The sequence below is a fragment of the Pukyongiella litopenaei genome (assembly GCF_003008555.2).
GTDB classification, from domain to species: Bacteria; Pseudomonadota; Alphaproteobacteria; order Rhodobacterales; family Rhodobacteraceae; genus Pukyongiella; species Pukyongiella litopenaei.
The window spans coordinates 1,388,363-1,502,545 of the sequence record NZ_CP027665.1 but is presented as its reverse complement, the minus strand read 5'-3'; the positions used below and the strand labels follow the sequence as shown (position 1 = coordinate 1,502,545).

Genomic DNA, 114,183 nt, shown 5'->3' with positions numbered 1-114,183 from the left:
TCGAGGCGCCATTCCGGCGGTTGGTCTGACCGGGTGGAGCGTCTTTGCCTTCCTCGTAGCCAAGATGCGCTGTCAGTTCGGCACCCAGCATCCGCTCCATGAGCTTGATCTTCAGCTCTTTCATCAGCCCGGCATCGCCGAGCAGGTCTTCAGGGCGCTCCACGCCCTTCAACAGTTCGTCCAGAATTTCTTTCGAGATGCTCATTCATGCTTCCTTTCGGTGAAGCATGAACCGGATCAGTCATACACAGAAGATCGGACACTCTCTGGCCATCGGGTTCTCCACTAAGATCGCATCCTCGCTAAGTCTTTCATACTCATTCTTGATTGATTGTTGAATTTCAAGCCGGGCAGCCGCTTTCGCTTTGGCGTCAAGATTTTTCTTTATGTCGTCTCTAATACCATCTGATAGACAAGGAAGTTCTTTTTGAACAAGAATGTCCAGTCTTGCCTTCATTACCCTTTCCGAAAGAAAAATATTTGACGTTTGTCTTTTCGAATTCTCTTCCAACTCATCAAGCTTCTTCTTCTTCAGGGCGTTATAATCGCTCGATAGCGCCAGCGCCCGAATTTCTTCAGGACAAAAGGCCCGATAAAATCTCTCAGCAACAAAATAGCAAACAGCACTCGCCAGAGATGCGAGCACTGGAACGATAGGGACTACTCCGGTGATTGATGAACCCAACCAACCCAACAAAATCGAAGCTGCTGGTAGGATGATGACCAAGTAAGGGGCAACCGGCGAATTGCTCAAAATCAGCATTCGGCGAACGGTCAACCAATTGACTTTCATTAACTTACGACAACCGTTATTTTTTGATGATTTTCGGGCAGATGCGGCACATACACTGCAACCTGTTTAGAAACTGTTTTTGCCAGGAAGTCTCTGTACCGCGCCTTTTTAGATATGTCGCGACCTTTGAAAAATTCCATTAGCGCTTTGTCCACTTCGTCTCGGATCGCTTTCTGGATTGCTTCAACCTTTGAGAGCGAACTCTGTTCTATGGCTTGTCCGTTGTTCAGAATAACAACAGTTCTCTTCTGCGGCGTACTTTTGCCCACTGCCGACAAAAGTTGTTGCAAGGCTGCGTCGAGAGTGACGCGAACAATCAGCTCGCTATTGTTCCCCTCCACCATGTTAATTGTAGGATTCCTACTACCGAACACAGATGCCAAGCGTACATCCGTGTCCAAGGCCGCTTTGATATCTTCAAGCACGTCCAAATCGCTCGCCGAAATTGGCAGCGGTCCCAAGTCGTCAAAGCCAGCCATTAATATCCCCCCCGATCAAAATAGCGAAAAACACTAAGCGGATACCTGCTGACGTGCCGTGAGTCAAACCTACAGTTGTCCATGGGTTGTGTGCAGATAGGAATTCACCTCTACTCGGGATCAAATTCTTGGCAGCCACCCGATCTTGGTTTGAACTCAGGAACCAGCACATCAGGTTTTTGCTTGTGCCGTGCATGGGTGAGCCGGATAGCTAGCCGCACTGTGTCCTCGGCAGCTAGGTGAAAATGCTGCCGCAGTTCATCTAGTTGACGGGCATGGGACTCGTCCAAGTTGAGCATGATTGTGTGTCGCATAGCGACCTCCTTTCGTAGGTTACGGGTTAAATTCAGGGCCGTCATCGCGGTCGCGCCCGCGCTGCCGGTCGCGATGGCGCGTTCGGGGTTTCCGTTCTTTCGTCTCCGGTACGCGCCCAATGGACATGGCATGCGCGATATCTCGGAACAGTGTTTCGAGCGTTGCTCGCTGACTACTGCGAACTGCCACCACTGTTCGCTGTAAAGCCCGTCGTTCGGCCAACTGTCTCTGAATCAGCGCTTGGCGCTCAGCTCGGTCTCGAACTTGTTCCCGACCAATCTCGGCTTCGTTGATCTGCCTGATCTTTCGGTTCTTGCCAGAAATCCAACCCCAAAGGCCCCGTAGACCGCGAGGGATTCGCGCGGCTCGCTTTTGTTCTTCAGCAATGCGGCGCGTTTCTTGGGCATCTTTCATCTGCGCGCGCGCCTTTCTGTGGCGCTCGACAATCTGTTCTCGCTGGAACTGAAGGGTAAGGCTGGCTAGTTTCGCCTTAGCATGTGCCTCGTCTGCCCATGCCTTTAGCTTCGGAGTCAGAAGTGTGCCGATAAATGCCTTGGTCTCGTCCACAGATCGCAACTGATGCGGATCACCTAGCCTTGATCTCAATTCTTTGACTTTCACACCGCAGGCGCGGGACAGCGAGTGTGTTTCGCCCTTCCAGCTGACCGCGACGAAATTGCGTCGATCACCATGCGCAAGCCAGAACCCTTTCTCACGTAGCGCAGCTTCAAAACTCTCCCGACTATCTGAGATGTTCCAGCACTCCCGAAGCAGAGCTTTCGTCTGTTTCGGGTCAAGGCCTGTTCGCTTCGCCTTTTGCCAATCCTCCAAAGTGAACTTGAGAGGATCGCGCTTCCTTGGATCGCGCAAACCTTCGGGCATTGGCCAGCCTTGCTCCAAAAAGAGCTGCTTGGAAATTGCCGTCAGCTTGCGCTTGTAGAAGGACAGGTTGACCGCCTTCATTTGTGCGCCGTCGATCTTTGACCAGACGGCGTGAGCGTGGCGACGAGGCCAGGATGCAGCAGGACAGGCGGCTCTGTTTTCGCGTTGGCAAGCTCGGCTTCCAGTTCCGCCTTGCGCGCCTCCAGCACGTCCATCCTGGCCTTCATGCTGGGATGAAACATGCCTTCCGTGATCGCCTCGACGATCTTGTCTATCTGTCTGGTAACCTTGACCAGTTCGCGTTGCGTATTGGCCGTTTCCCTGGAGGCCTCGGCGGTCAGGCGGTTGTGTTCGGCCTGATAGGCGGCCACGAACTCGGCGATCAGATCGGGGTGAAGAAGCTGATCCTTGAGGCCGGACAGGACGCGGTCCTCCAAATCCTCTCGCTTGATTGTCAGCCGGTTATCACATGTGCCTTTGTTGCGGGCGTTGGCGCACCCATAATGGGTTTTGCCGACGATGGTGTAACCGCCGCCACAGTTTCCGCATTTCAACAGACCTGAAAACAGGTGCTTGGTGCGGTGGGCGCGTTCGGGGCGATTGATGCCGTCGCGGATCATGTCGCTGCGTGTTGCGTGTTGCCGGGCTTTGACGCTCGCCCACAGGTCGTCAGGGACAATCCGCAGGTCCGGCACCTCTTCGATGATCCATTCTTCCTGCGGGTTGAGACGGGCTTGCCGTTTGCCGGTCGTCGGGTCCTTGATGAACCGCTGCCGGTTCCAGACCAGTCGCCCGACATAGAGTTCGTTGTTCAGGATGCCCGTGCCACGCCGCCAATTGCCATAGATCGTGGATGCGCCCCATCCACTGCCGCGCGGGCCGTCGATACCCTCGTCATTCAGTCTGCCTGCGATGGCCCGTGGGCTGATGCCATGGCTGTAGTCGCGAAAAATACGTCGGACAACATTGGCTTGTTCCTGATTGATGACCCGGTCGCCCGTGGTCAGGGTGCCGTCCCCTTGCACCGACCGAACGACATCCTAACCATAAGTGATACCTCCGGCAGACTTTCCCTTGCGGACCCTGCCCTCAAGACCCCGATGGGTCTTCTGGGCGAGATCCTTGAGAAAGAGGCTGCTCATCGTCCCTTTGAGCCCGATATGCAGTTCGGAAATCTCGCCCTCGGCCACGGTGAAAATCGGGATACCCTGAAACCGCATCTGCTTGAAAAAGGCCGCAATATGTTCCTGGTCCCGACTGATGCGATCCAGCCCTTCGGCAACTACGACATCAAAGACGTTGTGGCGCCCGTCGTCGAGAAGGCGCTGGTAGCCGGGCCTCAGATGCGATGCGCCGCTCAGGCCGCGATCCGAATAGGTCTCGCCCTCCTGCCAGCCATTGCCTGCGATCAGACGCAGGCACAGACGATGTTGATCCTCGATCGAGGCGTCGCTTTGCAGGTCGGTGGAATAGCGGGCGTAGATTGCTGCGCGCATCGGGTGGGCCTCCATATACTCTTGGCCCGCCCCATTATAGGCACGAAATCACCATCGTCATCTACTTTCGATTGCAACCCGTTGCAATTCGATATCGCGAAATATCAATGGCTTATGCCGGGCTCAGGTCAGTCAAAACCGCAGTGAGGCCGAAAGCGGGCATTCGCTCGTGCCCGCGTGGATGACCGCAAGGCGCAACAAAGGGTGCATTCGCTGCAGTTCCTCATATGGCTGCTCTGGTGATTAGTTCTCGATCCGTAAACGCCGAGAAGACGTGCTGAACTAACCTCGCAAGCGTCTGGAACCGGAAGACGACGGACAGAACAAGACCAAGAGAGTTGTGGAAAGAACTCGAAAAGTATCACAACATTAGAAAGGGGCAGACACATGGGCCTTGAAAGGACAATGTGCGTTATCTGGAGCGGCTCCGAAAAGCATGACAGGTACAATTGTTGACTGCGAAAAGAGCAAAAACTAACGTCACCACGAGTGTAACGGAGTGTTATCATGTCATGTGGGTTAAAAGTTCTTTTTGAGTCTCGTCTATCGTTCAGCCAGAAGTTTGTTCAAAAAATCATCGTCCCGATCGGAGTGCTGTGTGTATCGGCAGTCGTCGCTTTGTCACAGACCGATAATTCGCAATCCCAAGCAGCGGCGCAAGACGCCATTGACCGCTTGGCACGTGGCGATCGCGTAGGCGCGATTGCAACGGCACTGCGGGCCATCCCGGATGATCCGTCGCAGCCAGGCGCAGAGTTGATCGAGGCGACATGGCGAGCGGTAAATTCGAGATCAATCATTGTGGACGATGATAGGCCCTACACTGCTGCCGTCGATCCGAGCGGAACGCGGCTGCTTTTGGTGAGTGCTGAAGGCTTTACAGGCGACCTCGCAAGTCATGCTCCGGCAAGCCTCATTGACTTAACAACCGGCGCGCCTTTGGAACAGTCAATCCCTGCGCCCGAAATCGACTCGGAAATGATGCTGCGACAGCCGCACACAATTGGGTTCTCGCCGGATGGACGCTATGCATCAATCATGCAGATGTCTCAGGACGCGGTGATCCTGCTCGACGCAAGGAACGGTCAGCGCCACGCCTTATTGGAAGCGCCGGGGCCCAGTTTTGGGATGACGACGCTCATATTTCCCGTCGGGTTTTCTCCTGACAGCACGCGTTTCGCTGCGGGAGGCCCACAAGGGCTTTTTGTTTGGGACACCGAATCGGGCAAACTGACCAATCAGTTCACTTTTCAACTCACCAATGATGGCACCATGGTTATGCCAATGGCGTGGGGTTCCAATGGAGAAATTTATGGATTGAGAGGTAATCAACAAAGCGCGGCAGAGCTGATCGTGATTGAAAATGGAGCAGTTCGAGTTCTGAGTTCGGGGTTGTCCGCTGCGTCTTACAGGTTGCGCCTGTCGCCGGATATGAAAGCCATTGCGGTGGGCAATCATGCGTCAACAGAGATTTTTGACATTGAAGGAAACCTGATCTCCTCCCTTCCGCCGTCCAGCTCCGGAAGGTTTGTGCGCAGCGGAACCGCCTATGCCATCTACAATCTCCAGGAGATGCAAACTGTCGCGGCTGCGACCCTTCGCGTGTTTGCCTTGAATGGCCAGGAAGTTGCCCCGCATCCTTCGGATTACGGCGGCTTTGATCATCACGTGTTCTCGCCAGAAGGAAAGATGCTGGGCAGTTCGATTTGGGGAACGTCGGTGACATATGTCGGTCAAGCGATCAGTAACACGCAGGAGCTGATTCAAATGGCGCTTGCTTTGGTGCCACAAGGATACACCCTCGAGACCACCGCCGCGTCGACCGCGTCAGACATTGCCACACCAGACTCCATTCTGATGTCGCGTCAATTCGCGATTGCGGCTGATGCGGCGCTTAGCACAGGTGACAGGACCGGTGCGATTGTCGCGGCTCTCAAAGGGTTGCCGGATGACCCGACCCAGACCGATTTTGAGATGTTCGAGCAAGCGCATCTAATGTTGTTTCGTGCGGCGACAGCCAGAACATTGCGCACCGAGCTTGATTTTCCAGCAGGCGCGGTCGTTGATCCGACAGGCCAGCGCATGGCTGTTGCAGCGTACAAACCGGGCGTAAAGCCCGGACCCGTTTTTCTGCTCGACACCCGCGACGGAAATCGGATTGCCGACCTTGTCTTGCCCGACGGGTCTCCGGTCCTCGTGCATCCGTCGAACCATACACCGAACTACGCGCCGGACGGGAGCGTCCTTGCCATCATGCCGTCCACCGGCGGGCAAATGCATCTCTTCGACGGCCAGACGGGCGCGTATATTCGCCCCTTGGCCTTATCTGGTGCTACCGACAAACCTGCTTACGGTTTTGCGGATGTTGGATTTTCTCCTGACGGACAACGCTATGCGGTGGTCAGCGATGGCAACCTTTATGTCTTTGACGTTTCGACGGGTAATCTGCTCTCTCAACAGGCTTTGCCAAGTCGATACGGGTTAGGGCCCATTGGATGGGGGTCACGAAGCGAACTCTACTTTGCCAGTATACCAACGGGCGAGGGCGCAGGTGCGCAGGTCCTGCGATTTGAGAATGGGTCGTTCCAAGAGCATTTCGACATATTCGACGCGTCCGGTCGCCCAGCGAACTCGGTCGTATTTTCGGGAGTATCGATCCATAGCTCAGCCATAAGGACGCTCACCCAAGACATGGTTTGGACTGTCTACGATGCGTCAGGTGCCAAGCTATCGGAGATAAGATCACCGGATACACCTCGCTTTTTGCGCGAAGGTACAGCGTTAGGGTTCTGGACTGACGAGGCAGGTGCTGGGAAGACACTTCAGGTTCAGGATTTGGCGGGCAACACGCTCCAGCCTGATTTTGAAGATTATGTACCCTTCGACCAGCGCATCTTTGATCCTTCGGGATCGGACATGTCGTTCGGATCACCCTTGGCGTCCGCCAGCATCTGGCGTGCGGATGATCACATCCGTGGCCGCGAACTCTATGATCTTGTCTGGGAAGCTCTACCAAATGAACTCAAAGTCGAAGTCTCCGAACAGAGAGTGGTTCGACCGGAATGAATAACCAGTCTGCCGAAAAGAATTTTTTGATATCAAAAATTAGGAGAGCAAGATGTTACGAACAGTTTTGGCAGCACTAATGCTCAGCGCTATTTCAACAAGTGCCAATGCTGAGTGGGTTTTAAGGTCACCAGAAGCCAGCGACGACAATGGAAGCGTATTCGTGCAAAATGCACAGGGTCACCGGCTAGATATCGGATGTGGCAACGGAGGCACCATTGATATCTCTCTCACCCCGGACACTCGCCCAGCTGATTTGAAGTTTGTTGACGACGGCGCGGTCGTCTATTTCGAGGTCGATGGCGGTCAACCGTTGCAGATGCCAGCGACCTGCGGCGATCACGGATGCTATCAGGATTTCATGTTGGGCGGCGAGCCCTGGCCGGTCAGTCAGATGCGTGCGATCACCTCGGCATTGCGTTCCGGATCGAGCGTCGATGTCTTGCTTGGCGGCAAAATCATGTCGCGCTTCGACCTATCCGGTTCGTCCGCGGCTCTCGGTGAATTTGCCGCTCGAACACAGTGCGATGGCCTTTGATGGAATCATAAATCATTGACAGGCCAAGAAGATCGACGCTTCCGCATCCGGTAAGTAGTGGGTTGAGCGGATGTCACCCCGCGAACAAATCGTCCTCCAGGTACTGCAGAAGGCACGCCTTTCGTTCCGCCCCTTCTGCCTTGGATAGACCGATGCGCTCGGGATTCAGTATGTCGAAAACGCCGATCCGGGCAAATCCCATATAGCGCGACGGCGGTACCTGCCTCGAAAGCGCCTCGGCCTGCTGTTGCACGGTTTCGCCCGCGCCGCCCTCAACATCCGCGCAGGTGCCGTGCCGCAGCATCGCCAGCCGCTCCAGTGCCGGTTTCGCCACGGGGCCTTCCTGCTCGATGGCGCAGGCAGCCTCCCACTCACTACGCAAGTTGAAGGGCAGGCCCTCGCGCCCTGCGGCCTTGTTCAGACCCTCCAGCATCAACTCTGTCTCGTACATCTCCTTGGCGTCGATGGCGCACGCCCCGGATCGCAATCGCGTCCGAAATGCCTTCAGGGCTTCTGCGAATACCGCCTCCGGATCTTCCTGCGCGGCACCAGCTTCGGCGACGACCCAGCGTCCCCGACCTCCGATTCCTGGTCGGAAACTCAGCCCGATCCCGATCAACCGATAGGCACGATTGCCATTGGCATCTTCGAACGGTTTTGCCCCAGTGATGCGGATGCTGTAGCCATTCCGCAGCCGGTTTGGCTTGCCCCCAAGCGTCGTTCGCAAGGATTGATCAAGACCGGAGATGCCGCCGCCGATAAAGCCGCCGATCTCAATCCCGTGGGATCCGATCATGTCCCAGACAGGGCCGAATTCCTGAACGTCCAAGATTTCCAGCATCGTGTTCTGCCGCCCGCGCACATTGACGGTAGCTTCCTTCACCCGAACTCCCAATCCATGGATGACGTAACTGCCGTCCTCAAGCTGTATCGGAAAGAAATCTTTCAGGATCAACTCATCCCCGCGGCGCACAGCGTCGAAGCCTGCCATCCGCTCCCACACTGCCCGCGTCGCGGAACTCCGGGCTTCGCCTGGCATCGCCTCCGGCAGAATTCCGAACTCCGCCGCGCCAAGCGGATGCGCCAAGAAAAGCCAAAGAACAGCGGCAAAACCTCTCATCAACGAAGGCATGAACGCGCTCCTTCCCAAAGCTCGGGGCTCAGCGCTGCCGACAGCAAGACGGCTTCATGGGAAAAACCGTCCTCTACACGCGCCAGCCAATCTTCCGGCAGACCTTTCCAGAAGATGTCCGACAGGCAATCGCAGGCGCTTTCTACCGTAACCGACATGCGGGCATCCAGCCCGGCTACTCCCGTGGCGTCACAACGCTCTTCCAAATGTGTCGGCACGGCACCCCGGCGCTGTAGTGACGGCTCACCGCGCACGATTGCAGCGAGGTTGCGCTCAAAGACGTCAAGCTCCGCCGATCCACACCCGTTGAGCCGGATTGCATCAATACTCGCGCTGTACAGACCGGCCACCATCTGCATGGCATCTGGCCCGAAGGTAAAGACCATCTGAGCCGGATTTAAAGCGAGCGACATACCTTTGCCAAACACATCTGCGTAGGGCAGTCTCACGCGTATTTCGCTCGGTGTTCCCTCCTCAATTTCTTCAATCCCTGGCGCGATCTGTTTGACCCAGTCTACCCGGACAGAGAAGACCCGAGCCGGTTCGGGCGCGCCACATTGCTTTTCGTAGACTTCATGATACACCATCGCCAGCACAGTCAGTTTTTTCGTCTGCCGTACGATAACCTCTGTCTCGTTCAGAGTTGCGCCTCGTGCAATCTCGAACCGGCCTAGCGCGATTTCTCGAAGCCATTGCCCCGAGACGCCAGAACCGTCGAACTCAGCCCTGGCCGGGCCCACCAGAGCCAGCGCAAGACACGCCAATTTTGCCGACTTCCACATTAAACTCTCCGACGAAGCCCGATTAGCCGTAAGTTGCCATTTGGCAAAAAAGCAATCAAGCGTGTAGCACAGTATGGCTCACCGGGCACCGGATGGCGCGGTGCACGTGCGTGCGTCACACATTGGACGAAAGCACACACGATTGAGTTTTGGCTCTTCGCCGGTTTTCAACCCGGTCAAGTACGGACGGGCCTTGCTGGGCTATGATCTTCGCGCCGCAACCATGCAAGGGGATCGGACTCGTTCCATTTGACACAACTACATCGAACGCCAATGATACCCAGGGCTTGTGTAAGGGATGCTGACGTATGAGATTGATAGCGTTGATATTTGGTTTGATCATACTCGTCGCGCAAGCGGCAGCACAACAGGCCGAACCCCTCGATGTGGATCAGGACCGGATCGCGGCGGCCATACTCGACTGGAAGATCGAGCGCTCCCGTTACATCGCGAAAGAAGGGACCTTCCGAACGGAGCCCGGCGACGGCTATGTCCGCATCATTGATACCGTCCTACCAACCGAAAACCGTCCGATGTACACCGACCTCCGGGTGGAGACAGACACCGTCACGTGCTTCGACGAGGATGGCGACGCGATGCAGTGCTACTTTCAGATTGCCTTTCGGAAAAATCGCAGGCTTCAGGTTCTCGAAGCCGCCGACTTCCGCCTTCAGACCGACAACGTCGAACTCGTGTCGACCGCCGAGGGTGGGCTTAGGATTCGGCGCTACTGTGTTGGGGGCATCGCCCCCAACTGCAAAGACTACCGATGAGCAGAAATTTACGTGCCGCCGTGGCAGTCGCGCTCGTCGCGACGGTCGGTTTGGCGGCGGCCGACCCGCTGGTCTCCGAGGGCGGGCTAAGACTGCATTCAGGCTTTCTACCCGACGGCTCGTTCGGCTTTGCGCTGGAGCTGACTGAGGACTTTCCAGCGGTCGGAGGTCGACCTGGGCTGCCGGTCGGAACTTTTGTCCTCCACGTCGAACGTCAACGCGACGGCAGTGGAAAGGGCGGACAGGGTCAGGCCCAGATGCAGGCTCTGCTTTCAGACATTCAGCCCGGAGATGTGGTACATCTTGTGGTTCTATTCCCTGACGGAACGCGTGACCGTGTGACTGTCACACAGCCCTCTCTCGCTGACCTCGCAGCCGAAGAGAGAGGGCGTCGTCTGGAGGCCGAGTTGCGACTTTACGAAGCGTCGCGGGTGGCGGTGACCCTCAAAGTTCTCGACGTCGAAATCAGTGAGGTTTTAACAACAGTTCAAGCTGCAACGTCAGTTCGGTTGGGTAGATAAGGGGCGGAAAGCTGACCTTCGCGGCACTTGACATTGGACTTGGCTCAGAAAACGAAGGCAGACGTTCGACCTCTTAGGGGTTCGCTATCCGCCAATAAAATGCCGTCCGATCTCACCGCACCTTGAGCTAAAAGCCGCCTGCGCCGGAGAGTATCGCAACCATTGACCAGCGGCCAGCAATGCACAAACAATCAACCTGGACCACTCGTTTGTGGCTGCTCAGAGATCAGCATGATCTCGATATGATGCGCCATCTTGTCCGCCACGCTGGTCGCCTAAATTCGGTGACAAGACGCGCGTAAGAATCTACCCTGTCGTCGAGGGCGCTTCCACTAGGTCGGTTACGGTGTAGCTGACGCTTATCGATCCGTCAGGCTTTCTGATAGTTCCGATCTCGATCTTTGCAGTGAAGCGAGCATCTAGTGTAATTCCCTCCTCGCCCTCGATCCGTTCCAAGTAATCTTGACTCACCTGATGGCTGAACTTTCCCGATACTATTTCCCGCGCGCCATCCGGCTTGAAATCGAACGTGCGCTTGATGGGCGAGAGCCCAACGAGTGTTCCAACCCAGATGACCGGTTCAATCTTCACGTTTGTTTCTGTAATTCGTCGGTAGGCACGTTCAATTCCTGCCCGATCAAACGAATACTGTCGGTCAGGAAGGTTTGCCTTTAGAGCCGCGTCATTCTTTTTAAGGTGCCGGAAGAACTGTGCGAGTGCACGAAATACTCTGGGATTGATGTCATCGACATCGATAAGAAACTCGTCCTCATTCTCTTGCGTGAACTCTTCAAACAGGGCCGCTGCTTCCTCAAGAGACTCTCGAACCGGAGTTTTGACAGCGCTGGCCTGACGTGCATCCTTTTCTTCAAGGATGAACCCAAATGAGCCTGTTGCGATGCCTCGAATGTTCAGGGCGGCGAGCTCGGCCCCTCTGATTTTTCCACGCGCCGCAAGTTCGCCCTTCAAGTTTGAAGCGAAAAGGCGAGTGACGACGGCCTGAAAGTAGCTAAGCGCCTGAGCGGCGAAGGTCGCGTCGATGGTGCGGCTTCCCTCCACTGGAGCGCCGTCAAACAAAATAGCCACTTCCGCGACCCGAGCATCTCTCGCTCGGAGCGCGGCAAGTTCCGTGGCTACGATATTCAGCCTTGTCTTGAAGCTTAGCCGCCCCACCACGTCGCCGTCAGCCTCAGCCTCTTTCGCAAGAGCTTCGAGCTCCGCCTGTTGCCTTTCCAGCTCTGCCATTCTTTGGAGGTCAGACACTGAACTTACCCCCTATTGCTAGATCGACCGCATTGAACTCCATAGCGTCCACTGCAAGGGGAATTTCAACTATTCCCTTCTTTGCAGCCGTATCACGCATGTCGGAGAATAGTCCGAACCAGTATGTAGAATTTCTGACGAGGGCATGGGTGCCTACATCGAGGTCTATGCCGTAGGTGTCGCACTTATACTCTGGCTTCATCGCGTTCGTGTCGAAATATTTCGCGAACAGGTGTCCTTCATAATCCGTAGGCCAGGATCTGGGGTCGGCCTGATATTTTAGCGGTCGGTTAAACAGGGTTACGACATCAATGTCACTTGGGCTGCGTTTTCTGAGTTTTTCGACGTTTTCAACGAAGCTGCCATCAATCCACTGGTGCCCGGAAACAAACCCACCCGCGTGAAGGTGCTTTCGGTAGTGGTTCAACCCCTTTAGCAGCTTGGCGCGGTCTGGTGATGTGCAGAAGCGCTCGACAACATCGAGCATGGATGCGGAATAGGGCGACCGCGCGGCTGGAATCGTGGCATGACCTGAAATGAACGGCGGCAGAGCGCCGTGTGCTGCAAAATCGGGAATAGGCATGAACGTCTCGAAAAGTTCCTCCGTCGACAGACTATCCCCATAGTAGAACGGCTGTCCAAGACTATCACATCCCTCGTTGACGCGGTCTTAAGCACTATTCGCGGTCGCCACAATGACCCGCTTTCTGAGCAAGGTTAGCCGCTTTCCACCAATGTTGGCTTCAGGGATGCTGCAGCACGGCGACGGGTCCTCTCGCGAAGGTCGCCTCCGGACCGGGTTACGTCGCTCTTGCTGTTAGGGGCGGATAGTGGGACGTCGCCCGGGATCTTCCCGGCTATTGTACTTCGACGACCACACTTTCAATGGCGCCAGTGAAGGCGAAGGGAGGTTCGTAGGCGGTGGTCACCGGTTGGCCACTGTCCTCGCCGATCCCGAAGGTGTCGATGCCGAAACGGCCCGCGACAGTGGACTCCATAGAACCAGTCGCCACCTCGGCGCCATTCACTGACATGGTGATCTCGGCGCCCTTGCCTGCTTCGCCTTCCGCGCCCTGGTAGGCGAAATCGACTTTGATTTCGGTTTTGCCCGCCGAAAGCGGCTCGGCGCCCTGCAAAACGGTATGTTCCTCGAAAAGATTATAGTCGAAGATCGGCACGCCGCCGTCGAGGTAGAGCACCATTCCGGCGGCGACACCGCCGAAGCCCATGATCACGCCCCCGGTTTCGGCGCCCTCAGTCTCGACCTTGGCCGTCAGCGTCCAGGAGCGGTTCTTCATCGGCGGTGCTGCGGGTTCGGCAATGCGGATCGCCCCTTCGTAATAGGTGTAGGTCGTGGCCCCTTCGTCGGCTCCCGGAACCGGCGGTTTGACGCTGGCAAGGCGGCCTGCGCCGCGGTCATCCAGCGGCAGCACACCGTATTTCTCGAAGGCTTCGTCCAGCATCGCCTTCAGTTCTTCCAGCTTTTCAGGGTTCTCGGCTGCAAGGTCGTTGGCTTCTGAAAAGTCGTCCTCAAGGTTGTAGAGTTCCCATTTGTCCTCATCCCAGTTGCCAGGCGCAAAATCCTGCCGCCACGGGAAGGTATGCTGGGCGTTTGCCTTCCACCCATCCGCATACATCGAACGGTTCGAGAAGACCTCGAAATACTGCTGCGTGCGGCCCTTGTAGCCGGGATCGGTAAAGCTGGCGAGGAAGCTTTCGCCCTCAAGCGGCTTCTGTTCGATGCCGTCTACAGAGTCTGGCATTGGGATGCGCGCCGCCTCGAGAATGGTCGGCACCACGTCCACGAGATGCAGGAACGCCGTGCGCGGCGCATCGTCATGTTCGATCCGCGCGGGCCAGCTGATCACCATCGGGTTGCGCGTTCCGCCCAAGTGCGAGGCCACCTGTTTGACCCACTGGAAGGGCGTATTACCCGCCCAGGCCCAGCCCACGGGATAGTGCGGCTCGGAGTCCGGCCCACCGAGCTTGTCGAGGTTTGCCTTGATATCTTCGATGTCTGAAGGAATGCCGTTGAGGTTCATGATCTCGTTGAGCGTTCCATCCGGCCCACCCTCGGAGGAGGCGCCGTTGTCTCCGACGATGTAGACCACCATCGTATTCTCGGCGTCGGGCAGTTGCTTCACTGCGTCGAGCAACCGCCCAACCTCGTGATCGGTGTAGGCGAAGTAGCCCGCGAAGTTCTCGAAGAGCGCATTGTATACCTCCTTCTGGTCGTCGTTGAGCGTATCCCAGGCAGGCACCCAGTCAGGGCGCGGCGTCAGTTCCGTGCCCTCGGGGACGATGCCCATTTCCTGCTGCCGCGCGAAGACCTGCTCCCGATAGGCCTCCCAGCCCATGTCGAAGGCGCCATCGAACTGTTCCCGCCATTCGCCGGTGACATGGTGCGGCGCGTGCATTGCTCCGGGGGCAAAATACATGAAGAACGGTTTGTTTGGTGCGACCGACTTGGCGAACTTCATCCGCGCGATGGCCCTGTCGGTCATGTCGGTCATGAAGTGGTAGCCCTCTTCAGGGGACTGTTCCGGTTCGACTGGCACCGTGTTTTCGAACAGAACCGGGTAATACTGGTGCGTCTCGCCGGAATTGAAACCGTAGAAATAGTCAAAGCCCATACCGGTCGGCCAGCGGTCGAAGGGTCCGGTGACGGTCTGCTCCCAGTCAGGGGTGTTGTGGTTCTTGCCGAACCACCATGTGGCGTAACCATTGTCCTTGAGGATCTCGGCTATGGTGACCGTCTCCTTGGGCAGCATGGTCGAGTAACTCGGAAAGCCTGTGGCCCATTCCATCAGGAAGCCGTTGCCCGAGCTGTGGTGGTTGCGTCCGGTCAGCAGCGCCGCACGCGACGGCCCGCAAATGGCGGTGGTGTGAAAGCGGGTGAAGCGCAACCCTTCCTCGGCCAGTTGGTCGAGCGCGGGGGTGGGGATCAGCCCGCCGAAGGTGGATGTCTGGCCAAAGCCCACGTCATCGAGCAGGATGACGATGACATTGGGCGCGCCTTCGGGTGCGGCGACCGGTTCCTGCCAGTCCGACGTGGAGTCCTGATAGGTCTCGCCGATTGTGCCCTCGAACGGGGCGAGCGGCACCGGCAACCTGCTGCGGTCAGGCCAGTCCTGGGCATGCACCTGAGTGGAAAGGACCGCTATGGCCCCTGCAACAATGAACTGCTTCATTTCAGCACCTTTGTCGTCAATATCGCTGTCTGACGTGGGGCCTTTCGGACGTCCGGGTCAAAGTCTGAAAGGAGTCGACACCGCGCTACAACCATTGATTAGCATGGCCGTTGTGGATAATTTGCCCAGAATTGTGCAGCCTCCGGGGATTTTGAATGAACCAAGGTGAACCGGGAGTGATTTTTCACCGGAGGGGATGGTTGGCGGTGCAGCCCGAACCCTTCCGTCACGCCTGGATTGAGGTTTCCGAGATTCGCGCCGTTCCACGCGGCGACCGGCTATACTCCCTGGGTGACCCGCCCGGTGGAGTCTACGGTATCTCCGAAGGCTTCGCGGATGTCATGACCGCGTCGGGCTACGAACCGCCCGTGCTCGGATTTATCGCCCGCCCTGGTTGGTGGGTCGGAGAGGCTGCCGCGCTCACAGGCTCCCCGCGCCGTGTTGAAATCCGGGCGCGCACCGACCTGCGTATTTGCTTTGTTTCACTGCAGCGCCTCGAAGAACTCGAAACCGTATTCCCGGACTTGTGGCGCCGCCTCGCGCAGTTGACCGTGTTGCATCTCGACAATGCGCTGATGTATGCAGCCTCACTGCTTAAGGGAGACGCGCGGACCAAGATTGCCAGCACTTTGGTGCGGCTTGCGGGCCCTGAGATGCTTCATGATGCGGAGACTTCAATCCCGTGCTCGCAACAGGAACTCGGCGAGATGGCCGGTCTTTCACGCAACAGCGTGGGCCCTGCCTTTCGGGGTCTCGAACGTGATGGCCTGATCACACGGGAAGCCTATGGCTCGATCACCTTCAACCCGGTGCACCTGTCGAAGATGATGGAAGTCAGCCTGGAGAGCGGGAACCGGTGATTGGGCAAGAGAACTGGCCAGGTGAGCCTCACCACCCAGGTGCCCTCCGCTTCTGTCCTGCCCGACCAAAATAGCTTCGAAAGGCACCTTCGGTTGGCGGAAACGCTCGGGCAGCGGCTGAGGACGCGACTGACTGGGCGTGGTTCGACGCTCTGGCGGATGCGCTGGAAGCGGCATCTTACGCCGTCGCGGCGGCCGATCTGCCGGCTGCGGGCATCGGCGCCCCGCACATCCGCCAGCGGCTGTTCTTCGGGGCTATCGCGTTGGAGCGAGGCAGGCTGGGCAACGGCCTCGGCGCGGGATTACAAGGATGGCTCGGAGTGTCTGGTTGTTCCGATCAACGCGCTGCTCGGTCGGCAGGTCTGGCTGACGGGCTGGCCGACGGCGATGGCGGGCTCAACCGCGACGGAGCAGTACAACGCGGCCGGCAACACCGATGCGAGCCGCAGGACAGTGAAGCTGGTGGATTGGTCGAAGGCGCCGACCCCGCCGGAACCGGCCCGACGGAAGGCGTCTGGCGAGATCCGGACTGGCTCCTCTGCCGCGATGGTCGCTGGCGGCCCGTTGAGCCCGGAACATTCCCGCTGGCTGTTGGGATACCCGGCCGCATGGGGCTCCTGCGGGGCTATGGCAATGCGATCGTGCCGCCGCTCGCGGCGGAGTTCGTGACGGCGTTTCTGGAATGTCTGCCGGAGGCGCAGCTATGAAGCAGAGCCGGACCATGTCGTTGGTCGAAGCCATCGCCAACGTGTCGGTCGGGTATGGCCTCGCCGTCGGGACCCAGATCCTGGTTTTCCCTGTTTTCGGCCTGCACTCTACGCTGGCGCAGAATTTGAAGTTGGGGGCGGTGTTCACGGTTGTGAGCATCGCGCGGTCGTTCGCTTTGCGTCGGCTTTTCGAGGCCTTACGGGCGAAGGCCTCAGGCGCCTGATCGGCCGAACCGTCAGATGGAGAAGCTTCCAAATACTTTCCCGAACTTTTCGACTCCGGACTTCCCCAAGAGGGTCAGCTTGTTGTGCAGCTTGTGGCCGGGAGATGCATTCCGGGCTTCTCGTTCCCAAACCTTCGCATCGACCTCCCAGACATCGAAGTTTGTTCCATCTGGCGTGAAGGCACAAAGGACCACATCAACTCGTTCGAGAAGGGTATTCAGGCATCCCCATTGTGTGTTTCGCCCTTTGGCCGTGCGCAATGTTGCCCTTCGACCATCGGGTAGCTTCAGTTCGGTTGCTACAGGGCTCACAAGTTCACCGATCTGACTTGCAAGGGCCCGACCAGCGGACATCCCGAACTCGTAGCCCTCGCGCCCCGAGACTTCGTCCCGTTCGCCGCCCGGCTTGGACGGCTTTTGGGACTCGTTCTTCGCAACCGTTGGCAGAAAACTGTCCAATGCACGGACGGCGACAGAGGCCGCCGAAAGGCTAGGGTTGTCAATCAGGAACCTTCCGAGACGTGATGCCATGTCGGGATCCAGTCGGACTGTAATCGAATCTACCATCTGCAACCTTTCAAGAGGGGTGATGCATACTTCTTGCAGAGTGGGGCTGACTCGTCAAGAGGTATGATGCATACCTCTTGAACAGGCTTCACGCAGTGCATTTTGCAATTAATCGACGTGATAAACCCTGCCGCGGCCTTCGACCTTCTCGGAGGTGATCGTCAAACCCAACTTCTTCTTTAGCGCGCCTGACATGGCGCCGCGGACGGTGTGAGCTTGCCATCCGGTGGCGGCGACGACCTCGGCGATTGTCGCGCCTCCCTCGGCACGAAGCATCTCGATGAGCAACGCCTGTTTGGTGCTTTTGCGTCTCTGCACCGGAGCTTCAGCGGCCTGTTCCGGCGCAGCGTCCTTCGGGTGTCGCTGCAGCCGGCCACGGCGCGCATCCTGCAGGTGCTGATGCATGCGAAAGGTCCACTCTCGCGCGAGACCATCCAGCGGCGGGCCGATGGCGGCCGGCTGAGCGAGTCCAGCCTGGACGCCATCGACGTGCACATGGTCCGCATCCGCAAGGCGCTGCCGGAGGATCTGGAAATCCGCACCCATCGCGGTTTCGGCTACGAGCTGGTGCGCCGCGGTGCAGGCGCCGCATGACAAGCATTCAATCATGGACAGCACGATAGACCTGCCGGCCTTCCGCCGGTCGGCGGAGCTTGCGCCGAACAGCATCGATGCCGAGACCCGCAGCGTCGAGGTGATCTGGTCGACCGGCGCCCGGGTGAGGCGCGCCGCGCTCTTTGGCGATACTCGACCAGGTCGCGGCCAAGGCGGACGAGACCCGGACCATCCCCCCATGTCTCGATCCCGCTCGGCGGGCGCGACGCCACGGTCACGCGGCGCGAGGCGATCTCGAACGCGCTCCTGCACCGATACAGCCCGACGCTCTTCCCGCTGGAGGACGCCGCCCGCGAATACCGCGGCATGACGCTGATGGAACTCGCCCGCGAAAGCCTCGAGACGGCCGGCGCCAGAACTCGCGGGCTTTCCCGCGACGAGGTGGCCACGCGCGCGCTGCACTCGACCTCGGATTTCCCCGAGATCCTCGCCGCCGTCACCACAGATGCAGCGTCGAGGGATGCCCATGCCGGATCGACTTCTCCCGCGCCGAGGCTGCGTTGATCGCCTCGAGCGGGATGGCAACTTCGATGAGTTTCTTCTTGTAGGGGGTGGTCATACGAGGGCCTTCAAAGTTTCGTCTTGGGCCAAGGCGTCGGCGGCCTGCTGATCGAGCGTGACCCAGATGACGGCACCGCTCTTGTGTTGGTAGGGAACCGGACGTCTCAGGCGAACCGCGTTGGACATAATCCACGCGTGCCGGTGTCTGGCGAACTTCCTCGAAAGGAAAATATCCGAAGGAATGTGATGCTTGTCGGCGTCTTACCCAATGGGCGGCGATCCGGGCAAAATACAGTGATGCACTGATCAACACCTATCTGAACCGCTTTCTTGAGGCACAGGTTGTGGCGCTTGGCGAAGGGATCGAAACGCAGTTCTGGAGGCTTTGTCAGGTTGCTGATGTCCGGCTGAATTTATTGGTGACGGCGAAGGTCACGCAGTCAATTCGTTGGAATAACCGGTCCACAGCGAGAGTGCGTCGTTCCTCGCGTGGCGGTATGAGACAGCGGACAGGCGGTGGCGCTTCGGGCGAAACAGACAGGTGGCCTGGTCATGCAAGGATAGAAACTGCTTTGCCTGGCGCGGGGATTTGAACCGACCCATGATCTTCTCGCGTCTTCGTGTTTGCCGGTGGGAGGCCTCGCTTCGGTTGTTCAAACCCTTGTGCTGGCTGTGCTCGATCCCGGGGGCGATTTCTGCCTTGGCTGCACCCTAGGAGCGCAGCTTGTCCGTCACCAGCACACGGGGTTGGCCCCAAGGTTTTATCAGTTTGCGGAGAAATCGGCGGGCCGCGGCCTTGTTGCGTCGGGACTGGATCAGGATTTCGAGCACGTCGCCCTTGGCGTCGACGGCCCGCCAAAGCCAGTGGCTTCGGCCCTTGATCTGGATAACGACTTCATCGAGATGCCATTTGTCTGCCGGCGCTGAACGGTCACGGCGGATCTTTGCGGCCAATGGTGCCCGAACCGGAGCACCCAATCCCGGATCGTTTCGTACGACACTGTAACCCCGCGTTCAGCCAACAGGTCTTCGATGTCGCGCAGGCTCAGAGCGAAGCGGTGGTAGGCCCAAACGGCGTACCCGATGGCGCTCCGTGGAAACCGGAAGCCTTTGATCCGGGACAAACCTCTGGTGTTCAGCATGACAAAGAACTACCCCGCCGATGCGGCGTCAGGCCTGTCAATGCAACAGACCCATCAATGAGGCTGCCGAGTTCACGCGGGCACTGGGCTTTTCGCACCAAACAAAGACAAGAACCGGTTCGTGGCGATCCTGGCATGGGTTTGGCATGTCGCCATGTCGGGTTCCGGCAACTGTCCGATGGCGCGGCGTGCCTGCCGGTCGCCGATCAGGAGGAAGATAAAGGCTTCGGCGGCGTCGGACGCGTCGGTGAAGGCGCCGAAACTACGCTGTGCTTTCAGCAACGATGTAAGCATCGGCACAACGGTGTTCCGCCCGTGTTTCGCAATCGACGCGCCAAGTTTGCCAGAGGGGTCCGCCATGGCGGCTCGGTTCAGTTCGATTGCGCTGTCCGACAAGGCACCTTTCAGCAGGCTCGCGCCGAAACGCGCCAGCTTTTCATCCAGCGGGCCGTCATCGACCAGGGCCTTTTGCAACTGATCGAGACCCGCAGAGGCGTTTCGCTTTACGATGGCGGCAAAGAGTCCGTTCTTTTCGCCATACCAGCGATACAGCGTTTCGTTTGACGCTTTGGCGCGCTTGGCGACCTCCAGCATCGACGTGCCCGCATAGCCTTTTTCGACGAGGACCGCCAGCGCTGCCGCTTCGATCTGTATGCGGCGATCCGCTCTACGGCTTTCCTTCATATGTTTGGCCCCTCCCCTCTGGACAATATCCGTACAAGTAATTACGTGCGACAACAAGTGTAAACCTGATTACGGATATTGAAATGACCTATCAGCTTTCCATTAACGGACGGGTTCGCGAGTTTGACCTTGCCCATGCCGACACGCCTCTCGTCTTTGTCTTGCGCGAAACGCTCGGGCTGACGGGGACAAAATATTCGTGCCTGCAAGGGCTGTGCGGGGCCTGCACCGTACATCTTGACGGCAGCCCGGCCCGCGCCTGCCGACTGACTGTCGAGGATGTGGCAGGGATGGACATCACCACGATTGAAGGTCTGTCCGAAGACGGCTCGCATCCGGTTCAGAAGGCCTGGCTGGAAGGTCAGGTGGCGCAATGTGGCTGGTGCCAGCCGGGACAAATCATGCAGGCCGCCGGGTTTCTGAACGAGGTGCCAAAGCCTGATTTGAGCGAGATAAAGGCCGCCATGGACGGCAATATCTGCCGCTGCGGTGCCGGTCCGCGCATCATCGAGGCGGTCGCCCGCGCGGCTGAGATCGCGCAGGAGGCAGGCCAATGACCGAGCGCAGACGTCTTTCCCGCCGCGCCTTTCTTGCCCTGGGCGGGACGGCAACCGTGGCTGTCGCCGCAGGAGCCACGGTCTATGCCTTGCAGGCCGAAACGCCGCTGACCGGGCAAGCGATCAATGCGTTTGTCGCAATCACGCCCGACGGTGACATCGAATTTGTCTGCCCGGGGCAGGATATTGGCCAAGGCGCGCCGGTTGCCCTTGCCATGGTGCTGGCAGAGGAGGTCGGCGCGTCCATGGAGCGTGTCCGCATCCTCCCCGCCCCGCGCGATGCTGCGCGTTACGGCAATCCGGATTTCTCGGGGCGCATGGTGACGGCGGATTCAAAGACGACGCTCGGGTATTGGCCTATGCTGCGACTGGCCGGTGCAGAATTGCGTCTGGCGCTGATCGAAACCGCTGCACGCCGGCAGGGCTGGACTGCGCGCGACTGCAAGACCGAAGCGCATGCAGTGGTCCATGTGCCCACTGGCGAAACACGGGGCTTTGCCGAGGTTATTGCCGCCGGCCGATTGCGGATGCCCGGCGCTGCCCAAGGCGATCTGAAGCGGGCCAAAGACTTTGACCTTCTGGGGACAAGCCCGCAGCGTCCGGATGCACTAGAGATCGTGACCGGAGCCAAGCGTTTCGGCACCGATCAACCGCGCGGCGGGATGTCCTTGGCGGTTCTGCGCCGCAGCCCGCATCTGGGCGGCACCGTGGTCGCCCTAGATGCCACGGCTGCTTTGGCGACCTCTGGCGTGTCGGACGTGCACCAGCTTGAAGACCAGTCCGCCGTCGCGGTGGTTGCGTCGAGTACATGGGCCGCGATCAAGGGGGCCAAGGCGCTTGAGATCACATGGTCCGACGCCCCGGATTTCGACAGCGAAACCGAGCGCAACGCCCTTGCCGCTGCACTGGATGACACGCAGGTCGCGCCTGTCGCGGTGCGTGGCGCTCCGATGCGCAGCGCAACGCCCGATGCCGCGATGTTCTATTCGCCGACGCTCAGCCATGTCTTGCCGGAGCCGCTGATTGCGTCGGTCGAGGGGCGCAGTCTGGGGCTTGGGGCCTCGACCACCAGCGCAACGCAGTCGCTCGATCTGGATATGCGCTACGGCGCGCGGACCTGGAAAACCGCGCCGTTCATGTTGGAAACGCAGGCGACGCCCTCGGGCGGTTCCTACGGTCGGCGGGTGCTGAATGACGTCGTGCGCGATGCCGCCGAGATTGCCAAGGCTATCGGCCGGCCGGTGCAGGTCATCCGTCCGCAACTGGACGAGATGATCCGTGGGCAGGTCCGCCCGGCGGCTGTGCAACGGCTGTCCGCCCGGCTGGACGATGCGGGGCGTCTGGTAGAGTGGCGGCACGAGATCGCCTCGGACGGGACATTGGCCACGCATCTGCCCTCGTCCATGAAAGGGGCAAACGGTGATGAGGACAACACCGCCACCGACGGCGCAAGCCACCCCTATATCGGTGAGGATCAGTCTATCAGCTGGACCAGAGTGGTCTCGATGCCCTCACCCGGATTTCTGCGCGGCGTTTCGGCCAGCTATACCGTTTGGGCGATCGAGACCACGATCGAACGGCTGGCCCGCGACGCGGGGCTCGACCCGCTGCAATGGCGGCTTGATCACCTTGAGGATGCACGCCTGCGCGCTGTCATTTCGCGCGTGGGCGAGATGTCGGGTTGGAGCGGCAGTGATCGCGCATTTGGGCTGGGTGCGATGATCTTCCGCGAGGCCCGGATTGCTACCGTCGCAGAGGTGACAGGCACCGAGGTCACGCATCTGTGGATCGCGGTCGACGTCGGGCAGATCGTGCATCGAAAACAGCTTCTGGCGCAAGTCGAAGGCGGTGCGATCTGGGGCCTGTCGCAGGCCCTGTGTGAAAAGCTGACCTTCGCAGAGGGGGTCGCAATGATCGCCTCGATTGCCGACTACCCGATGCAGAGCAACGGCACGCTGCCGCCGATCGAGATCGAAACCGTTGAAACGCCGGGGCTCTCCCCGGCCGGGGCGGGCGAGATCGGCGTCCCCGTTACGGTTGCTGCCATTGCCAACGCCATGGAAGCGGCAACAGGTGTGCGCTTTGATGCACTGCCGCTGGCTGTCTGAAAGGAAGAAACGTGGATCATAGAAAACGCAAATTTCTGAAATACGGGGCTTACTCCGCAGCGGCAGCGGCTCTTGCCGGGGTTGGCTGGCAATTCAGACCGACCTTGCCCAACGATGCGCCAGCCGACATTGCGCTCGCGGATGGGCAAGGCGACAGGCTGTTGATTGTCTATGGCTCGATGCTGGGGTCGACAGGTGGCCAAGCAGCTTGGATGGCAGAAGTGGCACGCACCGCAGGGTTTCGCGTCGCTTTGTTTTCAGCCGAAAACGCCCCCGCGCCGGACGGTTTCGACAGGGTCATGGTGGGCAGCGCGATCCGCGCGGCCGCATGGCTTGAACCGGTTGTGAATTGGACGGCAGCCCATGCGGAAGCCATTGCCACGCGTCCCCACAGCCTGTTTCAGTGTTCGATGACCTGTGCCGGAATGCTCTTGGGAAATCAGGGCGGCCCTCTGACCACCGATCAAAGCGCGCAACTGCAGCGAGACACCGATAGCCTGTTTGCGGCGGCGCCGGTACTGGCGCAGACCGATGTCGCGTTCTTTCCGGGCCGCCTGGATTTCGACCGGCTGACGCCGGTTCTGCGTGTCGGCTATCCCTTTGTTGCGGGGTCCGTCATGCAGGGCGATTTCCGGGATCGGGAGGCCGCCGAAAGCTGGGCCCGATCCAGCCTATCGAAGGATACTGGCTGACGAACAGGTTCATTCGCAACGTTTAGATTGTCTGACGTCAGCGCCTGTGGGACAGATTTGGTGTTTTCGTAACGGAGGATTTCTGGTTCATCGCAGCCACCGTGGAGCGAAGATGAACACGAAATCCGGAACATCGAAGGATGCCGCTGACAAGCTGGTCAACTCGCGGCATCAATGTCTCTGATATCCCGCCGGTTAATGCAACGGACCCCAATGAAGCGTTGAAGCAGCGCGGATCGCTGTCGATCTGGTTTGATCCAGAGATGACGTGCCGACCGCCACCGACCGGGAAACGCGGCCGGCAACCGAACTTCAGCGACGCGGCGATCCAGACCTGTCTGACCATGAAGGCGCTCTTGGCATGCCGTTACGGCAAACGACGGAGTTCGTGCAAAGCCTTCTGAAGCTTGTCGGCATGGACTGGACAGTGCCGGATTTCAGTACCCTGTGTCGCCGCCAACGAACGCTGAACGTGCGCATCCCCTATCGCGGCGGGGCGGGTCCGCTGAACCTGCTGATCCCTTCTCGGGACATTGCTGCGCAATGCCCTGCCGGGCAGCGGACAGCACCGGCATCAAGGCCGAAGGCGAAGGCGAGTGGAACGCCCGCAATCATGGCGGCCCGGAACGGCGTATCTGGCGCAAGATACATATCGGGATCGACGAGGAAACACTGGAGGTCCGGGCGGTCGCGATCACCGGCAACAACATTGGTGACGCGCCCATGCTGCCCGAGTTGCTGAACCAAATTCCACCCGATCAGGACGTTGGGTCAGTGACCGCAGACGGGGCCTATGACACGCGCAAATGCCATGACGCGATTGCTGCTCGCGGTGCCCATACCGTCATCCCGCCCCGCAAGAACGCCATGCCGTGAAAGCCCACCAGCGCGGGGCCATCGCCCGGAACGAAGCGGTCAACGCATCGCGCTATCTGGGCCGAGCACTGTGGCGGCGATGGAGCAGATATCATCGCCGAAGCCGCGTCGAGGCCAAGATGAATTGCATCAAGCTTCTTGGCCAGTCCCTGATGGCAAGAGACCTTGGTCGGCAGGTCGCGGAAATCCAGGTCCGTGTCGCCGTTCTCAACCGCTACACCGCTCTTGGCATACCTGTCACAGAGCCCGTAGGATAAGTCCGTCCAGCGAAAGGGGAGGTCCGGCTCTCAGACGACTTGTGCAACAAGGCCGTGTCCCGCAGTACCGTCTACAAGGCGCTGGTCAGTGGGGATGGCTGAGAATGACCCGACTACGGATTTTGGGAAAGGGGCGCACGGTCGCTGTTCTGGGGTGGCTCGCGCTATCGCTCGCGACCGTGGCGGTCATGGTCGGTCTCGAACGGCAACGCCTGTTCACGGAATTGCAGACCGAGGCGGCGATCCTGCACCGCCTGGCCTCGCAGCGGGCCGACCAGCACGATGCGCATCTGACATCGCTGTCGGCCCTGGCCGTGGCGGGCGAGGCCGAGCGTCAGGATCTTTTTCTGGATGTCGCCGCAACAATCCGGCGCTTCTATCCCCGGATCATCGCCGTCGATCTGGTTCCTCTGGGGACTCCCAGCGGCTACCTGACGACGCGCCCCGGTCTCCCGCCCGATCTCGCCGAAATGATTGTTGCCGGCGCGAAGGCGTCGAATGGCGAGCTCATTTTACGGCCCGCAATCGAGGCGCGGGGCAGTTACCTTGTCATCAAGCGCAGCCCCAATACAGACGATGCCCGTTTCGGTCTGGCTCTCACTGTGGATACGCAGGGGCTTCTGGCCACGGATGACGATTTCTGGATGCGACCCTCGGTGACGCGCCGCCTGCGCTTGCCGGACGGCGCGGTGCTGTTGGGTTCCGGCGCGGCGCCGGACGCGATGTCGTTCCAAAAGGCGCTGGGCAGCGTCTCGCAACCGCTGATCCTTGAAGCCGGGATTTCGCCGCGTCTGGCCGATCTTTTGCCGGTCGGTCGCGTGTTGGGGATACTTGTAGCGCTGACGGTTCTTTATCTGCTGGTCGTGCTCGGGCTGCGGCAACTGGGGCGGGCACGTCGGGCGGAACGTCAGGCGCGGCTCAGCGCCGACGAAGCCCGTCTGGCCCATGCCTCGCGCGTCAACGCCTTGGGGGAAATGGCCAGCGGCATGGCGCATGAACTGACTCAGCCGCTGACTGCGATCCTGTCACAGGCTCAGGCAGGCCGGCATCTGGCGCGGCGGGGGGATGCGGATGGATCGGAGACCAGCCTTGCGCGGATCGTCGAACAGGCGAAGCGTGCCGCCGCCATCCTCGACCGGCTGCGCGACTGGACCCGGCCGCAATCGGAGCGGGGCGAGGATGTGCCGATCAACGAGGCCATCTGGAATGTCGAAGCCCTGCTGCGGCGCGAGCTGGAAACGCGTGGCGTGACCCTGACGACAGATCTCGCCGATACACGCGGCGTGTCGCTGCACCTTGACCGGATCGCGCTGGAACAGATCGTGTTCAACCTGCTGCGCAATGCAGTGGAGGCGGCAGATGAGAGCGCAGATCGCTGGGTGCGGGTCGCGAGCGAAACGACCGGGACCGGCATCATCGTGGAGGTCGCCGACAGCGGACCGGGCGTGCCGGAGAGCATCCGCGAGCGGGTGTTCGAGCCCTTCGTGACGGGCAAACAGGACGGCACCGGGCTCGGGCTGGCGCTGTGCCAGCGGCTGGCGGAACGCATGGGTGGCGAGCTGAGCCTGGCCGAGGATCGCGCGGAAACGATGTTCCGTCTCTGGCTCCCCCGGCCGGCGTTGGAGAACCGGGAGGCCGCGGAATGAGCCTGCCGGTCTATCTGGTCGATGACGATGACGCGGTGCGCGAGGCGCTGTCACTGCTCATGCGCACGGTTGGCCTGTCCGTGCGCGGTTTCGCCGGCCCCGAGGCGTTTCTCGGCGCGCTCGACCGGCTGGAGCCCGGCTGCCTGATCCTCGATATTCGGATGCCGGGGATCTCCGGCCTCAAGCTGCAGGAGCAATTGCGTACCCGCGGACTGGACTGGCCCACTGTCGTCATTTCCGGCCACGGCGACATCGAGGCCTGCCGCCGCGCCTTTCGCTATGGCGCCATCGACTTCCTCTCGAAACCGGTGGACGAGCAGGATCTGATCGACGCGATCCAGAAAGGCCATGCGGAACTGGAAGCCCGGCGTCGCGAGGTCTCGGAAACGGACGAGGCGCGTCGCCTGGTCGCGCAATTGACCGATCGTGAGCGGCAGGTGTTGGACATGGTCGCAAAGGGCCTGACGACGCGCCAGATCGCCGATGCGTTGTCGCTGTCGCCCCGAACCGTAGACAGCCACCGTGCCGCTATCGGGGCCAAGACCGGCACGACCTCGGCCGCGGAACTTACCCGGCTGTGGCTGGATGCGGGACAGGCTCAGTAGAACTACGGATACTGCCGCAAGAGCTACGAATACCGTGGATCATGGGTCGCCCGTAGGTTCGCCTTGTCATTTGAAACCAAGGAGAACCGACATGATCCGCACTCTCACCCTGGCCGCAGCTCTGCTGGCCCCGGTTTCCGTTGCCGCGCAGGAACTGCCGACCGCGCCCTACCTGCCACTCGACCTGGCCCAGACCGCCGCGCAGACCGCGCTGGAAGCCTGCGCCGCCGAAGGCAATAATGTCAGCGTCGCCATCGTCGCCCGCAGCGGCGTGACCAAGGTGCTGCTGCGCGCCGACAATGCCGGGCCGCACACCGTGGGCAGCAGCACCGGCAAGGCCTTCACCTCCGCCAGCATGGGCCGCGATACAGCGGGTCTGGCCGGGTTCATCGGCGGCAATCCGCAGAATGACGGGCTGCGCGATATGGATGCGCGGCTTGTGATCCAGGCGGGCGGCCTGCCGATCCGCATCGGCGGTGCGCTGGTCGGCGGCATCGGCGTCGGCGGTGCGCCCTCGGGCGACATCGACGCCACCTGCGCCCGCGCCGGGCTCGACGAAATCGGTGCCGAATAGTCCCGGTTTATGTGTCTCGGTCGGCCCTAAGGGGCCGGCCGCTTCGTCGGAGGACCGATACAATGATGCGTGTAATCCTGAGCTTCTTCCTGCTGGTCGTTGCGCCTATGGTCCACGCCCAAACCCCGCCATCGACCGCTGACGTGGCGGGTTATGACGGCCTGCACCTTGCTGCGCATGAAGGGGACGCGGACGCCATCCGCCGTCTGGCCGCGTCCGGGGCCGATCTCGACGCCCGCGACCGGGCGGGCCGCACCCCGGCCCATGTCGCCGCCTTTGCCTCGAACGAAACCGCCCTGCGTGCCCTGGCCGAAACCGGGGCAGACATGAATGCGCTGGAAAACCGTGTCTATGACGTGCTGACCATCGCCGCCGTGGCCGACGATCCCGAAATGGTGTCGCTGGCGATGGAACTGGGCAACCGCCCAGACCTGATCACCAGCGTCTATGACGGCACAGCGCTGATCGCTGCGGCGCATCTGGGCCACCACGAGGTGGTCCGCCGCCTGATCGCCGGTGGCGCGCCGCTCGATCATGTCAACAATCTGGGCTGGACTGCCCTGATGGAAGCCGTGGTCCTCGGCAATGGCGGGACGGATCATCAAGCTACCGTGCGTGCTCTGGTCGAGGCCGGAGCCGACACAACAATCCCCGACCGGGATGGTGTCACGCCGCTGCAACATGCCGAGGCGCGGGGCTATGGTGAGATCGCTGGGATCATTCGTAACGCAGGCGGTTAGTTGATGGATTTCAATGGCCGAAACCAAGTCGCTTTGGGTTCACCTGCCAGGCCTGACCCCATGGCCTTTGGATAGCGTTCCGGGTCGAAGCGGCTGACAAGCATGGCGGCGACAGCGAGCCAGCCGAGGTGCATGATCCAACCGCCGGCAAAACTACCCGTGGTCTCGTGAATGCGCGCCAGGATGAAAGGCGGGGTCGCCGCAAGGACAAACCCGCCGCCCTGCATGAGCGCGGCAAGCGGACCGGCGCGCGCGGGGTCGGGAAGGTGATCGAGCGCAACGATGAGGCAGAGCGCGAAGCTTCCGGCCAGCCCGACGCCGCAGATCGCCACCCAGACCATCGGGAGCATGGACGGCGCGGCCACCAGCCCGGCGAAACCGGTGGCCTGCATGGCGATGCAGGCCCACAGCCAGGGGCGACGGTCGGCGTGGCTCCGGGCGAGCAGCGGCAGGATGACCGCGCCGAAGCCCTGGCTGATCGCCATGATCGAGATCAGGATGCCGCTATCGCTGCCGCTCCAGCCCTGCGCCTGGTAGTAGGGCGCAAGCCACGCAATCATCGACGAATAGCCGCCGTTGATCAGGCCGAACACCGCCATCAGCGCCCAGGTTCTGCGCCGGCCAAGAAGCTGCGCGACCAGGCCCCGCTCCGGTCGAACCACCCGCGTTTCAGACAGGATCCCGGCGGCGACCACCAGGGCGAGCAGCACGGGCAGCGACAGAATGGCAAGTGCCGTGGTCCAGGACTGTCCGCTCTCGACCAGCGCCGGCGTCAGTTGCACCCCCAATGCGCCGCCCGTCATGATCATCGCCGAATAGAGCCCGGTCATCGCCGCCACGCTTGCGGCGAACTTCTCCTTGATCAGCCCCGGAATCGCCGACTGGATGAACGCCGCCCCGGCACCGCACAGGATGGCCGTGAAGATCAGGACCGGGCCGTTGACCGCGAAAAGCCGGAGCGAAACTCCCAGGAACAGCAGGCCAAGCGCCGCCAACAGCCCACGGCGCGTGCCGATCCTGGCCTGGATCGGTGGCGATGCGAAGGCCCCGATCCCCATCAGCAACATCGGCAGCAGGGTCAGCAGCGACAGCGCCCCGTATCCCAGACCGGTCTCCTCGGCAATCAGTGGCAGGATCGGACCCGGCGCGGCCAGAAAAGGCCGCAGGTTGAGCGCGATCACCACGATCAGGAAGACCAGCGCAATCCGCCGCGACGCGGGCGCTTTCATCACACCTACCATGTTTCGTTCCTAACTGCCTTCCGTCGAGCGCGCCGCCCATGACCGGTAGATACCGGGTGTCGCCGCGTCCTCAGGCGCGAAATAGCGGATCACCGCCCAGCTCTGTTCTTCGAGCGGTCGCGACAGTTCGGCGGTGGCGGCAGCCGAGGACAGACCATAGGGCGCGCCGTTCTCGTTGGTATAGCCGATGACGATCTCGGCGATCCCGGCGTTACGCATTGCCGCAAGGCACATTGGGCAGGGCTGGCCGCTGACATAGACGGTGCAGCCGTCAAGCCGGGGGGTCGCCAGCGCGGCGCCGGCTTCGCGCAGCGCCACCAGTTCCGCATGGGCGGTCGGATCGTTGTCGGCCTCGATCCGGTTCACCGCCCGCGCGATCACCTTGCCGTCCTTGACCAGCACGGCGCCGAAGGGCTGGCCGCCACCCGCGACGTTTTCGCGGGCGAGCGCGATCGCTTCATCCATGAAAGCCTTGTCGCTCATCGTGCACCTGCCTTTTCGAGTATGGTTGCGATTTCGGCATAGCCGCGCTGACGGGCATGTTGCAGCGGCGTCACCCCGTCATTGTCGGCCAGGTTCACATCGGCACCGGCATCGACCAGCAGCCGGGTGATTTCCACATGACGCTTTCCGCCATCCCCGAGGATCACCGCTTCGAGCAGGGCCGTCCAGCCCAGTTTGTTCACATGGTCGATATCGGTGCCGGCCTCGATCAGCACCCGCACCGTTTCCACATGGCCGCGTTCCGCCGCCGGGATCAGCGCGGTGCCGCCATAGCGGTTGGTGCTCGTCAGGTCGGCGCCATGCGCCAGCGTCATCTTCAGGATCTCCAGATGCCCACGGGCCCCGGCATAGAGGTAGGGGCTGTCCTCGATACCGTCCTTTGCATTCACATCGGCACCGGCCTCGATCAGGAGCCGGGCGGTCTCAATCCGGTTTGCGTGGGTCGCAGCCATCAGAGCGGTGCGCCCGCGTTCGTCCCGAGCGTCGAGTTGTGCCTCTCTGGCGATCTTCTCTGATACGGCAGCTGTGTCACCGCTTTCGGCCGCGGAGATCAACAAGGTGTCGGCCTGGGCGGCTGAAACGAAAGGATCGGTCATTGTCATGCATCCTGTAAGCGAAAGCAGTGCGAAAAGCGTCGGCAAGCGGCCACGCATGGGAACCTCCTGTGTTGCCTTTCCAGATAGTGGACAAGATGATCATCTGGAAATTGGATGTTCAGATGAAGTTCAGAGAAAAATCGAATAGGTCGTTCAACACCGATCTGTTACGCAGTTTCGTCACAGCCTAAAACTACGCACGCCGATTGAAGACGCAGCAAGGCCTCACGCCGTTCGAATTCATCTGCAAAATCCGGACAACCGAGCCAGCACGCTTCACTGTCGTTCCAACCCACCACACGATGGGACCAAACACCGAGCGGCGGAGCCTGAACAAACGGGCCAGAATGACATCCATCGGCGTGGCGGGCATATTCGTGCTTGCCAAACTGTGGGCCTTTCCCGTGACCGGCTCGCTCGCGATTGCGGCCTCCGCCGCGGACAGCGCGTTGGACCTGCTCGTCTCGGCCACGGCGATCTCGGTTGCGGGGATCGCCATAGGTTTCGCTGCAATCGACCGCCTCACTGGAGCGGCGCAACCTTCGCTTGACGGTGATGGGCTGGGGCGCGTCATAATGGGCCTGTCCGTGCTGCTGACGCTGGCAATCGTCCGATTTTGATCGATAAGCAGCTGACCCAAACTGCCTGCTGCTGCGATGAACGAGGATGATAGCTTTGGGGCCGTCCGGCGGAGCGGGGTAGGTGTGTCGGGTGTTCGCCGCGACTTCCGGATTGCGATCCGATGACGCGATCATCGGGGCTCCACCGTGTCACGGGGGTTCCAGGCGACTTCGCGCGCCGCGAGACCGACGGGTTTCTTCAATTCGAACTGCCGGTCGCTGACGATGTAGTTGTCGGCATGGAGCCGGGCAATCGGCTGATACATGGCCGGGTTGACATAGCGGCCGGCCGGGTCGAGGCAATCGTCGCGTATGTGCATCTGCACCACTTCACCCAGCACGATGGCGCGGCCGGGATAGTCGATGATCCGCTCGACCCGGCATTCCATGGCGCAAGGGGTATTGGCGACCCTCGGGGCGTCGATCTGCGTGCACGGCGCCGTCGTGAGCCCCGCGAAGTCGAGTTCGTCGACATCGGCGGCAAAGTTGACGCCGCACAGGATCATCTGGTCGGCCAACGCCATGTCCACCATGTTCACACAGAACTGTTCGGTCCGGCGGATGTTTGCGGTCGTGTCCTTTTCGCTGCCGTCGGGACGGGCGCTGAAACCGATGATCACGATCGGCGGTTCATGGGCGAACACGTTGAAAAAGCTCATCGGTGCGGCGTTGTTCTGGCCCTCCGGTGATCGCGTCGAGACGAGCGCGATCGGACGCGGTCCGACAAAGTTCGTCAGTAGCCGATAACGATCCGCCGGGGGAAGTTCCGTGAAATCGAACTGCATCAGAGAACCTTTCCCGCCGGTGTTCCGTCTGCCCGGCCTTCCTCGACCGCATGGCAACGCACCGATGACTGACCCTCGGTGCGGAGCAGGGGGGCATCGCTGCGGCAACGGTCGTCAGCCAGCGGGCAGCGCGGGTTGAACGTGCAGCCCGGCGGCGGGTTCAGCGGGCTGGGCGGTTCGCCGGTTTGCAACGCGCGGGCGCGGTTCGGGTCGTGGATATCGGGGATCGTGGCCAGGAGCAGCTGGGAATAGGGGTGTCGTGGTGCGCTGAACAGGATGTCGGCGGGTGCCATCTCGACGATCTGGCCCAGATACATCACCGCAATCGTGTCCGACATGTGCCGGACAACGCTCAGGTCGTGGCTGATGAACAGGTAGGTCAGGCCGAGCTCTTGCTGCAGCTGTCGCATCAGGTTCAGGATCTGCGCCTGCACCGAAACGTCGAGCGCCGAGGTCGGTTCGTCGCAGACCAGCAGTTCGGGTTCCGAGGCCAGAGCGCGCGCAATCGAGATGCGTTGCCGCTGACCGCCCGAGAATTCGTGCGGGAACTTTCGGGCGTCGTCCGCGGCCAGACCCACCGTTCGCAATAGGTCCTCGACCCGTTCCTGCGTCTTGTCTTCACCCGCCCGCAGTTTCATTTCACGGATCGGTTCCGCGATGATGTCTCCGACGCGCCACCGGGGATTGAGGCTGGAATGAGGGTCCTGGAATATCATTTGCACCCGTACCGGGCGGCCTTCGGCTCCGGCGCCGAAACGGATATCCCCCGATGTGGTCGCGTAGAGACCGGTCACCAGACGGGCGACAGTGGACTTGCCGCAGCCGGATTCGCCCACGATGCTGAAACAGCTTCCGCGCGGGATGCTGAAGCTGACGTCGTTCACCGCCTTCACGAAGAGCCTTGGTTTGCGTTCAAGCACGCGGTTCAGCCACGGTGCGGAAACGTCAAATTCCTTGGACACATCGGTGACCGAAAGGATGGGATCGGCGGTGATCATGCGGTGCCTCCCTCATGCAGAAAGCAGGCAGCCCGGTTGCGGCCCGCCGGCGTCAGTTCCGGTTTGTCCCGCCGGCAGCGCGGGCCCGCCATCGGGCAACGCGGATTGAACGCGCAGCCCGAGGGGCGCGCGTTCAAACGTGGCATCGCCCCGTCGATCTGCGTGAGCTTGTCGACCCGTTTGTGCAGGCTCGGAATCGCCGCCATCAGACCCTTGGTATAGGGGTGTTGGGCATCGTGGATCACATCCTCGACCCGGCCGGTTTCGACCACGCGGCCCGAATACATGACCGCCACCCGGTCGGCGGTTTCCGCGATCACGCCCATGTCATGGGTGACCAGCATGATACCGTTGCGGTGTTCCTTGCACAGCCTGCGCAGCAGGGCGGTGATCTGTGCCTGGATCGAGACATCCAGCGCGGTGGTCGGTTCATCGGCGATGATCAGATCCGGTTCCGCCGCCAACGCCAGCGCGATGACAACCCGTTGCCGCATACCGCCCGAAAACTGATGGGGATACTGTGACAGCCGTTCCTCGGGCGCGGGAATGCCGACCTCGCGCAGGAGCTTCAGGGCGCGTTCGCGCGCGCCCTCTTTTGACAGGCCGGTATGAAGGCGGATCGTTTCCATGAGCTGCGCGCCCACGGTGAACAGCGGATTGAGCGCGGTCAGCGGATCCTGAAAGATCGCGCCCATCTCGCGGCCGCGCACCTTGGTCAGTTCTTCTTCGGACAGCGTGTCGACCCGTCGTCCGCCGACGCAGATCTGGCCACCCGAGATCCGGCCGGGCGCTTCGAGCAGGCCCAGCACGGCGAGACCGGTGATCGATTTGCCCGCGCCGGATTCGCCCACCACGCCGAGGATTTCTCCGGGTGCGATCCGCATCGACACGTTGTCTATCGCAGTCAGCACGCCCCGGCGCGTCGGAAATTCGACGCTCAGGTTCGTTACTTCGAGCACAGCGGTCGCATCCGGAGCAGGTGCCGCGCCCGGAAGATCGTGCTGGTGTGCAGCTTGCGACATCATCTCAGGCTCTTTCACGTCTGACACCCGTCCATCAGCGGATAGGCGGGGGGGAAGATTTCGGTTACCGGGGGATGCCCGGCGGTGCGGTCGGGGTATCGGGCGCGCAGCCCGTCGAACTGGGCCTGCGCCCGGGCGCGGGCCCCGGCCATGTCGAGCCCGGCGACCCGGCCATCGCGCATCGACAGGCGCCCGTCGACGATGGTGGCGCGGGTGACGCGGCCGGTCGCGCCGAGGATCAGCGTCTGCACCGGGTCGATGGTCGGCGCCATCGCGGGATCGGCCAGGTCGAAGACGGCGATATCCGCCTTGCCGCCGGCGCGCAGCACGCCGATATCGTCGCGGCCCAGGGCGGCGGCCCCGTCCCGCGTCGCGGCGTCGAGGAACTCCGCTGCCGTGCAGGCGGCGATGTCGTTTTCCGCGATGCGGCACATCATCATGCCGACCGCCATGTTCAGCACCATGTCGGGCGGCGCGGTGTCGGTGCCCATGGCGACGCGAATGCCCATGTCGCGCAGTTTCCGGAAGGATCGCAGCGCGCTGCCGTGGCGGGCGCTGACCAGCGGGCAGTGGATGACGGTCACGCCGGCATCGGCGTAGCGGCGCAGGTCGTCCGGTGTCGCGACGGTGGCGTGCGGCGCCAGCAGGCGGGGGCTCAGCAGCCCCAGCCCGCCGAGCCAGTCCGGCGCGGTCCTGCCGTGAAGGGCGCGGACCGTGTCCAGCTCCATCATGCCCTGCGCCATGTGCAGGCGCACCGGGCAGTCCAGATCCTCCGCCGCCCGCATCGTCCGTCTCAGCAGGGGTTCGGTGCAGGTCTCGACCCGGTCGGGGGCGAGCATCGGGCTGACCAGCCCGTGGCCCTGCCATCGTTCCGCAAAGGCGATGGCCTCGGCCAGCCCCCGCAGCCCCCGGTCCTCGTCGAATTCGGCGGTGATCCGGCCATCGGCCTCGACCACCATGCCGCCGGACCGGTAGGCGGGGCCGAGCCAGACGCGCAGCCCGAGATCCTGCGCCGCGCGGGCCGCGGCCTCGAACTCGGCCGCCGTTTCGCCCCATTCCCGGTAGAAGAGCGAGGCGATCGGCGCCGCCGTGGTGATCCCGTTCAGCAGGAGCTGGGCAAAGGCATAGCGTTTCTGGAACGCCAGTTCCCCGGGCGTATACATCTCGTAGGGGCCGCGCTCGACATAGGAGCGCGGCCAGACCCGCCCCTTCCGTTCGCCGGGCCAGTTGTCATAGGCCAGCAGCGTGGTGTCGAGATCCGACAGCGCATCGAGATCGACGAAGCCCGGCGCGACCAGCGCCTCGCCCATGTCGAACCGCGCCGCGACATCGCCGCCAAAGCGGTTGCCCGCATGGATCACGGTGTCGCCGTCGATCACCACCTCGCCATCGCGGACGAGACGGCGCCCGGATGGCGTATCGGCCACCAGCCAGCGCGCCGCGATGGCCCAGCGGCCCCGCGGGCGGGTGCCGAGGGGGATGTCGGCGAACCGGGTCATGGGGCCGCGACCAGGGTGGCGCCGTCGCGCGCGGTGACGCGCCCGCCCTTGACCACCAGCTTGCGCGGGGCGTGGGTGACGACCGCCTCGGCCACCGTTTCGCCCGCGACCAGAACCACGTCGCCCGGCGCGCCGGTCTCCAGCGCGCGGCGCGGCCTGGCCATCGCCTCGGCACCGCCGCCGGTGCAGATGTCGAGCGCGCGTTTCACCTCGGCATCCATGCGCAGGTTGTTGCGCAGGCCGACGAACTTGGCCCGCTCCAGCATGTCGCCGTTGCCGTAGGGGCCCCAGGTGTCCTGGATGCCGTCATTGCCGGCGCCGATGCGGATGCCATGCGCGTCGAGCTGCTTCACCAACGGGGCGGGCGACGAGGTCGGCGCCGTGGTCATGATGCGCACATCCAGCGCGGCCAGCCGTTCGAGCATCGCCTCGACACGCTGGAAATCCGGCATCCCGAGGCAGAAGGCATGGGAAATCGTCACCAGCCCGTGCATCCCCAGCGCCGCGGCGCGGTCGAGGATCATGTCCATCGAGAACATCCCGAGTTCGCCGCGTTCGTGCAGGTGGATGTCGATGCCCTTGCCGTGCTTGTCGGCAAGCCCGAAAACGGTGTCGAGATGGCCCTTGGGGTCGCGATCCACGCCGCAGGGGTCCAGCCCGCCGACCAGGTCGGCGCCCATGGCCAGCGCCCGGTCCATCAGTTCGGCGGTGCCTTCGCGGATCATCAGCCCGGACTGGGGAAAGGCGACGGTCTCGATCTCGACCACATCGGCGAGCCGGGCGGCGGTTTCCATCACCCCTTCCATCGCGCGCAGGCCGGCATCGGTGTCGATGTCGACATGGCTGCGGATCAGCGTGGTGCCCAGCGCGGCGGTCTTCAGCGCGTGGCGCATCGACTGCACATGCGGGTCGAGGCCGAGCGATTTCTTCATGTTGCGCTCGTTCTCGATCATCGCCGTCAGGCTCGCCCCGCCGACATCGTTTTTGTACCAGGGCCAGCCCAGCAGCGACTTGTCCAGGTGGGTATGGGCATCGACGAGGCCGGGAATGGCGATAAGGCCGCCGCCGGGTTCGACCGGCACGTCCGGGGCCTCGATACCCGGCGCGATCCGCGAGACGACACCGTCCCGGATCAGGATATCGGCGGCTTCGCCGTCCATGATGCGGACATTCTGTATCAAGAGCGAAGACATCGGCACGGTCCCTTATCGAAGTTTCGGGTTCAGCGCATCGCGCAGCCAGTCGCCCAGCATGTTCACCGCGACAACCAGAATACACAGCTGGATCGACGGAAACAGCACGATCCACCACGAGCCTGAGAAGAGATACTGGTTTCCGACCCGGATCAGCGTGCCCAGCGATGGCTGGTTCGGCGGCATGCCGACACCGAGGAACGACAGTGTCGCCTCGATCAGGATGGCGAGGCCGAAATTCAGCGTGGCGGCGACAAAGACCGGGGTCAGCGTATTGGGCAGGATATGCTTGAGCATCAGCCGGCGGGCGGGCGTGCCGACGAGCCGCGAGGCCTGCACATATTCCTTGCGCCGTTCCACCATGGTCTGGGCGCGGACCACACGCGCGTATTGCACCCAGGAATACATGGCGATCGCCAGGACCAACACCACCGAGATGCCCGCCTCGCGCAGCTGGGGCGGCAGCAGGGCCTGCGCCACCGAACTGACGAGGATCGCAACGAGAATGATCGGGATAGAAAGCAGGACGTCACCGATGCGCATCAGCACGTTGTCGACCCAGCCGCCATAAAACCCGGCGGTCAGCCCGGCCAGCACACCGATACCCAGTGACACCAGCACCGAGGCAAGTCCGATGAAAATCGAAATGCGCGTCCCATAGAGAATACCGGAAAGGATATCGCGCCCTTGCACATCGGTGCCGAGAATGAACGGCATCTGCCCGCCTTCCATCCAGACCGGCGGCAATTCGGCGTTCCAAAGTTCGAGCGAGGCGAGATCATAGGGGTTCTGCGGCGACAGCGCCGGGGCGAGGATCGCAGTCAGGATCACGAGGATCAGCACGACGGCGGCGCCGACGGCGGATTTCGAGTTCCTGAAGCTCCACCATAGATCGCTGTCGAAGAAGCGTTCGCGACGGCTCATCGTTTTCTGACGAGGATCGGCGGCAGGTGTATCAGTCAATTGTCGGCTCCACGCAGGCGGGGATCGATCACGGCATAGGTCACGTCAACGATGGTGTTCAGCAGGACAAAGATCAGCGCCACGATGCACAGGTAGGCGGCCATGATCGGCACGTCGACAAACGTAACGGCCTGGATGAAGAGCAGCCCCATACCCGGCCACTGGAACACCGTTTCGGTCACCAGCGCAAAGGCGATGAGCCCGCCGATCTGCATGGCGGTCATGGTCACGACCGGCATCAGGCAGTTGCGCAGGGCATGGCGGAAATGGATCGCGCGGGCGGGTATGCCGCGGGCGCGGGCGAATTTGATGAAATCCGAGCGCAGGACTTCGAGCATTTCCGCACGGACGAGCCGCATGACCAGCGTGATCTGGAACAGCGACAGCGAAAGCGCGGGCAGAATGATCGACATGCGGCCCGACTGGGTCAGAAGCCCGGTCGACCACCAGCCGATCTGAACCGTCTCGCCGCGCCCGAAGGCCGGGAACCAGCCCAGCCAGACCGAGAAGATCAGGATAAGACCGATCCCCACCACGAAGCTGGGCAGCGAGATGCCGATGATCGAGGTGAACTGCATCGCTTCGGCATACCATGTCTGACGCCTGATCGCGGTGATCACCCCCATGGGGATGCCCACGACCAGCGAGATGATGGTGGCAACGATCACCAGTTCGAATGTTGCCGGGAAACGTTCCGCAATCATGGCCAGAACGTCCTGCTGGTTGCGGAACGAAATGCCGAAGTCTCCCTTGGCGGCATTGGCGACGAAGGTGCCGTACTGGATGGCAAAAGGCCGGTCGAGACCCAGCTTGGCACGCAGATCGTCGCGCTGCGCCTGCGTGGCCTGTTCGTTCAGCATCAGCTCTACCGGATCGCCCACAAAACGGAAAATCATGAAGGCGATGAAGCTCACCGAGAGCATCACGAAGATCGCATTTGCGAAGCGCTTGATAAGAAAGGCCAGCATCATTGCCCCCATGGCGGAAAGAGCGGGCAGCGCCGGGGCGCTGCCCTGGTCGGGAGGACGTTACTTGGTGACGTACCAAAGCCGCGGCTTGTTGTCGGGGAACTGCGGGAAGTCCCCGAACCCGGACGATACCGCCCAGGCCATCGGCTGCTGGTGCAGCGGCATCATCACGATCTCGTCCCTGGCGATTTTCAGCGCTTCGGTTTCCATCGCCAGCCGCTTGTCGTTGTCGAGTTCGACACCCGCCGCATCCGTCAGCCGGTCGATCTCGGGATAGGACCAGCCGCCCCAGTTGAAGACCCCGGCATTGCCTTCCTTGCTGTGAAGCATCTGGATCAGGATCGAATAGGTGTCGAGCATCGGCAGCGTTGCCCAGCCGATCGTATAGACGTCGGCCTGACCGTTCGCGCGCTTGGGCGTCTGTTTGGCGGTGGGGCCGATGTCGAGCCGGGGCTTGAGCCCGATCCGCGACCACATCGATGCAATTGCCTGACAGAACTGCTCTTCGTTGACATAGCTTTCGTTGGTGCAGACGAAATCGAACTCGAAACCGTCAGGGTATCCCGCTTCGGTCAGCAATGCCTTTGCCTTGTCCGCATCCGCCGGCACGACGGTGTCGAGATCGGCCGAATAGCCGGGGATCGCCGGGGCGACCAGCGTGCCTGCGTTGCGCGATTTGCCGCGCATCACCTTGTCGTGGATCAGGTCCATGTCCACGGCCATCTGCATCGCCTGGCGCACGCGGAGGTCGTTCATCGGGTTCGCGCCGCCAGCGACAAGCTCGTCACGGCGGTTGAAACCCAGCATGACCGTACGGAGGTCGGTCCGCTCGAGGACCTTGAGGTTCGTCGCCGCCTCGAGGCGCGGAAGATCCTGAACCGGCGCACTGTCGACGAAATCCACCTCGCCCGACAACAGGGCCGCAACCCGGGTCGCCGCCGAGGTGATCGGCTGGAATTCGATACGGGTCAGGTTGTGCTGCGCCTCGTCCCACCAGCCTTCGTTGACCGTCAGGATGGTTTGTGCCTCCGGCGTGCGGGATTCGAGCTTGAACGGCCCGGTGCCGTTGGCGTTGAAGGTCGCATAGCCTTCGACGCCGGCGCTGACATCGGTGGGTTTCTCGGCATTGTTTTCGACCAGCCAGTCCTTGTCGAAAATGTGGATGTTGGTCAGATCGTTGAGCAGCAGCGGATAGGGGCCGGTCAGCTCGATATCTATGGTGCGATCGTCCACGACCGCCGCGCTTTTATAGGCGGGAAGGTTGCCCTTGAGCGGTGAGGATGGATCGCTCACGCGGGCCAGCGAGGCCAGCACATCCTCGGCGGTGAAATCGTTGCCGTTGTGGAACTCGACCCCTTCGCGCAGCTTGAACCTCCAGGTGGTCGGGCCGACGATTTCCCAGGACTCGGCGAGCGCCGGCTCGATCTTCAGGTCGCGGTTGTAGCGGACCAGCCCCTCGTAGATATGGTTCAGGAAGTTGATCGTGTAGCTGTCACCGTAGGAATAGGGGTCGAGCGAAACGATGTCGCGCGGGGCGCCCCATCTTACGGTTTCCGCCATCGAACCAGTTCCGATGAACGCCGTTGCCAGCCCGACGGCCAGAACGGCTTTTGATCCAAGTCCCGAAATCATCTGGATACTCCCTGTTGTGGATACAAAAACAGTAACTTTTGCATCCAATATCGCGGTCGAATTTAGGATGAGCGCCGTGTCTGGCAGGCATCCGTGGATATGCCGTGCTGTTCTCCTCCAACGTGGCATGTCGGATAGCGTAGGGATGGCGGCTTGTTGTGTCTACAAAATTTTGGCTGATTGTATGTAATCGTTGTATACAATACATTGCGGGAAAATGATGTTATTGTCGCCGGAAAAGTCGCTCCGCTCTTATGGAGCATAACGGGCCATGCTGTGAGTGGTTGAAACCATGCATAAATCTTCAAATCGTAGCGTCCCGGTCTACGACTCGCTACGACAGGCAATCATCGAGCAGGCGCTGAAACCCGGCGTAAAGCTCCCCGAGGATTCAATTGGCGAAACCTTCGGCGTCAGCCGGACTATCGTGCGAAATGCGCTGGTCCGGCTCGATTCGGAGGGCCTTGTCGATCTTCGGCCAAATCGCGGTGCATCGGTCGCCGAGCCCACCATCGAAGAAGCCCATGACATATTCGAGATGCGTCAGTGCCTCGAAGGCGAGGTGGTGCGGCGGCTGTGCGGGATGGACCCTGCGCCTGTCGTCAAAGCGCTCGATACGCATCTGGCGGAAGAGCAGGAGTGTCTGGGCAAGTCTGCGGCCCGGTCGATCCGTCTTGCCGGAGAGTTTCACATCCTGCTGGCCGAGCTTACCGGGTCGCCCATCCTTGCCAAGTATGTGAACGAGATCGTTTCACGGTGTTCGCTGATCGTCGCACGTTTCGCGGTGGCGCACTCGGCTGAATGTGGTGTCGAAGAACATGCGGAGATCATCGCGGCCATCGCCAATGGCGATGGCGACCGCGCCGCGACCTGCATGTTCAGCCACCTGCGAGGCGTGCAGGACCGGGCGTTGCTGGAGCCCGAGGACGTTCGAGCGGAAAATGTGGCCGACATCCTGTCACGCTACCGATTGCAGATGTCCGACTGATATCGTTTCTGCGACGGCCCGGGGCTGCTGATCGTTTCAACGGACACGGTGGTATTGCCAATCTGACTAAGCGTGCAATCGAGTGGCTGTGCCGGCACCAGATCGTTTCAGGTGCTTACGCAAGCGCAATCATCTTGTCTTACTCACACCGCCAAGGGCTGCACGGCAGCAAGTTTGGCTGTCTCTTTAGAGAAGCCCCTGCTTGCTCAAATCCAGAACAACGCGTTCGGCCAAATTCGCGCAACGTGCGCCGTCAAACGGGAAAATGGCGTCAAAGCCGCCATGCACCCGGCGCTCCAGATCGGTTTTCAACCATCTGCGGGCCCGAAACAGGCGTGTTTTGACCGTGATCGGACTGATTTCGAGGTCGCGGGCGATTTCCTTGTTCGTCATGCCTTCGGCTTCGCTCAGGATGAACACGAGGCGCAGCGCTGACGGCAGACCATTCACCAACTCCTCCAGGATCTGTCTCAGTTGATGGCGCCCGAACTGCGCCTCGGCGGTCTCCGGGGTCTGCCCTGGAAAGGGCAGGACGGAGGTGTCGTCGCTCTCGGTCACTGTGTCATACTCCTGCTCTGGGCGTTTCCGGCGCTGGTGCATGAGCGCGTTGTTGATCGCAATGCGGGTGATCCAGGTCGAAAAGGAAGACGCGCCGCGAAAGCTGTCCAGGCGCCGGAATGCGGCAAGATAGGCATCCTGCACCACATCCTCGGCCTCGGCATCGGTCGATACGATCCCCCGCGCGACCCGGAACAGGCGGGCGTTGTTGCGCCGGATCAGTTCCCGAACCGCGGGTTCTGAACCGGCCGCAACGGCCGCAAGCAGGTCGGCTTCTCCGGTCGTGTGGTCGATGACCGGAAACGGGTCGTCGGTGGTTTGCCGGTGTTGGGCGTTCATTGGTGTTCCTCCCGAATGATCCTCCCCCGAGCGATGATGTCCTCTACCGATGGAAATCCCGCGAGCGCCTCTGGGTCAAGATCATCGCTGTCCTCCGCCCGCCCTTCCCATTCCGGATCCGAGGGCTGGCCTACCACGATCCGCCCGACCATGCCGGCCATTTCATGCGGAATGCAGTAATAATCATAGACGCCGGGAACGATCAGCGTGACCTCGAAGCTGTCATCAGGCAGCAGGAAACCGCTGTCCCACGCCGTGGCGCCCTCCGGGATACGGCGTTGCCGGTCGAAGATGTCCGGGTGATAGGACGTTGCGGTGTGGCTGTTGGCGGGATCGCGATTGACAAAGCGCAGGGTCGCCCCCGGCGTCACGGCCAGGCCAATTGGCGCGAACCAGACACGTTCGCCGCGTGCCGTTCCCCTCATTTCGATGGTTTCGACCTGAGCGGAGTGCAAGGCTGGCGGGGCCCCGAGGGTAGCGATCATGCTACCCCCGGCAACCAGGAAATACCTGCGCCCGCGCATCATTCGGCGAGCCTCGACTTGGCATCATCATCATGGAACAGCACGACATGGGCATGCGGTTTGTCCACTCCGGGATGCCCCGCATTGTAGTAGATATCCACATTCGACACCGTATGGTTCCCGATCCCCAGACCGTCATAGGCGGTGCCGTTCTGCAGTTCTTCCAGCGGGGTCATATAGACCGTGGCCGAAAGCTTGCCGTCATGATCATAGGCAAGAAACGGGCCGGCCGGCAGTTTCTCGGGATTGACGAAGAGCGTGCCCAGGCCGGGAATATACTCTGGCAGGGGCAGGGCATCGCTGACCTTGACATAGGGTTCGCCCGGGGGCGCCATCCGCAGCGCTTCTTCGTCATGGGCCATCGCGGAGCCTGCCGAGATGACGAGGGCGGTTGCAGCGATCGAGAAAGCAGTTTTCATGTCGGATCCTTTCGAGTTCTGGAGGCACCACGGTTCTGGGGTGCCTGTCTCTTTGATGCGCCAGGGTCGAAAAGGTTCGCAGAAGTTTCGTGTCACCGGGTTTTCCGGCGCCTGATGGCCGAATATTGGCAGGTGTCGCCCGTGGGCGCGGTCGATCGGCCATGGGCTGTCAACCGACCGGAACGGACCCTCCAATCAGGATTTCCTGACTGCATCCGGGTCCTGTCGATCCCGGTGTGCGGCAGGCTGTGGCCTTTGTGCCATCGCGTTTTGGTCTTGGCTGTTCTGCCCCGAGGAGCAAAGCGAACTTCTTCACAAGCCTTCTTTCGTTGTGAACCGGCGTGTTCTCCCAATCGAATTTCGGGATACCGTGCCACCCAGCCGCCGCGCCAATGGATGACCGTCGAGCTGTCCGCGGAAAGACTGGCGCTGGTCATTCGTCCTGCTCCGCCAGCAGTTGCCGCACCAGCTCGATCCGCTCGCCGATCCACTCTAACGCGTTGCAGGCCATGGAATTGCCCGGCGCCTAGTCGCGCGGCCCGTCCGGTGTCGCGGCCCGGCCCCGGCAGGGCATTTCCGTGTCACCATCGGCGAGGCGGACCGTGGTGCCGGACTGTATCGGAACCTGTTCGCAGAGCCGCCAACGGATACGCGAAAATCCGCCGAAGCGCCATCGCGGCCCCGGTTTGCCGGCACCCGCATAGCGGGAAATGTGGACAGGTTACCCGCCCCCGCGTAGGTTGTGCCCGATATCTGTCCGCCTGGCAGACAGCCAGCCACCGGTTCGTGCAGCGCACGGCCGAGGTCAGCCCCCTTGCCCCGGTGAGGCAGGTGCAACCTGGCGGGGCCGCATCGGCCCCGAACATCGTTCAGACAGGCAAAGGGATACCAGACATATGGCACGCGCATTGAAAACATCCATTGTTGCCGCGGCCCTTTTCGGCTCGACGACCGTCGGGGGCTGGGCGCAGGATGCGCTTCCGCTCGGTCAGGCCACGCTCCGGGGCGACGAGGTGATCGACACGCCGGCGGGTGCGATCGAATTGCAGGACAGCTACTTCGACGAGGACGCCTCGCAGCGCCTGTTCGACGCGATGGACCTGCAGCGGGCGGCGCAACTGTATATCTGGTCGACGCCGCTGGTCAGCACCACGACCTGGCGCGACAACCAGGGCGCGGCATTCGGCACCGGTCAACCCGGCGCCTTCGCCGTGCTGGAAACGCTGAAGGAAAAACGCGGTATCGTCACCGCCAACCTGACGACGCCCTATATCTTCAATTTCACCGACCTGTCGGACGGGCCGATCCAGATCGACTATCCCGCGGGCCAGACGGCGGGCGGCGTGCTGGACATGTGGATGCGGCCGGTGTTCGATCTCGGGCTGACCGGGCCGGACAAGGGTGAAGGCGCCACCTATATCGTGGTCGGACCCGACGGCGATCCGTCGCAATACCAGGCCGACGGCACCCATGTGTTCCAGAGCGCCACCAACAACGTGCTGGTGGGCATCCGCATCCTCGACCCCGATCCGGCCTATTACGACACCTATGTCGATGCCTACAGGATGGGTCCGGTGGGCAGCACCGAAACCGCGACCTTCGTCAAGGGCAAGGATGTGGAATGGAGCGCGACCGCGCCGCGCGGGATCGAATACTGGGAGAAGCTCGCCGCGATCGTCAACGAAGAACCCGTGCGCGAGATCGACAAGCCCTGGATGGAGATGCTGGCGCCGCTGGGCATCGTCAAGGGCGAGGCATTCGCGCCCGATGACCGCCAGCGGAAGATCCTGGCCGAAGGTGCCGCGCTGGGTGAGTTGATGACCCGCAACCTGCAGGTCAACCCGCGCTATGCCGATGTCTGGTGGGACGGCACGTCCTGGTACAAGAGCTTTGATTTCACCATCCCGCAGGAAACCGAGACGCTGCAGCAGTTCGACGAACGCGCGACCTGGTTCTACGAGGCCGTCGGATCGACCGAGGGCATGGTGAACCCGACACCGGGCGCCGGTCAGGTCTATATGACCACCAAGCGTGACGCCAATGGCGACATGCTGCGCGCCGACCGCAACTATGTGCTGCGCGTTCCCGCCGATGTGCCGGTGGCGCAGTTCTGGTCGCTGACGCTCTACAGCGAGAACACACGCCGGCCCTATGACAACGGCGGGACCGAGATTTCGGATGTCAGCCTCGACAGCCGGATGGAGCAGTTGCAATACAACGAAGACGGGTCCGTCGATCTGTATATCGGCCCCGACGTGCCCGAGGGGCTGGACAGCAACCACATGAAGACGGTCGCTGACGACGGGTGGTTCGTCTATTTCCGCCTCTACGGGCCCGAGCAGGCGTTCTTCGACAAGAGTTTCGTGCTGGCCGATTTCGAGATCGTCGAGTGAACCGGGATCGCCCTGCCGCCACGGGCAGGCGGGGCGGCCGTTTTCAACCTCAGGAGACCCTCATGAAACCCATGATACGCAGCGCGGCGCTCGCCGGGGCCGTCATTGCCACGGCAACCATCGCATCGGCCCAGTCTGAACCTATCCAGTCTGAGCGCATCCGGGCGCTCTCCGAACTGCCCTTCGAGCAGAACCGCCCGACCGCGGAGACGGCGCAGGCGCTGATGGAGGAACTCACCTTCCAGCGGGCAACGCAGACCTATCTCTGGGCGCTGCCGCTTCTGAACACGATGAGCATGCGCGACGGCGCGGCCGAGGCCTTCGGCACCGGCTACAACATCATGCCGATCTGGACCCGGCGCCTGGACGCGAAAACCAAGATCACCACGCCGAATTCCGACCTGATCTATGGCATGGTCTTTGCCGATCTGGGCGAGACCGGTCCGCTGGTGTTCGAGGCGCCGCCCAAGCTGCAGGGCATCCTGCTCGATTTCTGGCAGCGTCCGATCCCGGTCGATGGCGGTGCCTATTTCGGCGATCTCGGCCTGCCCGGTCCCGATGGCGGTGCCGGCGGCAATTTCCTGATCGTGCCGCCCGGATGGGACGGGGACGTGCCGGCAGATCACTATGTCTATCGCTCGTCCACCAACAACGTCTTCTTCTTCCTGCGCTCGTTTTACCAGTCGCTGGACAATATCGCGCCGGCGACCGACCTGCTGAAGCAATCGGTGATCTATCCGCTGGGGCAGAAGGACAGCGCCAGGCCGATGGAGTTTCCAGATGCGGCGGGCGGGTCCTATGACATGCTGCCGCGTTCCGATGCGCGTGCCTTCGAGCAACTGAAATACCTGGTGGATACCGAGGGCGGGAACCTTGCCGGTCCTGACTGGCTGGGCATGCTGGAAGGGTTGGACATTGCCGCCGACCGCGACTTCGCGCCCGATGAGGACACCCGCGCGCTCCTCGCCGCCGCCGCGCAGACCGGCTACAAGACAAGCCGCGTGATCGGCTTTCAGCATGGTCTGAATGGCGAGGATTTCCGCGTCTATGACGACCGGCAATGGCTGAACCCGGTGAACAACGTCTCGGCCCGCTGGCCCGACGTGCCGGTCGGGCTCGACTGGATGTCGGTCGAAACAGGATACCGTGAGCTCGATACGCGGGCCTGGTTCTTCACCGACTATTTCTCGATCAGCCCCGGCATGGTGTCGATGACACCCGGCAAGGGCGCCTATTACATGATCGCTTTCGAGGATGCCGATGGCGATCCGCTGGTGGGCGGCCAGAGCTACAGGCTGGACCTGCCGGCGGACATCCCCGCCGAACTGTTCTGGTCGGTGACGCTCTACGAAGCCGAGAACGCCTCGGGGCTCGACAATGGTCAGTCTTTTCCCTCGCTCGGCAAGCTCAACGAACCGGCACAGAACGACGATGGCAGCACGACGCTCCATATCGCGCCGGAGGCCCCGGAAGGCTGGGAAGGCAACTGGCTCGCGACGGTGCCGGACCGCGGCTTCTTCGCAATCCTGCGCCTCTACGCGCCCTCGCAACCGGCGCTCGACGGCAGCTGGAAACCCGGCGACATCGTGAAGGCCGAATAGGCGCAGCGAGGTCCCGTTCGATCGGGACGCGCAGCGAATTGTAGCCGGGGCGGCGCACTCCCGCTCGGGGCGCTGCAGATCCACGCCAATGCGTTGCAGGCGCTGGAGTTTCCCAACGTTTCGTCGCGCGGCCCGGCCCCGACGGGGAACATCCGTGTCGCCATCGGGGATCCGTCATCTGGCCTGCCTGCGATCACACCGCACGACTGTGCTATCCTGTCTCCAGGGCACCGAAACCGTTGGCAAGCGTGGAGGGGTAATCATGGAGGCAAAAGTTCCGGAAACGACCGAAGAGACGCTGGACCCAGGCGACTGGGATGGGCTGCAATCGTTGGCGCACCAGGTCGTCGACGACGCAATCGCGCATGTTCGGAACGTGCGGGACCGACCGGTCTGGCGAGATATGCCCGCAGAGGTGAGAGACGCCTTCACCGCATCGGCACCAAGCCATCCTCAGCCGCTTGCGGATGTCTATCACGAGCTTCACGAACTGCTCATGCCGTACCCGATGGGGAACATTCATCCACGGTTCTGGATGTGGTACATGGGGGCGGGCAGTGTCACTGGTGCATTGGCCGAGTTCCTTGCGGCCATCGACGGCTCCAATCTCGGCGGCGGAAACAATGCCGCGGCTTTGATGGACCGGCAGGTCGTCGACTGGCTCAGGCAGATGACCGGCTTTCCCGACAGCGCCGGGGGGACATTGGTCAGCGGCGGATCCATGGCCAATATCATCGGCCTGACCGCCGCGCGCAATGCAATGGCGGGCATCGATGTCCGATCCGAAGGGGTTGCGGCAATGCCGCAGCCGCTGCGATTTTACGGGTCCGATCAGCTGCATAGTTGCCATCAGAAGGCGGTGGAACTGCTGGGGCTGGGCAACAAGGCGTTGCGGCGCGTGCCCACGGGGCCGGATTTCCGCATGGATGTCAGCGCCCTGGAAGACATGATTGCCGAGGACCGTAACGCCGGTTTTCGTCCGGCTTGCGTCATCGCGACCGCCGGAACCGTGAATACGGGCGCCATCGATGACCTGCCCGGGATCAACGCGCTTTGCCGCAAGGAAGGGCTTTGGTTCCATGTCGATGGCTGCATCGGCGCGTTGATCGCGATCGCACCGGAAAACCGACACCTGGTCAGTGGGCTGGAAATGGCAGATTCGATTGCTCTCGATCCGCACAAATGGCTGCATGTGCCCTTTGAGGCCGGGTGTGCGCTGGTCCGGGACGCAACCACGCATCGGAACACGTTCGCCGTGCATCCAGAATATCTCGAGGGAAAACCGCGCGGGATAGCGGCGTGCGAATATCTGCATGACTACAATCTTCAGACCTCCCGTGCATTCCGGGCACTGAAAATCTGGCTGACACTCAAGGAACATGGCATCGACAAGTTCGGCCGGCTGATCAACCAGAACATCGCGCAGGCCCGCTATCTCAGTGGCCTGATCGAGCGCACGCCGGATCTGCAGCTGGTCGCGCCGACGGCAATCAACATCGTCTGCTTCCGCCACGATCCCGGAGCACGACCGGAGGCCGAGCTATGTGACCTGAACACGGAAATCATGCTGCGAATGCAGGAAACCGGCGTTGCCGCGGTTTCCGACACTTCCGTTGCCGGACATCATTGCCTGCGCGTGGCAATCTGCAACCATCGCACCAGGCGCGAAGACCTCGACCTGCTGGTTCAAGAAGTATCCCGGATCGGCGGTGTCTTGGTGCGCGGCGAAAGCGCTGGGGCTGGAAACGCGATCGACCCGTCCGCCGCAGAGAAGTGACCCAAGCGCGTTTCCGCTTCAGCTATCAGTGCCTCGAACCCTGCGTCGTCAATGAACTCCGACATCGTCCAGCCGCGGACATCCATTCGGACCCATTCACGAATTGACGCAAATCGCGCAACGCCCGATACCGTGTTTATCGCAGCGCCGGTGAGCCCGCCTTCATCCAGAAGCTCTTTCAGCAACGGCTTTCTGCCGAGAACAAACGGAGCGCGCAGAGCATCTGCGGCATCGTTGCCGAACATGGCTTCGACCAGCCTGATCATGTCCGCATACCCCGGAGAAGCGGCTACATCGGCCCAGACCGTCAGCGCAATTCTGCCCCCGGGACGAACCACGCACCTCATTTCGGCCAGGGCTCTGGTCCGGTCATCGAAGAACATCAGGCCGAATTGGCACAGGACGATGTCGAATGTGTTTGCGGCAAAGGGCAGATCCTCGGCCAGACCCTCGATCCATTCGATGTCCCCTGCGTATGATCGCGCCACGGCGAGCATCCCGACATTCCGATCCAGCCCGACCACGCGACCGCCCGAACGGATGCGGTTCGCGACCACGCGGGTCGTCGCGCCGGTTCCGCAGGCCACATCCAGGACTTGGCTGTTCGCTCCCAGGTCCGCGGCATCGCACAGAGGTTCCGCCCATTGCCCGAACAATGCCGGCACAAAGAACTCATCATAGATTTCAGCGGCCGAACCAGAGACCTGTCCAGCTGTTGCGGTCGCGGTTGCCATTGCTTCCCCCATCGGTTCGATTGTCATCGCCCCAAGGATGACCCAAAGCCATATGCAAGATATAGTTCAAGATCTGTAGGAACGGGAAAAACACGCGGGATGAAATCCTACGGACAATTCTGTCCGGTCGCCAAGGCGGCCGAGGTGTTTTGCGAGCGCTGGAACGCCCTCATCGTTCGTGATCTCGCGCACGGGCCACGTCGGTTCACCGATCTTCAACGCGGTGTTCCGCTGATGTCACCGTCGCTTCTGTCCTCGAGGCTGAAATGGCTGATCGAGGAAGGCGTGATCGAGCGTCACAACATGGGCGAAAAGCGCCCCGGCTATGCCCTGACCAAAGCGGGCGGTGAATTCGTTCCTGTGGTCGAGGGTCTCGGCATCTGGGGCCAGCGATGGACAAGGCGCGAATTGAAAGAGCACGAAATTGACCTGGGGTTGCTGGTCTGGGGCCTGGAGAGTTCCGCCAACCCCGATGCCTTTGGCGCCAGACGCTGTCTCATCCGGCTGGAACTGAGCGATCAGGCAGATGCGAAACGGTTCTGGTGGTTCCTGAACCAGAAGGAGAAATGCGAGCTATGCGTCGACGATCCGGGCGGTGACGTCAATCTCTACGTCGCCTGCACGCTTCCGGACGCGATCCATATCATCCGTGGCGATGTGACGATGGCCAACGCGATCGATACCCACCGGCTCGAAGTTCTTGGTGACGGCTGGGCAAGACTGGCATTTGCCGATTGGCTCAACCTTGGTCCTCTCGCAAAGGTGCCGTCGAGGCGAAACGATGCCTGACAGGACCTGGGGGCGGCCCGCAGCGCAGGTTCGGACCGAGCCCGATATGCCCGATACGGCGCGTTGCACCGCGACCCGCCATTCACCACCCCGTCAGGGCAAGCGGAGGATCGATTGCGTGGCTTCATGTCGGCTGCCGGGATGTGGGTCGCTGTCGGAGATTGACCAGAATGATACCCGTCACAACGCCGGCCGCACCGGCCACTAGCGTGACAGTGACCTGCTCGCCGAGCAACAGGACCGCCAGAACGCTCCCGAAAACAGGCATCAGGTGTACGAACTGCCCCCCGCGCTCAGGTCCGACCACGCTGATCCCATAGGTCCAGAACAGAAAGCCGGTCGCTGACGCGAAAACAGCGATGTAAAGAACCGCCCATATGGGTGTCGCCTGACATCTGCGGTTCTTCGATACCGCGAACGAGCAGAAGCACAAGCATTGCCGCAAGTGCCACTGATGCTGGCCACGAGCGTCACGGCTTGCGGAGCATCCACCGGCCTTACGCGCAGCAAGAGCGTGTACCAGCCAGTGCCGCCAGACGGGGCTTTCCAGGTCTCGGGAGATGTGGGTCAGCCAATGGGCCGCACGAACGACAATATGTCCACGCCCCATGGACGCGCGTGCGATGCGCGTTCCATCTCCGGGCGTCACGAACGATAGGTCCTGCCGCGGAGCTAAACTTGGTGTTCATCAGCCCCACAATACGGGCTTTCGTTTCGCGGCGCACCTTTCGAGGCCCGGTGCTGATACGCGACGAGTTCCTCAGCGAGACAATGTTCCGCGCCCTTGTTCGCGCAAAACTGGCGATTGCGCTCTGGACGGCTGACCACGCAGTCCGACGCCCGCATTAGGTCTCGTTCGGCGGAGCGCCCGAGGGGCGGTGAAAACGGCATCCTTGCGAAGTTTGTGGAATGCTGGGTCTGAAAAAAATTTCACCCACCGAAAAATATTCAGAAGTGTTTTGACTCGGAGGTTTGCCTTTTGCAGTTTCGCCTCAATGCAATAAACTGCATGGGCTGAAATATCTTGCGAACTGTCCCGGAGGAGGGGCGTCGTCAGGTGCGCAGCCCCCATCCAAGGGAGAGAGAGATGAAATCCATATCAACAAAGGCGATCCTTGCCTCCACGGTTCTGGCCGCTGGAGTAGCGGCATCTGCACCGGCTTCGGCCGAGGGGATCATGTGCGAGCCGGGTGAAACCTACGTCATGAACGTGATGGTGTCGGGCCACCCCTACTGGGTTCCGGTCTATCAGGGGTTCAAGCAGGCGGCTGAAGCCTTTGGGTGCGAAACCGTGTTCTCCGGCACGCCTGACTACGACATCACCAAGCAGATCGCTTCCTTCGAGCAGGACATGATCAAGACCCCCGCCGGTATCCTGCTGCACCCGATGCAGTCCGATCCGTTCATCGAACCGATCAACCGTGCCATCGCCAACGGGACCGAAATCGTTACCTTCGCCGCGGATTCGCCCAATTCCAACCGCTCGGGCTACATCACGTCCGACAATCGCGCCGAAGCCAAGTTCGCGGCAGAGGAAATCGTGGCCCAGGTCGGTGACAGCGCGGAATACGCCGTGCTCGAAAACCCGGGGCAGTCGAACCACGATCTGCGCGTCACCGCCCTGATCGAATACATGGAAGCCAACTATCCGGACATGAAACTCGTCGGGCGCCAGGCGACCAATCAGGACAGCAATGCCGCCTACAAGGCCACGGCCTCGATCATTCAGGCCAACCCCAACCTCGCCGCCATGTGGATCCCCGAAGCCGGATCGGCAGAAGGGGCGGTCGCGGCAAAACTGGAAGCGGGGTCCGATGTGTTGATCATGCATGCCGACGTGACCCCGACCACGCTGGAGCATATCAAGGCCGGCAACATCCATATGTCGCTGAACCCCAACCAGGGCGTTCAGGGTTTCATGGGCTTCATGGCCGTGCATCTGGCCAATCGGTCCGAGATCTTCGACCCCTTCAACGACTGGAAAACCAGCGGATTCAACCCGGTGCAGATCCCGTTCATGGACAACGGCTTTGCCGTCATCACCAAGGAGAACGCGGACAGCTTTGATCTGAACGTCTACATGGAAGGCCGCGATCCCGCCTAGACTGGCAACCTCCCGCCTGCGCTGCCCGATCGTTACGACGGGCAGCGCATTTTCCATCCACCCATGATCGGCGCCGAAAAGATGCAAAACATCGTTCTCGAAATCAGCGATCTCAGCAAGTCGTTTGGGCCGGTCAAGGCGCTGCGCGGGATCAACTTCGAACTGCGCAAGGGTGAAATCCACGCCGTCGCCGGCGAAAACGGAGCCGGCAAGTCCACCCTGATGAACGTCATCGACGGCATCCTGCAGCCCGACAGTGGCGAAATCCGGCTGGATGGCAAACCGGTCACGATCACGTCGCCGACGATGGCGCAACGGTTGGGCATCGGTTTCGTCCACCAGGAGATCGCGCTCTGTCCCGATGTGTCGGTCGCCGAGAATATCTTCATGGCGACGACCAACACCAGCCGCGCCTGGTTCATGGACTACAGGAAACTGGAGCATGATGCCCGCGCCGCCTTTCGCCAGCTCAGCGACATCGACCCCTCCACGCTGGTCCGCGATTTGTCCATTTCGCACCAGCAACTGGTGGAAATCGCCAAGGCGCTGACGCTGGACTGCCGTATCCTGATCCTTGACGAACCCACCGCGGCGCTGACCGAGAACGAAGCGCAGACGCTTTTTCGCATCATGCGGGACCTTGCGGACCGGGGCATCTCGATCATCTACATCTCGCATCGCATGGTCGAGATCTTCGACAATTGCGACCGTGTCTCGGTATTCCGGGATGGTCAGCACATCACCACCCGAAACGTGGCCGAGATCGAGCCGAGCGACGTGGTCAACGCCATGGTCGGTCGGGTCATCGACAATCTCTATCCCGCCAAGCAGACCACCCCATCCGAGGAAACCCTGCTGGAGGTTCGTGACCTGTCCGAAGCCCGGCGGTTCAGGAATGTCAGCTTTACGCTGAAGAAGGGCGAGATCCTCGGGATCGCCGGGCTGATCGGGGCCGGTCGCAGCGAGCTTGCCAAGGGCGTCTGCCGTCTCGAGGGCGATGTGACCGGAGAGGTCTGGCTGAAGGGCAAGCGCCTGAATCTGCGATCCTATCAGGACAGTATCGCGCATGGCATGGTTTACCTGTCCGAGGATCGCAAGGGCGACGGGGTCTTTCTGGACCTGTCGATTGCCGCGAATGTCTCGGCCCTGAAGGTCGAGCAGGTTGCCGGCCGTCTGGGGCTGATCAGCACTGTGGCCGAACATCGGCAAAGCGATGCACTGGGCCGCAAGCTCAACCTCAAATGCGGCGCGCTGACCGATCCGGTCATGTCACTGTCGGGTGGCAATCAGCAAAAGGTCGCCATCGCCAAGATGCTCTCGGTCAACCCCGAACTGATCTTTCTCGATGAACCCACCCGCGGCGTCGATGTGGGGGCGAAATCGGAAATCCACCAGATTCTGCGCGACCTGGCCGAGGCCGGCGTGGGCATCGTGGTGATTTCATCGGAACTGCCGGAACTGATCGGGGTCTGCGACCGGGTTCTGGTGATGCGCGAGGGCCGCATCAGCGGCGAGGTCACCGGTGACGAGATTACCGAAGAGAACATCATGCGATTGGCGTCGGTTCTCGATGCCTCCGCCACACTGGCATGAGAAAGGCACGAGGCATGGACAACACGACAACCCTTGCGGCCCAAGACCGGCCACCGACCGCCAACGTTCCCGTGCTCAAGCGGTTCCTGCAGATGCGGGAGACGGGCCTCGTCCTGATCATTCTGGCGCTCTTCATCATCATGTCTTTCGCCTCGCCCTATTTTCTGACCTGGGCCAACATGCGGGCGATGTCGATGGCCTTTGCAGTCGATGGCCTGTTGGTGATCGGCATGACGATCCTCTTGATCTCGGGTGGCATCGACCTTTCGGTCGGTTCCGTCACAGCACTGGCGATGGTGGTTGCGGGTTGGCTGTTCCTGGGCGGCGTGAACCCCTGGATCGCCTCGGCCATGGCGATTGCGATGTGCACCGGGATCGGGGCCTTCATGGGCTTCTTCGTCACCCGCGTGGGCCTGCATCACTTCATCGTCTCTCTGGCCGTGATGGTGATCGCGCGCGGGGCCTGCCTGCTGTTTACCGGTGGTCGTCCGCTCGGGCTCTATACTCTGCCGCCGGAATTCAAGTTCATCGGGCAGGGGTCCATCGGACCGTTCCCTGTGGTGATCATCATCTTCCTGGTCTTCGTGATCGCCTTTGACTTCATGCTGCGCCGCACCACGATGTTCCGCAAGGTGTTCTACACCGGAAGCAACGAAAAGGCGGCGGCCTATTCCGGCATTCGCACCAAGAAGGTGATCTTCCTGACCACCACGCTGTGCTCGGCTCTCTGCGGCATTGCCGGGATCATCTACATGGCGCGGTTCGGATCGGCGCAACCGACCTTCGGGCTGGGCCTGGAACTGACGATCATCGCGGCAGCCGTCATCGGCGGTGCAAGCCTCAATGGCGGCTCGGGTTCCATCCTCGGCGCGATCCTCGGTGTGATCCTGCTTTCGCTGGTCTCAAGCTCGCTGGCGCTTCTCGATGTCTCTGTCTACTGGCAGGACATCATTCGCGGCACCATCCTGCTCGCCGCAGTGACGATCGACCATTACCTCAACAAGAGACGGAGGTAGCCATGCCGGACGTCCAGAAGGATTTTGAACTCATTCGCCAGATCCATGCCGTCCTCGTGCTTCATTTCATGGAGGGACAGAAGCAGTCGGATATCGCCCGGAGGCTCAATCTCTCCACCTCGAAGGTGAATCGCCTGATTACGCAGGGCCGCAAACTGGGGATGGTCAAGATTGATATCGAAAGCCCCTTTCAGGCGCTCACCGACCTCGAAAGGGTTCTGACCGAGCGCTGCGGGCTTCGCGATGCGATGGTCACTCCATCGGTGCAAGGCAGTGTTGAAACCACATTGCAACAAGTGGGTCGCGCAGCCGCGCACCACCTGACGGAAAGTCTCAAGGACGGGGATGTCATCGCCATCACGGGCGGCAAGGCCGTCAGCGCCGTGGTCGAGAACCTTGACCCCGAACGCAGTTTCGACGTCACGGTGGTGCCGCTGACCGGGGCGGTTCAGGGCAAGTTCTTTACCGATGTCAATCATCTGGCGAACCGGATGGCGGATCGGCTGGGCGGGCGCACGATGCTGATGCACGCCCCGCTCTTTGCCGAGACAAAGGACCAGCGCAACATGCTGATGGAGGTGGCCTCGATCCGCGAAGTGATGGACCTCGCCCGCCGCGCCACGGTGGCCCTTGTCGGTATCGGGTCCATCGAACCCGAAGGGTCCAGCTATTACGACCTGCATCCCGTGCCCGAGGCCGACCGCAAGATGCTCGTCGGCATGGGCGTCGTGGGCGAATTTCTCGCCCATCTCATTCACAGCAACGGGGCGGTGTCGAACTACGCGCTCAATTCGCGTCTGGTTTCCGTCGCGCCGGGTGAGCTTTCCAATTGTGAGCGGGTTATCGGCGTGACCGCCGGACCCGAGAAGGTCGCGCCGCTGAAGGCCGTCCTGAGCGGAAAGCTCGTTGATACCGTCATTCTCGACGAAGACACCGCCAAGGCGGTTCTGAACGATATGGAAGGGGCACAGGATGTCGCATGAAATGCAAACACGGACCATTGGCGGTTCGGGGATCGAGGCGTCCGTCATCGGGCTCGGGACCTGGGCCATCGGCGGCTGGATGTGGGGCGGCACCGACGAGGCCCGCTCGATCGCCGCGATCCAGGCTTCGGTGGACGAAGGCGTCACGCTGATCGACACCGCCCCTGCCTATGGTCAGGGCTTGGCCGAAGAGATCGTCGGCAAGGCGCTGGTCGGTCGCCGTGACAAGGTCGTGCTCGCCACGAAGTGCGGGCTGGTCTGGCACACACGGAAAGGCAATCACTTCTTCGACTATGAGGGCCGGCCCGTGCATCGCTATCTTGGCAGGGATGCGATCATCCACGAGGTCGAGCAAAGCCTGAAGCGGCTCGGCACCGACTACATCGATCACTACATCACGCACTGGCAGGACCCGACGACACCCATTGCCGAGACGATGGAGGCGCTGGAAACGCTGAAGGCCCAGGGCAAGATCCGCTCGATCGGGGCCAGCAATACCGAGCCTGCGGATGTGGAGGCCTATCTCGCCGCCGGGCAACTGGATGCGGTGCAGGAGGAATACTCGATGGTCAAGCGTGGCCTCGAGACGGACATGCTGCCGCTTTGCCGCGACAAGGGTGTGTCGGTGCTCAGCTATTCATCGCTGGCCCTTGGCCTGCTCAGCGGCAAGATGGGGCCGGAACGCGTCTTTGAAGGTGACGATCAGCGCAAGGACAACCCGCTCTTTTCACAGGCCAATCGTCAGAAGGTCGCTGGCCTGATGACCGCGATTTCACCGATTGCCGAGGCGCAGGGGGCGACGCTGGCGCAAACGGTCATTGCCTGGACCGTCTCGCGGCCCGGAGTGACCTTTTCGCTCTGCGGCGCGCGCGACGCTGCACAGGCCACCGAAAATGCCAAGGCGGGCCGTTTGCGCCTGTCACAGGAAGATATCGAAACCATCAACCGGGCTGCCGCCGCACATCTGGGCGACATGGCCGCCTAGCCAGAACCAGGATCAAAAGGAACGGCGCCGGGGCGATTGCCCGCCGCGGCGAACGGGTAAGACATGTCTGAACAACGCCGCAAAGACCTGACCAAGCTGCGCACGACACCGGATGTGGATGTCGTGATCGTAGGCGGCGGTGTCAACGGAATCGGCGTCTATCGCGATCTGGCCCTGCAGGGCCTGCGTGTCCTCCTGATCGAGCGAAACGACTTCTGCTCGGGGTGCAGCGCGGCCCCCTCGCGGATGATCCATGGCGGCCTGCGCTATCTTGAGAACGGTGAATTCGATCTCGTCCGGGAATCGCTGCAGGAACGCGATGCGCTCCTGCGCAACGCTCCGCATATGGTCCGGCCTCTGCCGACGATGATCCCGATCACGTCGCTTGCGTCCGGCATGCTGAACGCGGCGGCGCATTTTTTCGGCCACCACGGCAAACCTGCCAATCGAGGGGCGATCCCAATCAAGATCGGCCTGACGCTCTACGACTGGGTGTCGCGCAAGCGGCGCGCGATACCCAAACACCGGTTCCACTCACGCAGGATCACACGCAGGACCTGGCCAGAGCTGACCCAGGAGGCCAGGCGTTCGGTCGTTTACCATGATGCCTGGATCAGCCACCCTGAACGCCTTTGCATCGAGATGCTGCGCGACACCACATATGCGGCACCCGGCTCCGTTGCGCTCAACTACGCGGAGCTGCGCAACTGCGACGGCCGGTTCAGCGTGATCGACGGACCGACGGGCGAGGTTTTCGAGATCAATCCCAGGGTGATCGTGAACGCCACGGGCGCCTGGGTCGACGATACCGCGCGCACGTTGTCTGGCCGGAACGCGGAGCGGATGGTTTCGGGCACCAAGGGTTCTCACCTGATCCTGGAGAATGCCGCGCTGTATGATGCGCTGAACGGGCACATGGTGTTCTATGAAAACACCGATGGCCGGGTGTGCATCGTTTTTCCCTATCTGGGCAAGGTGCTTGCGGGTTCGACCGATCTGCGCACGGACAAGGTCGCGCGCGTGCGCTGCGAACCCGAAGAGCTGGACTATATCCTGGGGTCGCTGCGGCTGGTTTTCCCCGGAATCGACGTCTCGCCGCGGGATGTCGTCTTCAGCTACAGCGGCATCCGCCCCTTGCCGATGAGCGATGCCGATTTCACCGGCCGCATCTCGCGCGGGCATTCGATCCGCCGCATCGCCGGAGCGGTGCCGCAATTCTGCATGATCGGCGGCAAATGGACGACATTCCGCGCCTTTGCCGAAGAAGCCGGGGATGAAGTGTTGCGGGAGCTGGGAAAAACCCGCAGAATCTCCACCCTCGATCTGCCGATTGGCGGCGGCTTCGGCTACGACGAAACAGACAGTGGCGCGCTGTCGGCCTGCGGCAGCCTGGCGCCCGACAGGGTCGCGCATCTGCGCGAGCACTATGGCAGTCAGGCTACCGAAATCGCCGCTTTCTGCATGGCGCATAACGGTCGGGAATTGACCCCGGCGACCCGTTATTTCGACGCGGAAATTGCCTGGATCCTGACCCATGAATATGCGCTGACGCTCTCGGATATTGTCCTGCGGCGCACCGACCTTGCGATCACGGGTCAGATCTCGGGCGAGATCATCGACCGGATTGGCGCGATCATGGCCCGGACCTGCGGCCTGACCACGACCGAGATCGAAGATCAGAAGCAATCACTCACGGAAGAACTGGCTGCCTATCACGGCGTGTCCGCGGACATGCTTGCGGCGCGCAACAGAAAGGACTCACTTCAATGAAAATCAGCACCAAGGCGCGGATGAACCGGCTGTTTTCCAACGGCGGCTGTCTCGATGTGGCCATTGATCACGGGGTCTGCAACGAACCCGGTTTCATGGTCGGTCTCGAAGACATGCCCGGCGTGATGGACACGCTGATCAAGGCAAGGCCCGACGCGATCCAATGCGCCTATGGTCAGGCCGACCTGCTTCAATCGCGCCCCGAAAAGGACAAGCCCGCGCTGGTGATGCGCATCGACATGGGCAACCCCTATAACGACCAGCGCCACCGGGTGATGTGGTCGCAGTTGCAAAACGCGGATGAGCCGATCCTCGGCGCACTGGAAATGGATGCCGCCGCCGTCGTCGTGAACCTCTTCATGCTCCCCGACGAGCCCGAGTTGTTCCGCCAGTGCATCGAGAACATCAGCCGCGTGCGCGAGGCTTGCCGCAAATATGGCATGCCGCTGATGATCGAACCTCTGGTGATGCTGCCCAACGATGTGCGCGGCGGCTATCAGGTGGATGGCGATGCGGAAAAGATCGTCACGCTCGTCCGCCTCGCCTCCGAGATGGGGGCGGACATCATCAAGGCCGATCCCACGGCCGATCCGCAGGTCTATCACCGCGTGATCGAAGCGGCGCGGGTTCCGGTGCTGGTCCGCGGCGGCGGCAAGGAAGACCTCAGGACCGTCCTGATGAAGTCCGCCGAGATCATCGGGCAGGGCGCCCGCGGCATGGTTTACGGCCGCAACATCTATCAGCATGATAACCCCAAAGCGGTGGTCGCGGCCCTGATGGCGATGATCCATGACGGCGCGAGCGGGGAAGAAGCCTGGGATGTCTACAACCGTGGCTAAGGCGAACAGCTACTACCTCGGCCTCGATGCGGGCAACACCGTCATCAAGGCGGTGCTGTTCGATGCCGAGGGCCGGCAAGTCGCGCTGCACGCGCTTGACGGCCATTCGGCAACGCCCGCGCCGGGACATGTCGAACGCGACATCGATGAGTTGTGGCGCAATGCGACCCAGGCGATCCGCGGCTGCATCCAGAAGGCCGGGATCGATGCCGCCGGGATCGCCGCGATCGGCTGTGCGGGGCACGGCAACGGGCTTTACCTGCTCGACCGGGACGGTGGTTCATTGCTGGGCGTGCAGTCGCTCGATACACGCGCGGCTGGTATGGCCGATCAGTTGCGGGCGGAAAAGGGCGATGCGCTGCACGCCCTGTGCCTGCAAAAACCCTGGCCTGCCCAGACGCCGATGCTGCTGGCCTGGATCAGGCAACACCGGCCTGCGCTCTATGCGCAGATCGGCACGGTCCTTTTGTGCAAGGATGTGCTGACCTACCGGCTGACGGGGGAACGGGTCAGCGATCTGTCGGATATGTCCGGCTGCGGCCTGACCCGGATGCCCGAATGTCGCTACGACGATACGCTGCTGGCGCTCTATGGCCTGTCGGATGCGCGCGAGATGCTGCCGCGCCTCATCGACCCAGCAGAGGTCGCAGGCACCGTCACGCCCGACGCGGCGGAGGCCACCGGCCTCGTTGCCGGAACGCCGGTGATCGGCGGCTATTTCGACGTGATCGCAAGCGCTATGGGCTCTGGCGTCGTGTCCGAGGGGGAGGCCTCCCTGATCGCGGGGACATGGGGCATAAACCAGGTCTTTTCCGCCCGACCTGCGGTCGACCCGACGGTGTTCATGGTCGCGGCATTCGGTCCAGACCGCTTCGTGAATATCGAATCGAGCGCGACCTCGGCGGCAAACCTGGAATGGTATGTCCGCGAATTCGTCGAACGCGGGGCGCATCACGATGACCCCTTCGGCTATTGCAATTCGCAGATCGGCAACGTTGCGCCGGGCAAGGACGATCCGTTCTATCATCCGTTCCTTTATGGGTCCGGCCAGGGGGCGGAGTTTCGCGCCGGGTTCTACGGCATCGCGGGCTGGCATTCCGAAGGGCACCTGCTGCGCGCGCTTTTCGAAGGCGTGATGTTCGAGCATCGCCGCCATGTCGAGGTGCTCAAATCCGCGGGCCTGCCCATCGCGCGCGCGGTTCTCTCGGGTGGTGGCTCTCGCAGTCCGCACTGGCCGCAGATGTTCGCCGATTGCCTGGGCATTCCGATCACCGTCTCGGCGGCACAGGAAACCGGGGCGCTTGGCGCGGCCATCGGCGCGGCCTGCGCGACCGGTGAGGCCGCGCATTACGAAGAGGCGGTGGCGCGCATGACGCGGGTGGCGCGGCGGATCGAACCGGTGGCCGAGATGGCGGGCCATTATGCCGCGCGCTACGACACATATCTCGACCTGATCGAGACGATGCGCGGTTTCTGGTCACGAAACGCGCGATGAAAGACCATGCCATGACCCCTCCTCAGGTTGGCGGAGACTATGACTATGTCATCGTCGGTGCCGGCACCGCCGGCTGCGTTCTGGCCAACCGGTTGAGTGCCAATCCACGCAACAGGGTCCTGCTGCTGGAGGCGGGCAAATCCGACAATTACCACTGGGTGCATATCCCGGTGGGCTACCTCTACTGCATCGGGAACCCGCGCACCGACTGGATGATGCAAACCGCCGCAGAGCCGGGCCTCAACGGCCGCAGCCTTGCCTATCCCCGCGGCAAGGTTCTGGGCGGCTGCAGTTCGGTCAACGGCATGATCTACATGCGCGGGCAGGCCGCCGACTATGATCACTGGCGGCAACTGGGCAACACCGGTTGGGGCTGGGACGATGTGCTGCCCTACTTCCTGAGATCCGAGGATCATCACGCAGGCAACAGCCGCATGCATCGGTGCGGAGGGGAATGGAAAGTCCAGAAGCAGCGTCTTCGGTGGGACATCCTGAGGGCCGTGCAGGAGGGCGCCCGCGAATTCGGCATCGAACCGCGCGAGGATTTCAACGACGGTGATAACGAAGGCTCCGGTTTCTTCGAGGTCAACCAGAACAATGGCGTGCGCTGGAATACGGCCAAGGGGTTCTTGCGCCCGGCAATGAAACGGCCCAACCTGCGGGTGCTGACCGAGGCCATGGCCGACACGCTTCTCTTTGCGGGCAAACGCGTCACCGGAGTGCGGTTCCGGCACAGGGGGCGGACACTGGACGCGACCGCGAATGCCGAGGTCATCCTTGCCGCCGGTGCCATCAATTCGCCCAAGATCCTGGAGCTGTCAGGCGTCGGACGCCCGGACGTGCTGGACCGGCAGGGGATCGACTTGCGGCATGAAATCCCCGGCGTGGGCGAGAACCTTCAGGATCACCTGCAGATCCGCACCGTATTCAAGGTGCGCAACGCCAAGACGCTGAACACGATGGCCAACAGCCTGATCGGCAAGGCGGCCATCGCGATGGAATACGGGATCAAACGGTCGGGGCCGATGTCGATGGCACCAAGCCAGTTCGGCATCTTCACGAAATCCGACCCCTCGCTTGAAACGCCGGACCTCGAATACCACGTTCAGCCGCTCTCCACCGACAGGCTCGGCGATCCGCTGCACCCCTTCCCGGCGATCACCGTCTCTGTCTGCAACCTGCGCCCCGAAAGCGTTGGCGATTGCCACATCACCACGGCCGACAGCGAGGCCCAGCCGCTTATCCGGCTCAACTACCTGTCCGCCGAACGTGACAAGGACGTCGCCGTAAAGTCCGTCCTGCAGGCACGGCAGATCATGTCCGCGCGCGCGCTGGCACCCTACGCCCCCGAAGAGATCCTGCCAGGCCCCGCCACGTCGGATCGCTCCGATCTGATCAAGGCCGTGGGGAATATCGCGACGACGATTTTCCACCCGGTAGGGACCTGCAAGATGGGCACCGACGCGATGGCGGTGGTCGATCCGCAACTCAGGGTTCACGGGCTGCAGGGCTTGCGGATCGCGGATGCGTCAATCATGCCGAAAATTGTTTCGGGCAATACTGCATCTCCCACTATCATGATCGCCGAGAAGGCGGCAGATATCATTCTCAAGCACTCTGCTACTGACCTGTGACATTGCCGGTGGCTTAACAGTGGTTCCAGTAAACTTGTGGAGCCAAGAGATCGCAAGCCTGTGCGACAGCGTCGAAAATGTTGGATACCGCCTCGTCCATGTGCTCGACAATCGTCGCCTTGTCGCGGGCGCCGAACCGCAAATGCGCCGCGCCGACCTTGGGATCTATGGAACAGGTCGCCAGCCCGAGGTACCAGAAACCGGTCAATACTATGACCGCGCCAGGCATTCGCAATAAAAAGCCGGGCCCCCAAAGCCCGGCCAGGTGTCTCCGGCGACCGTGGCAGACGGTCCTCCGGCGCCGATTTCGGCATTCCGCAGCCGGTGCGCACCCCGCATACCAGGTGCGCACACGAGGTGCCTAAGCGCGCGCCCAAAAAGGCCCTGTCACTAGCGAACTTGCGCGCCAAAACCCACCGCATACGCCCCGAGGCCCGGAAGGACCCGTGCAGGGGGAGGGGATCGGCCCCCTCACGATGGGCTGGCTTGAAATCGGGAACCGGCGGCCGTGGCGCCTCGCGCAACGGGCCCCCGATCATATCCTGATCATGCACCGAAACGACCGAAAAATTCGCGCCCGTTTGGCTATCGTCTCTGCGCGTTTGCCGCGCACGACCTATCGGCTGCGGTTACCGGTGGAGGATCAGATGCCGCGCAGTTCAACATGAGCATCGAATCAGGATGGACTCCCAGCGCCGCGCGACGCGGACCGATCAAGAGTATCCTTGATGCTTTGGTAGAACGCCGCCTTGAATGCCTGATCCTGAGCGTGGAGTTTATACAGCTCCAGCTCGTCCTTGCGCCGGCGCAGCATGACGTCCTTCATGATCTTCTCGAATGCCAGGTCGCGTGAAAACGGGTCCGGGTTCTCGCTGTACTTTTCTGCGAAGTCGGGATGCGCCTGCACACTGCTGACGATGTTCAGAAACTTGACGCGCTGCTCCTCCGGGGTTGCGCTCCAGCCCTGGAACCATCGCTCATTGAAGGAGCGGATGATTTCCTCGAGCGGATCTTCCTGCACCTCGCCCTCACGGTACCCACGGGGATTGGGGTTCTGCGGCTCGAGTTCCGCCTCCGACGCATCGAGGCCGATCACCTGGTTCAGCTTCGTTCGCTGAAGCCCATAGGATGAAAGGTCGACCGACTCGAGCAATTCGTCGAGGGCGTCCTGGTTCGGGTCCTGTATCTTCAGCTTCGGGACAAGGAACTTGAGGAACCAGAACAGCTTCTCCCACGCGACGACCTCGAACGGCATGATCGACGCCATCTGGCCATAGATCTTCACGAACTGCTTCGCCTTGATCTTGTAATCGATCTTGTCCTTGTCCTCGAGATCCAGCTCCTCGTTGAACCGTTCCGCTGCTATGTCGATCAGCGGGCTCAGTTCCTGGGCATCCTCGCCATCGAAGAAACGCGTGCAGAATTCCTCGACCTCCACCCATTCATAGACGCCGGCATCGTCCAGCGTGGCTTTCAGCTCATGCAGGACATTGACGTCGGTGGCCTCCGACAGCGTCGTGACGGTGAAGAACGGATCGAAGGCAGCCTTGATGTCCTCTGTCGTGTTGAAGAAATCCAGAACGAACAGATCTTCCTTGCGTTTCCCGAGCCGCAGGGCAGACCGGTTCAGGCGCGACAGCGCCTGCACCGCCAGAACGTGCTGAAGCTTCTTGTCGACATACATGGCGCAGAGCTTTGGCTGGTCGAAGCCGGTCAGATACTTGTTCGCGACAACGAGCAGCCTGTACTCGTCCTTGTCGAATTCCTTGCGGGTCTTGTCCTCGGGAAAGCCGTTCATCTCGGCCTCGGTATACTTCACGCCGTCGACCACCTTCTCGCCCGAAAACGCGATCAGGGCCTTGAACGGATTGCCGGCGCCCTCGCCATGGCCCTTTTTGAACGGCAGGATAAAGGTCGGGGCGCCCGACAGCTTTGTCGCCATCCAGACCTCATCCTGATCCGCCGTCATGTGAACCAGCGTGCGGCCGAACTGCAACAGGGTCTGGCTGGTATCCCGGTCGCGATACTGTTTCTGGCCGTGATAGCGGGCGGTCTGGCCCGTCCAGGGGTTCTTCAATTCCAGCGTGACCAGCGCGACACCGTTCAGGAACAGCACCATGTCCACGGGTTCATTCGGATTGGCGAGGGAATGGTGAACCTGCCGGGTCACGCTCCAGATATTGGCGGCGAAGTTGTCATGGACCTTCTGCGCCGAACTGGCCAGCGGGGCAGGGTACATCAGGGTGAAATGCGCGTCATCGACGGGCAGGCCCTTTTTCAGGACATGCAGCACGCCCTTGCGTTTGACCAGCTTGTCGAACTGGCCGATGATCCTGGCCTGCCAGTCGGCGGGATCGAGGGGCGCCCGACATCGGTATCAAGCACTTCGAATGCGGCGTCGGAACCGGCGAGCGCGTCATTGACCACCTGCCGGATCTTGCGGAGCGGGTGCCGAACCGGGACGGGCGTCTCCGGATCAACGCAGCTGAAAAGCGACCCGCTCGGCTCGTCCGTCCCGCGTATCATCACCCCCGCCAATATCGCGGCAAGGGTGAAGCATGTTCTCAAATTGCCGTCGCGGCAGGACTGTTTCAGCAGCCTGTCAATCTTGGCGTTCTCGTCTTCCATCACCTTCGGCCTGGCGAGGTCGGACACCTCCATGCCGCGAAACCGAACTGCATCGTTTCAGCCCGCCAGGTCCGGCAGGTGCTGCCAAATCGTGCCTAGTTCCCGTTCGAGCCGTTCGGCCACGTCCAGAACGAAGTAGTCTTCGTGCATTGGCCCGACCAGTTGCACCCCAAGCGGAACGCTACCCTCAAGATGGGTCGGCAGCGCAGCCGACGGCAGTCCAAGCAAATTGATCGTCAGCAGCGGAGCCTGGGCGGCGATGATCTCGGGCAGACTGTCGGGGCGGTTGAAATCCTGGTCATTGGCAAAGGGACGTGCCAGCGAAGTCGGCAGCAGCATCAGGTCGATATCGCGGAACATCCGCGCCCAGGCCCGCTGAAACACGATGCGCCGCTGCATGGCAGTCAGCAGACCCGTCAGGTCGGTGGGCTCGAACCACGCGGCGAAGGCCTCGTAATAGGCGCGCATCGCGTCCGATCCCTGCGCCATGATCGCGTCGCGGCTCAGGGTCTCGCTCTCGGTGAACATCAGCCGGCCCCAGAGGGCGGGGCATTCCTCGGCATGGGGCGGCGAAACCTCGCGCAAATCGCAGCCGGCGGCTTTCAGCCCGTCGATGGCGCGCAGCATCGCCGCCTCGACCTTCGGGTCGAGCGCGCCGCCGAACGGGTTCATCGCATAGCCGACCCGCACCTTGCCTGCGCCGTCGCGCCGGCTCTGGGGCGCGGCGGTCCAGAGCGGATCGCGGTCATCGAATCCGGCCATGGCATCCAGCCCGGCGCGCACATCGGCGATGCAGCGCGCGATCGGACCCTGCACCGCCATCAGCTGGGTGATCGGGCCGCGTTCGATACCGGCGGCCGATTGGGTCGGGTTCATCGCCGGGATGCGCCCGAGCGAGGGACGGATCGTCGCCACGCCACAGCAATAGGCCGGGTGGCGCAGCGAACCGCCGAGATCGTTGCCATGCGCCACGGCACCGATGCCGCTGGCCACGGCCGCTGCCGCCGCCCCGCTGGAACCGCCGGGGGTCAGCCCGGCATCCCAAGGGTTATGCGTGACGCCGTCGGTCGGGTTCGAGGTGAACCAGCGCATCGAGAATTCCGGCGTACTGGTGCGGCCGATGATCACCGCGCCGCCATTGCGGAGATTGGTGACCAGCGGTGAATCCGCGTCCGACACCGCGCCGGCAGCGGCGGCGACGCCATTCGAGTTCACATATCCCGCCTGATCGATGTTGATCTTGGTGGTCACCGGCACCCCCCAGAGCGGGCCGGCATCGTCGGGCATGCCCGCATCATCCAGCGCACGCGCCACGTCGAGCGCCTCGTGCACCGGGGTGGTGATGGCGTTGATCACCGGGTTCACCGCCTGCATCCGGTCGAGATGCGCCTGCGTGATCTCGGTGACCGAAACCGTGCCGTCCCGCAGCCGGGATGCGGTCTCGGCGACCGACCAATAGTGGATATCCTGCATGTCATTTTCTCCTTTGCCGCTCGGCGGCGGTGTCAGTCTCGGCAAAACGCGGCATCAGGTCGGCCAGCCAGAATTCCCGGTCTTCGGCCATGATCCGCGAGGCTGTGTCGCCATCGCCGTCGACCAGCGCCTGCCAGAAGCGGCGCAGGGTGCCGATGATCCGCTCGATTCGCGCCTCGGGATCGTTCGGGTTGACCAGCGCGGTGACGATATGAAACTGCCGGTAGAGAAACAGCGCCTGTGACGCCAGAAACCGGTTGTGCAGGCGTTCCACCATCCGGCTGCGGTATGCGAAGAGCGAAGTGGAAAAGGCCATCTTTTCGCTGTCGTCGATGGAATTGACATCGGCGAGTATCTCCTGCCGCGCCGCGACGTCGGAATAGGTCAGGACATCCGCGATGATCGCTTCGTCGATCCAGCGTTTCACCTCGTAGAGATCGGAGATGTCGCGCACCGAGAACTCGGCCACATAGAATCCCTGACGCGGGCGGCTGACCACCAGACCCTGGCCTTCCAGTTCCCGCGCCGCCTCGCGCAATGGCCCGCGGCTGACGCCGAAACTGTCGGCCAGACGCACCTCGTTCAACCGTTGGCCGGGCTTGAGCACGCCCGAGGCAATCAGTTGCACCAGCTCGCTGACAATGGTTTCCGACAGGCTCTTGGTTTGCAGCTTGCCAATCGATCGATTCATCTTCGCACCTCCGAATGCGGCACCGCACCGGCGCCCACCGGGAACCAGTCCTGACCCGGTATCGCATCCATCAGCTCGCGGACATAGGGGTGCATCTCGCCTTCGAGGATCTCGGCCGGCGCGCCGCTGGCCACGACCCTGCCCGACTGCATCACCACGAGGTCGTCACAGATTTCGGCGGCGACGCGCAGATCGTGGGTGATGAACAGGATGGTCAGGTTGCGCCGGGTCTTGAGATCGTCGAACAGCGCCAGCATCTGCCGCTGTACCGACACGTCGAGCGCCGACAGCGCCTCGTCGGCGATCAGCACCTTGGGGTCGGCGGCGAGCGCGCGGGCGATGCAGACGCGCTGGCGCTGACCGCCCGACAGTTCATGCGGGAACCGGTCGAAGAACTGCCGGTTTAGCCTGACATCGTCCAGCAGCGCCAGCGCCGCGTCGCGGGCCGTTGCACGGCCATGGCCGTTGGCGCGCAGCACATCGGTGATGGTGCGCCCGATCGTGTGGCGCGGGTTGAGCGCGGCGCTCGGGTCCTGGAACACCACCTGCATCAACCGCCGCTCCGCGCGCCGCCGCGCCGGGGACAGGGCGGTGATCTCGGTGCCCGCGACCGCGATCTTGCCGGCATTCGCCTCTTCCAGGCCGACGAGGCATTTGGCGAAAGTCGATTTGCCCGAACCGCTTTCGCCGACGATGCCCAGGGTCTCGCCCGGCTTCACCGAAATCGAAACATCGTCGAGCGCCTTCACCGGTCCGCCCTTGGTTTCAAAACTCTTGACCACGCCGCTGGTGTCGATGAATGGCGTCTGTGCCCCGGTGCCGGGGCGCGGCGCCCAGTCGGGGATCGCGGCGATCAGCTCGTTCGTATAGTCATGCGTCGCGCCGCGCAGCAGCGTCTCGGCGCTGCCCTGCTCCACCACCTCGCCATGGCGCAGCACCACCACGTCATCGGCGATCTGCGCGACCACGCCGAAATCATGGGTGATGAACAGCACCGCGGTGCCGAAATCGCGCTGCAATTCGCGGATCAGCCGCAGGATCTGTGCCTGCGTGGTCACGTCGAGCGCGGTGGTGGGTTCGTCCGCGATCAGCAGTTTCGGGTTCAGCGCCATCGCCATCGAAATCATCACCCGCTGCCGCTGCCCGCCCGAAAGCTCGAACGGATAGCTGTCGAGGATGCGCGGCGGATCGGGCAGGCGCGCCAGCTCGAACAGCTCCAGCATCCGCGCGCGGCGGCCCTGATGCGGTTCGATCCCGTGGCTGGAAAACACCTCGTCGAACTGGGTGCGAATGCCGCGCACCGGGTTGAGTGCCGACATCGGATCCTGAAAGATCATCGAGATCGCGGCACCGCGCAGGGCACGCATATCGGCCACCGGCAACCCGACCAGCGAGCGCCCGTCAAAGCGGATGTCGCCGCCCGAGACCCTGATCTTGGACGAGGGCAGAAGATCCATCACCGAATTGGCGATCATCGACTTGCCCGAGCCGCTTTCGCCCACCAGACAGGTGGTCTGGCCCGCCTCGACCGCAAAGCTCACGCCCTTGACGATGTCCTGAAGCCCAGCGAACGTGACCCGGAGATCGGTGATGTCGAGCACGCTCATCAGACACTCTCCCGGCGGTCGAAAAACGGATCCTGGCTGTCGCTGATCGCATCGCCGATGATCGAGATCGACACCACCGTCAGCATGATCGCCAGACCCGGCATGAAGGTCAGCCACCAGCTCTGCGAGATCACCGCGCGGGCGGCGCCGATCAGATAACCCCAGCTGACCACATTCGGATCGCCGAGGCCGAGGAAGCTCAGCGCGCTTTCGAACAGGATCGACATCGACACCATCAGCGCCGCCATCACGATCAGCGGCGACAGCGCGTTGGGCAGGACCTGGCTGAAGGCGACGCGGAACCGCGTCTGGCCCGACAACAGCGCCGCCTGCACGAATTCGCGGCGCCTGAGGCTGAGGAACTCGGCCCGGGCCAGCCGTGCCACCGGCGGCCAGCTGACCACCGAGATCGCCACCACCACCGAGGTGATCGAGGGCGAATAGACGGCGATCAGCAGAAGCGCGAGCGCGAAGTTCGGCACCGTCTGGAACATCTCGGTGGCGCGCATCAGAAAGCTGTCGACCCGCCCGCCGAGAAACCCGGCGATGCCGCCGACGGTGAGGCCGAGCAGCACCGAGACCGCGGTCGAGACCAGCCCGATGCCGAGCGAAGTGCGGGCGCCATACATCATCATCGCGGCCATGTCGCGCCCGAGCGCGTCGGTGCCGAGCGGGTGCCTCATGTCCTGCAACGGCAGCTGGAACGGGCGCGCGGCCATGCGCCAGGGACCGTCGGGGAACAGCGCCGGCGCCAGCAGCGCGGCGACCCCAGCGATCACCAGCAGCAGCACCGCGAGGATGCCATCGGGGCGGGTCAGGATGGATTTCCAGATCGGCATAGGTGTATCCCCCTCAGGCGGCGCGGGTGCGCGGATCGACGAAGCGATAGAGCAGATCGACCACCAGGTTCGCGAGAATGACGATCAGCGAGGTCACGATGAACACCCCGATCACCACGTTGTAATCGCGCGCCACCAGCGAATCATACATCAGCCGCCCGATACCGGGCCAGGCGAACACGGTTTCGGTCAGGATGGTGCCGGCGACCAGCTGCCCGGCCTGCACCCCTGCCATGGTGGTGATCGGCAGCAGCGAGGTGCGCAGCACATGCCGGAACCAGACCCGGCCCGGCACCATGCCCTTGGCATGTGCCGCCTTGACGAACAGCGTGTTGGCGACATCGGTCATCGAGGCGCGCACCAGCCGCGCATAGATCGCCATGGTGAACAGCGCCGAGGCGGTGGCCGGCATGATCAGGTGATGGATATAGTCGAGCACGGCACGCGCGCCTTCATAGCCGGCGCCGATGGTCTGGGTGCCACCCGAGGGCAGCCAGCCGAGCTTGGCCGAGAACAGGATGATCGCCAGCAGCGCCACCCAGTAATATGGCGAGGCAAAGAACAGCACCGAACCGAGCGAGATCACCCGGTCGATCCATGTGCCCCGGAACACCGCAGCGGTGAACCCGGCGGCGGTGCCCATGACCAGCGCCATGACAAAGGCGGTGCCGGCCAGGATCAGCGTGTTGGGCAGCCGTTCCAGGATCATGTCGAGCACCGGGCGGCCCTCGCGATAGGACATGCCGAGATCGAGCACCGCCACGTCACCCAGATAGATGCCAAGCTGCACGATCAGCGGCTTGTCGAGCCCCATGCGCGCGCGCAGCGCCTCGATGAATGCGGGGTCGCCCGAGGCCGATTCGCCGGCGATGAACTCGGCCGGATCGCCGGGGGCCGAGCGCACCAGCAGGAAGGTGGCGGTGATCACCAGCACCAGCACGATGATCCGCTTGAGCGTTTCGGACAGGATCGTTCTTGCCATGACCTTGATCCTTGTTGCCGGGGGAATGGTACCGGGCGGCAGACCCGCCCGGCATGGTGCTATTTCTCGATCCAGACGCCGGCGAAGTTCGAGCTCAGCCCGGCGGCATCGGTGATCAGGTCATGGACCCTGGCCTTGTAGATGGTCGGGAAATCCAGTTCCGCGATCCAGATCACCGGCGCGTCCCCGGCGATCCGGTGCTGCGCCTGGCTATACAGTCCGGCCCGCTTGTCTGGGTCGGTCTCGGCATCCGCGGCGGCGAGCAGCGCATCGGTCTCGGCGTCCTGATACATCGCCACGTTGTTCCACGGAGAGCCGGGCTTGGCCGTCGCCGAGACAAAGCTGCGCGACACGCCGATCCCCGGATCGCCCCACTGATAGAGATACATCTGCGCCAGATCGTAGTCGCGTTCCGACAGCTTCTTGAGGAAGGTGCCGACATCCATCGAATCCAGGCTGGCATTGATGCCGACATCCTTGAGCGCCTGCACCTGGTATTCGGCCAGCCGGCCCCAGCTCGACCCCAGGAACGAGGCCGGCATCAGCGTAATCTCGCGCCCGTCATAGGACGACACCTCGACCAGTTCGCGCGCCTTGTCGCGGTCGAACGCATAGCCTTCGGTCTCGGGATCGAAAAAGCGGGTGCGCGATCCGACCGCGCCATGGGTCGGCCGGGCCATGCCGCTGAACACCACGTCGCGGATGAATTCCTTGTCCATCGCATAGTTCAGCGCCTGGCGGAAATTACGATCGTCGAAGGGCGGCTTTTCGTTGTTGACCCAGACGAAGGCATGCGGCGAGAACAGCTCCCAGCCTTGGCTGGTGCTTTGCGAATCGTCCAGTGCCGCCAGCCGCTCCACGTCATAGAGTTCGAGGATCGAGGCCGACACCACGTCGATGCTGCCCTGTTCATAGGCCACAGCGCGGCCCTGGCTGTCGGGGATGATGACAAAATACAGATCGTCGATGTAGGGCTGGCCCTCGACATGGTAATCATCATTGCGCACCAGCTTGATGAAATTGCCCTTTTCCCATTCCACCAGCTTGAACGGGCCGGTGCCGACAGGTGTGTCATTGGCCGGATTGTCGCGATAGGGTGCGTCGCCGCCATAGATATGGTCGGGAATGATCGCCAGCCACCCCAGGGCCAGCCCGTAGACCAGCGCCGGCACCGGTGTGTTCAAATCGAACACGACCTCGTAGGGGCCATTGGCCGTGACCGAAGCAATCTTGGGTGCAAGTGCGGCAAGGTTCGGACTTTCCTTGGCAAACACGTTGTAGGATGTCACCACGTCGTCGGAATCAAAGGCCTCGCCATCGTGCCAGCGCACGTTGTCCTTGAGCTTCACGGTGAAGCGCAGCCCGTCGTCGGACATCTCCCAGGACTCGGCCAGCACGCCGCGCGGCGTCAGGTCGAAATCATAGCTGAACAGCCCCTCGTAGATTTTCGAATACAGGATCTGGGCCGCACCGGTGCCGGAAATGCCGGCCACCGCGCTCGGCGGTTCCGGGTTCAGCGCCACCTTGAGCGTTCCTCCCCGCTCCTGCGCCTGCGCCGAAACCCCCATGAACAAAGCCGCACAGGCGACCGCAATCAATCTCGTGATCTGCAAAGTTCCTGTCTCCTCCCATCAGCGGCACCCGGTTAGTGGCTGCCTCGAATGCCGAGGAACATGCCGGGATTTGCGCTATATGTCAACTGTTGACAGTTTACTGCTCACAAGATGCCACCCTCGAAGCCCCGAAACCGCTGATCGCGGGCTGCTGATAGCGAATGAGTTCGCGCATTAACGTCCGGGCGGCGCAGGGTATCCACCGCCACTCAGGTCGACGTTTTCGGCCCCGTGCGGGGTGCCGGGGGAAACTTGTCTTGTTTTCTTTGTGACCAGGTGGATTTCCTGCGGTACTCTCACGGGTCTCGGCGAAAGCTGAATATCAGGACACTCCGCTCACTGTCGCGAAGGCCGGCACGGGCGCTCGGGGCATTGTCGTTCCAGTTTGACATGCAGCCGCTTCGGATTGTTGAATGGGAACATGGCTGAAATCGTCTCTTTCAACCCGAACCTCGGCACTGTCACGATCGCCGCAGCGCCGGGAGAGGACATTTCGGGCTGGACATTCGAGAGCTATTCCAAGTCCGGAAACACTGCCAGTTACTTCGCAAGCGGGGCTGTCGACACTTCCGATCCGCAAGTTTCTGCCTCGGACCCATCGGTAATCTACTACACCTCCAGCTTCGGCCTGGCGACCGGCAACCAACGGGACGCCGTCGCTCTCGTCGATGAGAACGGGAACGTTGTCGAGATTGTCGGATGGGGCAATGACCCGTCTTATGCTTTGGTGGGCGGCAGCGCGGGCGGCCAAACGGTGGACCCGTCAAACGACAACTTTGCCGGTGACAACGATCAGGGTTGGTACGCCAAAAGCCCCGGCAGTTCCTGGAACGGAAACAACGGGTCGCCCGACGATGGCTTGCCGGACGATCTTCAGCCATATGCCCCGCCATGTTTCACCGCTGGAATGCTGATCGATACCGCTTCGGGCCGTGTTTGCGTTGAAACGCTGCGGGCCGGTGATGTCGTGCTGAATTCCGCCGGCGACACCCGCACCATCCGTTGGGTTGGCCGAAAACGCATAGAGTTCGCGGACAAGGCCAAGCGCGACCATCTGCGTCCAATCCGCATCCTGGCACATGCCTTCGGAACGGGGCTGCCCGACCGTGACCTGCGCGTGTCGCCCCGGCATCGGATTGCGCTGAGCGATCCATGGTATGAACTGCATTTCGGCTCCAGAGATGTCCTCGTGGCAGCAGTGCATCTCGTAAACGGGACCACTGTTGCCCGGGACCGGGACTGCAAGTCGGTGGACTATGTGCATCTGCTGTTCGACCAGCATGAAGTCCTGATCTCAAACGGATTGCCGAGCGAGAGTTTCCATCCGGGTTCCATGACCATTCCCGGCCTCGAAGCGGATCAGCGGGAAGAACTGTTCCAGATCTTCCCAGAGCTGGAGGACGATCCTGTCGTGTTCGGCTCGAGCTGCCTGCCCACGCTGCGCGGATGGGAGGCGCGGTTGATCAACGATCATTTTGCCTCCCTGCCAAATGGCTGCGGTGGGCGGTGATCTTTGACAGAGGGCGCCGCGTGATCGGGCCGGTCAACGATGGTCAGCGCAATCGGGCGCCACTGTCCGACATTCAAAGCCTGCCATGCCGCTGTCTCGCCATCGACCCGTAGGCCGAAAGCATCGTCCAAGCCGCGGCAATGGCTGCCGTAGCCGGCATCGTGGCGGTCATCGCGCCGGATCGCGCAGATACCGGCATCTCCGGGCAGTGCAGCGATATTCGGCGGTCCTGCCTGGCGTGCAGGATGGGTGCGCCGTCACCCTCCGGTCGCGCGATGCAGGCGGCGCTGACGGGTTTTGCCTTTTCGGGCGTGGCGGAGGCGGGTTCGGGTTGGAACAGGTCGGGAAACAGTTCCTCGAAATCGGCCTTGCAGATCATCATCTCCTCAGTCCTTTTTCTCAGTTCTTTCTGATCGAAGCGGGTCACGTTCATGCGGGTGGTGCGCGTCACCGGGGCCCGGTGACGCGCGGGCGTCAGAGGAACGCTCTGCCCGGCTGGCCGCACTGCGCCGTCATGCCCTCGAGCCGATCTGCGGACGACGCCAACGGGATCATGCCCAGTTCACGGTCATCGAAGGTGTTGACGACGCGGCGAATGTCCCCGCGGCAGAGGCCGATATCGCTGAGCAACTGGTCATCCATGGCGTCGAACACGGCGATCATCTTGCGCCGGCGCCATTTCCTGATCGCCGAACCGAACAACCGCCGGACGAGGCTCTTGCTGTTATCGCCTCCGCCCTCGCGGGACGCGGATGCAATCATTTCACGGGTGATGTAGATGGACATGTCATCCTCCAGTCCTGAGGCTACTGATACCAAGACATCGGCGAGCCAACCACGCGAAGCACGGACGCGGTTACCCGAACGTCCTGCTCTGGTGGCGCGAACGCCTCCGTCTTTCGAATTGATCTGTGGAAGATCGATCCCGGTCCCGAAGCAAAGGCAGGCACAAGACCCGGCCCCGCCCGGGGTTACCGGCGGTTCAGCAGATTTCCCGCGAAGAGCAGGAACCTCGTATGACGCATGAACATCGACATGGGACAGACATGGGCCGCCCGTGCGGGGGTTACAAGGCTCCCGGGCGGGGCTGCGACCTTATGGCCCGAAACCGCTCGGACCCGGCCGTTTGCATCGAAACGGTGCCGCCGAGATTGACGTTTGCGGCTGACACACCTATCTCTCAAGGCATGATGGTACATGCAGATCATGTCGGATTTCTTTTGCTGAACCGCCCGCTTCCCCGGGCGGTGTAGGCGCTTTCGCCCGCTGAACCTTCCGGGGTCTCCTCACAGTCCTGAAGTGAACAAGCGACGACACTGTCGTCCGAGGAGCAGTCATGACCAGCATCCACGGCATTACCGCCATCGACCGTTACAATCACCCCGGCCCCAGGCTCCGTCCGCGCATGAAAACGACCCTGCCGGCAGGTGACCACCGGAAACTCCGGCAGCACCTGGACCTGTGCAAGGAACTGCCGCAGCCCGCCATGACACTGCTTGCGCATGTTCTCCGCAACAAGATTCGGACAACGGAACCGGTCAGCAATCTGCATGCGCGTGATCTCGTCACCGGTGGATGCCATGTGACCTATTCCGTGAACGGTGGCGCGCACCAGGCAGGGCTGCTTGTCCACCGGGCCGGGTCGGGATCGGGCAGCAGCGTGATCCCGGTGGCTTCCCTGCTGGGGGCCACCCTGATCGGCATGCGGGTCGGTCAGCAGGCGCCGCTTCTGTGCGAGGACGGGACGATCACATCGGTGTCGGTCCTCGGCGTCACGCCGCAGAACTGAACCCGGACCGCAGCCCATTCCAGCAACCCGCAGGCGGTGGCACGCACACCGCCCGCCTTTCATCCCGTGACCTGAAGGAGGCCAAAATGATGACCGAAAAGACCAGGACTGTCGCGAAACGCAATCCGCGTGCCCCGAAGATCATCATCAATGCCGATGATCTCGCGTATATCGAAGCGCTCGCCGAAGGGGCGATGCAACGCAGCCCGGCGCTCGCCGACCGCCTGCTGGACGAGATCGGGCGCGCCCGGATCGTTGCGCCGGCCAAGATGCCGGCGAATGTCGTGTCGATCGGCAGCACCGTGACCTACCGGGACGAGAGTACCGGCATCGAGCGGACGGTGACGCTGAGCTATCCGGAAGATGCCGACATCGCGCAGCAGCGCGTGTCGGTCGTGACACCGATCGGCGTCGCCCTGTTGGGGCTGACCGAGGGTGCCGTGTTCCACTGGGACACACGCGCAAACCAGCGCCGGATGCTGACGGTGATCCGGGTGCATCCGCCGTCCGGCGATGGCGATGGTTGACGCCGTATTGATATCGAAAATGGTGCCGGCGCCATGCCGGGCCTGCCCCCGGGAATTCGCGATGATGTGAGACGGTCATTGGGCGATATCCCGGGGCGAGCCACCATCGGTCGATATCGCCCCGTAGATATCGGCGCCCCGATTTCCGTGAAATGACCCGTTTCCGCAATCCCGCATTCTGCGGGTCAGGCTCTGGGGTCTCGTTGTCATTGGCCGCCGGCCGAAACCAGGCATGGCGCCCGCGCTGTCCGCACATCATCCAGACGAAAGGGCTTTGACCATGAGCGTGAAGCAACATTTCCGCCGGCTTCTCTGGCCTGCGATCTTGACTCTGTTCAGCCTCGGGCTGGTCCTGTTTCCGTCGCGACTGGCCGGGGTGCTCGGGGATGACGAAACCCTGTCGCTCGCCGTCACCGCGCTGGCCTATTTTGCGGCGGCTTGGTTCGCCAGCAGGATCGCAGCGTTCGTCCTCGATCAGACTGCCGCAAGACGCCGCCCCTACCCGCGCCTGCTCAAGGATATGGTGGCGGCGCTGCTGTTTCTGATCGCCTTCGTCGCGACCGTCTCGCTTTTCATGGGGCAAGGCGCGTTCGGGGCACTGGCGGGCTCCGGCCTCGTGCTGGCGCTGCTGGGCTTCGCGATCCGAAACGTCGTCGCCGACACGCTGTCAGGGGTCGCGCTGGGCGTGGAGGGACCGTTCCGTATCGGCGACTGGGTCGATATCGACGGGCTGGCGCGCGGCAAGGTGATCGAGATCGGCTGGCGCACCACGCGGCTCCTGACGATCGATCGTACCTACATGATCCTGCCCAACAGCCAGATCGCGCGCCAGCGTATCACCAACTATTCCGCGCCCAAGCCCCAATACCGTGCACAGGTCAAGATAACGCTCGATCACAGCATGCCGATCGGCCGTGCGTCCGACGTCATGCTGGCGGCCCTGAAAGCGGCAAAACTCATCCAGCAAGACCCGGCACCTGACGTGCGTGTCCTGTCCTACGAAGAGGGCGGGATCACCTACGCATTGCGCTTCTGGATATCGCGGTTCGATCGCGATGCCGATTGCCGCGATGAGATTTTCACCGTCGTGGACGAGGCGCTCCGCCGGGCCGGAACCGTCGCCCCCTATCGCCGGATAGAGGTGATCCCGAGAGCCATTCCCGATGACGCCTAACGCCACCCCTGCGGAATATCGATGTGTCGCGACCTGCGAACACAATGCGCTGAACTTTGTCTGACGTCAGCACCCAGCGGACAGATTTAGGGGTTTGAGCAACGGAGGATTTCTGGTTCATCGAAGCCATTATGGATCGAAGAAGAACAAGAAATCCAGAATATCGAAAGACGCCGCTGACAAGTTGGTCAGGGGCATTAAGCGGAAGACACGCAAACAGTATTCGTCCGAGGAGAAGATCAGGGTCGTTCTGGACTTTCTTCGGGGCGAAGAGAGCATCGCCGCGCTGTGTCGCCGTGAGGGCATTGCCGAGAACCTGTATTGTTCCTGGTCGAAGGAACTCCTCGAAGCTGGGAAGAACCGGCTGGCGGGTGACACCGCCCGTCAGGCAACGACACCTGAAGTTAAGGAACTGCGACCCGAGGCACTGGCCCTGAAGGAGGTTGCGGCCGAACTGACGCTTGAAGACAGACCGCTCGAATAAAGCATGATCGGACCTTTCGTAACCATCCGGCGTAGGCTGCGGTCACCGCCGCGCTCGGAGCCGGCGAAGAGCCATGACTTTCGGCCAAGGGCCACGCCGCGCAGCGCCCGCTCTGCGGCGTTGTTCGTCAGGCAAACCCGATCAGCAGGAGCAGAGAGTAGCCTAGTCTACGTGCAAAACTGTCCAAACTTTGGGGAGTAGCTCAGCGTCTTCAACAGCGCAGGCGATGACCGCTTCTTCGACATGCTCTGGCACCCGGTTCTTCTGGATCGGCGTGCGGCGGCTGAGATCCACCAGGGCCTGTTCACCTCACCCCGCGGCGTGCCCGCATTCAACCGGTTGGCTATCCTTTGGCAATATATTCATCTTTGACAATCCTGTGTGCCCAAATAGTATGCCTGTCGCGTACGGAAAGCGTGCAGCAAGAGCACGTTCGGCAACAAGCCACGCAAATATCGAGAGGGGCGGAGACGATGAACAAGGTGTTGAAACTGGGCGCGGCTACTGCTGCGGCGATGACCGTTGCCGGGGCGGTTCATGCGGGTACGCTGGACAAGGTGCGCGAGGCGGGCGAACTGGCTTGTGGCGTCAGTGAAGGCGTGCCCGGCTTCTCCAACCCCAATTCCGAGGGTGTCTGGGTCGGGTTCGACGTGGACTTCTGCCGGGCCATCGCAGCGGCGATCCTGGGCGATGCCGAGGCGGTCCGCTATGTGCCGCTGGCTTCCAAACAGAAGGTACTTGCGGTGTCGAGCGGGCAGGTCGATCTGACATCACGCACAACCACCTGGACGATGAAGCGCGACACGACCGAGGGCGTGGATTTCACCGCCGTGGTTTATTACGACGGCCAAGGCTTCATGATCAACGCTGCCACCGGCGTCGAAAGCGCGAAGGAAATGGACGGCGCAACGGTCTGCGTCACGACAGGCACCACGACCGAACTGAACCTGGCGGATTTCGGACGCTCCAACGACCTGCAACTCGAACCCGTGGTTTTCGAAGGCAAGCACGAGGCAGTGGAAGCCTACAAGTCGGGCCGCTGCGACGCTCTGACCACCGACATGAGCCAGTTGGCCGCATTCCGCACCAGTTTCGCTGATCCGTCGGCGCACCGGATCCTGCCCGAGGTCATCTCGAAAGAGCCTCTTGCGCCGCTGGTCGCGCATGGCGACAACCAGTGGAAGGACCTCGTCACCTGGGTTGTGTTCGGACTGATTGCGGCCGAGGATCTGGGTATCACCCAGGCCAATGTCGCCGAGCAGGCGGCCAATGCGACCGCCCCGAACATAAAGCGGTTGCTGGGCAGCAGCGGCGACACCGGCGGTTTCATCGGGCTGGACGGCGACTGGATGGTCAAGGCCATCTCGGCGGTCGGCAACTACGGCGAGATCTTCGGGCGCAACCTGACTGCAACGCTCGGGATGGAACGCGGCCTGAACGCGCAGTGGAAGGATGGCGGAATCCTCTACGCGATGCCGATCCGCTGAGCCGGACAGGCAGGGGGGTGGCCCCAGGACACCAGCTACCGGGCCGTGATCCATCGCGGTCCGGCACCACGAAGCCGCAATTCCCGCACCGGAACCGATGATGGCCGTCACCAGCACGAAAACCGCCCTTGGCCTGACGGCGGGGGCCATGCGCTCGGCGCTGTCGCAGGGGGCTGTTCTGGCCCTCGTGCTGGCGGGGGTCTACCTGTTGTTTGACAACACGCAGGAAAACCTCGCGCTCAGGGGGATCGAAAGTGGTTTTGCCTTCCTCGAACAAGAGGCCGGGTTGCCGATCGGGGACAGCCTGATCGACTACGACCCAACGCGCAGCTACGGCTATGCCTTCCTGGTCGGGGTGTTGAACACGCTCTTCGTCTCCGTTCTGGCGATCATCGGTGCGACCGTTCTCGGGGTGATCGTCGGGGTGTCGCGGGTATCGCGTAACTGGCTGCTGGCGAAGGTAGCGGCGATCTATGTAGAGACGCTGCGCAACCTGCCGCTGCTGCTGACGCTGTTCTTTGTCTATTCGGTGGTCATCGCCGCATTGCCGCACCCGCGCGACGCCATCGGGCTGATAGACGGGGTCTATCTGTCCAAACGCGGATTCTATCTTCCGCGACCGCAGGCTGGCCCGGGTTTCGCAGTCTTCGCCATCGGCACGGCCGTGGCGCTGATGCTGGGGATCGTGTTCTGGCGCTGGGCCGCGCGTCACAAGATCCGCACCGGTCGGTCCGTGCCCGGTTTCCGGGGCGGGCTGGCGATCTTCGTGGGGCTTGCCGGCTTCGCCTTCTTGCTCGGTGGCAGCCCAGTCAGCGGCGAGTTGCCGGTCTATTCGGGGTTCAATTTCAAGGGCGGCATGGTGATGCGCCCGGAATTCACCTCGCTCCTGATCGGGCTGGTGCTATATACCGCCGCCTATATCGGCGAGAACGTGCGCAGCGGTATCCAGTCGGTAGATGCCGGTCAGATCGAGGCGGCGAACGCGCTCGGGGTGTCTAGTGCCGTGGTCACGCGCAAGGTACTTCTTCCACAGGCGCTGCGGGTCACCATACCGGCCACCACCAACGACTACGCGAGCCTCGTCAAAAACAGCTCGCTCGCGGTGGCGATCGGATATCCGGACATGGTGTCCATCGGTGGCACGATCATCGGGCAGAACGGCCAGGCGGTCGAGATCATCGCGATGTGGATGGCCGTCTATCTGACGATCAACCTCGTGATCTCGGTCGGCATGAATTACCTGAACGCCCGCGTTCAACATGCGCAACGGTGATGCCATGACCGATGAAGCTATCGTCTTCAAACCCACCCCGCCGCGCCCCGCCCCGTCCGCACGGATCGGACTGCTCGCCTGGTTGCGGGCGAACCTGTTCGGTGGCTGGAAAGATACGATCATCACGCTGTTCCTGCTGGGGATGCTGGCCGCGGTCGTGCCGCGGCTGTTCGACTGGCTCGTTCTGGATGCGACATTCACCGGCGATGCCGGAAGCTGTCGCCTGAACGACGGCGCCTGCTGGCCCTTCGTTGTGGATAAGTTCAACGTGCTCATGATGGGCGTCTATCCACAGGACTTGGCATGGCGACCGGCCATCGCCGCCGTCGCGCTGATCGTGCTGGCGGGGCTGACCTACACGAACCGGCTGCGTGGGTTCGCGGTGATCGCCGCATGGTCGGTGCTGCCGGTCTTTGCGCTGATCATGATCGGCGGCGCTTTCGGGATGCAAGACGTTGATCAGTCGCTCTGGGGCGGGCTGATGCTCAGCGTCCTGCTGGCTCTGGTCGGGGTGATCGTGTCGATCCCCCTCGGCGTGATCCTGGCACTCGGCCGATTCTACGGCACCCCGGTGGTGAAATCGCTCTGCGTGGCATTCATCGAGCTGCTGCGCGGCGTCCCGTTGATTACCATCCTGTTCATGGCCTCGGTGATGATGCCACTGTTCCTTCCGCCCGAGGTGGTCATCAACAACCTGCTTCGTATCCAGATCGGCCTGATTCTATTCTCGGCCGCCTACATGGCCGAGGTCGTCCGAGGTGGGCTGCAAGCCATACCGCCGGGCCAGACCGAAGCGTCGCTGGCTCTCGGCGTGAGCCGCACGCGGACCATCGCGTTTGTCGTTGTCCCGCAGGCGTTGCGTCATGTTCTGCCTCCGCTGGTCGGACGCTGCATCGCGCTCTTCAAGGACACGTCGCTGGTCATCATCGTCGGGCTGCTGGATTTCCTTGGCATGGTCAAGAACGCCGCCCTCGATGCCGACTGGCTGGGGTTCCAGGCCGAGGCCTATATCTTTGCCGCCTTCGTCTACTGGTCGATCTGCTATGGCCTCAGCCTTTATGGCCGAGAGCTGGAACGGCGCGGCCCATCCGCCCACACTGCCTGACACGAAAACCGAGGAATCTCCCATGACCACAACCATGGCCAGCCAGAGCGAACCCCGAGACGTCGTCATCGAGATGCGCGCCGTGAACAAGTGGTACGATGATTTCCACGTTCTCAAGGACATCGACCTGACTGTGGAGAGGGGCGAACGCATCGTCATCTGCGGCCCGTCCGGGTCGGGAAAATCGACGCTGATCCGCTGCATAAACCACTTGGAGGCGCACCAGGAGGGTACCATCGACGTCAATGGCACGCGGCTCAACGAAAGTAGCAGGAACATTACCCAGATCCGGCGCGAGGTCGGAATGGTCTTTCAGCAGTTCAATCTCTTTCCCCACATGACCATCCTCGACAATCTCTGCTTCGCCCCCATGTGGGCGCGCAACACTCCGCGCATGGACGCCGAAGCGACCGCCATGCGCTATCTCGAACGGGTCGGCATCGCCGAGCAGCGTGACAAGTATCCGGGCCAGCTTTCGGGAGGACAGCAGCAGCGCGTGGCCATTGCCCGATCGCTTTGCATGAACCCTTCGATCATGCTGTTCGACGAGCCGACCTCGGCGCTTGACCCCGAGATGATCAAGGAGGTTCTCGACGTGATGATCGAACTGGCACACAGCGGCATGACGATGCTTTGCGTCACGCACGAAATGTCCTTTGCCCGCTCGGTAGCCGACCGGGTGATCTTCATGGACAGCGGCGAGATCGTCGAACAGAACACGCCAGATGCCTTTTTCGACCATCCTCAGATGGACCGCACCCGCAGGTTCCTCAGCCAGATTCTGTCCCACTGACCCGTTACCCGAACGCCAGCACCAATCGATGATCTTGAGGCAGAGAAGAGAACCGGTGTGGCTTCCCGGTTCTTTTGTCTCAGACCTTGATGCCTAGTGTGATTGGCACAGAGGAAGCAATCTACTTTTCGGACAACCGTTCAAACCGCTTCGCGCAGTCACTGTCGACTTTCATTGTCAGCACATCCGTCGGTGCGCATCCACGTTAGTCCATGAAGGGTGAGCTGGCGCGGGAATTGGACGCGCTGGTGAGGATCTATGGCAAACCCGGCTGCATTGCCACTGACAATGGTACTGAGTTCACAAGCCGGGCCATCCTGAGATGGGCCGACGAGAACGCAGTGCCCTGGCACTACATCGATCCAGGCAGCCTCAGCAGAACGCCTTCATCGAGAGCTTCAACGGGAGCCTGCGCGACGAGTTCTTGAATGGGGAAATATTCGACAGCATGGGCGATGCACGGCGCAAGCCGGCCTTGTGGCGCTACGGCTACGACACGGTCAGGCCGCACTCATCGCTGGGAAACCAGACGCCACGGCAAGCACGCCGAGCGCTTGAGCATTTTGAGGTCTCCGCGCCCGGCGCGTTTGCCCAAAACGACGAACCCGGCTACCAAAATCCAACCCGCAGACTCTCGTTATGACCCAGGGACCATCAGGGGGGAGGTCAGTTGCATCCGAAAATCCCACGTTTGAAGCCATTCTCGGAACCGATTGCTGCAACGCAATTGTAGCTCGTATTCACTACCACGCGGTTGCAGTGCTAACCCAGAGGTTGTGCGAATCGTCCATTCAGCGTAAAATCAGCATCATATTTTTTAATGCTAGGAGAAGGTAATGATACGATTGAAGTATCTCATTGCCGCAGTCTTGGCCCTTTTTTTAAGCTTCTTGGGTGACATTTCGGCGGCATTGGCAGTTAATTCAGAAACGGTGCGTGACGAGGATATCCGTGACCGGCTGACCAGAGCATCGGAAGAGATTAAGACCGAGGCGGATAGGGAAACCACTGGCCGTACTGATCGGTTTGCTCAATGGTACAATTGGGGCAATTGGGCAAACTGGAACAACTGGCGGAATTGGTAGGCCTTGTGTTATGGGTCGCCCTGGTTTGGTCGGGATGCAGCTATTGGTGCTGCAACCCACACCTTTTTGCAACATCAACTGCAGATATTGTTACCTTCCATCGCGCAATGATCGGGGACGGATGAGCGCCGAGACGCTGGAGGCGGTCGGCGCCCGGGTCGTATCGAGTCCATTGTTTGGGGACGGGACGACCGTTGTCTGGCACGCGGGCGAGCCGTTGGTGCTGAGCCCGGACTGGTATCGAGATGCGGTCAGGATTCTTGAGATATCTGGCGGGCGAACTGTCGCGCGCCAGAGCTTTCAAACCAATGCGACCCTGATCAATGATGCCTGGTTGGACCATCTGGGCAGTCCCGGGGTTTCGGTCGGGGTGAGTCTGGACGGTCCGGAGGACCTGCATGACCTCAACCGCCGTGATCGGCGTGGGCGAGGGACCTTCCGGGCGACCATGAGCGGGATCGGCAAGCTAAATGCGCGCCGCATTCCTTTTCATATCATCTCGGTTATCACCGCTGCCTCATTGGATCGACCCCAAGAGGTTGCACGGGCGCTTGTTGACGCTGGGCCGACATCAATCGGCCTGAACCTTGAAGAAATCGATGGGACGAACGAATCGTCGAGCTTGTTGCAGTCCGAGTCACAAGACCGGGTCCGACGGTTTCTCGACGGGTTCTTGGACGTGCTCGACTCCGAACCCGATGCCCCCGTGCTTCGCGAGGCCGAGGCTTTACGAAACCTGTTAGGGGCGATGAAATCCGGAAAGCGGGCCTGCAGTCAGGAAAACGTCCCGGGCGCCATCGTGTCAGTCGATATGAAGGGTGAAATCTCGACCTATTCGCCAGAGCTAATGGGGGTCGATGCGCCTCGGTTCAACGGGTTCAAATTCGGCAATGTGCACGATATCCACGATCTGAGCGATGTGTTTCTTGGCCGAGCCTTTCTCGCTTGTCACCGCCAGATCGCTGTTGGCGTTTCGAAATGCGCAAGAAGTTGCGCCCATTTCCCGCTCTGCGGCGGTGGATCTCCGTCCAACAAGTTTGGTGAAACCGGACGTCTGGACTGCACTGAAACCGCTTTCTGCCGTTTGTCGGTCAAAACCGTTCTCGACCATCTTGCGGATCGCTTGGCCGGGCCAGTATCTCGGAGGGTGGCCCGTTGACCGACGGAGATGATCCCGCACCTGCGGCGCCAAAGCCGCCCCCTGCCAAGACGGGTCTTGCCGCCAAGATACGCGAGACCGTCGGGCGATGGTCTGTCGCAAGGATGGTTGGGCGCTTTCTGACCTACTCCGCAGTGTTGATACTCTTGCTCTACCTGCTGGTACCTTGGGCTGTGCGTACACTCGGGGATTTGCCGTATGATTGCTGCGCAGGTAGATTTTTCAACCCCGAAAGAGAGGGATTGATTTCGATCACTTCGCCTCAGCTCTTTACTCGGGAACGACTCGTCAATCAGCGGCTCGACGAAAGCGCCTGGATCGACCGCCGCATCAAGGCCGTCGATACACTTTTGGAGAAGCAGCGGTTCTCCACATATTCGCAGGTTGCCGTCACGAAAGAAACGCTTCTGGCTGCGTTGGAAACCGATGAGACGGTCGAGAGCAACATAGACGCCCCCGACGCAATGGAATCGTTCGGCGAATTGCGGATCGAGCCTTACAACGAATTCAAGCGAGCCAATAGCTATCGCCGGCTCCTGGTGCAGGAGAAGTTCCAGTCTGTACTTGATGATGCGCACGACACATCGTCAAACACACTGCAGCGCCTGAACTTCGATTTGACAATTACACCCGCCCGCCAGCGCAGCACATCGGTTGCGACGGTATCCCTCACCCTGGAACAGCCCAAGGATCCCGAATGGATCCTCCAAAAATACGGTGAACTTCTCTTTGATGTCCGCGAAGAGCTTCAGGATATCGCACATCGGACGATCAGTGACCGACAGAAGATCTATGACGTAAATACGGAAAGTAGCTATGCGCTGAATGCGAAGACGGCGGAGTTGCTGCGACGAGAGCTCGAACAGTCAGTAACCGACGACGTTGATGTCAGAACTGAAATCGAAGCCCTAAAAGAATCTGCGAACGAGCAATATCTTGGGCGCCTATTCTCACGGTTTCGACAACATCTCTTGTCGGTCGGAAAAGACCCTGCGATAGGATTGGCCTTGGTAAAGGTGTTCTTTCCCGAAAGCGAACAGTGGTCGGATGATATGATCGGTCCGCTCCTGGATGCCTGTTCTGTGGGGCCTACGAGTATCTGGGCCCTGCTCCCCCCAAACAGCACGAACAGCGTAAACTACCTCAAGCTGGAGGAAGTGCATGAAACGTTTCAGAAACTGAAAGGTGCCCCGATCCATTCGAATGTTGAAGAAAGATCGAAGTCGATGCTGCGGGTGGCGCTTTCCGAGTCGTTCTTCAAGGCATCCTGCCCGCCAAGTCCGGAAAAGCTGACACAAGCCGCCATGATCGAACTGCTCGGCAAGAGCTATCTCGAAAAGCAGCAGAAATTGGACGACTGGAAAGTACACTGTACGATCAAAAAATTAAATATTGCCCGCCGCAGCGATACAGACGCAAAGCAGATACTCGATCAGTCTGAAGAGTTCAAACTTATCGACGATTATTTCAGGAAATGTAACGCTGTTCTCAATGAAGTTCGAGCGGCGTCACGGTCCGCCGGTTTGGTCTTGCTGGTCAAGGCTGAACTGGAAAATAAGCCGGTGGACACAGCTGGACGTCTGCGGCGGATTGATGACTATTTCTCCATCAGCACCGAAAGTTGTGACTGGCAGAGCTGCCAACTGATCGTCCGCACAAAATCGGAACAGTATCGGGTGGCCAAGCGACTGGCGCAGAACGAAAGTGCCGCCGATGATGGGAGAGGCAAAAAAGATCGCAAGTCTGCCGAGGAGATCGAAATCGACAAACGCGCGCTGATGATAGGCAGACAAGAAGCGCTGAGGTTGTTTTCCGAACTGTCCTGCTTTGCCTCGGCTCGCAGCTACACGGTCTATCCACGCGAGGGAATAGGGCAGAATGTTCACGAGAAAACCAGCCGTGACTGGTCGCTCTTGTCCTGGTTTGGTCAAAACCAAGTCGAGGGGTCTTCCTCTGTCGAACAAGCGCGCATCACGCAATCTGTTCCCATCTTGGGTATTGGAGATATCGGGAACAGAGACGGCAGGATTTCCGAACGTCGACCATCCGAATGCGGCGCGGATTTTGTGACACTCCTGAACAGTCTAAGGATGGAAGTCGATTTGACGTCAGTCCTCTCGAAAGCGCTGAATGACAGCAAAGATACCTTGAGCGAGAAACTCTCGGACGACTGGAAGAAAGATATGAGGTGTTTGCTGAACAAGGCGACCGATGCAATTGGAGATGTGGAGCTCTTCGAGAAGACGGCACAAACCTGTTATCAGAAGTCGTCTGATACAATTGATCAGCCTGGCGATGAGAAAGTGAAGGACTTTGATCTGAGCGCGCTCACAATGGTTGTGCGATTTCTTCGTGAACGCAGCACAACTATCTCCTGGATCGTCTTTCCAAAAGACGAAGGGTTGTGGGGCGTGCGTCATGTAGCGCAGAATATCCCGCTATCAGCCATAGTGTCGCTGCCGAGTTGGTGGCCCGGCCTTCAGGTCGTGAGCGAAACATGTTGGCAAAGACCAAAGCGAATGCGGGTGTATAGTGATCGCAGCCTGTGCCCAGAACCTGAGTCACCAGAAAAACCTGTCAGACGGGCGCGCGTCGAAACGAGCCAACTTTTGCCCCTACCCAACGGTGTCGAGGACGTGTTGTCGAAACTCGGGTTCTTCCTGATCCGCTATCCCTACATCGATCGGCAAGGAACCGAGAACATCGTACTTGAATCCGGCCGCGAGGCAACGTTGCGCTTGACCGGGAAACGGCTGTGGAAAAATCCCAAGGTCCGTCTGGGCGAACAATGGTCATCCGAAATCGAGGTTCTACCGGATATGCGCGGGATTCTCGCGAAGTTCGAATGCCTTGATCCGCTAGCTCCCGGTGACGGGAAAAAGATGGTTCACCGGGAAACTGGTCTGACAGAACTGGCAGGTGCCGAGGCTGATCGCACCTCCGACATCGGCTTTGATGCGGATCCGCGCGAAAGGACTTCGGATAGTACTCGATATTCTGAGTTGCGTTCTGCTCGTGTTTGGACCAGCGAAGGCAACACTCAAGATGTGTCTGTCACCGTGCGCGCATTCCGACCCAGATATGTTGTGTATCGCCAGGCGGAACGGCCGTGTTGGGAAAAAGGGAAGGGGCCCGACAATAGAAGTCAAGGGGGAAACTAGTCACCCGGCCCACCATCGCTTCATCCCCCAAGACCACTTCATTGAATGATACGAATTACCGTTCCGGGTGACTAGAGCATCGGTCACATTCCGGCAAAAGCGGGTTGTGCTGCCCAAATCTCGTACGGGCTTCATAATGTGAATCCAGCGGGATGGATGGGCGGCTTGGGCAGACCGATTTTGTGATCCACAGGACTTCGAAACGGCCAGCCCACAACGTGGCACGCAAGCGCCGTGGCTCGCTGACGATCTGGTTCGACCCCGAGATCAACTGGGATGCTGTGCCGAACGGCAAACGCCGCCATCGGGCAAAAAAAGTCGCGGTTTCGCAGCCGGATCCACGCGATTCCAACAGCTTGCGCGACCGCAGGCGCCGCTCGGGGCGAAAAACGCTTGTTCAGCAAACAGATTCAGGCGACCCTGACCGAACGCGGCACGCTACTTGGGGAATGCCGGTTGGATCAAAGCAAGGGGAAAGCGCCGGTATCGCCGATGCGGGCCAACAAGGGAATTGACATGATCAAAGTGAAACTCGGGCTGACCGTGGCCGCAATCTGCGCCGCCACGGCAACATGGGCGGGCAAGGCCGACGACACACTCAAGGCTGCGTTTACCAAGGAACTGGAAAACGTCGACAGCTATTTCAACTCATCCCGCGAGGGCGTGGTGCTGCAACGCGCGATCTGGGACGGGCTGATCTATCGCGATCCGGCCACCAACGAATACAAGGGCAACCTGGCGACCGATTGGACATGGATCGACGACACCACTCTCGAATTGAAGCTGCGCGAGGGCGTGACATTTCACAATGGCGAGCCGTTCAACGCCGATGATGTCGTCTATACCGTCAATTTTGTCGCCGACGAAGCCAATGGCGTAAAGACCCAGCGCAATGTGAACTGGATGAAATCGGCGGAAAAGGTCGACGATTACACCGTTCGGATCCTGCTGAAGGAGCCGTTCCCCGCCGCCATCGAATTCCTGTCGGGGCCGGTATCGATGTACCCGGACGAGTATTATGCAGAGGCCGGTCCGACCGGGATGGGGCTGAAGCCGGTGGGCACGGGCCCCTACAAGGTGACCGAAGTGGTGCCGGGCCAGCATTTCGTGCTGGAGAAGAACGAAAACTATCACGACAGCCCCAAGGGACAGCCGGAAATCGGCAAGATCGATATCCGCACGATCCCCGATGTGAACACGCAGATTGCCGAACTTTTCAACGGCTCGCTTGACCTGATCTGGCAGACGCCTGCGGACCAGGCCGAAAAGCTGGCCGCAATGGACCAGTTCACCGTCGCCAATGAAAGCACCATGCGCATCGGCTATCTGACTTTGGATGCCGCAGGGCGCACCGGGGCCGACAACCCGTTCACCAAGCTGAAGGTGCGGCAGGCGGTGGCGCATGCCATCGACCGCGAGGCGCTGGTAAGCGCGCTGCTCAAGGGCAAGAGCCAGGTCATCTCGACCGCCTGTTTTCCCAGCCAGTTTGGCTGTGCTCAGGATGTCACGAGCTATGAATACGACCCCGAAAAGGCCAAGGCGCTGCTGGCCGAAGCAGGCTATCCGGATGGGTTCGAAACCGATTACTACGCCTATCGCGACCGTGAATATGCCGAGGCGATTTCTTCGTTTCTGAACGCGGTTGGCATCAAGACCAACTTCAACATGCTGCAATACTCGGCCCTGCGGGAGTTGCGGATGAAAGAGGGTTCGCCGGTTTCGTTCCAGACCTGGGGGTCCTATTCGATCAACGATACCTCCGCGATCACCAGCCAGTTCTTCAAGTTCGGATCGCTGGATGACTCCCGTGACCAGGAAATCAAGGACTGGCTCGATGTGGCTGACAGTTCGACCGACCCGGCCGAGCGCGAGGAATACTATCGCAAGGCGCTGCAGAAGATCGCCGACCAGGCGTATTGGGTGCCCATGTTCAGCTACAACACCAACTACGTCTTCACCAAGGAGGTCGCCTATACGCCGACCCCGGACGAGGTGTTGCGCTTTACCACCATGCGCTGGAACTGATCACCTCTGGCAGCAGGGGCCGCTCCGGCCCTTGCCGCCCTTTCTGAAAGGCCCCCGCGCCCGTGCTGCAATTCATTGCCAAGCGCCTCGGTCTCGCCCTGCTCGTGGCCCTGACCGTGTCGATCATCAGCTTTTCCCTGCTGTTTCTCTCGGGTGATCCGGCGGCGGCCCTGGCAGGGGAAACCGCCACCGACCAGGATGTCGAGGCGATCCGCAAGCTCTATGGCTTCGACCGTCCGATGCTGGTGCAATACTGGGACTGGCTGTCAGGCGCCATGACCGGCGATCTGGGGGAAAGCTACTATTTCAAGCTGCCGGTTGCCGGTCTGATCGCCGACCGTTTGCAGATCACCATGCTGTTGGGTGTCTGCGGCATCACCTTTGCCCTGCTCACCGCCGTGCCGCTGGGCGTGGTCGCTGCGATCCGACCCAATTCGGTGATCGACCGGCTGGCGCTGTTCCTTTCGGTGGCGGGGCAGGCGATGCCGTCCTTCTGGTTCGGCCTTATTCTGATCGTCGTGTTCTCGATCAAGCTGGGCTGGTTGCCGCCCTCGGGCACGACGACCTGGGCACATTTCATCATGCCGACCATCGTTCTGGGCTATTACGCGATGCCCGCGATCATGCGCCTGACCCGCGCCGGCATGCTCGAGGTGCTGTCATCCGACTACATCCGCACCGCCCGGGCCAAGGGCGCACCCGAAGCGACGGTCCTGTTCAAACATGCGCTCAGGAATGCCATCATTCCCGTGGTCAGCCTGGCCGCCGTGCAAATGGGTTTCATGCTGGGCGGTTCGATCGTGGTGGAGAGCATCTTTGCCCTGCACGGCGCGGGGTATCTCGCCTGGGAGAGCATTGCCCGCAACGACCTGCCGACGGTGCAGGCCCTGATCCTGGTGTTCTCGCTGTTCTACATTGTCTTCACCTTCCTGTCCGACGTGCTGAATGCCTGGCTGGATCCGCGAATGAGGGCTGGCTGAGATGAGCGTTGCCACCCCCGATCCTCTGCTGGCGGAGATCATCGGCCCGACACCGGGTCAGATGCTGCGGCGGCGCGTATTCGGTCACCGAGGGCTGCTGATCGGCGCGGTGGTGCTGGCGCTGCTGATGCTGGTGGCCATCCTGGCCCCGCTGTTGGCTCCGCATGATCCCTACGCGCAGAGCCTGCTGGAACGCATGCGCCCGCCCGTATTCCTGGGGGGCGACTGGAACCACCCGCTGGGCACCGATCACCTGGGCCGGGATTACCTGTCGCGGCTGATCTACGGCGCGCGGGTTTCGTTGCTCATCGGCGTTGTCGCGGCAGCGATATCCGGCGTCATCGGCACCGCCATGGGGGTTGCCGCCGGCTATTTCGGCGGCAGGGTCGATGCGGTCGTGACCTTTCTGATCAATGTGCGGCTGGCCATGCCCGTCGTGCTGGTCGCGCTCGCCGTGGTGGCGATCCTGGGCGGGTCGCTTCAGGTGGTGATCGTGGTGCTGGGGCTGCTGCTGTGGGACCGGTTCGCGGTGGTCATGCGGTCGAGCACGCTGCAGGTCCGGGGCCGCGAATACGTTGCCGCCGCCCGCGCAGTCGGGTGTTCGACCCCGCGCATCCTGCTGTCCGAAATCATGCCCAATATCGTCAACAACCTGATCGTGGTGGTGACGCTGGAAATGGCCCATGCGATCCTGCTCGAAGCAGCGCTGTCCTTTCTGGGGCTGGGTGTGCAGCCGCCGACCCCCAGCTGGGGCCTGATGGTGTCGGAGGGCAAGAACATGATGCTGTTCGAACCCTGGCTGGTGCTGATCCCCGGTGCGATCCTGTTCGTGCTGGTGCTGGCGATCAATCTGATGGGCGACGGCCTGCGCGACGTCACCGCGCCCGAAAACCGGAGCTGACCCGATGAGCGACCCGCTTCTGACCGTGCGCGGCCTGACCATCAACATCCCGGTCGGGGGCGGTATCCTGCATGCGGTGCGGGGCATCGATTTCGATCTGAGGCGGGGCGAAACACTGTGCATCGTCGGTGAAAGCGGATCGGGGAAATCGCTGACCTCGCTGGCGGTCATGGGGCTTCTGGGGGGGCGTATCGACCGGCGCGCCCGGCAGATGGAGTTTGACGGGATCGACCTGACCGGAGCGGGCAGCCGCGCGATGCGGCGGCTGCGCGGTGACCGCATGTCGATGATCTTTCAGGAACCGATGACCTCGCTGAACCCGGCCTATACCATTGGCGACCAGTTGACCGAGGCGCTTCTGTTGCACCGAAAGGTCGGACGCGAGGCCGCCCGCGCCCGCGCCATCGAACTGCTGGAAAAGGTGGGCATCACCGCAGCGGCCAGTCGGCTTGGCCAGTATCCGCACCAGCTTTCGGGGGGGCTGCGCCAGCGGGTGATGATCGCCATGGCGCTGATGTGCGAACCCGAGCTGATCATTGCCGATGAACCGACGACCGCGCTGGATGTCACCATCCAGGCGCAGATTCTGCGCCTGCTCGTGGACCTCACGCGCGAAATGGACATGGCGATGATCCTGATTACCCACGATCTGGGTGTGGTCGCCCGCGTTGCCGACAAGGTGGCGGTGATGTATGCGGGCGAACTGGTCGAAACCGGCAGCGCCACTGACGTGTTCAACGCCCCGATGCACCCGTATACCCGTGGCCTGCTGCGCTGCATTCCACAACCGGGCAAGACCGAGCGAGGCGCCCGGCTGGGCACCATTCCCGGCATCGTGCCCAGCCTCGTGGGTGGTGTCACCGGCTGCCCTTTCCGCACCCGATGCGACCAGGCGGTCGAGCGCTGCCGCGACGACATCCCCCGGCACGAACCGGATCCGGGCCACGCCTTTCGCTGTGTCCACGAAACCGGCCACAATCCGGCAGAGGTCCAGCCATGAGCGATGCCCAGACCTCCGCGCCAGTGCTGGAACTGCGCGGTGTGACCAAGACCTATTCGGTGAAACAGGGGCTGTTCGGCAGGCCGAAGCCGCTGACCGCGGTGAATGATGTGTCGCTGTCTCTGGCCCGTGGCGAGGTTCTGGGGCTGGTCGGGGAATCCGGTTGCGGCAAATCCACCCTTGCCAAGATCCTGCTGGGCCTCGAAGCCCCCACCCAGGGAGAGGTGCTCGTCGACGGTCAGGCGGTTCTGGCGAGCGACCGCCGCGCGTTGGCCCGCCGTATCCAGCCGATCTTTCAGGACCCGTATTCCTCGCTGAACCCGCGCAAGCCCATCGCCGACATAGTCTCTCTGCCGCTGCGGGTCCATGATATCGGGGACAGTGCCAGCCGCGACAAGGCGGTGCGCGAGATCCTCGATATCGTCGGACTGCCCGCGCGCGTGATGCAGACCTATCCCAGCCAGATGTCTGGCGGCCAGCGCCAGCGCGTCGCCATCGCCCGGGCCCTGATCATGAAACCGGAAATCGTGATCTGCGACGAACCGACCTCGGCGCTCGATGTGTCCGTGCAAAGCCAGATTCTGAATTTGCTGGGCGATCTCCGCCGCGAGTTCGGACTGACCTACCTGTTCATCAGCCATGATCTGGCAGTGGTCGAACACCTCGCGACGCGGGTGGCAGTGATGTATCTGGGACGTATCGTGGAACAGGCGGACACGGCCGGATTGTTCGACACGTCGCGCCATCCCTACACCCGTGCGCTGTTGAATTCCGTGCTGACACCCGACGCCGGCCTGGGTGTGCCCGATACGGAGCTGGGAATGGATTATCCCAACCCGATCGCGCCTCCACCCGGGTGTCATTTCCACCCCCGCTGCCCGCGCGCCATGACCCATTGCGCCAGTACCGCGCCGCGACCGGTGCCGACACCTGACGGGCATGTGGAATGCCACCTCTACGATACCGAGAACGGCCGCGATACCGGCCCGGCCCTGCACATGAAGGAACCCGCGTGACATCCAGCCTGTCCACCAGCCAGACGATCCGGAAAACCGTGATCGAAACCGAATTCGGTGTCGTCGCCGCCCAGCATTCCCGTGCTGCCCGTATCGGGGCACAAATATTGGCCGCAGGCGGCGACGCGGTGGACGCCGCCACCGCGGTATCCTTTGCGATTGGCGTGGTCGAGCCGTGGATGTCCGGCCCTGCCGGAGGCGGTGCAATGATGCTGTGGCGTGCCGACGAAGCCAAGGCATATGCTCTCAACTACGGCATGCGGTCGCCCAAGGGGCTGAACCCGGCGGATTATCCCCTCAGCGGCGCGGGCGTGGCGGGCGACCTGTTTCCCTGGGAACAGGTCGTGGATGATCGCAACATTCAGGGCGCAACCGCCATTGCCGTGCCGGGCCTCGTCGACGGTGTGGGGCAGGCCTATGAGCGCTTCGGGCGGATGCCGTGGCGCGACCTGGTGCGACCGGCCGTCGACCTGGCGAACGAAGGGTTGCATGTGGACTGGTACGCTGCCCTGATCATCGCCTCGACCACCCGCGAACTGGCCAAGGATCCGGATGCCGCCGCGCTGTTCCTGGAAGACGGGCAATGGCCCACGATCGCCGGCTGGACCAGCCTGTCCGACAAGAGACTGGATATGTCTGCCATGGCGGCATCGCTGGCGGAACTGGCCGAGAAAGGCGCGCGTGAACTCTATGACGGCGATCTCGGCGAGACCCTGGCGGCGGATGTGCGGGCCAAGGGCGGCAGCCTGACACATGCCGATCTGCGGGCCTATCGCGCCCGGTTCGTTACACCGCTGGAATTCGCCTATGGCGCGGGCGGGTTCCATGTGATGCCGGGCCTCACCGCAGGGCCCACGTTTCGCGATACGTTCACCCACCTGGCGCAGGCCGGGTTGCCCGGCGACAGGTCCGATGACAGGCCCGGTGACAGGCTCAGTGACAAGCCCGGTGCCGCAGCCTATGCCGCCTATGCGGCGGCGCTCAAATCCGCCTATGCGCGACGGCTCTCGGGGATGGGGGATGATGGCGAAAGCACCGAAGCCCCGGGCTGCACCACCCATTTCTCGGTGGTGGACCGGCAGGGCAACATGGTGGCGCAGACCCAGACGCTGCTGTCCATCTTTGGCAGCCGCGTCGTGTCGCCCGGCACCGGGTTTCTGATGAACAACGGCATCATGTGGTTCGACCCGGTGCAGGGGCGGCCCAATTCGCTGGGGCCGGACAAGGCCTGCCTGATGAATGTCTGCCCGGTGATCGGCCATGATGGTCACGGCGCACACTTTGCTTTCGGCGCCTCTGGCGGGCGCAAGATCGTCGGCGCCGTCGCGCAATTGTCGTCGTTTGTCTCGGATTTCGGCATGGATATCGAGGCAGCCTTTCACCAGCCGCGCATCGACATATCGGGCGGCGAAGTCGTGGTGGCCGATGACAGCCTGCCGACCGAGGTCATCGCCGCACTGTCAGATGCTCATCCGGTTGCCACCACCCGCCGCACCGTCTTTCCCTACGCGTTCGCCTGTCCCGCCGGGGTCATGCGACGGGATGGCAAAAACACGGGCTGCACCGAGATCATGTCGCCATGGGGCGATGCCATTTCCGAGGACCAGACATGAAACGTGATGCAGCTATCGCCGGGATTTCGGATTATTTCGACAGTGGCAGGTTCCAGTCCGAACTGGCGGATCTGGTCGCCTTCGAGACCGAAAGCCAGAAATCCGACAGCGGCCCCGAACTGCATCGCTACCTGACCGAAGCGATTCAGCCACGCCTGCAGGCCGCGGGCTACAGGTGCGAGATATTCGACAACCCCGATCCGCGCGGCGGCCCGCTGCTGCTTGGCGAACGGATCGAGGGGGCGCACCTGCCAACCGTGCTGACCTATGGCCATGGCGACGTGATCCGGGCCCAGACCGGGCAATGGCGCGACGGGCTGCACCCGTTCACCTTGGTGGAAGAGGGCGACCGGCTCTACGGGCGCGGCACGGCAGACAACAAGGGCCAGCACCTCATCAATATCGCAGCGCTGGAAACCGTGCTGGCCACACGCGGTGCGCTGGGATTCAACAGCAAGATCCTGATCGAGATGAGTGAAGAGACCGGTTCGGCCGGGCTGCCGGAATTCTTCGCCGCACACAAGGACCGCCTGGCCGCAGATGTGCTGATCGCTTCGGACGGGCCGCGCCTGCAACCGGATACGCCGACCATGTTCATGGGGTCCCGCGGTGGCATCGGATTTGACCTGACCGTCGATCTGCGCGAGGGCGCCCATCATTCGGGCAACTGGGGCGGTCTGCTCGCCGACCCGGCGCTGATCCTTGCCCATGCGCTGGCGACCATCACCGATGCGCGCGGACAGATCAGGATACCCGAATGGCGGCCTGCCAGCCTTACCGACGACATCCGCGCCGCCCTGCGGGACCTGCCGGTCAGCGAAGGCGAGGGGCCCGAGGTGAACGAGGATTGGGGCGAGGCGTCCCTGACCCCCGCCGAACGCGTCTATGGCTGGAACAGTTTCGCCGTCCTGGCGATGACGTCCGGCGTTCCCGAGGCCCCGGTCAACGCGATCTCCGCCAGCGCCCGCGCGACCTGCCAGTTGCGATATGTGGTCGGCACCGACCCCGACGACATCCTGCCCGCCTTGCGTCGCCACCTGGACAGGAATGGGTTCGAACAGGTGCGGATCACCCTGCAGGATCGCGGGTTCTTCCGCGCCACCAGGCTGGACCCGACCCATCCGTGGGTGGACTACGTCAAGACCAGCCTGACCCGGACAGCCGGGAAAGAGCCGCATGTCCTGCCCAATCTGGCCGGTTCGCTGCCCAATGACAGCTTTGCGGAGATCCTGGGCCTGCCAACGGTTTGGGTTCCGCACAGCTATCGCGGATGTTCCCAACACGCGCCTGACGAGCATGTGTTGAAACCCATTTGCCGCGATGCCCTGCGGCTGATGGCAGGGCTGTTCTGGGATATCGGAGAGGGACCGGTGCCCGGGTAATCCCGGTCAGTTGCCCGGTCGCCGATCATGTCCTTCCTTGAAAGGCATTGATGATGTGACCGCCCCGCCGGCATCTATGTGCCTATGCGGGTCTGCAACGATCAACAAAGGTGAGTGGTCATGTCGTAGATTATCACGGTCGGACCAGATCTGGCGAAGAATGTGTTTCAGGCTCATGGGGCGGATGTCTCCGGTCAGACGGTGCTGCGCAAGAAACTTCGACAGGATCAGGTGTTAGACTTTTTCGGCCGGCTTCTCTCCTGCGTTGTTGCGGTGGAAGCCTGCGGCGGTGCGCACTTCTGAGGCCGCTGGATCGGCAAGCTAGGCGATGAGGTGCGTCTGATCCCGCCTGCCTATGTAGAGCCGTTCGTCAAACGCCAAATGAACGATGCTGCGATACCAAGGCAATCTGCGAAGTGGTATCGCGCCCCACGATGCGCTACGTGCCGGTGAAAAGTAAAGAGATCCAAGGCTCTATGATGGTGTTCCGCATCCGGGAACTTCTAGTCAGGTAGCGAACGCAGGCGATCAATGCCCTGCGAGGCCATCCGGGGAGTTTGGGCGGATCGTGCCGCAGGGCGCGGGCAATGCCACGCGGCTGGTTGCGATCATCGAAGGTCCTGACAGTGACCTTCCAGCCGATGCTGTCACCACGGTGGAAGTGCTGGTCGCGACACTCCGACACCTCGAAACGGAGATCGTGAAGCTGGACACAGAGATCAGCAGACGGGTCAAGGAGAACGCGGTTGCACGGCGCCGGGAGTGTCCTGAAATCTGTGTATCTGGCCCGGCCCATGCGGTTTCAGATACTCAAGCGTCGAAACGCTCGCCGAACATTATGGCGAACTGGTTGCGGGCGGCGAACCATTCCCGGACATTTCGGCCATCCTTCTCGAACCTGCGAATTGCCAGGTAGATCAGCTTGGTCGCTGCCTCGTCGGTCGGGAAAGAGCCGCGCGTCTTGATTGATTTGCGGATCACGCGGTTCAGGCTTTCTATGGCATTCGTCGTGTAAATGATCTTCCGGATCGCCGGATCGAAGGCAAAGAACGGAATTACCTCCTGCCATGCCCGGCGCCAGGCCGGGGCGATGGACGCGTATTTCCCGGCCCACTTTTCTTCGAAGGCGTCGAGCTCAGCTTCAGCCAAATCGGCGGTCGGGGCGCTGTAAATCCGGCGCAGGTCGGCGGCCACGACCTTGCGGTCCTTCCAGGAGCAGAAGTTCAGAGAATGGCGCACCAGATGCACGATGCATGTCTGGACCATGGCGTCCGGGAAGGCCGCCGTGATCGCTTCGGGGAAGCCCTTGAGCCCGTCAACGACGGCGATCAAGATGTCCTGCACGCCCCGGTTCTTCAACTCGTCCATCACCGATTGAACCGCCCCGGGTTTCCGAGAGAGTAGAACTCTCAGAGGATGATCCTTATGGAATCGAAGAAGAAGCGCACGCCGGCATATACGGCCGAGTTCCGCGAGCGCGGCGTCCGGCTATTCCGCGAACGGCGGCCCGATTACACCAGTGACAACGCGGCGTATCGGGCGATCGCCCCGAAGCTTGGCTGCTCGCACGACACACTGCGCGCCTGGTGCATCCAGGCGGCACGCGATGCAGGCGAGCGCGACGGGCTGACCAGCGAGCAGAAGGCCCGCCTCAAGGCGCTGGAGCGCGAGGTGAAGGAACTGCGCACGGCCAACGAGATCCTGAAGAAGGCGTCGGCTTATTTTGCCCAGGCGGAGCTCGACCGCCTGTTCCGCAAATGATCGCCTTCATCGAGAAGCATCGCGGGGTCTTTGGGGTCGAGCCGATCTGCCGTGTCCTGCAGATTGCCCCAGCAACCTTCCATCGCCATGCCGCCATCGCGCGCAATCCCCAGCTTGCCTCGGACCGCACCAGGCAGGATGCTGTGGATATTGAGAAAATCAAGGCAGTCCACGGCAAGAGCCGGGGCCGTTATGGTGCCCGCAAGATCTGGCACCAGCTTCGGCGCGATGAGCACGACATCGCGCGTTGCACCGTGGAAAGGCTCATGCATCTTCATGGATTGCAAGGGGTTGTGCGGGGCCAGAAGAAGACAACCATCCCCGATCCAGCGCAGCCTTGCCCTGATGACAAGGTCAACCGGCAGTTCGTGGCTGCCATGCCCGATCAGCTCTGGGTGTCGGACTTCACCTATGTGTCGACATGGGCGGGGATGGTCTATGTGGCCTTCATCATCGATGTCTTCGCCCGCAAGATCGTGGGCTGGCGCGTCTCGACCTCGATGACGACAGGCTTCGTGCTGGATGCCCTGAACCAGGCCATCTGCCAGCGATGCCCAACAGGCGGCGGGTTGATCCATCACTCCGATCGCGGCAGCCAGTATCTGTCCATCCGCTACACCGAGCGCCTGGCCGATGCCGGTATCGACACTTCGGTGGGCAGCGTGGGCGACAGCTATGACAACGCGCTGGCCGAGAGCGTCATCGGCCTGTTCAAGACCGAGGTGATCAACTTCCTCGGCCCCTGGAAATCCATGGCTCAGGTCGAATGGGAGACCCTGCAATGGGTCAGCCGGTATAACAACGAGCGGCTACACAGCGCCATCGGGCACCGGCCGCCACAGGAAGTGGAGGATACATTCTACGAACAGATGAACACCCTTGAAAAAGCCGCGTAGGTCTTGAACAAAAAAGCCTCTCGGAAACCCGGGGCGGTTCAGTTACGTATCTCTTTCCCTCCGCCACCAACCATTCGCAAACCTGAGATGAGGTCCCTAACGGGGCCTTTTTTCTTTTTGTTTCAAAGTGGTTTAGCGGAGCCATCCGAATTTCGGAGACTGGCCGTTGACCCGAAATAGGTCTCCGAACGCCCCGCGCCTCTTTCCACCCGCCCTTCAACTAGATCGGGACGGATTTGAAACTGGATGTCTTTTCAGCCGCTTGGCGAGAACAAGCTGCGCCTCAGTTGCGGTAATTTTGACCGCTATCGGGGCGAACAGAGACATCCGACGGCGGCATGATTGTGCGGGCTCATGCGAAAGACCGCGATCCTCATCAGCGCGTCCAATTCCCGCGCCCCCCGCAGCCCCGAGCCATGTCGGGGCAAGGCCCTGCAATGCTGCCGGATGGGTCTCGAACTTCGAAACGCCTTGACCCGTCACCTTGGCAGCCCCCCATGACGACCGGCTGTCGTCAGAACAGCAGGTTGGGCAGGAACAGGGCGAGGGTCGGCATCATGCTCAGCAGGACGATCGCAAGGAGGTGGATCATCCAGTAGGGTATGGTGGCGATCGCCACGCGACCGAGGCTTACCTCGTTCTTCGTCAGCGCCGTCAGGACCGAGAGGTTGAGCCCGACCGGAGGGGTCACCTGGCCGATCTCGATGACGATGGTGATGACGACGCCGATCCAGATCGGATCGAACCCCAGCCCGGTCAGCAGCGGGAACACCACTGGCAGGGTCATGATCATCAGCGAAAGACCGTCAAAGAAACACCCCAGCAGGAGATAGATCAGCACGACGATCATGAGCACGGTATGCGCGCCCAGGCCGCTCGACGCGACGGTTTCGAGGATCTGCTGCGGCACGCCGAGAATGCTCACGGATTTTGCCAGGATCGTCGCGCCAAGCACCAGGAAGCCGACGGACGCGAAGAGAAGCGCGGAATGGTAGACGGCATCGAGCAGCTTGCGGAAGGTGAAATCACCCCAGATCGAGGTCAGCACGATGGCGAAGATCACGCCGAGACCGGCGGATTCCGTCGGCGTCGCGATCCCGCCCATGATGCTGCCGATCACGGCCGCGATGAGCGCGAGAATGGGCCAGATATGCCGGAAGCCGCGCATGATCTCGACCAGCGATCCCTGGCTTTCATCGCGGGGCGCCAGCGCTGGCTGGCGGGCGCAGCGGATCAGGATATAGGCCATGAAGAGGCTGCCGACCATCAGCCCGGGCACGATGCCGGCGGCAAAGAGCCGACCGATGGAGGTCTCGGTGAGCGCGCCGTAGATGAGGAATGACAGGCTCGGCGGGATCAGCAGGCCGAGCGTGCCGCCGCCGGCGAGGCTGCCGACCACCATGTCCTTGTCGTAACCGCGCCGGGTCATCTCGGGATAGGCGACCGACCCCACCGCCGCCGCGGTGGACAGGCTGGAGCCGCTGACCGCCCCGAACAGGGTGCAGACGGCGATGTTGGTATGCAGAAGCCCCCCCGGGACGCGGCGGAAAAGCGGCGAGAATGCGGTGTAGGCGCGTTCGCTGACCCCGCTTCGCAGCAGAATCTCGCCCAGCAGGATGAAGACCGGAACCGCGCTGAGGGTGAACGAGTTGAAGACATTCCAGATCGCGTCCACGGCCAGCGAAGTCGCGCCGTTGGAAAAGACATGCAGGATCACGAGGCCGGTCAGGCCCAGCGCGGCGCCCAGCGCCATTCCGGTGCTGGCGGTGGCCACGAGCCCGCCGATCAGCGTGGTCCAGAACATCAGCCGGCCGTCCCGCTTTCGCCGGTGAGGCCGGGCCGGGTTTCCTCGTCCATTTCAGGTAGAATTCCGAGCAGCCCGGCCAGCAGGATCGCCATGGTCAGCAGGACGGTCACCGGCATCACCGCCATCCACGGATAGAGTAGGAGCCGCGAGGTCTGTGTCTTCAGGTTGCGGTCATAGGCAAAGTCGAACCAGGGAATGATCTCGGACATCAGCCAGCCGAAAAAGACGAGGCTCAGCACCAGCCCCGTTATCCGAAGCGCCCGGAGCCAGATGCCGCCGGTCGCGTTCACCAGCAACGCCACCCGGACATGCCGGGCGCGCAGGGTGATCATGGGAAGGGCCAGCAACAGCGACACGCTCAGCAGCAGGCCGACGACTTCTTCGGTCACATGCAGCGGCGTGCCGAGTTTTCGCATCACGACGCTGGTCGAGATGATGAGAACGATGGCCGCGATCCCCAGAGACCCGGCAATGGCGCAGGCAAGGGCGAGCCCGCGCAGAACCTGCGCCAGGAGGTGTCCGGCGGATCGGGCCATCGAAGACCGGCCCGCCTAGCGCCCGAGCGCTTCGAGCACGCGTTCACGATAGCCGACGGCGTTCCCGCCCGCTTCCTCGGCCAGTTCCGCCCAGACCTCGGTCACCGCCGCCACGAACTGCGCGCGGTCGGCTTCGGGAAAATCCTCGCCCCAGGTTATGCCCTGTGCCGCGAGGTCCTTGCGTGCCTGCATCTCGCGTTCCAGGTCGTCGTCATACCGGTTGGTGCGGTCCCACAGGTCGTCCGCGGCCTTGGTCACCGCCGCCTTGAACGCGTCGTCCGCGGCTTCCCACCGGTCGGTGGCAACGCCCAGCACATAGGGGCCCGACGCCATCGGGTAGAGGAAGGAGGCGGTTTTCGATACTTCCTGCAACGAGATCGTGTGGGCATAGAGCGCCGGGTAGAGGGCGCAATCCACGACGCCGGTCTTCATCGCGACATAGAGTTCCTCTTGCGGTATGATCTGGGCAGAGACACCGAGCCGCGTAAAGGTCTCGACCTGGTCGCGGGCCCAGACACGCAGCTTCTTCGACTTCAGGTCTTCGAGCGTGTTGACCGGTTCCTCGCCGCAGAAGACCGAGACCATGAGCATCGGAATGGCGACATATCCCACCGACGACACGCCCCAGTCGGCGAATTCTTCCTGATAGATTTCCTGAACCACGGGGATCGCTTTCTCGAATTCCTCGATCGAGCCGATGGTGCCCTGGACCACGACCGAACTGAGCGCCGGCGCGTCGCGGCCGAGATAGTTCGCCCACATCAGGCTCATCTCGACGGCCCCTTTCGGCAGGAACCGCAGCGTGTCGGTGTTGGGCAGGCCCAGCGACCCGCCGCTGTAGAGCTTCAGTTCATGCGCCCCGCCCAGCGCGTCGTTGGCCTCTGCCACGAATTGTTCGAGCTCCGCCGATTCCGGGCGGGTTTCGGGAAGGAAGTTGTTCACGCGCCACTCATCGGCCCCTGCGGGCGACAGGGAGAGGGCAAACCCAGTGACAATACTACCAAACAGGCGTTTCATCGTTCATACCTCCTTGAAATTGTTCAGCCTTGTTGAAATTCCCGGTGTTTTTCCCCGGTTGTCCGTTCCCGTGCTGTTGTAGTGATCGCGGCCCCAAATCGGAAGCATAAAAAGGCAAACGCGTGCGTGCGCCATCGGGATGTCTCCGGCGCCGGGCGCGGGTGGCGCCTGTTCCATCGGGGCCCGTCCGGGCCATGGTCGATTGACGTTCGGGTGAATTCTGCGCAGCATCCGCGCGATGGCAGGTCCCGTTTCCGAGAGGCAAGAATGGCAATCAGGATCAAAGCGAAATCGTTTGGCCCGGTCCGGGTGCGGTCGGATGGCGGCGACACGTTGTTGTTCGGCCTGAACGGCGATGCCCTTGGCGCCACCCCGCCACAGGGAACACCGGTCGATCTGCTCCTGCTTTCGCTCGGCGCCTGTATCGCGAAATCTCTCGACATCGCGGCGGGTCAGGCGCAGGTGCAGCTCACGCCGTTCACCGTCGAGGTGACCGGCCAGAAGGCGACGGATCTTCCCAGCCGGCTTGGGTCGGTCGGCATCCGTGTCCTGGGGCAACTGACCGACGATGCCGGGCAGGCGGAGGATTTGCTGCGCAAGGCCAAGTCGATCTGCACGATCAGCAATTCGTTGACCTGCACGGTTGCCCTCGAACTGGACCGGGTCGGGTAGGTCGCTGTTGCCGGTTGGCGCGGGGCTCAGAGGGACTGGTCGGAAAACGTGTCGCAGGCTTCGATCCGGCCCGCGTCATAGCCGCGCCTGAACCAGCCGCTGCGCTGTTCGGACGTGCCATGCGTGAAGGTGTGCGGGCGGGGGATCTGGCCGGCCTGCCGCTGCAGCCGGTCGTCGCCGATCATCCGGGCCGCATTCAGGGCCTCGTCGATGTCGCCGGGGTCCAGCAGCCCGTCCACGGCCTGCGCCCAGACCCCGCTGAGACAGTCCGCCTGCAATTCCAGCCGCACGGTCAGCGCATTGGCCTGGCTGCGGGAGGACTGGCGGCGCAGGCCGTCCACCTGGCCGAGAATGCCCAGTTCGTTCTGCACATGATGCGCCACCTCATGCGCGATCACATAGGCGGCGGCGAAATCGCCGCTGGCGCCGAACTGGCGTGACAGCGTGGCAAAGAACTGCGTGTCCAGATAGGCCTTGTGATCCACCGGACAATAGAACGGCCCGGTGGCGCCCGACGCGCCGCCGCAGGGGCTTTGCGTGACACCGGAAAACAGCACCAGCACCGGCGGGGTGTAGGGTCGGTCGAGCTGCCGCGAAAACACCTGCCCCCAGACCTGTTCGGTCGTGGCCAGGACACGGGTCGAGAATTCGGCCGCTTGTTCCTCCTCGGGCGTCAGGTCGCGCGGCACCGCCGCCGTGGGGCCGCCCTGGGTCAGCAGGGGCGTCACGTCGATCCCGGTAAAATAGCCGATCGCCAGCACCGCCAGCAGCCCCAGGCCGCCGACCCGCACCGCGCCGCCCGCTCGCCCGCCACCGCCCGAGCGGCGGCGATCCTCGACATTGCGGCTGCCCCGTACTCCCCTCAGGCGCATGGCTTGGTTCTCCCGGACGGTCTCTGCCGCCGATCTTAGCGGCAATCGCGACCCCCGCCAATCCTGCCGCGCTTTCCGCAGTGGACGCGCCGCACCCGCGCCCTTACGCTGGTGCGGAACAGCGATTCAGACAGGCCGAGATGACCCAGACCGACGCGCCCGCCTACCAGGTGCTCGCCCGCAAATACCGCCCGGAAACCTTTGCCGACCTGGTCGGGCAGGATGCCATGGTGCGCACGCTGAAAAACGCGTTCGCCGCCGACCGGATCGCGCAGGCCTTCATCATGACCGGCATCCGCGGCACCGGCAAGACCACCACCGCGCGAATCATCGCCAAGGGGATGAACTGCATCGGTGCGGACGGAACCGGCGGGCCGACCACCGAACCCTGCGGGCAATGCGAACATTGCCGGGCGATCATGGAAGGCCGGCATGTCGACGTGATGGAGATGGACGCCGCCAGCCATACCGGCGTGCAGAACATCCGCGACGCGATCATCGATTCGGTGAGCTACCGCGCGGCGAGCGCGCGCTACAAGGTGTTCATCATCGACGAGGTCCACATGCTCTCGACCAGCGCCTTCAACGCGCTGCTCAAGACGCTCGAGGAACCGCCCGCGCATGTGAAGTTCATCTTCGCCACCACCGAGATCCGCAAGGTGCCGGTCACGGTGCTGTCGCGCTGCCAGCGTTTCGACCTGCGCCGGATCGAACCCGAGGACATGATCGGCCTGCTGCGCCGCATCGCCACCGCCGAAGCGGCGGAGATAGCCGAGGACGCGCTGGCCCTGATCACCCGCGCCGCCGAGGGCTCGGCCCGCGATGCCACGTCGCTGCTGGACCAGGCGATCAGCCACGGCGCGGGCGAAACCGGCGCCGACCAGGTGCGCGCGATGCTGGGGCTGGCGGACCGGGGCCGGGTGCTGGACCTGATCGACCTGATCCTGAAGGGCGACGCCGCGGGCGCGCTGACCGAACTGGGCGCGCAATATGCCGAAGGCGCCGACCCGCTGGCGGTGCTGCGGGACCTGGCCGAGGTCACCCACTGGGTCAGCGTGGTCAAGATCACGCCGGATGCCGCCGACGATCCCACCGTGTCGCCCGATGAACGCGCCCGTGGCCAGGCCATGGCCGACGCCCTGCCGATGCGGGTGCTGACCCGGATGTGGCAGATGCTGCTGAAGGCGCTGGAGGAAGTGGCCAGCGCGCCCAACGCGATGATGGCCGCGGAAATGGCGGTGATCCGGCTGACCCATGTGGCCGATCTGCCATCGCCCGAGGAACTGGTGCGCAAACTGAAGGACGCGCCGGTTCCCCCACCGCCACCACCGCCCGCTCCGGGCGGAGGAAGACCCGCGCAGGGCGCGGGCTCGCCTGCGGCGGGCGGGGGGGCGGGGCCTCGGCTATCGCTTCGGCCCCGCCGCGCGGCGGCAACGGCACTGCCACATCGGCGGCGCTGGCGCAGGATACGGCCGCCGCGCTGGACCGGTTCCCCAGCTTCGATCACGTCGTCGCGCTGATCCGGGCCAACCGCGATGTCAAACTGCTGGTCGAGGTCGAAACCGGGCTGCGGCTGGTGCGCTACCAACCGGGGCGGATCGAGTTCGCGCTGGCCCCCGGCGCGCCCGGCGACCTGGCCCAGCGGCTCGGCGCGCGGCTGCAGGGCTGGACCGGCAACCGCTGGGCAATCTCGGTCGTCTCGGAGGGCGGCGCCCCCACCATCGTGGAAACCCGCGAAGCCGAGGAAAACGCCCTGCGCGCCGAGGCCGAGACCCATCCGCTGGTAAGGGCCGTCCTGACCCGGTTCCCCAAGGCGCGCATCACCGCCATCCGCACCCATGACCAGATCGCGGCCCAGGCCGAAACGGACGCGCTGCCCGAGGTGCCCGATGAATGGGACCCGTTCGAGGATGGCGGCGGCCCCTTGTGACGCTGCCCGCCCGCGCGTATCAGGAACAGTGACGCAACAGCCGGGAGATGGACATGCTCAAGGGACTCGGGCAGCTTGGCGACATGACCAAGATGATGAAGGCCGCGCAGGAAATGCAGGCCAAGATGGAACAGCTGCAGGACGACATGCACAAGCTGATGGTCACCGGCGAATCCGGTGCCGGGCTGGTCAAGGCGAGCTGCACCTGCAAGGGCGAACTCAAGACGCTGGATATCGACCCGTCGATCTTCAACAGCGACGACAAGGAAGTGGTCGAGGACCTGATCCTCGCCGCGATCAAGGACGCCCAGACCAAGGCCGGCGACCGCGCCCGCGAGGAAATGGGCAAGCTGACCGAAGGCATGGGCCTGCCCAAGGACATGAAGCTCCCCTTCTGAGCTTCCTCTTGCCGGAAATATCCCGGGGTGCGCGAGGGGCTGGCCCCTCGCTCCCCACCGCCGACACAGGCCGAACCGCATGTCCTCAACCCGCGACATCGACACTCTGATCGACCTGCTGGCCCGCCTTCCGGGGCTGGGGCCGCGGTCGGCCCGGCGCGCGGTGCTGCACCTGATCCGTAAACGCGACCTGATGCTGACACCGCTGGCCGACGCGCTGCGGCTGGTTGCCGAAACCGCCCGCGAATGTGCCAGCTGCGGCAATGTCGGCACCACCGAAATCTGCGATATCTGCGCCTCGGAAAAACGCGCCAACGGCGAGCTGTGCGTGGTCGAGGACGTGGCGGATCTCTGGGCGATGGAACGCGCCGGCGTGTTCGGCGGCCGCTATCACGTTCTGGGCGGCACGCTGTCGGCGCTCGACGCGATACGCCCCGAAGACCTGCGCATCCCGCAACTGGTCGAACGGGTCGGGGCCGAATCCATCACCGAGGTGATCCTCGCCCTGAATGCCACCGTGGACGGCCAGACCACCGCCCATTACATCGCCGACCGGCTGGAGGGGCGGGTGCGGCTGACCTCGCTGGCGCAGGGGGTGCCGATCGGGGGGGAGCTCGACTATCTCGACGACGGCACCATCACCGCCGCTCTGCGCGCCCGCAAATCGCTCTGAGCTTGCGCCGAACGGCCCGATCCGGCGGTTTTTGCCGGATGACCGGCAATTTTCCCCCCGATCTGCCCGGTTTGCCCCTTGTCGCGGTGCGCCGGTTTCCGCGATGAGTAGGGCCGGGGCGGCGGCGTTTGGCATGTGCCGCGGCCCGTGGCCGGATGAACGATAGCAAGGGAACCTAGAGATGGACCAGATCATGGAGTATGCGGGCGGGCTTGGGCCGCTGCTCGTAAATGCGGCAAAGGCACTGGTGGTGCTGATCGTGGGGTGGTCCGTGGCGGGGATGCTGTCCGGGGCGGTGCGCCGCCGCGTCAATGCCCGGTCCGAGATCGACCCGACGCTGGGCAATTTCGTGGCATCGACGGTGCGCTGGGTGATCCTGCTTATGGTGCTGGTGGCGGTGCTGGGGATTTTCGGGATCGAGGCGACCAGCCTTGTCGCCATGCTCGGCGCGGCGACCCTGGCCATCGGCCTCGCGCTGCAGGGCACGCTGAGCGATCTCGCCGCCGGGTTCATGCTGATCCTGTTCCGGCCCTACAAGCTCGGCCAGTTCGTGGATATCGGCGGCACCGCCGGAACGGTGAAGGACCTCAACCTGTTCACCACCGAACTGGTGACGCCGGACAACGTGCAGATCATCGTCCCGAACGGGCAGGCCTGGGGGTCGATCATCAGCAACTACTCCCATCACGACACCCGTCGCGTCGACCTGGTGTTCGGGATCGACTATGGCGACGATGCCTCGCGGGCGATGCAGGTGATCCTGGACGCGGCCAATGCCGACAGCCGGGTGCTGAAGGATCCCGAACCCTGGGTTCGCGTGACCAATCTCGGCGACAGCTCGGTCGACCTGACCACGCGGGTCTGGTGCAACGCGGCGGATTACTGGGATCTCAAATTCGCGCTGACCAAGGAGGTGAAGGAAGCCTTTGACGGCGCGGGCATCTCGATCCCCTATCCGCATTCGGTCGAGATCAAGAAAGACGCCTGAGCGCGCTTGAGACGGACAAGGGGCCGGGTCACGACGACCCGGCCCCTTCCTTTTTTGCTGCCGCGGATCAGCCGACGTTCTGGATCATCCCGCGCCCGATCAGGTTGATGTCGTCGGGGTTGACCAGGTCGTTGCCGGTCCAGCCGGACAGGTCGTATTCGCCCATGCACTGCCCGACAAAGGCCTGCAGGTTGGCCAGGTCGCCGCTGGCATCGGCGTTGAGCAGGGTCTCGATGCGGATGTTCTCGTAATTGCCGGCATAGTTGCGTTCATAGAGTTCGTGGCGACCGCCGAACTCGGTGCCGATGGCATCCCAGAGCAGTTTCAGCAGCTTGACCCGGTCGATGGCGGCATAGCCGTTCGAGCCGCGCACGAAACGGTCGAGATAGGGGCGGATCGCCTCGCTTTCGAAATCCGCCGAGGATGACGGCAGGTAGATCAGCCCCGAGGCCACATGACGCTCGATCAGTTCCTTGATCCGGCCATAGGCCATCGGCGCGAACACCCGGTAGGCAAGGCCGACATTGGCGTTGGGCAGGTTGTAGCCGTCGGTGCCGTCCCACGGGACCGGCGATTTCACCATCGCGTCCGAAAGCCCGTGGAACAGGTTGCGCCAGGCCAGCACTTCGCCCACGGCGGTCTGCACGCCGCGGAAATCCTTGGACCCGGTCGCCTCGACCGCCATCGAGAACAGCCCGGCGATGAAGTCGAGCTTGACCGACAGCCGGGTCAGCCCGTGCAGGGTAAAGCGCGGCACGAAACCCGAGGCCGGGAAGAACGAGTTGATCTTGTCGGTGTCGCCATAGACGAAGATGTTTTCCCAGGGCACCAGCACCTTGTCGAACACCAGGATCGAATCGTTTTCGTCCAGACGCGAGGACAGCGGATAGTCGAACGGCGAACCGGTGGCGGCGGCGTTGAATTCATAGGACGACCGCGCGATCAGCTTTACCCCGTCCGCATCCATCGGCGCGTTGAAGATCAGCGCGAATTCCTTGTCCTTCACCGGGATGCCGTAATGGGCGATGAAATTGTAATGGGTCAGCGCCGAGCCGGTGGCGACCACCTTGGCGCCCGACACGATCAGGCCCTTGTCGGTTTCCTTGTCCACATGCATGAACACGTCGCGCACGTCTTCGATGGCGCGGTCGCGGTCGATCGGCGGGTTGACGATGGCGTGGTTCCAGTAATCCAGCCGGTTCTGGGTCTTGCGATACCAGTGCAGGGCATTTTCGGCATATTCGCCGTAAAAACCCGAATTGGCGCCCAGCGTGCCGAGAAAAGCCGCCTTGTAGTCCGGCGAACGGCCCATCCAGCCATAGGATACCTTCTGCAGCTCCTTCACCGCGTCGCGGCTCTTGATCAGGTCCTCGGATGTGCGCGAGCCCAGAAAGAACGGGTGGGTGATGTTGTCGGTGCCGTTGTCGGCCAGGACCCCGATGTCATTCTTCTTTTCGTGGAACGCGTCATACCAGCGTGCCACCATCCGCGCGGAATTGCGGAAGGCGGGGTGTTTGGTGACGTTCTTCACCCGCTCGCCGTAGATGTAGATCTCCCGGCTGTCCTGGATGCTCTCCAGGAATTCCGATCCGGTGAACACTTCGGTGCTGGCGCCTGCGACATTGTCTCTGGGCATGGTCTTTCTCCTCCTTGGGGTCAGCGGACGGTGGTGAAGTCCGTCCGGGGCAGGCCATAACTGCGCGGGAAACCGGCCATGCGGCTAGGTATCACCGGATACCGGCACGGGCATGGCCCGGATGCCGGGGCCACGGCTAAGGTTCGATCAACCGGCACACCGGAGGAGGCCGCCATGTTCGATCAGCCGAATTCCACGATCTGGCACCGTGACGTGCCCCGGCTCGATGCCAGCATCGTCACGCTGGGTGCGTTCGACGGGGTGCATTCAGGCCACCAGGCGCTGATTTCCGGCGCCGTGAGCCGGGCGCGGGCATCCGGCGTGCCGTCGGTCGTCTGCACCTTCGATCCGCCGCCCAAGGTGTTCTTCGGCCGCGCCGCGCAGCTCTGCCCGCTTGCCGAGAAACTGGCCCGGATCTCGGCGCTGGCCCCCGATCATGTGGTGGTGTTTTCCTTTGACGAAACGCTGCGGTCGATGACGCCCGCGGCCTTCATGGCGCGGCTGTCGCGCCTGTCCCCGCAGGAAATCCGCGTCGGCGGCGATTTCCGCTTTGGCGCGAAACAGGCGGGCGATGTCGACCTGCTCGCGACCCGGTTCCCGGTTCGGATCGAACCGCCGGTCTGCTGCACCGCCGGCGAGGTGGTGTCGTCGACCCGCATCCGCGGCTTGCTGGAGCAGGGCCGGCACGCCGCCGCCGAGGCGCTGCTGCGCCCCGGCCTGGGCGGGGGGCTTGCGGCATGAATACCATCGACCCCCGCCAGCTACGCGATGCCTGCGGCCTGTTCGGCACCGGCGTCAACGTGATCTCGACCCATCACAGCGACGGCGAACACGGCATGACCGCCAATGCCTTCATGTCGATCTCGCTCGACCCGCCGCTGATCTCGGTCTCGATCGGGGAAAGGGCGAAGATCCTGCCGCTGCTGCATCGCAGCGGACGTTTCGCGGTCAGCACGCTGGCCGAGGGCATGGAAGGCCTCGCCTGGCATTTCGCCGGTCGTCCCGACCCGGCGCTGCGCAATCCGTTTGCCGATCTCGGCGGCCTGCCGGTGATCCGCGGGGCGCTGGCGGCCTATGCCTGCGACGTGGTCAACGCGGTAGAGGCGGGCGACCACACGATATTCATCGGCGCGGTGCGGGCGCTGGAAACCGATCCCGGTGCCCGGCCGCTGATCTTCTACAAGGGGCGTTTCGGCGCCATCGCGGGTCAGGCGCCCGCTCCCGAACTCTGTGATCCGGTCGCCGAGGCGATCTGGTAACACCCATCCCAACAAGCTGACGCAAGTGGAGGAGAACCATGCGTAACATCACCATCGACAACATCACCGAGGCCGTCACCGGCGCGATGAAAAAGGACATCCCCGATCGCAACCGCGAAATCATGACCGCCGCGATCAAGCATTTCCATGCCTTCGCCAAGGAGGTGAACCTGACCCATGGCGAATGGCTCGAAGGCTGCGAATGGATGCGCCGCGCGGGCGAGATCTCGAACGATGCGCGCAACGAATTCATCCTGATCTGCGATATCCTCGGCGTCGAGGTCCTGGTCGACATGCTCGACAACAAGGTGACCGAGGGCGAAAGCGAATCCACCGTGCTCGGGCCGTTCTATCGCGAGAACCCGCCGGTGCTGCCCAAGGGCGCCAGCATCGTGCAGAAGGATTTCGACGGCCAGCAGACCGTGCGCGTTTCCGGCCGGGTGGTCGACACCGACGGCCAGCCGATTCCGGGCGTGCAGATCGATGTCTGGGAAGACGCGCCCAACGGGCTTTATGAACAGCAGGACCCGGACCAGCCGGAATACAACCTGCGCGGCCGTTTCCTGACCGAGGATGACGGTTCCTATGAATTCGTCGGCCTGCGTCCCGAACCCTATCCGATCCCCTATGACGGCGCGGCGGGCGAGTTGCTGAATTTCATGGGCCACCACCCGATGCGCCCCGGTCACATCCATTTCATGATCTCGCGCGACGGCTACAACCCGCTGATCAGCCAGATCTACGACAGCGAGACCGAGTATCTCGACAACGACTCGGTCTTTGCGGTCAAGGAAAGCCTGATCGGCGAGATGAAACCGGCCCCCGCGGGCGCGGATACCGACCTGGTGATGACCTTCGATTTCCGCCTCAAGGCAGAGGCGTCGGCCCAGTCCGTCGCCGCCGAATAGCCCAACTCTCCCTGACTGGTGCCGCCTCGGGCGGCACCTTTTTTCCCCTCCGGGACGGAGCCTTTCCATGACCCAGCCCGCCGTCGATCTGGCCCCCGATTTCGCGCGTCTCCGCGACCCGGACCGGGATACCGCGATCCGCGAGATCACCACCACGATCGTTGCCCTGCCCAGCATCCGCCGCCACCGGCTGTCCAACACCGAGATGAGCACCCGCGAATTCGTGCTGGTCCGGGTGCGGCTGGAAAACGGGGTCGAGGGCATCGGCGAGGCGGCGGTGCTGGGCGGTCCGCGCTGGGCCGAGGAATCGGTGGAATCGATCAAGGCGGTGATCGACCGTTACCTCGCCCCCGGCCTGATCGGCTGCCCGGCGGCGCAATGGGCCGGGATCGCGGCGCGGATGGGTCGCGCGGCGATCCGCAACAATGCCGCCAAGGGGGCGCTCGAAACCGCCATTCTCGACGCGCTGACCCGCACGCTCGAATTGCCATTGGCGGCGCTGTTCGGCGGTGCCTTGCGCGACCGCGTGCCGGTGCTCTGGGCGCTGGCCTCGGGCGATGCGGAACAGGAACTGGAAGAGGCGCGGGCCAAGCTCGACCGCCGGGAACACCGCGATTTCAAGATCAAGCTGGGCTTTGCCACGCCCGAAGAGGACATTGCCCGCCTGACCCGCCTGCGTGAAGGCCTGCCCGGCATGGCGCGGCTGATTGTCGATGCCAACCAGGGCTGGAGCGAGGCCGATTGCCGGCGCCACCTGCCCGCGCTGCGGGACCTGGGCGTGTCGCTGATCGAACAGCCGCTGCCGGGCGACGATTACGAGGGCATGGCGCGGGTGGCGGCGCAAAGCCCGATCCCGCTGATGGTGGACGAGGCCGCCTTTACCCATCGCGAGATCGCCCGCGCCGGCGCGATGGGATGCGGCAGCGTCTATTCGCTGAAACTGGTCAAGAGCGGCGGGCTGATGGCGCTGGCCGAGGCCGCGCGGGTGGCCGAGGCCGCGGGCATGGAGCTTTATGGCGGCTGCCTGCTCGAAGGTTCGATCGGGGCGGCGGCGCATCTGGCGGTTTTCGCCAGCCTGCCGCGCCTGCCCTGGGGCTGCGAACATTTCGGCCCGCGCATGCACCGGCGCGAGATCGTCCGCGATCCGCTGCTGATCGAGGATTTCCACCTGCACCTGCCCACCGGGCCGGGGCTGGGCGTCGAACTGGACGAGGACGCGCTGGCCGAGTTCGCCCGCAGCGACTGAACCATTGCCGCGCCGCGCCTTCTGCCCGATGATGGCCGCCGGGAGGGACATATGGATTTCAAGCGCCTGACCTATTTCGTCGCGGTGGCCGAGGAACTGCATTTCGGTCGCGCGGCGGTGCGGCTCGACATCGCGCAGC

The 114,183-nt window shown here is 62.3% G+C and carries 103 protein-coding genes, 10 pseudogenes and 1 other annotated feature (2 of these 114 only partly in view); of the genes and pseudogenes, 63 read left to right on the top strand and 50 right to left on the bottom strand.

The genetic code is table 11. From position 1 onward, the window contains the following. The 6 genes from C6Y53_RS07605 to C6Y53_RS07580 form a co-directional block, all read right to left on the bottom strand. On the bottom strand, positions 1–205 hold the start of the coding sequence (locus tag C6Y53_RS07605; protein ID WP_106471888.1) for an IS256 family transposase. Its footprint begins 1,010 nt before the window's first position; only the first 205 of its 1,215 coding nucleotides appear in the window; the start codon lies at positions 203–205; its stop codon lies beyond the left edge, outside the window. A gap of 36 nt (positions 206–241) precedes the next feature. Continuing rightward, complete coding sequence (locus C6Y53_RS07600) at positions 242–778, bottom strand: hypothetical protein (RefSeq protein ID WP_149615494.1); 537 nt, start codon at positions 776–778, stop codon at positions 242–244. A 14-nt stretch (positions 779–792) separates the two neighbouring features. Continuing rightward, positions 793–1,272, bottom strand: coding sequence for a hypothetical protein (locus C6Y53_RS07595; protein ID WP_106471887.1), 480 nt, complete (start codon positions 1,270–1,272; stop codon positions 793–795). A gap of 333 nt (positions 1,273–1,605) precedes the next feature. Then, positions 1,606–2,550, bottom strand: a complete 945-nt coding sequence (locus C6Y53_RS07590) for a DUF2968 domain-containing protein (RefSeq protein ID WP_149615493.1) — start codon at positions 2,548–2,550, stop codon at positions 1,606–1,608. Continuing rightward, positions 2,547–3,494 (bottom strand): recombinase family protein, encoded by a 948-nt coding sequence (locus C6Y53_RS07585; RefSeq protein WP_106471886.1) that lies wholly within the window; start codon positions 3,492–3,494, stop codon positions 2,547–2,549. Before C6Y53_RS07585 ends, C6Y53_RS07590 begins: the two co-directional genes overlap by 4 nt. A gap of 15 nt (positions 3,495–3,509) precedes the next feature. Beyond that, the gene (locus C6Y53_RS07580) at positions 3,510–3,965 is read right to left on the bottom strand and encodes a recombinase family protein (protein ID WP_211299492.1); all 456 of its coding nucleotides are present in this window, start codon (positions 3,963–3,965) and stop codon (positions 3,510–3,512) included. Positions 3,966–4,472: 507 nt separating this feature from the next. On the opposite strand from C6Y53_RS07580, the gene C6Y53_RS07575 reads away from it, so the two are divergent. Next, positions 4,473–7,031, top strand: coding sequence for a WD40 repeat domain-containing protein (locus C6Y53_RS07575; protein WP_149615492.1), 2,559 nt, complete (start codon positions 4,473–4,475; stop codon positions 7,029–7,031). Positions 7,032–7,083: 52 nt separating this feature from the next. Further along, positions 7,084–7,569 carry a hypothetical protein gene (locus C6Y53_RS07570; RefSeq protein ID WP_149615491.1) on the top strand — a complete coding sequence of 162 codons (486 nt, stop codon included), beginning with the start codon at positions 7,084–7,086 and terminating at the stop codon, positions 7,567–7,569. A 73-nt stretch (positions 7,570–7,642) separates the two neighbouring features. Here the strand turns inward: C6Y53_RS07570 and C6Y53_RS07565 are convergent, their stop codons facing one another. Both C6Y53_RS07565 and C6Y53_RS07560 read right to left on the bottom strand, forming a co-directional pair. Then, complete coding sequence (locus C6Y53_RS07565) at positions 7,643–8,701, bottom strand: hypothetical protein (RefSeq protein ID WP_149615490.1); 1,059 nt, start codon at positions 8,699–8,701, stop codon at positions 7,643–7,645. Then, positions 8,689–9,483, bottom strand: coding sequence for a hypothetical protein (locus C6Y53_RS07560; RefSeq protein WP_106471881.1), 795 nt, complete (start codon positions 9,481–9,483; stop codon positions 8,689–8,691). The genes C6Y53_RS07565 and C6Y53_RS07560 overlap by 13 nt, the downstream gene beginning before the upstream one ends. Positions 9,484–9,791: 308 nt before the next feature. Between C6Y53_RS07560 and C6Y53_RS07555 the strand changes: the two genes are divergently transcribed. Both C6Y53_RS07555 and C6Y53_RS07550 read left to right on the top strand, forming a co-directional pair. Next, positions 9,792–10,256, top strand: a complete 465-nt coding sequence (locus tag C6Y53_RS07555; protein ID WP_106471880.1) for a hypothetical protein — start codon at positions 9,792–9,794, stop codon at positions 10,254–10,256. Continuing rightward, positions 10,253–10,777 carry a hypothetical protein gene (locus tag C6Y53_RS07550; protein WP_106471879.1) on the top strand — a complete coding sequence of 175 codons (525 nt, stop codon included), beginning with the start codon at positions 10,253–10,255 and terminating at the stop codon, positions 10,775–10,777. The genes C6Y53_RS07555 and C6Y53_RS07550 overlap by 4 nt, the downstream gene beginning before the upstream one ends. 306 nt (positions 10,778–11,083) lie before the next feature. Here C6Y53_RS07550 and C6Y53_RS07545 read toward each other — a convergent pair whose 3' ends face one another. From C6Y53_RS07545 to C6Y53_RS07535, 3 genes are all read right to left on the bottom strand, one after another. Then, on the bottom strand, positions 11,084–12,022 hold the full coding sequence (locus tag C6Y53_RS07545) for a hypothetical protein (protein ID WP_106471878.1): 939 nt from the start codon (positions 12,020–12,022) through the stop codon (positions 11,084–11,086). 10 nt (positions 12,023–12,032) lie between these two features. Then, positions 12,033–12,623: a DUF6932 family protein gene (locus C6Y53_RS07540; protein WP_149615489.1), complete on the bottom strand. Its 591-nt coding sequence runs from the start codon at positions 12,621–12,623 to the stop codon at positions 12,033–12,035. Between the two features lie 274 nt (positions 12,624–12,897). Continuing rightward, the gene (locus C6Y53_RS07535) at positions 12,898–15,231 is read right to left on the bottom strand and encodes an arylsulfatase (protein ID WP_106471876.1); all 2,334 of its coding nucleotides are present in this window, start codon (positions 15,229–15,231) and stop codon (positions 12,898–12,900) included. Between the two features lie 155 nt (positions 15,232–15,386). Here C6Y53_RS07535 and C6Y53_RS07530 point away from each other — a divergent pair, with 155 nt between their 5' ends. Together C6Y53_RS07530 and C6Y53_RS07525 are read left to right on the top strand one after the other, a co-directional pair. Further along, positions 15,387–16,091 carry a Crp/Fnr family transcriptional regulator gene (locus tag C6Y53_RS07530; protein ID WP_106471875.1) on the top strand — a complete coding sequence of 235 codons (705 nt, stop codon included), beginning with the start codon at positions 15,387–15,389 and terminating at the stop codon, positions 16,089–16,091. A 703-nt stretch (positions 16,092–16,794) separates the two neighbouring features. Beyond that, positions 16,795–17,022 carry a DUF7220 family protein gene (locus C6Y53_RS07525; RefSeq protein WP_106471874.1) on the top strand — a complete coding sequence of 76 codons (228 nt, stop codon included), beginning with the start codon at positions 16,795–16,797 and terminating at the stop codon, positions 17,020–17,022. 12 nt (positions 17,023–17,034) lie between these two features. Here the strand turns inward: C6Y53_RS07525 and C6Y53_RS07520 are convergent, their stop codons facing one another. Then, on the bottom strand, positions 17,035–17,553 hold the full coding sequence (locus tag C6Y53_RS07520; RefSeq protein ID WP_149615488.1) for a hypothetical protein: 519 nt from the start codon (positions 17,551–17,553) through the stop codon (positions 17,035–17,037). Positions 17,554–17,697: 144 nt separating this feature from the next. Further along, positions 17,698–17,865, bottom strand: a complete 168-nt coding sequence (locus C6Y53_RS07515) for a DUF3489 domain-containing protein (protein ID WP_425300352.1) — start codon at positions 17,863–17,865, stop codon at positions 17,698–17,700. On the opposite strand from C6Y53_RS07515, the gene C6Y53_RS21440 reads away from it, so the two are divergent. Beyond that, positions 17,800–18,183, top strand: a complete 384-nt coding sequence (locus C6Y53_RS21440; RefSeq protein WP_425300351.1) for a winged helix-turn-helix domain-containing protein — start codon at positions 17,800–17,802, stop codon at positions 18,181–18,183. The genes C6Y53_RS07515 and C6Y53_RS21440 overlap by 66 nt on opposite strands. Positions 18,184–18,640: 457 nt before the next feature. Here C6Y53_RS21440 and C6Y53_RS21435 read toward each other — a convergent pair whose 3' ends face one another. The 3 genes and pseudogenes from C6Y53_RS21435 to C6Y53_RS07490 all read right to left on the bottom strand — a co-directional run bounded on the left by C6Y53_RS21435 (position 18,641) and on the right by C6Y53_RS07490 (position 20,531). Then, a complete protein-coding gene (locus C6Y53_RS21435; RefSeq protein WP_211299490.1) occupies positions 18,641–18,763 on the bottom strand; it encodes a DUF1156 domain-containing protein in 123 nt (40 codons plus the stop codon). A 374-nt stretch (positions 18,764–19,137) separates the two neighbouring features. Next, positions 19,138–19,847, bottom strand: a pseudogene (locus C6Y53_RS07495) (IS6 family transposase). Positions 19,848–19,919: 72 nt separating this feature from the next. Continuing rightward, the gene (locus C6Y53_RS07490; RefSeq protein WP_106471873.1) at positions 19,920–20,531 is read right to left on the bottom strand and encodes a TetR/AcrR family transcriptional regulator; all 612 of its coding nucleotides are present in this window, start codon (positions 20,529–20,531) and stop codon (positions 19,920–19,922) included. An 83-nt stretch (positions 20,532–20,614) separates the two neighbouring features. On the opposite strand from C6Y53_RS07490, the gene C6Y53_RS07485 reads away from it, so the two are divergent. From C6Y53_RS07485 to C6Y53_RS07450, 8 genes and pseudogenes are all read left to right on the top strand, one after another. Next, positions 20,615–21,088: a (2Fe-2S)-binding protein gene (locus tag C6Y53_RS07485; protein ID WP_106471872.1), complete on the top strand. Its 474-nt coding sequence runs from the start codon at positions 20,615–20,617 to the stop codon at positions 21,086–21,088. After that, positions 21,085–23,196, top strand: a complete 2,112-nt coding sequence (locus tag C6Y53_RS07480) for a molybdopterin cofactor-binding domain-containing protein (RefSeq protein WP_106471871.1) — start codon at positions 21,085–21,087, stop codon at positions 23,194–23,196. The genes C6Y53_RS07485 and C6Y53_RS07480 overlap by 4 nt, the downstream gene beginning before the upstream one ends. An 11-nt stretch (positions 23,197–23,207) precedes the next feature. Beyond that, entirely contained in the window at positions 23,208–23,888 is a 681-nt protein-coding gene (locus tag C6Y53_RS07475) for a flavodoxin domain-containing protein (RefSeq protein WP_149615487.1), read from the top strand. 140 nt (positions 23,889–24,028) lie between these two features. Next, positions 24,029–25,021 (top strand): annotated as a pseudogene (locus C6Y53_RS07470) (IS5 family transposase). Positions 25,022–25,125: 104 nt separating this feature from the next. Next, positions 25,126–26,667 (top strand): sensor histidine kinase, encoded by a 1,542-nt coding sequence (locus C6Y53_RS07465; RefSeq protein ID WP_244614971.1) that lies wholly within the window; start codon positions 25,126–25,128, stop codon positions 26,665–26,667. Continuing rightward, complete coding sequence (locus C6Y53_RS07460; protein ID WP_106471869.1) at positions 26,664–27,272, top strand: response regulator transcription factor; 609 nt, start codon at positions 26,664–26,666, stop codon at positions 27,270–27,272. The genes C6Y53_RS07465 and C6Y53_RS07460 overlap by 4 nt, the downstream gene beginning before the upstream one ends. Positions 27,273–27,363: 91 nt before the next feature. Further along, a complete protein-coding gene (locus tag C6Y53_RS07455) occupies positions 27,364–27,846 on the top strand; it encodes a GlcG/HbpS family heme-binding protein (RefSeq protein WP_106471868.1) in 483 nt (160 codons plus the stop codon). A 62-nt stretch (positions 27,847–27,908) separates the two neighbouring features. Further along, positions 27,909–28,586 carry an ankyrin repeat domain-containing protein gene (locus C6Y53_RS07450; protein ID WP_106471867.1) on the top strand — a complete coding sequence of 226 codons (678 nt, stop codon included), beginning with the start codon at positions 27,909–27,911 and terminating at the stop codon, positions 28,584–28,586. Here the strand turns inward: C6Y53_RS07450 and C6Y53_RS07445 are convergent. The 3 genes from C6Y53_RS07445 to C6Y53_RS07435 form a co-directional block, all read right to left on the bottom strand. After that, complete coding sequence (locus tag C6Y53_RS07445) at positions 28,583–29,770, bottom strand: MFS transporter (protein WP_211299489.1); 1,188 nt, start codon at positions 29,768–29,770, stop codon at positions 28,583–28,585. The genes C6Y53_RS07450 and C6Y53_RS07445 overlap by 4 nt on opposite strands. Positions 29,771–29,836: 66 nt before the next feature. After that, positions 29,837–30,310: a nucleoside deaminase gene (locus tag C6Y53_RS07440; protein WP_106471863.1), complete on the bottom strand. Its 474-nt coding sequence runs from the start codon at positions 30,308–30,310 to the stop codon at positions 29,837–29,839. After that, positions 30,307–30,927: an ankyrin repeat domain-containing protein gene (locus C6Y53_RS07435; RefSeq protein WP_244614970.1), complete on the bottom strand. Its 621-nt coding sequence runs from the start codon at positions 30,925–30,927 to the stop codon at positions 30,307–30,309. Before C6Y53_RS07435 ends, C6Y53_RS07440 begins: the two co-directional genes overlap by 4 nt. A 191-nt stretch (positions 30,928–31,118) precedes the next feature. Here C6Y53_RS07435 and C6Y53_RS21180 point away from each other — a divergent pair. Beyond that, a pseudogene (locus C6Y53_RS21180) lies at positions 31,119–31,238 on the top strand (IS481 family transposase); the annotation flags it as partial. A 440-nt stretch (positions 31,239–31,678) separates the two neighbouring features. On the opposite strand, the gene C6Y53_RS07425 reads toward C6Y53_RS21180, so the two are convergent. The 8 genes from C6Y53_RS07425 to C6Y53_RS07390 are packed head-to-tail and all read right to left on the bottom strand — an operon-like array spanning position 31,679 to position 40,607. After that, entirely contained in the window at positions 31,679–32,332 is a 654-nt protein-coding gene (locus C6Y53_RS07425; RefSeq protein WP_106471861.1) for a flavin reductase family protein, read from the bottom strand. Beyond that, positions 32,332–33,330, bottom strand: a complete 999-nt coding sequence (locus C6Y53_RS07420; RefSeq protein WP_106471859.1) for an ABC transporter ATP-binding protein — start codon at positions 33,328–33,330, stop codon at positions 32,332–32,334. The genes C6Y53_RS07425 and C6Y53_RS07420 overlap by 1 nt, the downstream gene beginning before the upstream one ends. Next, positions 33,327–34,352, bottom strand: coding sequence for an ABC transporter ATP-binding protein (locus tag C6Y53_RS07415; protein ID WP_106474000.1), 1,026 nt, complete (start codon positions 34,350–34,352; stop codon positions 33,327–33,329). The genes C6Y53_RS07420 and C6Y53_RS07415 overlap by 4 nt, the downstream gene beginning before the upstream one ends. A 14-nt stretch (positions 34,353–34,366) precedes the next feature. Further along, positions 34,367–35,851, bottom strand: coding sequence for a chlorohydrolase family protein (locus C6Y53_RS07410; RefSeq protein WP_106471858.1), 1,485 nt, complete (start codon positions 35,849–35,851; stop codon positions 34,367–34,369). Next, on the bottom strand, positions 35,848–37,044 hold the full coding sequence (locus tag C6Y53_RS07405) for an amidohydrolase family protein (protein ID WP_106471857.1): 1,197 nt from the start codon (positions 37,042–37,044) through the stop codon (positions 35,848–35,850). The genes C6Y53_RS07410 and C6Y53_RS07405 overlap by 4 nt, the downstream gene beginning before the upstream one ends. Positions 37,045–37,056: 12 nt before the next feature. Further along, positions 37,057–37,968, bottom strand: coding sequence for an ABC transporter permease (locus C6Y53_RS07400; protein WP_106471855.1), 912 nt, complete (start codon positions 37,966–37,968; stop codon positions 37,057–37,059). Positions 37,969–38,003: 35 nt separating this feature from the next. Beyond that, positions 38,004–38,975, bottom strand: a complete 972-nt coding sequence (locus C6Y53_RS07395) for an ABC transporter permease (protein WP_106473999.1) — start codon at positions 38,973–38,975, stop codon at positions 38,004–38,006. Between the two features lie 60 nt (positions 38,976–39,035). Next, positions 39,036–40,607 (bottom strand): ABC transporter substrate-binding protein, encoded by a 1,572-nt coding sequence (locus tag C6Y53_RS07390; protein WP_106471853.1) that lies wholly within the window; start codon positions 40,605–40,607, stop codon positions 39,036–39,038. 280 nt (positions 40,608–40,887) lie between these two features. Here C6Y53_RS07390 and C6Y53_RS07385 point away from each other — a divergent pair, with 280 nt between their 5' ends. Continuing rightward, positions 40,888–41,595, top strand: a complete 708-nt coding sequence (locus C6Y53_RS07385; RefSeq protein WP_211299487.1) for a GntR family transcriptional regulator — start codon at positions 40,888–40,890, stop codon at positions 41,593–41,595. Between the two features lie 186 nt (positions 41,596–41,781). Here the strand turns inward: C6Y53_RS07385 and C6Y53_RS07380 are convergent, their stop codons facing one another. The 3 genes from C6Y53_RS07380 to C6Y53_RS07370 are packed head-to-tail and all read right to left on the bottom strand — an operon-like array spanning position 41,782 to position 43,435. Continuing rightward, positions 41,782–42,492 (bottom strand): RNA polymerase sigma factor, encoded by a 711-nt coding sequence (locus C6Y53_RS07380; protein ID WP_106471851.1) that lies wholly within the window; start codon positions 42,490–42,492, stop codon positions 41,782–41,784. Continuing rightward, entirely contained in the window at positions 42,489–42,977 is a 489-nt protein-coding gene (locus C6Y53_RS07375) for a plastocyanin/azurin family copper-binding protein (RefSeq protein ID WP_244614968.1), read from the bottom strand. The genes C6Y53_RS07380 and C6Y53_RS07375 overlap by 4 nt, the downstream gene beginning before the upstream one ends. Positions 42,978–43,015: 38 nt before the next feature. After that, complete coding sequence (locus C6Y53_RS07370) at positions 43,016–43,435, bottom strand: hypothetical protein (protein WP_106471847.1); 420 nt, start codon at positions 43,433–43,435, stop codon at positions 43,016–43,018. Between the two features lie 896 nt (positions 43,436–44,331). Here C6Y53_RS07370 and C6Y53_RS07365 point away from each other — a divergent pair. From C6Y53_RS07365 to C6Y53_RS07355, 3 genes are all read left to right on the top strand, one after another. Further along, positions 44,332–45,828 carry a DUF1214 domain-containing protein gene (locus tag C6Y53_RS07365; RefSeq protein ID WP_106471846.1) on the top strand — a complete coding sequence of 499 codons (1,497 nt, stop codon included), beginning with the start codon at positions 44,332–44,334 and terminating at the stop codon, positions 45,826–45,828. 62 nt (positions 45,829–45,890) lie between these two features. Further along, positions 45,891–47,429, top strand: coding sequence for a DUF1254 domain-containing protein (locus C6Y53_RS07360; RefSeq protein ID WP_106471845.1), 1,539 nt, complete (start codon positions 45,891–45,893; stop codon positions 47,427–47,429). Between the two features lie 262 nt (positions 47,430–47,691). Beyond that, positions 47,692–49,206, top strand: coding sequence for a pyridoxal phosphate-dependent decarboxylase family protein (locus tag C6Y53_RS07355; protein WP_106471843.1), 1,515 nt, complete (start codon positions 47,692–47,694; stop codon positions 49,204–49,206). On the opposite strand, the gene C6Y53_RS07350 is transcribed toward C6Y53_RS07355, so the two are convergent. Continuing rightward, positions 49,116–49,940, bottom strand: a complete 825-nt coding sequence (locus C6Y53_RS07350) for a class I SAM-dependent methyltransferase (protein ID WP_211299486.1) — start codon at positions 49,938–49,940, stop codon at positions 49,116–49,118. The genes C6Y53_RS07355 and C6Y53_RS07350 overlap by 91 nt on opposite strands. A 99-nt stretch (positions 49,941–50,039) precedes the next feature. On the opposite strand from C6Y53_RS07350, the gene C6Y53_RS07345 reads away from it, so the two are divergent. Next, complete coding sequence (locus C6Y53_RS07345) at positions 50,040–50,729, top strand: winged helix-turn-helix transcriptional regulator (protein WP_106471841.1); 690 nt, start codon at positions 50,040–50,042, stop codon at positions 50,727–50,729. A gap of 124 nt (positions 50,730–50,853) precedes the next feature. Here C6Y53_RS07345 and C6Y53_RS21430 read toward each other — a convergent pair whose 3' ends face one another. Further along, the gene (locus C6Y53_RS21430; protein ID WP_106471840.1) at positions 50,854–51,339 is read right to left on the bottom strand and encodes a DMT family transporter; all 486 of its coding nucleotides are present in this window, start codon (positions 51,337–51,339) and stop codon (positions 50,854–50,856) included. A gap of 477 nt (positions 51,340–51,816) precedes the next feature. On the opposite strand from C6Y53_RS21430, the gene C6Y53_RS07335 reads away from it, so the two are divergent. The 9 genes from C6Y53_RS07335 to C6Y53_RS07295 all read left to right on the top strand — a co-directional run bounded on the left by C6Y53_RS07335 (position 51,817) and on the right by C6Y53_RS07295 (position 63,148). Next, positions 51,817–52,833 carry a substrate-binding domain-containing protein gene (locus C6Y53_RS07335; RefSeq protein WP_106471839.1) on the top strand — a complete coding sequence of 339 codons (1,017 nt, stop codon included), beginning with the start codon at positions 51,817–51,819 and terminating at the stop codon, positions 52,831–52,833. Positions 52,834–52,914: 81 nt separating this feature from the next. After that, a complete protein-coding gene (locus C6Y53_RS07330) occupies positions 52,915–54,426 on the top strand; it encodes a sugar ABC transporter ATP-binding protein (protein WP_106473998.1) in 1,512 nt (503 codons plus the stop codon). A gap of 14 nt (positions 54,427–54,440) precedes the next feature. After that, complete coding sequence (locus C6Y53_RS07325) at positions 54,441–55,442, top strand: ABC transporter permease (RefSeq protein WP_106471838.1); 1,002 nt, start codon at positions 54,441–54,443, stop codon at positions 55,440–55,442. Between the two features lie 2 nt (positions 55,443–55,444). Beyond that, a complete protein-coding gene (locus tag C6Y53_RS07320; RefSeq protein ID WP_106471837.1) occupies positions 55,445–56,425 on the top strand; it encodes a sugar-binding transcriptional regulator in 981 nt (326 codons plus the stop codon). Position 56,426: 1 nt separating this feature from the next. Continuing rightward, positions 56,427–57,410: an aldo/keto reductase gene (locus tag C6Y53_RS07315; protein ID WP_244614967.1), complete on the top strand. Its 984-nt coding sequence runs from the start codon at positions 56,427–56,429 to the stop codon at positions 57,408–57,410. Between the two features lie 114 nt (positions 57,411–57,524). Next, positions 57,525–59,180, top strand: a complete 1,656-nt coding sequence (locus tag C6Y53_RS07310) for a glycerol-3-phosphate dehydrogenase/oxidase (protein ID WP_244614966.1) — start codon at positions 57,525–57,527, stop codon at positions 59,178–59,180. After that, positions 59,177–60,019 carry a class I fructose-bisphosphate aldolase gene (locus C6Y53_RS07305; protein ID WP_106471834.1) on the top strand — a complete coding sequence of 281 codons (843 nt, stop codon included), beginning with the start codon at positions 59,177–59,179 and terminating at the stop codon, positions 60,017–60,019. The genes C6Y53_RS07310 and C6Y53_RS07305 overlap by 4 nt, the downstream gene beginning before the upstream one ends. After that, positions 60,000–61,514, top strand: coding sequence for an FGGY-family carbohydrate kinase (locus tag C6Y53_RS07300; protein ID WP_106471833.1), 1,515 nt, complete (start codon positions 60,000–60,002; stop codon positions 61,512–61,514). The genes C6Y53_RS07305 and C6Y53_RS07300 overlap by 20 nt, the downstream gene beginning before the upstream one ends. 11 nt (positions 61,515–61,525) lie before the next feature. Further along, positions 61,526–63,148, top strand: coding sequence for a GMC family oxidoreductase (locus tag C6Y53_RS07295; protein ID WP_106473997.1), 1,623 nt, complete (start codon positions 61,526–61,528; stop codon positions 63,146–63,148). A gap of 13 nt (positions 63,149–63,161) precedes the next feature. Here C6Y53_RS07295 and C6Y53_RS07290 read toward each other — a convergent pair whose 3' ends face one another. The 9 genes and pseudogenes from C6Y53_RS07290 to C6Y53_RS07250 all read right to left on the bottom strand — a co-directional run bounded on the left by C6Y53_RS07290 (position 63,162) and on the right by C6Y53_RS07250 (position 72,981). Continuing rightward, a complete protein-coding gene (locus C6Y53_RS07290; RefSeq protein ID WP_149615485.1) occupies positions 63,162–63,356 on the bottom strand; it encodes a hypothetical protein in 195 nt (64 codons plus the stop codon). Positions 63,357–63,824: 468 nt separating this feature from the next. Next, positions 63,825–65,387 carry a type I restriction enzyme subunit R domain-containing protein gene (locus tag C6Y53_RS07285; RefSeq protein WP_106473996.1) on the bottom strand — a complete coding sequence of 521 codons (1,563 nt, stop codon included), beginning with the start codon at positions 65,385–65,387 and terminating at the stop codon, positions 63,825–63,827. A 107-nt stretch (positions 65,388–65,494) separates the two neighbouring features. After that, positions 65,495–65,671: pseudogene (locus C6Y53_RS07280) on the bottom strand (IS5/IS1182 family transposase); the annotation flags it as partial. 162 nt (positions 65,672–65,833) lie between these two features. Further along, on the bottom strand, positions 65,834–67,249 hold the full coding sequence (locus tag C6Y53_RS07275; protein WP_106471831.1) for an amidase: 1,416 nt from the start codon (positions 67,247–67,249) through the stop codon (positions 65,834–65,836). Between the two features lies 1 nt (position 67,250). Further along, positions 67,251–67,940, bottom strand: a complete 690-nt coding sequence (locus tag C6Y53_RS07270; protein ID WP_106471830.1) for a GntR family transcriptional regulator — start codon at positions 67,938–67,940, stop codon at positions 67,251–67,253. After that, positions 67,937–69,547, bottom strand: a complete 1,611-nt coding sequence (locus tag C6Y53_RS07265) for a dipeptide ABC transporter ATP-binding protein (RefSeq protein ID WP_106471829.1) — start codon at positions 69,545–69,547, stop codon at positions 67,937–67,939. The genes C6Y53_RS07270 and C6Y53_RS07265 overlap by 4 nt, the downstream gene beginning before the upstream one ends. Continuing rightward, positions 69,547–70,386 (bottom strand): ABC transporter permease, encoded by an 840-nt coding sequence (locus tag C6Y53_RS07260; RefSeq protein ID WP_106471828.1) that lies wholly within the window; start codon positions 70,384–70,386, stop codon positions 69,547–69,549. Before C6Y53_RS07260 ends, C6Y53_RS07265 begins: the two co-directional genes overlap by 1 nt. A 13-nt stretch (positions 70,387–70,399) precedes the next feature. Beyond that, positions 70,400–71,368: an ABC transporter permease gene (locus tag C6Y53_RS07255; RefSeq protein WP_106471827.1), complete on the bottom strand. Its 969-nt coding sequence runs from the start codon at positions 71,366–71,368 to the stop codon at positions 70,400–70,402. A gap of 59 nt (positions 71,369–71,427) precedes the next feature. Next, positions 71,428–72,981, bottom strand: a complete 1,554-nt coding sequence (locus C6Y53_RS07250; protein ID WP_149615484.1) for an ABC transporter substrate-binding protein — start codon at positions 72,979–72,981, stop codon at positions 71,428–71,430. A gap of 421 nt (positions 72,982–73,402) precedes the next feature. Between C6Y53_RS07250 and C6Y53_RS07245 the strand changes: the two genes are divergently transcribed. Continuing rightward, a complete protein-coding gene (locus C6Y53_RS07245; RefSeq protein WP_106471825.1) occupies positions 73,403–74,491 on the top strand; it encodes a Hint domain-containing protein in 1,089 nt (362 codons plus the stop codon). Positions 74,492–74,564: 73 nt separating this feature from the next. Here C6Y53_RS07245 and C6Y53_RS07240 read toward each other — a convergent pair whose 3' ends face one another. Both C6Y53_RS07240 and C6Y53_RS07235 read right to left on the bottom strand, forming a co-directional pair. Then, entirely contained in the window at positions 74,565–74,873 is a 309-nt protein-coding gene (locus C6Y53_RS07240; protein ID WP_149615483.1) for a hypothetical protein, read from the bottom strand. A 92-nt stretch (positions 74,874–74,965) separates the two neighbouring features. After that, positions 74,966–75,277, bottom strand: a complete 312-nt coding sequence (locus tag C6Y53_RS07235) for a DUF1127 domain-containing protein (protein WP_106471823.1) — start codon at positions 75,275–75,277, stop codon at positions 74,966–74,968. 550 nt (positions 75,278–75,827) lie between these two features. On the opposite strand from C6Y53_RS07235, the gene C6Y53_RS07230 reads away from it, so the two are divergent. The 4 genes and pseudogenes from C6Y53_RS07230 to C6Y53_RS07215 all read left to right on the top strand — a co-directional run. Continuing rightward, on the top strand, positions 75,828–76,280 hold the full coding sequence (locus C6Y53_RS07230; RefSeq protein ID WP_149615482.1) for a GreA/GreB family elongation factor: 453 nt from the start codon (positions 75,828–75,830) through the stop codon (positions 76,278–76,280). Positions 76,281–76,369: 89 nt separating this feature from the next. Continuing rightward, positions 76,370–76,807, top strand: coding sequence for a nucleoside diphosphate kinase regulator (gene rnk, locus C6Y53_RS07225; RefSeq protein ID WP_106473995.1), 438 nt, complete (start codon positions 76,370–76,372; stop codon positions 76,805–76,807). A 232-nt stretch (positions 76,808–77,039) separates the two neighbouring features. Beyond that, positions 77,040–77,981, top strand: coding sequence for a mechanosensitive ion channel family protein (locus tag C6Y53_RS07220; protein WP_244614965.1), 942 nt, complete (start codon positions 77,040–77,042; stop codon positions 77,979–77,981). Between the two features lie 160 nt (positions 77,982–78,141). After that, positions 78,142–78,462 (top strand): annotated as a pseudogene (locus C6Y53_RS07215) (transposase); the annotation flags it as partial. Between the two features lie 38 nt (positions 78,463–78,500). On the opposite strand, the pseudogene C6Y53_RS07210 reads toward C6Y53_RS07215, so the two are convergent. Further along, positions 78,501–78,605, bottom strand: a pseudogene (locus tag C6Y53_RS07210) (IS66 family transposase); the annotation flags it as partial. 333 nt (positions 78,606–78,938) lie between these two features. Here C6Y53_RS07210 and C6Y53_RS07205 point away from each other — a divergent pair. The 17 genes and pseudogenes from C6Y53_RS07205 to C6Y53_RS07125 form a co-directional block, all read left to right on the top strand. After that, positions 78,939–79,952, top strand: coding sequence for an amino acid ABC transporter substrate-binding protein (locus C6Y53_RS07205; protein WP_106471819.1), 1,014 nt, complete (start codon positions 78,939–78,941; stop codon positions 79,950–79,952). Between the two features lie 100 nt (positions 79,953–80,052). Continuing rightward, a complete protein-coding gene (locus tag C6Y53_RS07200) occupies positions 80,053–81,225 on the top strand; it encodes an amino acid ABC transporter permease (protein ID WP_106473994.1) in 1,173 nt (390 codons plus the stop codon). A gap of 4 nt (positions 81,226–81,229) precedes the next feature. Beyond that, positions 81,230–82,330, top strand: a complete 1,101-nt coding sequence (locus C6Y53_RS07195) for an amino acid ABC transporter permease (protein ID WP_106473993.1) — start codon at positions 81,230–81,232, stop codon at positions 82,328–82,330. A 22-nt stretch (positions 82,331–82,352) separates the two neighbouring features. Next, positions 82,353–83,123, top strand: coding sequence for an amino acid ABC transporter ATP-binding protein (locus C6Y53_RS07190; protein WP_244614964.1), 771 nt, complete (start codon positions 82,353–82,355; stop codon positions 83,121–83,123). A 224-nt stretch (positions 83,124–83,347) separates the two neighbouring features. Next, positions 83,348–83,766 (top strand): annotated as a pseudogene (locus tag C6Y53_RS07185) (integrase core domain-containing protein); the annotation flags it as partial. Between the two features lie 193 nt (positions 83,767–83,959). Next, positions 83,960–84,208 (top strand): hypothetical protein, encoded by a 249-nt coding sequence (locus C6Y53_RS07180; protein WP_149615481.1) that lies wholly within the window; start codon positions 83,960–83,962, stop codon positions 84,206–84,208. A gap of 10 nt (positions 84,209–84,218) precedes the next feature. Then, entirely contained in the window at positions 84,219–85,367 is a 1,149-nt protein-coding gene (grrM, locus tag C6Y53_RS07175; protein WP_106471818.1) for a cyclophane-forming radical SAM/SPASM peptide maturase GrrM/OscB, read from the top strand. Beyond that, positions 85,364–88,528, top strand: a complete 3,165-nt coding sequence (locus tag C6Y53_RS07170; RefSeq protein WP_149615480.1) for a hypothetical protein — start codon at positions 85,364–85,366, stop codon at positions 88,526–88,528. Before grrM ends, C6Y53_RS07170 begins: the two co-directional genes overlap by 4 nt. Positions 88,529–88,680: 152 nt before the next feature. After that, positions 88,681–89,043 (top strand): hypothetical protein, encoded by a 363-nt coding sequence (locus C6Y53_RS21355; protein ID WP_149615479.1) that lies wholly within the window; start codon positions 88,681–88,683, stop codon positions 89,041–89,043. 1 nt (position 89,044) lies between these two features. After that, positions 89,045–90,553: an ABC transporter substrate-binding protein gene (locus C6Y53_RS07160; RefSeq protein WP_106473991.1), complete on the top strand. Its 1,509-nt coding sequence runs from the start codon at positions 89,045–89,047 to the stop codon at positions 90,551–90,553. Positions 90,554–90,615: 62 nt separating this feature from the next. After that, a complete protein-coding gene (locus C6Y53_RS07155; RefSeq protein ID WP_106471816.1) occupies positions 90,616–91,533 on the top strand; it encodes an ABC transporter permease in 918 nt (305 codons plus the stop codon). Between the two features lies 1 nt (position 91,534). After that, entirely contained in the window at positions 91,535–92,434 is a 900-nt protein-coding gene (locus C6Y53_RS07150; protein WP_106471815.1) for an ABC transporter permease, read from the top strand. Positions 92,435–92,438: 4 nt separating this feature from the next. Beyond that, on the top strand, positions 92,439–93,434 hold the full coding sequence (locus C6Y53_RS07145; protein WP_106471814.1) for an ABC transporter ATP-binding protein: 996 nt from the start codon (positions 92,439–92,441) through the stop codon (positions 93,432–93,434). Beyond that, positions 93,431–94,450, top strand: a complete 1,020-nt coding sequence (locus C6Y53_RS07140) for an ABC transporter ATP-binding protein (RefSeq protein WP_106471813.1) — start codon at positions 93,431–93,433, stop codon at positions 94,448–94,450. Before C6Y53_RS07145 ends, C6Y53_RS07140 begins: the two co-directional genes overlap by 4 nt. Further along, positions 94,447–96,063 carry a gamma-glutamyltransferase gene (locus C6Y53_RS07135; protein WP_244614962.1) on the top strand — a complete coding sequence of 539 codons (1,617 nt, stop codon included), beginning with the start codon at positions 94,447–94,449 and terminating at the stop codon, positions 96,061–96,063. The genes C6Y53_RS07140 and C6Y53_RS07135 overlap by 4 nt, the downstream gene beginning before the upstream one ends. Further along, positions 96,060–97,445, top strand: coding sequence for a M20 family metallopeptidase (locus C6Y53_RS07130; protein WP_106471811.1), 1,386 nt, complete (start codon positions 96,060–96,062; stop codon positions 97,443–97,445). Before C6Y53_RS07135 ends, C6Y53_RS07130 begins: the two co-directional genes overlap by 4 nt. 129 nt (positions 97,446–97,574) lie before the next feature. Beyond that, a pseudogene (locus C6Y53_RS07125) lies at positions 97,575–98,202 on the top strand (IS110 family RNA-guided transposase); the annotation flags it as partial. Between the two features lie 53 nt (positions 98,203–98,255). On the opposite strand, the pseudogene C6Y53_RS07120 reads toward C6Y53_RS07125, so the two are convergent. Next, positions 98,256–98,816 (bottom strand): annotated as a pseudogene (locus tag C6Y53_RS07120) (IS256 family transposase); the annotation flags it as partial. Between the two features lie 54 nt (positions 98,817–98,870). Between C6Y53_RS07120 and C6Y53_RS07115 the strand changes: the two are divergent. Further along, positions 98,871–100,102 (top strand): IS3 family transposase gene (locus C6Y53_RS07115; RefSeq protein ID WP_106470855.1). Its coding sequence is split into 2 segments (ribosomal slippage): positions 98,871–99,168 and positions 99,168–100,102, totalling 1,233 coding nucleotides; the frame shifts between segments, so codons are not numbered across the junction. Next, positions 99,161–99,277 (top strand) — a sequence feature (AL1L pseudoknot). Its footprint overlaps the gene before it by 117 nt. 514 nt (positions 100,103–100,616) lie before the next feature. Here C6Y53_RS07115 and C6Y53_RS07110 read toward each other — a convergent pair. Genes C6Y53_RS07110 through dctP form a run of 3 tightly spaced genes read right to left on the bottom strand, consistent with a single transcriptional unit; the run spans position 100,617 to position 103,387 of the window. Beyond that, complete coding sequence (locus C6Y53_RS07110) at positions 100,617–101,906, bottom strand: TRAP transporter large permease (protein ID WP_106471810.1); 1,290 nt, start codon at positions 101,904–101,906, stop codon at positions 100,617–100,619. After that, positions 101,906–102,445: a TRAP transporter small permease gene (locus C6Y53_RS07105; protein WP_106471809.1), complete on the bottom strand. Its 540-nt coding sequence runs from the start codon at positions 102,443–102,445 to the stop codon at positions 101,906–101,908. The genes C6Y53_RS07110 and C6Y53_RS07105 overlap by 1 nt, the downstream gene beginning before the upstream one ends. A 15-nt stretch (positions 102,446–102,460) precedes the next feature. After that, complete coding sequence (gene dctP, locus C6Y53_RS07100; RefSeq protein ID WP_244614961.1) at positions 102,461–103,387, bottom strand: TRAP transporter substrate-binding protein DctP; 927 nt, start codon at positions 103,385–103,387, stop codon at positions 102,461–102,463. A 342-nt stretch (positions 103,388–103,729) separates the two neighbouring features. On the opposite strand from dctP, the gene C6Y53_RS07095 reads away from it, so the two are divergent. Further along, positions 103,730–104,134: an OsmC family protein gene (locus C6Y53_RS07095; protein WP_106471807.1), complete on the top strand. Its 405-nt coding sequence runs from the start codon at positions 103,730–103,732 to the stop codon at positions 104,132–104,134. Positions 104,135–104,160: 26 nt separating this feature from the next. Here C6Y53_RS07095 and ypfJ read toward each other — a convergent pair whose 3' ends face one another. Continuing rightward, on the bottom strand, positions 104,161–105,006 hold the full coding sequence (gene ypfJ / locus C6Y53_RS07090; protein WP_106471806.1) for a KPN_02809 family neutral zinc metallopeptidase: 846 nt from the start codon (positions 105,004–105,006) through the stop codon (positions 104,161–104,163). 140 nt (positions 105,007–105,146) lie between these two features. Between ypfJ and C6Y53_RS07085 the strand changes: the two are divergent. The 4 genes and pseudogenes from C6Y53_RS07085 to C6Y53_RS07070 all read left to right on the top strand — a co-directional run bounded on the left by C6Y53_RS07085 (position 105,147) and on the right by C6Y53_RS07070 (position 108,995). Continuing rightward, a pseudogene (locus C6Y53_RS07085) lies at positions 105,147–106,936 on the top strand (DNA polymerase III subunit gamma/tau). Between the two features lie 53 nt (positions 106,937–106,989). Further along, positions 106,990–107,334, top strand: coding sequence for a YbaB/EbfC family nucleoid-associated protein (locus C6Y53_RS07080; RefSeq protein WP_106473990.1), 345 nt, complete (start codon positions 106,990–106,992; stop codon positions 107,332–107,334). A gap of 79 nt (positions 107,335–107,413) precedes the next feature. Beyond that, positions 107,414–108,007, top strand: coding sequence for a recombination mediator RecR (gene recR / locus C6Y53_RS07075; RefSeq protein WP_106471805.1), 594 nt, complete (start codon positions 107,414–107,416; stop codon positions 108,005–108,007). Between the two features lie 181 nt (positions 108,008–108,188). Then, entirely contained in the window at positions 108,189–108,995 is an 807-nt protein-coding gene (locus C6Y53_RS07070; protein ID WP_106471804.1) for a mechanosensitive ion channel family protein, read from the top strand. A gap of 67 nt (positions 108,996–109,062) precedes the next feature. On the opposite strand, the gene C6Y53_RS07065 is transcribed toward C6Y53_RS07070, so the two are convergent. Beyond that, positions 109,063–110,631 (bottom strand): 4-hydroxyphenylacetate 3-hydroxylase N-terminal domain-containing protein, encoded by a 1,569-nt coding sequence (locus C6Y53_RS07065; RefSeq protein ID WP_106471803.1) that lies wholly within the window; start codon positions 110,629–110,631, stop codon positions 109,063–109,065. Positions 110,632–110,805: 174 nt separating this feature from the next. Between C6Y53_RS07065 and C6Y53_RS07060 the strand changes: the two genes are divergently transcribed. The 5 genes from C6Y53_RS07060 to C6Y53_RS07040 all read left to right on the top strand — a co-directional run. Further along, positions 110,806–111,372, top strand: coding sequence for an FAD synthetase (locus tag C6Y53_RS07060; RefSeq protein WP_106471802.1), 567 nt, complete (start codon positions 110,806–110,808; stop codon positions 111,370–111,372). After that, a complete protein-coding gene (locus tag C6Y53_RS07055) occupies positions 111,369–111,890 on the top strand; it encodes a flavin reductase family protein (RefSeq protein WP_106471801.1) in 522 nt (173 codons plus the stop codon). The genes C6Y53_RS07060 and C6Y53_RS07055 overlap by 4 nt, the downstream gene beginning before the upstream one ends. Before the next feature lie 38 nt (positions 111,891–111,928). After that, the gene (locus tag C6Y53_RS07050; protein ID WP_106471800.1) at positions 111,929–112,798 is read left to right on the top strand and encodes a dioxygenase family protein; all 870 of its coding nucleotides are present in this window, start codon (positions 111,929–111,931) and stop codon (positions 112,796–112,798) included. A 67-nt stretch (positions 112,799–112,865) separates the two neighbouring features. Further along, positions 112,866–114,044, top strand: coding sequence for a muconate/chloromuconate family cycloisomerase (locus C6Y53_RS07045; RefSeq protein WP_106471799.1), 1,179 nt, complete (start codon positions 112,866–112,868; stop codon positions 114,042–114,044). Positions 114,045–114,095: 51 nt separating this feature from the next. Beyond that, positions 114,096–114,183, top strand: partial view of a LysR substrate-binding domain-containing protein gene (locus C6Y53_RS07040; protein ID WP_106471798.1) — the 5' end (the start) only. 836 nt of this gene lie beyond the right edge of the window; only the first 88 of its 924 coding nucleotides appear in the window; its start codon is at positions 114,096–114,098; the stop codon falls past the right edge of the window.

Excerpts from the sequence above, each read along its gene's own strand:
- C6Y53_RS07480 (WP_106471871.1), top strand. The coding sequence starts at position 21,085 with ATGACCGAGCGCAGACGTCTTTCCCGCCGCGCCTTTCTTGCCCTGGGC.
- C6Y53_RS07520 (WP_149615488.1), bottom strand. The coding sequence starts at position 17,553 with ATGGCATCACGTCTCGGAAGGTTCCTGATTGACAACCCTAGCCTTTCG.
- C6Y53_RS07345 (WP_106471841.1), top strand. The coding sequence starts at position 50,040 with ATGAAATCCTACGGACAATTCTGTCCGGTCGCCAAGGCGGCCGAGGTG.
- recR (WP_106471805.1), top strand. The coding sequence starts at position 107,414 with ATGTCCTCAACCCGCGACATCGACACTCTGATCGACCTGCTGGCCCGC.
- C6Y53_RS07535 (WP_106471876.1), bottom strand. The coding sequence starts at position 15,231 with ATGAAGCAGTTCATTGTTGCAGGGGCCATAGCGGTCCTTTCCACTCAG.
- C6Y53_RS07545 (WP_106471878.1), bottom strand. The coding sequence starts at position 12,022 with ATGGCAGAGCTGGAAAGGCAACAGGCGGAGCTCGAAGCTCTTGCGAAA.
- C6Y53_RS07435 (WP_244614970.1), bottom strand. The coding sequence starts at position 30,927 with ATGACCGATCCTTTCGTTTCAGCCGCCCAGGCCGACACCTTGTTGATC.
- C6Y53_RS07305 (WP_106471834.1), top strand. The coding sequence starts at position 59,177 with ATGAAAATCAGCACCAAGGCGCGGATGAACCGGCTGTTTTCCAACGGC.
- C6Y53_RS07410 (WP_106471858.1), bottom strand. The coding sequence starts at position 35,851 with ATGACCCGGTTCGCCGACATCCCCCTCGGCACCCGCCCGCGGGGCCGC.
- C6Y53_RS07415 (WP_106474000.1), bottom strand. The coding sequence starts at position 34,352 with ATGTCGCAAGCTGCACACCAGCACGATCTTCCGGGCGCGGCACCTGCT.
- C6Y53_RS07370 (WP_106471847.1), bottom strand. The coding sequence starts at position 43,435 with ATGAAAACTGCTTTCTCGATCGCTGCAACCGCCCTCGTCATCTCGGCA.
- C6Y53_RS07285 (WP_106473996.1), bottom strand. The coding sequence starts at position 65,387 with ATGTACCCTGCCCCGCTGGCCAGTTCGGCGCAGAAGGTCCATGACAAC.
- C6Y53_RS07265 (WP_106471829.1), bottom strand. The coding sequence starts at position 69,547 with ATGAGCGTGCTCGACATCACCGATCTCCGGGTCACGTTCGCTGGGCTT.
- C6Y53_RS07350 (WP_211299486.1), bottom strand. The coding sequence starts at position 49,940 with ATGGCAACCGCGACCGCAACAGCTGGACAGGTCTCTGGTTCGGCCGCT.
- C6Y53_RS07450 (WP_106471867.1), top strand. The coding sequence starts at position 27,909 with ATGATGCGTGTAATCCTGAGCTTCTTCCTGCTGGTCGTTGCGCCTATG.
- C6Y53_RS07055 (WP_106471801.1), top strand. The coding sequence starts at position 111,369 with ATGAATACCATCGACCCCCGCCAGCTACGCGATGCCTGCGGCCTGTTC.
- C6Y53_RS07365 (WP_106471846.1), top strand. The coding sequence starts at position 44,332 with ATGGCACGCGCATTGAAAACATCCATTGTTGCCGCGGCCCTTTTCGGC.
- C6Y53_RS07595 (WP_106471887.1), bottom strand. The coding sequence starts at position 1,272 with ATGGCTGGCTTTGACGACTTGGGACCGCTGCCAATTTCGGCGAGCGAT.
- C6Y53_RS07260 (WP_106471828.1), bottom strand. The coding sequence starts at position 70,386 with ATGCCGATCTGGAAATCCATCCTGACCCGCCCCGATGGCATCCTCGCG.
- C6Y53_RS07270 (WP_106471830.1), bottom strand. The coding sequence starts at position 67,940 with ATGAATCGATCGATTGGCAAGCTGCAAACCAAGAGCCTGTCGGAAACC.
- C6Y53_RS07420 (WP_106471859.1), bottom strand. The coding sequence starts at position 33,330 with ATGATCACCGCCGATCCCATCCTTTCGGTCACCGATGTGTCCAAGGAA.
- C6Y53_RS07325 (WP_106471838.1), top strand. The coding sequence starts at position 54,441 with ATGGACAACACGACAACCCTTGCGGCCCAAGACCGGCCACCGACCGCC.
- C6Y53_RS07160 (WP_106473991.1), top strand. The coding sequence starts at position 89,045 with ATGATCAAAGTGAAACTCGGGCTGACCGTGGCCGCAATCTGCGCCGCC.
- C6Y53_RS21435 (WP_211299490.1), bottom strand. The coding sequence starts at position 18,763 with ATGACCACCCCCTACAAGAAGAAACTCATCGAAGTTGCCATCCCGCTC.
- grrM (WP_106471818.1), top strand. The coding sequence starts at position 84,219 with ATGGGTCGCCCTGGTTTGGTCGGGATGCAGCTATTGGTGCTGCAACCC.
- C6Y53_RS07490 (WP_106471873.1), bottom strand. The coding sequence starts at position 20,531 with ATGAAGGAAAGCCGTAGAGCGGATCGCCGCATACAGATCGAAGCGGCA.
- C6Y53_RS07395 (WP_106473999.1), bottom strand. The coding sequence starts at position 38,975 with ATGCTGGCCTTTCTTATCAAGCGCTTCGCAAATGCGATCTTCGTGATG.
- C6Y53_RS07405 (WP_106471857.1), bottom strand. The coding sequence starts at position 37,044 with ATGTCTTCGCTCTTGATACAGAATGTCCGCATCATGGACGGCGAAGCC.
- C6Y53_RS07235 (WP_106471823.1), bottom strand. The coding sequence starts at position 75,277 with ATGTCCATCTACATCACCCGTGAAATGATTGCATCCGCGTCCCGCGAG.
- C6Y53_RS07375 (WP_244614968.1), bottom strand. The coding sequence starts at position 42,977 with ATGATCGCTACCCTCGGGGCCCCGCCAGCCTTGCACTCCGCTCAGGTC.
- C6Y53_RS07525 (WP_106471874.1), top strand. The coding sequence starts at position 16,795 with ATGAAGCAGAGCCGGACCATGTCGTTGGTCGAAGCCATCGCCAACGTG.
- C6Y53_RS07565 (WP_149615490.1), bottom strand. The coding sequence starts at position 8,701 with ATGCCTTCGTTGATGAGAGGTTTTGCCGCTGTTCTTTGGCTTTTCTTG.
- C6Y53_RS07355 (WP_106471843.1), top strand. The coding sequence starts at position 47,692 with ATGGAGGCAAAAGTTCCGGAAACGACCGAAGAGACGCTGGACCCAGGC.
- C6Y53_RS07180 (WP_149615481.1), top strand. The coding sequence starts at position 83,960 with ATGATACGATTGAAGTATCTCATTGCCGCAGTCTTGGCCCTTTTTTTA.
- C6Y53_RS07555 (WP_106471880.1), top strand. The coding sequence starts at position 9,792 with ATGAGATTGATAGCGTTGATATTTGGTTTGATCATACTCGTCGCGCAA.
- C6Y53_RS07425 (WP_106471861.1), bottom strand. The coding sequence starts at position 32,332 with ATGCAGTTCGATTTCACGGAACTTCCCCCGGCGGATCGTTATCGGCTA.
- ypfJ (WP_106471806.1), bottom strand. The coding sequence starts at position 105,006 with ATGCGCCTGAGGGGAGTACGGGGCAGCCGCAATGTCGAGGATCGCCGC.
- C6Y53_RS07050 (WP_106471800.1), top strand. The coding sequence starts at position 111,929 with ATGCGTAACATCACCATCGACAACATCACCGAGGCCGTCACCGGCGCG.
- C6Y53_RS07540 (WP_149615489.1), bottom strand. The coding sequence starts at position 12,623 with ATGCCTATTCCCGATTTTGCAGCACACGGCGCTCTGCCGCCGTTCATT.
- C6Y53_RS07300 (WP_106471833.1), top strand. The coding sequence starts at position 60,000 with ATGTCTACAACCGTGGCTAAGGCGAACAGCTACTACCTCGGCCTCGAT.
- C6Y53_RS07195 (WP_106473993.1), top strand. The coding sequence starts at position 81,230 with ATGACCGATGAAGCTATCGTCTTCAAACCCACCCCGCCGCGCCCCGCC.
- C6Y53_RS07205 (WP_106471819.1), top strand. The coding sequence starts at position 78,939 with ATGAACAAGGTGTTGAAACTGGGCGCGGCTACTGCTGCGGCGATGACC.
- C6Y53_RS07295 (WP_106473997.1), top strand. The coding sequence starts at position 61,526 with ATGACCCCTCCTCAGGTTGGCGGAGACTATGACTATGTCATCGTCGGT.
- C6Y53_RS07560 (WP_106471881.1), bottom strand. The coding sequence starts at position 9,483 with ATGTGGAAGTCGGCAAAATTGGCGTGTCTTGCGCTGGCTCTGGTGGGC.
- C6Y53_RS07045 (WP_106471799.1), top strand. The coding sequence starts at position 112,866 with ATGACCCAGCCCGCCGTCGATCTGGCCCCCGATTTCGCGCGTCTCCGC.
- C6Y53_RS07080 (WP_106473990.1), top strand. The coding sequence starts at position 106,990 with ATGCTCAAGGGACTCGGGCAGCTTGGCGACATGACCAAGATGATGAAG.
- C6Y53_RS07570 (WP_149615491.1), top strand. The coding sequence starts at position 7,084 with ATGTTACGAACAGTTTTGGCAGCACTAATGCTCAGCGCTATTTCAACA.
- C6Y53_RS07220 (WP_244614965.1), top strand. The coding sequence starts at position 77,040 with ATGGCGCCCGCGCTGTCCGCACATCATCCAGACGAAAGGGCTTTGACC.
- C6Y53_RS07580 (WP_211299492.1), bottom strand. The coding sequence starts at position 3,965 with ATGCGCGCAGCAATCTACGCCCGCTATTCCACCGACCTGCAAAGCGAC.
- C6Y53_RS07380 (WP_106471851.1), bottom strand. The coding sequence starts at position 42,492 with ATGAACGCCCAACACCGGCAAACCACCGACGACCCGTTTCCGGTCATC.
- C6Y53_RS07455 (WP_106471868.1), top strand. The coding sequence starts at position 27,364 with ATGATCCGCACTCTCACCCTGGCCGCAGCTCTGCTGGCCCCGGTTTCC.
- C6Y53_RS07515 (WP_425300352.1), bottom strand. The coding sequence starts at position 17,865 with ATGCTTCGTGCCGAGGGAGGCGCGACAATCGCCGAGGTCGTCGCCGCC.
- C6Y53_RS07485 (WP_106471872.1), top strand. The coding sequence starts at position 20,615 with ATGACCTATCAGCTTTCCATTAACGGACGGGTTCGCGAGTTTGACCTT.
- C6Y53_RS07360 (WP_106471845.1), top strand. The coding sequence starts at position 45,891 with ATGAAACCCATGATACGCAGCGCGGCGCTCGCCGGGGCCGTCATTGCC.
- C6Y53_RS07530 (WP_106471875.1), top strand. The coding sequence starts at position 15,387 with ATGAACCAAGGTGAACCGGGAGTGATTTTTCACCGGAGGGGATGGTTG.
- C6Y53_RS07140 (WP_106471813.1), top strand. The coding sequence starts at position 93,431 with ATGAGCGATGCCCAGACCTCCGCGCCAGTGCTGGAACTGCGCGGTGTG.
- C6Y53_RS07255 (WP_106471827.1), bottom strand. The coding sequence starts at position 71,368 with ATGGCAAGAACGATCCTGTCCGAAACGCTCAAGCGGATCATCGTGCTG.
- C6Y53_RS07275 (WP_106471831.1), bottom strand. The coding sequence starts at position 67,249 with ATGCAGGATATCCACTATTGGTCGGTCGCCGAGACCGCATCCCGGCTG.
- C6Y53_RS07200 (WP_106473994.1), top strand. The coding sequence starts at position 80,053 with ATGGCCGTCACCAGCACGAAAACCGCCCTTGGCCTGACGGCGGGGGCC.
- C6Y53_RS07130 (WP_106471811.1), top strand. The coding sequence starts at position 96,060 with ATGAAACGTGATGCAGCTATCGCCGGGATTTCGGATTATTTCGACAGT.
- C6Y53_RS07575 (WP_149615492.1), top strand. The coding sequence starts at position 4,473 with ATGTCATGTGGGTTAAAAGTTCTTTTTGAGTCTCGTCTATCGTTCAGC.
- C6Y53_RS07460 (WP_106471869.1), top strand. The coding sequence starts at position 26,664 with ATGAGCCTGCCGGTCTATCTGGTCGATGACGATGACGCGGTGCGCGAG.
- C6Y53_RS07230 (WP_149615482.1), top strand. The coding sequence starts at position 75,828 with ATGACCAGCATCCACGGCATTACCGCCATCGACCGTTACAATCACCCC.
- C6Y53_RS07065 (WP_106471803.1), bottom strand. The coding sequence starts at position 110,631 with ATGCCCAGAGACAATGTCGCAGGCGCCAGCACCGAAGTGTTCACCGGA.
- C6Y53_RS07245 (WP_106471825.1), top strand. The coding sequence starts at position 73,403 with ATGGCTGAAATCGTCTCTTTCAACCCGAACCTCGGCACTGTCACGATC.
- C6Y53_RS07440 (WP_106471863.1), bottom strand. The coding sequence starts at position 30,310 with ATGAGCGACAAGGCTTTCATGGATGAAGCGATCGCGCTCGCCCGCGAA.
- C6Y53_RS07320 (WP_106471837.1), top strand. The coding sequence starts at position 55,445 with ATGCCGGACGTCCAGAAGGATTTTGAACTCATTCGCCAGATCCATGCC.
- C6Y53_RS07400 (WP_106471855.1), bottom strand. The coding sequence starts at position 37,968 with ATGAGCCGTCGCGAACGCTTCTTCGACAGCGATCTATGGTGGAGCTTC.
- C6Y53_RS07240 (WP_149615483.1), bottom strand. The coding sequence starts at position 74,873 with ATGATGATCTGCAAGGCCGATTTCGAGGAACTGTTTCCCGACCTGTTC.
- C6Y53_RS07095 (WP_106471807.1), top strand. The coding sequence starts at position 103,730 with ATGGCAATCAGGATCAAAGCGAAATCGTTTGGCCCGGTCCGGGTGCGG.
- C6Y53_RS21430 (WP_106471840.1), bottom strand. The coding sequence starts at position 51,339 with ATGGGGCGTGGACATATTGTCGTTCGTGCGGCCCATTGGCTGACCCAC.
- C6Y53_RS07145 (WP_106471814.1), top strand. The coding sequence starts at position 92,439 with ATGAGCGACCCGCTTCTGACCGTGCGCGGCCTGACCATCAACATCCCG.
- C6Y53_RS07590 (WP_149615493.1), bottom strand. The coding sequence starts at position 2,550 with ATGAAGGCGGTCAACCTGTCCTTCTACAAGCGCAAGCTGACGGCAATT.
- C6Y53_RS07335 (WP_106471839.1), top strand. The coding sequence starts at position 51,817 with ATGAAATCCATATCAACAAAGGCGATCCTTGCCTCCACGGTTCTGGCC.
- C6Y53_RS07190 (WP_244614964.1), top strand. The coding sequence starts at position 82,353 with ATGACCACAACCATGGCCAGCCAGAGCGAACCCCGAGACGTCGTCATC.
- C6Y53_RS21355 (WP_149615479.1), top strand. The coding sequence starts at position 88,681 with ATGGATGGGCGGCTTGGGCAGACCGATTTTGTGATCCACAGGACTTCG.
- C6Y53_RS07060 (WP_106471802.1), top strand. The coding sequence starts at position 110,806 with ATGTTCGATCAGCCGAATTCCACGATCTGGCACCGTGACGTGCCCCGG.
- C6Y53_RS07150 (WP_106471815.1), top strand. The coding sequence starts at position 91,535 with ATGAGCGTTGCCACCCCCGATCCTCTGCTGGCGGAGATCATCGGCCCG.
- C6Y53_RS07465 (WP_244614971.1), top strand. The coding sequence starts at position 25,126 with ATGACCCGACTACGGATTTTGGGAAAGGGGCGCACGGTCGCTGTTCTG.
- C6Y53_RS07105 (WP_106471809.1), bottom strand. The coding sequence starts at position 102,445 with ATGGCCCGATCCGCCGGACACCTCCTGGCGCAGGTTCTGCGCGGGCTC.
- C6Y53_RS07330 (WP_106473998.1), top strand. The coding sequence starts at position 52,915 with ATGCAAAACATCGTTCTCGAAATCAGCGATCTCAGCAAGTCGTTTGGG.
- C6Y53_RS07070 (WP_106471804.1), top strand. The coding sequence starts at position 108,189 with ATGGACCAGATCATGGAGTATGCGGGCGGGCTTGGGCCGCTGCTCGTA.
- C6Y53_RS07315 (WP_244614967.1), top strand. The coding sequence starts at position 56,427 with ATGCAAACACGGACCATTGGCGGTTCGGGGATCGAGGCGTCCGTCATC.
- C6Y53_RS07550 (WP_106471879.1), top strand. The coding sequence starts at position 10,253 with ATGAGCAGAAATTTACGTGCCGCCGTGGCAGTCGCGCTCGTCGCGACG.
- C6Y53_RS07390 (WP_106471853.1), bottom strand. The coding sequence starts at position 40,607 with ATGATTTCGGGACTTGGATCAAAAGCCGTTCTGGCCGTCGGGCTGGCA.
- C6Y53_RS07110 (WP_106471810.1), bottom strand. The coding sequence starts at position 101,906 with ATGTTCTGGACCACGCTGATCGGCGGGCTCGTGGCCACCGCCAGCACC.
- rnk (WP_106473995.1), top strand. The coding sequence starts at position 76,370 with ATGACCGAAAAGACCAGGACTGTCGCGAAACGCAATCCGCGTGCCCCG.